The 115,343-nt window shown below is 30.9% G+C and carries 83 protein-coding genes and 1 pseudogene (1 of these 84 only partly in view); 39 read left to right on the top strand and 45 right to left on the bottom strand.

Annotated features, from left to right (window positions below):
- The 14 genes from lgt to mip (MCFN_RS00910) all read left to right on the top strand — a co-directional run.
- Window positions 1-919, top strand: the 3' portion of a protein-coding gene (gene lgt / locus MCFN_RS00980; RefSeq protein ID WP_051604544.1) for a prolipoprotein diacylglyceryl transferase. The gene continues 53 nt to the left of window position 1, outside the view; the window shows 919 of its 972 coding nt (coding positions 54-972); the start codon falls outside the window, past its left edge; it ends in the stop codon at window positions 917-919.
- Window positions 920-1,110: 191 nt separating this feature from the next.
- Window positions 1,111-1,305 carry a 50S ribosomal protein L28 gene (rpmB, locus tag MCFN_RS00975; protein WP_038561336.1) on the top strand — a complete coding sequence of 65 codons (195 nt, stop codon included), beginning with the start codon at window positions 1,111-1,113 and terminating at the stop codon, window positions 1,303-1,305.
- A 455-nt stretch (window positions 1,306-1,760) separates the two neighbouring features.
- Window positions 1,761-4,151: a putative immunoglobulin-blocking virulence protein gene (locus tag MCFN_RS00965; protein ID WP_038561332.1), complete on the top strand. Its 2,391-nt coding sequence runs from the start codon at window positions 1,761-1,763 to the stop codon at window positions 4,149-4,151.
- A 33-nt stretch (window positions 4,152-4,184) separates the two neighbouring features.
- Window positions 4,185-6,722 (top strand): Ig-specific serine endopeptidase MIP, encoded by a 2,538-nt coding sequence (gene mip, locus MCFN_RS00960; protein WP_038561330.1) that lies wholly within the window; start codon window positions 4,185-4,187, stop codon window positions 6,720-6,722.
- Window positions 6,723-6,746: 24 nt separating this feature from the next.
- The gene (locus MCFN_RS00955) at window positions 6,747-8,213 is read left to right on the top strand and encodes an MSC_0624 family F1-like ATPase-associated membrane protein (protein ID WP_038561327.1); all 1,467 of its coding nucleotides are present in this window, start codon (window positions 6,747-6,749) and stop codon (window positions 8,211-8,213) included.
- Window positions 8,213-8,743: an MSC_0623 family F1-like ATPase-associated protein gene (locus tag MCFN_RS00950; RefSeq protein WP_038561325.1), complete on the top strand. Its 531-nt coding sequence runs from the start codon at window positions 8,213-8,215 to the stop codon at window positions 8,741-8,743. Before MCFN_RS00955 ends, MCFN_RS00950 begins: the two co-directional genes overlap by 1 nt.
- A gap of 2 nt (window positions 8,744-8,745) precedes the next feature.
- The gene (locus MCFN_RS00945; RefSeq protein ID WP_038561322.1) at window positions 8,746-9,654 is read left to right on the top strand and encodes an MSC_0622 family F1-like ATPase gamma subunit; all 909 of its coding nucleotides are present in this window, start codon (window positions 8,746-8,748) and stop codon (window positions 9,652-9,654) included.
- Window positions 9,647-10,120: an MSC_0621 family F1-like ATPase epsilon subunit gene (locus tag MCFN_RS00940; RefSeq protein WP_038561319.1), complete on the top strand. Its 474-nt coding sequence runs from the start codon at window positions 9,647-9,649 to the stop codon at window positions 10,118-10,120. Before MCFN_RS00945 ends, MCFN_RS00940 begins: the two co-directional genes overlap by 8 nt.
- Window positions 10,113-12,257, top strand: a complete 2,145-nt coding sequence (locus MCFN_RS00935) for an MSC_0620 family F1-like ATPase-associated subunit (protein ID WP_038561316.1) — start codon at window positions 10,113-10,115, stop codon at window positions 12,255-12,257. Before MCFN_RS00940 ends, MCFN_RS00935 begins: the two co-directional genes overlap by 8 nt.
- Before the next feature lie 12 nt (window positions 12,258-12,269).
- Window positions 12,270-13,814, top strand: a complete 1,545-nt coding sequence (locus tag MCFN_RS00930) for an MSC_0619 family F1-like ATPase alpha subunit (RefSeq protein ID WP_038561311.1) — start codon at window positions 12,270-12,272, stop codon at window positions 13,812-13,814.
- Window positions 13,814-15,190 (top strand): MSC_0618 family F1-like ATPase beta subunit, encoded by a 1,377-nt coding sequence (locus MCFN_RS00925; protein ID WP_038561309.1) that lies wholly within the window; start codon window positions 13,814-13,816, stop codon window positions 15,188-15,190. Before MCFN_RS00930 ends, MCFN_RS00925 begins: the two co-directional genes overlap by 1 nt.
- A 12-nt stretch (window positions 15,191-15,202) precedes the next feature.
- A complete protein-coding gene (locus MCFN_RS00920; protein WP_051604543.1) occupies window positions 15,203-17,749 on the top strand; it encodes a putative immunoglobulin-blocking virulence protein in 2,547 nt (848 codons plus the stop codon).
- 216 nt (window positions 17,750-17,965) lie between these two features.
- A complete protein-coding gene (locus MCFN_RS00915) occupies window positions 17,966-20,242 on the top strand; it encodes a putative immunoglobulin-blocking virulence protein (protein WP_051604542.1) in 2,277 nt (758 codons plus the stop codon).
- Between the two features lie 43 nt (window positions 20,243-20,285).
- On the top strand, window positions 20,286-22,793 hold the full coding sequence (gene mip, locus MCFN_RS00910) for an Ig-specific serine endopeptidase MIP (protein WP_038561304.1): 2,508 nt from the start codon (window positions 20,286-20,288) through the stop codon (window positions 22,791-22,793).
- A gap of 73 nt (window positions 22,794-22,866) precedes the next feature.
- Here the strand turns inward: mip (MCFN_RS00910) and MCFN_RS00905 are convergent, their stop codons facing one another.
- From MCFN_RS00905 to gmk, 5 genes are read right to left on the bottom strand one after another with little or no spacing between them, the layout of a single operon-like run.
- Entirely contained in the window at window positions 22,867-23,517 is a 651-nt protein-coding gene (locus MCFN_RS00905) for a ribulose-phosphate 3-epimerase (RefSeq protein WP_038561301.1), read from the bottom strand.
- Window positions 23,510-24,346, bottom strand: coding sequence for a ribosome small subunit-dependent GTPase A (gene rsgA, locus MCFN_RS00900; RefSeq protein ID WP_038561298.1), 837 nt, complete (start codon window positions 24,344-24,346; stop codon window positions 23,510-23,512). Before rsgA ends, MCFN_RS00905 begins: the two co-directional genes overlap by 8 nt.
- Before the next feature lie 17 nt (window positions 24,347-24,363).
- Window positions 24,364-25,353: a serine/threonine-protein kinase gene (locus MCFN_RS00895; protein WP_038561296.1), complete on the bottom strand. Its 990-nt coding sequence runs from the start codon at window positions 25,351-25,353 to the stop codon at window positions 24,364-24,366.
- The gene (locus MCFN_RS00890; protein WP_038561293.1) at window positions 25,353-26,126 is read right to left on the bottom strand and encodes a PP2C family protein-serine/threonine phosphatase; all 774 of its coding nucleotides are present in this window, start codon (window positions 26,124-26,126) and stop codon (window positions 25,353-25,355) included. The genes MCFN_RS00895 and MCFN_RS00890 overlap by 1 nt, the downstream gene beginning before the upstream one ends.
- Window positions 26,119-26,715, bottom strand: a complete 597-nt coding sequence (gene gmk, locus MCFN_RS00885; protein ID WP_038561289.1) for a guanylate kinase — start codon at window positions 26,713-26,715, stop codon at window positions 26,119-26,121. Before gmk ends, MCFN_RS00890 begins: the two co-directional genes overlap by 8 nt.
- A 268-nt stretch (window positions 26,716-26,983) precedes the next feature.
- Here gmk and secG point away from each other — a divergent pair, with 268 nt between their 5' ends.
- The 3 genes from secG (at window position 26,984) to MCFN_RS00870 (ending at window position 30,772) form a co-directional block, all read left to right on the top strand.
- Window positions 26,984-27,226 carry a preprotein translocase subunit SecG gene (gene secG / locus MCFN_RS00880; RefSeq protein WP_038561286.1) on the top strand — a complete coding sequence of 81 codons (243 nt, stop codon included), beginning with the start codon at window positions 26,984-26,986 and terminating at the stop codon, window positions 27,224-27,226.
- Between the two features lie 4 nt (window positions 27,227-27,230).
- Entirely contained in the window at window positions 27,231-29,405 is a 2,175-nt protein-coding gene (rnr, locus tag MCFN_RS00875) for a ribonuclease R (protein ID WP_038561283.1), read from the top strand.
- 356 nt (window positions 29,406-29,761) lie between these two features.
- Window positions 29,762-30,772 carry an IS30 family transposase gene (locus MCFN_RS00870; RefSeq protein ID WP_038561280.1) on the top strand — a complete coding sequence of 337 codons (1,011 nt, stop codon included), beginning with the start codon at window positions 29,762-29,764 and terminating at the stop codon, window positions 30,770-30,772.
- A gap of 258 nt (window positions 30,773-31,030) precedes the next feature.
- Here the strand turns inward: MCFN_RS00870 and MCFN_RS00865 are convergent, their stop codons facing one another.
- The 9 genes from MCFN_RS00865 to MCFN_RS00825 all read right to left on the bottom strand — a co-directional run bounded on the left by MCFN_RS00865 (window position 31,031) and on the right by MCFN_RS00825 (window position 44,287).
- Complete coding sequence (locus MCFN_RS00865; protein WP_038561278.1) at window positions 31,031-32,395, bottom strand: FAD-dependent oxidoreductase; 1,365 nt, start codon at window positions 32,393-32,395, stop codon at window positions 31,031-31,033.
- A gap of 280 nt (window positions 32,396-32,675) precedes the next feature.
- Complete coding sequence (locus MCFN_RS00860) at window positions 32,676-33,962, bottom strand: hemolysin family protein (RefSeq protein WP_038561275.1); 1,287 nt, start codon at window positions 33,960-33,962, stop codon at window positions 32,676-32,678.
- Between the two features lie 2 nt (window positions 33,963-33,964).
- Window positions 33,965-35,404 (bottom strand): replicative DNA helicase, encoded by a 1,440-nt coding sequence (locus tag MCFN_RS00855; protein WP_038561272.1) that lies wholly within the window; start codon window positions 35,402-35,404, stop codon window positions 33,965-33,967.
- Window positions 35,394-35,849 carry a 50S ribosomal protein L9 gene (gene rplI, locus MCFN_RS00850; RefSeq protein WP_038561269.1) on the bottom strand — a complete coding sequence of 152 codons (456 nt, stop codon included), beginning with the start codon at window positions 35,847-35,849 and terminating at the stop codon, window positions 35,394-35,396. The genes MCFN_RS00855 and rplI overlap by 11 nt, the downstream gene beginning before the upstream one ends.
- Complete coding sequence (locus MCFN_RS00845) at window positions 35,849-37,807, bottom strand: GGDEF domain-containing protein (protein WP_038561266.1); 1,959 nt, start codon at window positions 37,805-37,807, stop codon at window positions 35,849-35,851. The genes rplI and MCFN_RS00845 overlap by 1 nt, the downstream gene beginning before the upstream one ends.
- A 34-nt stretch (window positions 37,808-37,841) precedes the next feature.
- Window positions 37,842-40,664, bottom strand: a complete 2,823-nt coding sequence (gene uvrA, locus MCFN_RS00840) for an excinuclease ABC subunit UvrA (RefSeq protein ID WP_038561263.1) — start codon at window positions 40,662-40,664, stop codon at window positions 37,842-37,844.
- A gap of 13 nt (window positions 40,665-40,677) precedes the next feature.
- On the bottom strand, window positions 40,678-42,660 hold the full coding sequence (uvrB, locus tag MCFN_RS00835) for an excinuclease ABC subunit UvrB (RefSeq protein ID WP_038561260.1): 1,983 nt from the start codon (window positions 42,658-42,660) through the stop codon (window positions 40,678-40,680).
- A 100-nt stretch (window positions 42,661-42,760) separates the two neighbouring features.
- Entirely contained in the window at window positions 42,761-42,982 is a 222-nt protein-coding gene (locus MCFN_RS00830; RefSeq protein WP_038561257.1) for a DUF2188 domain-containing protein, read from the bottom strand.
- A gap of 144 nt (window positions 42,983-43,126) precedes the next feature.
- Window positions 43,127-44,287: a DUF2179 domain-containing protein gene (locus tag MCFN_RS00825; RefSeq protein ID WP_051604541.1), complete on the bottom strand. Its 1,161-nt coding sequence runs from the start codon at window positions 44,285-44,287 to the stop codon at window positions 43,127-43,129.
- A gap of 470 nt (window positions 44,288-44,757) precedes the next feature.
- Here MCFN_RS00825 and trpB point away from each other — a divergent pair, with 470 nt between their 5' ends.
- A complete protein-coding gene (gene trpB / locus MCFN_RS00820; RefSeq protein ID WP_038561254.1) occupies window positions 44,758-45,999 on the top strand; it encodes a tryptophan synthase subunit beta in 1,242 nt (413 codons plus the stop codon).
- 37 nt (window positions 46,000-46,036) lie between these two features.
- On the opposite strand, the gene MCFN_RS00815 is transcribed toward trpB, so the two are convergent.
- Complete coding sequence (locus tag MCFN_RS00815) at window positions 46,037-47,377, bottom strand: hypothetical protein (RefSeq protein WP_038561251.1); 1,341 nt, start codon at window positions 47,375-47,377, stop codon at window positions 46,037-46,039.
- Between the two features lie 350 nt (window positions 47,378-47,727).
- Here MCFN_RS00815 and MCFN_RS00810 point away from each other — a divergent pair, with 350 nt between their 5' ends.
- Window positions 47,728-50,712 (top strand): AAA family ATPase, encoded by a 2,985-nt coding sequence (locus MCFN_RS00810; RefSeq protein WP_038561248.1) that lies wholly within the window; start codon window positions 47,728-47,730, stop codon window positions 50,710-50,712.
- A 30-nt stretch (window positions 50,713-50,742) separates the two neighbouring features.
- On the opposite strand, the gene MCFN_RS00805 is transcribed toward MCFN_RS00810, so the two are convergent.
- The 6 genes from MCFN_RS00805 to MCFN_RS00780 all read right to left on the bottom strand — a co-directional run bounded on the left by MCFN_RS00805 (window position 50,743) and on the right by MCFN_RS00780 (window position 54,383).
- On the bottom strand, window positions 50,743-51,921 hold the full coding sequence (locus tag MCFN_RS00805; protein WP_038561245.1) for a YitT family protein: 1,179 nt from the start codon (window positions 51,919-51,921) through the stop codon (window positions 50,743-50,745).
- Window positions 51,922-52,034: 113 nt separating this feature from the next.
- A complete protein-coding gene (locus MCFN_RS00800) occupies window positions 52,035-52,766 on the bottom strand; it encodes a DNA-processing protein DprA (protein ID WP_038561242.1) in 732 nt (243 codons plus the stop codon).
- 117 nt (window positions 52,767-52,883) lie between these two features.
- Window positions 52,884-53,159: a 50S ribosomal protein L27 gene (gene rpmA / locus MCFN_RS00795; protein WP_038561239.1), complete on the bottom strand. Its 276-nt coding sequence runs from the start codon at window positions 53,157-53,159 to the stop codon at window positions 52,884-52,886.
- 3 nt (window positions 53,160-53,162) lie between these two features.
- Entirely contained in the window at window positions 53,163-53,462 is a 300-nt protein-coding gene (rplU, locus tag MCFN_RS00790) for a 50S ribosomal protein L21 (protein ID WP_038561236.1), read from the bottom strand.
- A gap of 132 nt (window positions 53,463-53,594) precedes the next feature.
- On the bottom strand, window positions 53,595-53,852 hold the full coding sequence (locus tag MCFN_RS00785) for a hypothetical protein (RefSeq protein WP_038561233.1): 258 nt from the start codon (window positions 53,850-53,852) through the stop codon (window positions 53,595-53,597).
- A gap of 108 nt (window positions 53,853-53,960) precedes the next feature.
- On the bottom strand, window positions 53,961-54,383 hold the full coding sequence (locus MCFN_RS00780; protein WP_038562429.1) for a large conductance mechanosensitive channel protein MscL: 423 nt from the start codon (window positions 54,381-54,383) through the stop codon (window positions 53,961-53,963).
- Window positions 54,384-55,177: 794 nt separating this feature from the next.
- Here MCFN_RS00780 and MCFN_RS00775 point away from each other — a divergent pair.
- From MCFN_RS00775 to MCFN_RS00760, 5 genes are read left to right on the top strand one after another with little or no spacing between them, the layout of a single operon-like run.
- Window positions 55,178-58,297, top strand: coding sequence for a type I restriction endonuclease (locus tag MCFN_RS00775; protein WP_038561231.1), 3,120 nt, complete (start codon window positions 55,178-55,180; stop codon window positions 58,295-58,297).
- Between the two features lie 23 nt (window positions 58,298-58,320).
- Window positions 58,321-59,958: an N-6 DNA methylase gene (locus MCFN_RS00770; protein ID WP_038561228.1), complete on the top strand. Its 1,638-nt coding sequence runs from the start codon at window positions 58,321-58,323 to the stop codon at window positions 59,956-59,958.
- Window positions 59,959-60,009: 51 nt separating this feature from the next.
- Complete coding sequence (locus MCFN_RS03685; RefSeq protein WP_268745196.1) at window positions 60,010-60,144, top strand: hypothetical protein; 135 nt, start codon at window positions 60,010-60,012, stop codon at window positions 60,142-60,144.
- The gene (locus tag MCFN_RS00765; protein WP_051604540.1) at window positions 60,144-60,779 is read left to right on the top strand and encodes an ATP-binding protein; all 636 of its coding nucleotides are present in this window, start codon (window positions 60,144-60,146) and stop codon (window positions 60,777-60,779) included. Before MCFN_RS03685 ends, MCFN_RS00765 begins: the two co-directional genes overlap by 1 nt.
- A 55-nt stretch (window positions 60,780-60,834) precedes the next feature.
- A complete protein-coding gene (locus tag MCFN_RS00760) occupies window positions 60,835-61,326 on the top strand; it encodes a restriction endonuclease subunit S domain-containing protein (protein ID WP_038561226.1) in 492 nt (163 codons plus the stop codon).
- Here the strand turns inward: MCFN_RS00760 and MCFN_RS03635 are convergent.
- The 6 genes from MCFN_RS03635 to MCFN_RS03625 form a co-directional block, all read right to left on the bottom strand.
- Window positions 61,323-62,573, bottom strand: a complete 1,251-nt coding sequence (locus tag MCFN_RS03635) for a restriction endonuclease subunit S (protein WP_038561223.1) — start codon at window positions 62,571-62,573, stop codon at window positions 61,323-61,325. The genes MCFN_RS00760 and MCFN_RS03635 overlap by 4 nt on opposite strands.
- A gap of 11 nt (window positions 62,574-62,584) precedes the next feature.
- On the bottom strand, window positions 62,585-63,565 hold the full coding sequence (gene xerA / locus MCFN_RS00750; protein ID WP_038561220.1) for a site-specific tyrosine recombinase/integron integrase: 981 nt from the start codon (window positions 63,563-63,565) through the stop codon (window positions 62,585-62,587).
- Window positions 63,566-63,641: 76 nt separating this feature from the next.
- Complete coding sequence (locus MCFN_RS00745) at window positions 63,642-64,202, bottom strand: restriction endonuclease subunit S (RefSeq protein ID WP_038561217.1); 561 nt, start codon at window positions 64,200-64,202, stop codon at window positions 63,642-63,644.
- 239 nt (window positions 64,203-64,441) lie between these two features.
- Entirely contained in the window at window positions 64,442-65,083 is a 642-nt protein-coding gene (locus tag MCFN_RS03720) for a hypothetical protein (protein WP_038561213.1), read from the bottom strand.
- Between the two features lie 300 nt (window positions 65,084-65,383).
- Complete coding sequence (locus MCFN_RS00735) at window positions 65,384-65,773, bottom strand: hypothetical protein (RefSeq protein ID WP_038561209.1); 390 nt, start codon at window positions 65,771-65,773, stop codon at window positions 65,384-65,386.
- A gap of 110 nt (window positions 65,774-65,883) precedes the next feature.
- Window positions 65,884-66,234 carry a putative DNA binding domain-containing protein gene (locus MCFN_RS03625; RefSeq protein WP_038561206.1) on the bottom strand — a complete coding sequence of 117 codons (351 nt, stop codon included), beginning with the start codon at window positions 66,232-66,234 and terminating at the stop codon, window positions 65,884-65,886.
- 37 nt (window positions 66,235-66,271) lie between these two features.
- Here MCFN_RS03625 and MCFN_RS03620 point away from each other — a divergent pair, with 37 nt between their 5' ends.
- The 6 genes and pseudogenes from MCFN_RS03620 to MCFN_RS00700 all read left to right on the top strand — a co-directional run bounded on the left by MCFN_RS03620 (window position 66,272) and on the right by MCFN_RS00700 (window position 71,082).
- Complete coding sequence (locus MCFN_RS03620; RefSeq protein ID WP_038561204.1) at window positions 66,272-66,586, top strand: hypothetical protein; 315 nt, start codon at window positions 66,272-66,274, stop codon at window positions 66,584-66,586.
- Window positions 66,587-66,642: 56 nt separating this feature from the next.
- Complete coding sequence (locus tag MCFN_RS00720; RefSeq protein ID WP_038561201.1) at window positions 66,643-66,951, top strand: hypothetical protein; 309 nt, start codon at window positions 66,643-66,645, stop codon at window positions 66,949-66,951.
- Between the two features lie 423 nt (window positions 66,952-67,374).
- A complete protein-coding gene (locus MCFN_RS00715) occupies window positions 67,375-68,721 on the top strand; it encodes a hypothetical protein (RefSeq protein ID WP_038561198.1) in 1,347 nt (448 codons plus the stop codon).
- Between the two features lie 15 nt (window positions 68,722-68,736).
- The gene (locus MCFN_RS00710) at window positions 68,737-69,546 is read left to right on the top strand and encodes an MAG0920 family protein (RefSeq protein WP_144238969.1); all 810 of its coding nucleotides are present in this window, start codon (window positions 68,737-68,739) and stop codon (window positions 69,544-69,546) included.
- 58 nt (window positions 69,547-69,604) lie between these two features.
- Window positions 69,605-69,814 (top strand): hypothetical protein, encoded by a 210-nt coding sequence (locus MCFN_RS00705; RefSeq protein WP_038561193.1) that lies wholly within the window; start codon window positions 69,605-69,607, stop codon window positions 69,812-69,814.
- A gap of 256 nt (window positions 69,815-70,070) precedes the next feature.
- Window positions 70,071-71,082 (top strand): annotated as a pseudogene (locus MCFN_RS00700) (IS30 family transposase).
- Between the two features lie 538 nt (window positions 71,083-71,620).
- On the opposite strand, the gene MCFN_RS00695 reads toward MCFN_RS00700, so the two are convergent.
- The 8 genes from MCFN_RS00695 to MCFN_RS00660 form a co-directional block, all read right to left on the bottom strand.
- The gene (locus MCFN_RS00695; RefSeq protein WP_038561191.1) at window positions 71,621-72,967 is read right to left on the bottom strand and encodes an ABC transporter ATP-binding protein; all 1,347 of its coding nucleotides are present in this window, start codon (window positions 72,965-72,967) and stop codon (window positions 71,621-71,623) included.
- A complete protein-coding gene (locus tag MCFN_RS00690) occupies window positions 72,967-74,478 on the bottom strand; it encodes an ABC transporter ATP-binding protein (protein WP_051604598.1) in 1,512 nt (503 codons plus the stop codon). Before MCFN_RS00690 ends, MCFN_RS00695 begins: the two co-directional genes overlap by 1 nt.
- A 75-nt stretch (window positions 74,479-74,553) precedes the next feature.
- Window positions 74,554-75,549, bottom strand: coding sequence for an ABC transporter permease (locus MCFN_RS00685; RefSeq protein ID WP_038561188.1), 996 nt, complete (start codon window positions 75,547-75,549; stop codon window positions 74,554-74,556).
- 2 nt (window positions 75,550-75,551) lie between these two features.
- Window positions 75,552-76,625, bottom strand: a complete 1,074-nt coding sequence (locus MCFN_RS00680) for an ABC transporter permease (RefSeq protein WP_038561184.1) — start codon at window positions 76,623-76,625, stop codon at window positions 75,552-75,554.
- A gap of 8 nt (window positions 76,626-76,633) precedes the next feature.
- The gene (locus MCFN_RS00675; protein WP_038561181.1) at window positions 76,634-79,519 is read right to left on the bottom strand and encodes an ABC transporter substrate-binding protein; all 2,886 of its coding nucleotides are present in this window, start codon (window positions 79,517-79,519) and stop codon (window positions 76,634-76,636) included.
- Window positions 79,520-79,530: 11 nt separating this feature from the next.
- Entirely contained in the window at window positions 79,531-87,549 is an 8,019-nt protein-coding gene (locus MCFN_RS03385; protein WP_051604539.1) for a PDxFFG protein, read from the bottom strand.
- A 126-nt stretch (window positions 87,550-87,675) separates the two neighbouring features.
- Entirely contained in the window at window positions 87,676-90,768 is a 3,093-nt protein-coding gene (locus tag MCFN_RS00665; protein ID WP_038561178.1) for a ligand-binding sensor domain-containing protein, read from the bottom strand.
- Window positions 90,769-91,033: 265 nt separating this feature from the next.
- Window positions 91,034-92,581 (bottom strand): phospho-sugar mutase, encoded by a 1,548-nt coding sequence (locus MCFN_RS00660; protein ID WP_038561175.1) that lies wholly within the window; start codon window positions 92,579-92,581, stop codon window positions 91,034-91,036.
- Window positions 92,582-92,720: 139 nt separating this feature from the next.
- On the opposite strand from MCFN_RS00660, the gene MCFN_RS00655 reads away from it, so the two are divergent.
- Together MCFN_RS00655 and MCFN_RS00650 are read left to right on the top strand one after the other, a co-directional pair.
- The gene (locus MCFN_RS00655) at window positions 92,721-93,602 is read left to right on the top strand and encodes an ECF transporter S component (protein ID WP_038561173.1); all 882 of its coding nucleotides are present in this window, start codon (window positions 92,721-92,723) and stop codon (window positions 93,600-93,602) included.
- 21 nt (window positions 93,603-93,623) lie between these two features.
- Complete coding sequence (locus MCFN_RS00650; protein ID WP_038561171.1) at window positions 93,624-94,040, top strand: transcription antitermination protein NusB; 417 nt, start codon at window positions 93,624-93,626, stop codon at window positions 94,038-94,040.
- A 116-nt stretch (window positions 94,041-94,156) separates the two neighbouring features.
- Here MCFN_RS00650 and MCFN_RS00645 read toward each other — a convergent pair whose 3' ends face one another.
- A complete protein-coding gene (locus tag MCFN_RS00645) occupies window positions 94,157-94,660 on the bottom strand; it encodes a Bsp6I family type II restriction endonuclease (RefSeq protein WP_038561169.1) in 504 nt (167 codons plus the stop codon).
- 129 nt (window positions 94,661-94,789) lie between these two features.
- On the opposite strand from MCFN_RS00645, the gene dcm reads away from it, so the two are divergent.
- Window positions 94,790-95,836 carry a DNA cytosine methyltransferase gene (dcm, locus tag MCFN_RS00640; RefSeq protein ID WP_038561167.1) on the top strand — a complete coding sequence of 349 codons (1,047 nt, stop codon included), beginning with the start codon at window positions 94,790-94,792 and terminating at the stop codon, window positions 95,834-95,836.
- Between the two features lie 169 nt (window positions 95,837-96,005).
- On the opposite strand, the gene MCFN_RS00635 is transcribed toward dcm, so the two are convergent.
- Window positions 96,006-96,626 carry an FMN-dependent NADH-azoreductase gene (locus MCFN_RS00635; protein WP_038561166.1) on the bottom strand — a complete coding sequence of 207 codons (621 nt, stop codon included), beginning with the start codon at window positions 96,624-96,626 and terminating at the stop codon, window positions 96,006-96,008.
- 86 nt (window positions 96,627-96,712) lie between these two features.
- Here MCFN_RS00635 and MCFN_RS00630 point away from each other — a divergent pair, with 86 nt between their 5' ends.
- Together MCFN_RS00630 and MCFN_RS00625 are read left to right on the top strand one after the other, a co-directional pair.
- Window positions 96,713-97,462, top strand: a complete 750-nt coding sequence (locus tag MCFN_RS00630) for a nuclease-related domain-containing protein (RefSeq protein ID WP_038561164.1) — start codon at window positions 96,713-96,715, stop codon at window positions 97,460-97,462.
- On the top strand, window positions 97,452-98,201 hold the full coding sequence (locus MCFN_RS00625; RefSeq protein ID WP_038561161.1) for a YgjP-like metallopeptidase domain-containing protein: 750 nt from the start codon (window positions 97,452-97,454) through the stop codon (window positions 98,199-98,201). Before MCFN_RS00630 ends, MCFN_RS00625 begins: the two co-directional genes overlap by 11 nt.
- 21 nt (window positions 98,202-98,222) lie before the next feature.
- Here the strand turns inward: MCFN_RS00625 and mgtA are convergent, their stop codons facing one another.
- Window positions 98,223-100,928 carry a magnesium-translocating P-type ATPase gene (mgtA, locus tag MCFN_RS00620; RefSeq protein WP_038561158.1) on the bottom strand — a complete coding sequence of 902 codons (2,706 nt, stop codon included), beginning with the start codon at window positions 100,926-100,928 and terminating at the stop codon, window positions 98,223-98,225.
- 251 nt (window positions 100,929-101,179) lie between these two features.
- Here mgtA and MCFN_RS00615 point away from each other — a divergent pair, with 251 nt between their 5' ends.
- The gene (locus tag MCFN_RS00615) at window positions 101,180-102,265 is read left to right on the top strand and encodes a M42 family metallopeptidase (protein WP_038561155.1); all 1,086 of its coding nucleotides are present in this window, start codon (window positions 101,180-101,182) and stop codon (window positions 102,263-102,265) included.
- A gap of 68 nt (window positions 102,266-102,333) precedes the next feature.
- On the opposite strand, the gene MCFN_RS00610 is transcribed toward MCFN_RS00615, so the two are convergent.
- From MCFN_RS00610 to MCFN_RS03680, 7 genes are all read right to left on the bottom strand, one after another.
- The gene (locus tag MCFN_RS00610) at window positions 102,334-103,626 is read right to left on the bottom strand and encodes a hypothetical protein (protein WP_144238968.1); all 1,293 of its coding nucleotides are present in this window, start codon (window positions 103,624-103,626) and stop codon (window positions 102,334-102,336) included.
- 158 nt (window positions 103,627-103,784) lie between these two features.
- Window positions 103,785-104,711 (bottom strand): endonuclease, encoded by a 927-nt coding sequence (locus MCFN_RS00605; protein ID WP_051604538.1) that lies wholly within the window; start codon window positions 104,709-104,711, stop codon window positions 103,785-103,787.
- Window positions 104,712-104,834: 123 nt separating this feature from the next.
- Window positions 104,835-106,394 (bottom strand): hypothetical protein, encoded by a 1,560-nt coding sequence (locus tag MCFN_RS00600; RefSeq protein ID WP_051604537.1) that lies wholly within the window; start codon window positions 106,392-106,394, stop codon window positions 104,835-104,837.
- Entirely contained in the window at window positions 106,384-107,214 is an 831-nt protein-coding gene (locus MCFN_RS00595) for an ABC transporter permease (RefSeq protein ID WP_038561149.1), read from the bottom strand. Before MCFN_RS00595 ends, MCFN_RS00600 begins: the two co-directional genes overlap by 11 nt.
- Complete coding sequence (locus MCFN_RS00590; protein ID WP_038561145.1) at window positions 107,201-108,040, bottom strand: ABC transporter permease; 840 nt, start codon at window positions 108,038-108,040, stop codon at window positions 107,201-107,203. Before MCFN_RS00590 ends, MCFN_RS00595 begins: the two co-directional genes overlap by 14 nt.
- On the bottom strand, window positions 108,024-109,400 hold the full coding sequence (locus MCFN_RS00585; protein ID WP_038561142.1) for an ABC transporter ATP-binding protein: 1,377 nt from the start codon (window positions 109,398-109,400) through the stop codon (window positions 108,024-108,026). The genes MCFN_RS00590 and MCFN_RS00585 overlap by 17 nt, the downstream gene beginning before the upstream one ends.
- Before the next feature lie 58 nt (window positions 109,401-109,458).
- Entirely contained in the window at window positions 109,459-109,590 is a 132-nt protein-coding gene (locus tag MCFN_RS03680) for a hypothetical protein (RefSeq protein WP_268745195.1), read from the bottom strand.
- A gap of 219 nt (window positions 109,591-109,809) precedes the next feature.
- Between MCFN_RS03680 and pepF the strand changes: the two genes are divergently transcribed.
- Genes pepF through MCFN_RS00570 form a run of 3 tightly spaced genes read left to right on the top strand, consistent with a single transcriptional unit; the run spans window position 109,810 to window position 115,297 of the window.
- The gene (pepF, locus tag MCFN_RS00580; RefSeq protein WP_038561139.1) at window positions 109,810-111,636 is read left to right on the top strand and encodes an oligoendopeptidase F; all 1,827 of its coding nucleotides are present in this window, start codon (window positions 109,810-109,812) and stop codon (window positions 111,634-111,636) included.
- 50 nt (window positions 111,637-111,686) lie between these two features.
- A complete protein-coding gene (locus MCFN_RS00575; RefSeq protein ID WP_038561136.1) occupies window positions 111,687-113,480 on the top strand; it encodes an ABC transporter ATP-binding protein in 1,794 nt (597 codons plus the stop codon).
- 11 nt (window positions 113,481-113,491) lie between these two features.
- Window positions 113,492-115,297: an ABC transporter ATP-binding protein gene (locus MCFN_RS00570; protein ID WP_038561133.1), complete on the top strand. Its 1,806-nt coding sequence runs from the start codon at window positions 113,492-113,494 to the stop codon at window positions 115,295-115,297.
- Window positions 115,298-115,343 lie beyond the last annotated feature (46 nt).

The following is a 115,343-nucleotide window of genomic DNA, read 5'->3' as shown; positions in this document are numbered from 1 at the left end:
ATCCACTTTATTTATGATTGGCTCATTACCAATTAGGACATATTCTATAACTATGCTTTTAGGAATGTTAGCTGCAATTTTAACTATTAGCTTCTTTTGAAAAAGAGAAAAGTATAAATTTGAAATTTTATATACATTGATTGTAATTGTTATCCCGACCGCCATTGTCGGTGCTCGTTTATGAGATTTAGTCGAGGTAGCTCTTTACGACCCAAACTTCAACTGGTCTTCATGGTGAAAAATATGAGAAGGAGGCTTAAGTATTCAAGGTGGTGTTCTTTTAAGTGCGGCCGCTGGTTGTTTATACGTCTATCACAAACGCCACGAAATTGATTTTCGTAAAGCTATCGACATAATTATTCCAACAATTTTAATTGGTCAAGTAATTGGTCGTTGAGGAAACTATGCTAACCATGAATTGTATGGTAAAGTCGATTGAGATGGTTCATCTGTATTAATTTTTGGCAAGAGTTTTGCTCAAAATATGTTTATCAGTGACGCTTTAAGTCAAAAACTAAATCAACCTGGACTTTTCCGTTATCCACTATTCCTATATGAAGGTTTAATCAACCTAGCTGGCTATATTATTTTAGTATGAGTAATCAATTTGTTTGGATTAGTCAAGCCAGGAACAAATGCAGGATTTTACTTTATATGATACGGTGTAGTTAGATTAGCATTAGAACCATTACGTCAACACGCTTATGATATTTATACTATTGCCGCTCTGGTTTATATAGCCTTGGGTTCAATATTATTTATTTACCATACATACATTTCGCCAGTTCACTACATCAAAGTAAAACAAAAATACAGATATGTTTATCAAATGGCTCATCCACAAGCCTACGTAAATTACATTAATAAAACAAGATTATTTGATAAAAATAAAAAAGAATATATTTCATTAGCTTACTAAATAACTGACCAAAACTCAATCTTTATCAGTCAAAATATTGAAAAAGATTGAGTTTTTCATATTTTTAATTTGTAATTTAATCATTTCAGGTTTTAGTCTTATATGGTAAAATATTTCAAGCATTAATTACACAGTTTTTTTGTATAATTAGCATACTTTTAATAATATATTATTTAGTGAAAGGAGTCCATATGGCAAGAATTGATCAAATTACCGGTAAACGTGCACAAACTGGTAACAAGCGTTCTCACGCTATGAACGCTTCAAAAAGAAAATTCAATGTAAACTTACAAAAAATTAAAGTTAACATTGATGGTAGACCAGTTACTTTGAGAGTTAGTGCAAAAACACTTAAAACTCTAAGAAGAGATTCAGCTACAGCTTAATCCTTTCATCACGTACGTACGCAAATAGTGGCCTAGCCACTTTTTTATTTCACTTTTTTAATAATCCAACCATAAATTTCTATTAGCAAATTCTGATAGAGTTTTTTTGACTAAATATAATCTAATTTTATCTTCAAATTTACATCCCGTAGGTACTCAAAACAAGTCTTGATTTTTTGATTTTTTTGCAAAAAATAGAATATTTTGTGAATTTTTTTTATAAATTTTTTTCAAAAAACCCTTTTGAAAAAAAAAAAAAAAAAACAAATTTTTTCAACTATTTAAAAAACAAGCTAAAACAGTGAAAAAAACGGTAAAAAACAGTTTAATTGTCAAAAAAACGTGCAATTTTAACGTTTTTGTAATTACCTAATTTTTATTTTTTATATTTTCACACACCATATTAAAATAATCTAACAATAATATATAATGGTGTAAAACAAGTTGGAGGATATATGAATTTTTGAAAAAATAGAAAAAATAAATTAATTTTAATTTCACTTGGGGTTACTGTTGGAACCGCTTCTTTAATCGGCGGAATTGTTTATGCATCAACAGTCAATTCAAGTGCATCAATAGAATATAATTCAAATTTAATTGGCCGTAGTAATTTTATTCCGAAGGATAATCTAGAACTAACTAACGCCAAAGCTTCAAATGCTGATTCCAACTTAAAAGAAATCCCGCAACCAAAACCAAAGCCGAAGGAAGAACCCAAGCCTAAACCTAAGCCAATAGTTCAAAAAGATAACTTACCTAAACCAGAGAATAAGCCCAAACCTAAGCCTAAACCTACTCCTCCTCCTGCACCTAAACCAGAACCTCCTAAAAAGAAAAAAATAACGTCACCTGTTGTAAAACCAAAACCCAAGCCAACTCCAGCACCAATTCCTCCTGCACCAAAGCCAGCCCCTAAACCAAAACCAGTACCTACACCACCCGCAAAAAGCGAAGAAACTCCAAAAACAGTTGTCGTCAAAAAAACTGCAACAATTGGTGATATATATAATAAGAAACAAATCCAAGTTGAAACAATTGTTGAAGACATAAAACCAAGAGAAATTCACGAGCTAGATAAACATCTAGCCAATACAAAGCCTTATATTGCTCATCGTGTTCCTAAAATCAAAGGTTTTATTGTTACCGAAAATCTAAAGCAAACAGTGGCAAAAAATGCAGTAGATGATCCCGTTGGTTTACTTGGTAAGGGTGCGGAAAAATATATTGACAACCTAAAAACTGTTCCAGAGCAAGAAGTTAGTTCATTTGTTAAACAAAATCCAGACACTTGAAAATCTATTCAAGATAAATGATGAAGACTATTTGATACAGCAAGCGAATCCGTTCTACTAAAATTTCTTACTGAAGAAGGTAGAAAACAATATCCTGAAATGAAAAATAAATTCGTAAGCAAAGACCATAGATATGCGTGACTACTACAACATTTAGATAAAACTAAATTTACAACTTTAAGTTCTGAAGCTGAAGAAATGCTTAAAAAAGGTTACGTTCTAGATCCAAGAAATGCCTATGTTGATGAAAATGGTAATCTTAAGAGCCATGCATATAGTCCTCCTGATGAAAATAATCAAGTGCTTGCTCAATATAAAGGAGATAATCAAGATAGAAAAGCGTTCGGTAATCCAGATCCATGACCTGAAAGTCCGCAAGATATTTCAGAAGGTAATTTTAGAGGATGAAATAAAGTAAATATAACTAAAACTGATAGCGATTTTAAAGATATTTTAAAAAACATTAACGGAATTGAGGTATTTAAATTAACACGCCAAAAAAATGATCCTGAAAGAATAAATGAAGGTAGGGTCATTGAAATTGACGCCGGGAATCCTGATGCTTATGATTACACTTCAAAATTACTTAAACATATTAAGGACAATAATATAACTGTTCAAGGTTTCAGAATTAAAAATATGGGTAAAAATGACGCAAATCAAAAATTCAAAGACATTCTAAAAGATTTACCTGATAAATTAGAACTATTGCAGTTATTCTTCAGTGCTGAAGCCACAAATACAGGTTCTTTAATTGAATTGGAAAATAAATCCATTAAAGAACTTGCACTATATACTGACGGCAATTCAACACAGGAAGAATGAAGCATCAACCCATGAGCATTAAAAAATGTTCAATGAGTCAACACCATTGATTACAACGTTAGCAAACAATTCCAAAGCGGTATAAAAATAATTTCTAGAATTACTTTTGATACACTAGCTTTTGAAGCAAGTGACTATAAAGATAGTGCAAGCACTGACGAAGAACGCTTCAAGCGCATTAATGATGGCCTAAAAATGGCTTGATATATACGGAACAACGAACCAATATTCCAAGGTAGATATGGAAATGGTACTAATCCTGACCATAATGAAAGTGGAAACTCTTATGCCACAGGCCTAGATTTCAGTAGAGCTCCAAAAATTAGAAGTCTAAGAGGAATTCGCTTTTATAACGAAAATAGACCAGAAACGCAATCTAATCCGCGCAAAATCTGACGAGCAACATTTTTTAATGATTCAGACTCATATCAAATCGGAAATACAGACCTTGAGAATGCAGGATTGGAAAATTTTGCTCCACCTGCAGGAATGGAAAGACCAAAAATACTATTCTCAAATGGATCAACTACAACCAAATTTAAAATAACAGATTCTTCATTGTCACCAACTGCCATCTCTAATTTAACAAGATTTGCTGAATTAGCCCAAAATGGAAATCCATCATTCACAAAAACTGTGGTAATTAACTCAGATAACCAAGCATTAGAAAATCAACTAACCAGTGCCGGTTTTAAAGTCGAAAAAGACAATGGCTACACATATGCTTAATCAAATAACATAATTAACAAAGGAGGTTAGAAAATGAAAAAGAAAATTATATTAACACTAACAACCAGTGTTTTTGGTATTTTACCAATTACACTTGCGGCTTCTTGCCAATCAGAAAATAAAAAACCTGAACCAAATCCCTCACTAGCTCAGCCTACACCACATAAAAATAAAATTGATCCATCGATAGAAAAAAAATTCAAAGATGCCAATAATGTTTTTGAATTAAGTTTCAAAAATAACAAAACAAAAGCTGATTACACCGCACAAGGATTTGCCAAGGCAAAAAACGATATCATAATTAAGTTAAAACCAAATATCGCAAGTGAATACGATGTTCAACTTTCGTCTGTATCATCAAATAATGATAATAGTTCAGGAGTTGGTGCCTTAACACTGCTATTTACCAATAAAAAAAATAAAAATATTCAACATTACTTCACATATATAATTGAAGGTCTAAAGAAATCGAACATAAACGATGATGGCACAGTCCCTGATAGAAATCAAAATAAGGATGCTAACTGATATAAAAATTATCTAGGAGCTTCACAGGAGCAAAGATACAAGTTAGACAATGATGAATATGATAAATTTCTAATTCAACAATATTTAGCACACGGAAAAACAGTTGCAACAGCTAGACCAGAGCTAGAATACACTAATGAAAAAGCACAAAAGTTCAATCAAAAAGCTACAAAAGTCAATCTTCCATCATACGATAGTTCAATATTCAAAGGTTTTACAGTACCAAAACTAAAAAGTGATGGCACAGTAGAAGGTCTAGCGATTCAACCGGATAGAACATTACCTTCTGATTTCAGCCAAACGGACTTTTTAGGAAAGAAAAACCCTTATAAATCTGTCGGCCTTGCTCGTTTATTACCAAATCAAAAATATATCGATATTGCCAAACAAACTATCTCAGTTTACTTTAGTTACTGAGATACATTCGATAAAGAAATTAATCCTAGAAAACAATACATTGAAAGATTAAAAGGTTCTGATAAGGATAAGGCTCTAAAAGAATACCAAAACGAGTTAATTGAGCCACTAGATAAAAGAATTATTGATTTAAAACTAGAATTCGACTTCGAATACAAAAGAAATGCTGAAGTTAATAAGCCATTAATTAAAAAAACATACGACGAAAAAATAGCTAGTGTTCAACAAGAAATTAATGAAATTAAGGCGTATTCACATCAACAAGCTATTGAAAGGCTTGAAAAAGAAATAAAAGAATTTGAAGCTAAAATTAGCGAAAAAAGAAGTCGTAGAAGAGCTGCCGGTACTATGTGAATTCTAGACTATGAAATTCCTAAAAATGGTGGCTATCCTACAAAATGATACTTTGGTACTAACTCACACGTTGCCAGAATAATGGCAACATCTAAATTTACAGGTATGGAAATGACGTTCATGGACAAACCTGTCGGCGTGTTAACTAAATTGAAACTAACCTCACTTGACCCGCACTTTACAACTTATGGTTGAGGTGGAGATAAAATCAAGGAAGCTGTTACTAGAGTGTTTGATGCAACTGATTATTTAACATCCTCTCCAAAAGATTATTTAATCGGAGAACAAAAAGAAAAATACAAAAATGTTGAGGAAATGGCTGATTTTGCTGTAATTGAGGTTGATTTTGCCAAGCTAGCTGAATTATCAACAAGCTCTAATGATTTAACTTTTGGCGCAACAAAAGAACAAAAAACAATTGAAAACGTATCGAAAGATGCGCAAGACATGGCTAAAGCAGTTACAAATGATTATTACTCACTTCCGGCTGAGAAAAAAATTAAATTTCTATCAACTTCATATTTACGCGACTATGACAAAATCGATTATCAATTAGCAGTTAAGAATGGTAAAACTCCTAAAAAAACTGATCAACTCTTCGCCCTTGGTTATCCTCGTGGCGATGAAGACTTCTTCTTCCGCCGCGATGTAGATGATGAGCAAAACAAAATTAAAAAGACATCTCATAGTTTGTGAATTAACTCAGATTACGAATTTTACGATGCTAAACCACAAAGTGAAGGTGGTCAACCGTCAATTTCTAAGGAAAAACTAGATAAAGGTGATTATTTATCTTACAATTTAAGTTTTCGTACATTTACAAATAAACCAGGAATTAATGATGGATTTATTGCTAACCCAATTGTCGCTAAAGATATTTATGACACTTATGACAAAGATGGCGAAACTTTAAAACAATATTTTAACAGTGGTTTACAGTACATGTTGAGACGTTTTGTACCTTTTGGTGGCGCTTCTGGTTCAAGTGTTAGAAATCAAAACAACGAATTGGTGGGAATCTTGCACTCAGTTTATCCAAAAGCTAAAACCAGTGTAATTGCCGCATTTAGATCAGAAGGTTACAACTATCAAGGTGCCTACGGAAATTACAATTTACCACAATATGACCTAATCTATGGTGGTGGAAAAGACCAAAAAAACTCATATCGTCAAGCACTAAAAGCAAAATATGCCGAGGGCATAAAAACATATTTATTCGAAAATGGAATCGAGGATAACAATGTGCCTCAACAATTTAAATTTCAAAATTAAAACTAATGAACATAAGGAGGAAAAATGAATGATTATGTGTTAGATAACAAACAAATATATGACGACTATGATTCATTAGTTAATAAACAAAAACGTAATTGAACGGTAAGAATTTATAAAATACTGGCTGCTTCTTGATTTTTTATAGCTGCAACGTTATTATTTATTTTTGCTGAAAAAACACTGATGTCTATTGATGTTTTCCCAGATAAAAGTCCTTTATACTTCTTGAATTTCTCAACTACACAATTTAAAGAGTTAAATTTTACAACCCTGTTAAGATTGTCATTATTAATGTTTTTGTTTGTGTATCCACTTTCAAAAATATTCACAGATCTTTACCTAAATAAAGAAAAATCGCATTTATACTGACCTTGGTTCTCTGTATATTCGCTAACTTCTATCTCTGCATTTATTTTGTTCTTTACATACACAAATATAAATTCAGCGGAAATAATCAAAATATCATTTGCTTTTATTCCGTTATTTGCACTTGATTTATCATACGCACTATTTTCATATTTAACTAAGCGTAAAAGTGATCCATTGGTATTTGGCAATACAAAAAATCTAATAATTACTTATATTGCACGAGCTTTATTACTAATTATTGGAATTACCATTTTATTTATGTGAGCTAAGAGTTCTTATTCACAAAATGATGGATATGTCGAAATGTTACATAATAATTACTTTAACGATTGATTTAGAAATCTATTTGAAATTAAAAAACCAACTAATTTATTGCTTTCTATTGCTATTTTCGTTGCTGTTAGCTTATTATTATTTTTCGCCTTATGGGACAAAGTTATTTTAGCTATTTCAAATAAGTATGACCAAGGTTACTTTAAAAACGCTTTACTTTTCAACGTAATCATTTTGGCATCAATTGTAATATGAATGTTTAGATTATTTGGCATTTCCGCTAATAAAATAAGTTATCTAGACCCGAAATTGATTTATCCAATTAACTGAGCGCCTGTAGCATTTATGATTGTACCAATACTAACTTGCACCCTATACTTCATCCTTACATTCGTTCGCAAAATAAATACAAAAAGCTTAATTGTTAACACTATCATATTAAGCTTGCTATGCGTTATTAATTCAGGAACATTTATGTTTATGATGCTTAATGATGTCAATACAAAAGTGGCATTAGTAGTAATGTTTATGACTGTATTTTGCATGAGTTTAATGATTGGTTTATACATTTATAAAAACTTCTCTGTATCACGTTTAACACTGATTTTCATCAATCTTTTAGTTATTTCATCGATATTGATGATCGCGGTTCTTGGTGCAAACCAAGTAATGTTAAGTCACAAAAATCAATCACTAAACTACATTAATTCAGCTCTGGATCTAGGACAAATTTTTGCACTATCTCACTTTATTCTAGCTCTTACTTTCTTATCAGCGACAATTATTCGTTTATGAATTACACTATATCGTTTAGCAAAAAATAAAACCCAAAGAGAGGTAAAATAATGAACAAATCAACAAGAAAAGAACAACGAAAAATCAAAGAACTAAATCGCTTAAATGAATTAGTTTTATTTGACTTATATTCTCTATATAATGAAAAAGTTCAACACCCTCGCTTCATTAACTTTACTCAGTTAAATGCTTCAATTCTTTTATCAATGGGTTTAGGTTTTGAATCACCTATTTATACTTCATACACTTCAGCAATTAAAAACGCAGTTGAGAAACGTTTTAATATTGTTTTTAAAGAATTTATTATTGGTTTTGATATTATCCCTAAATTTAGCGAAACAATTCTAGTCCCTATAATTACTCAGTGAGAATCATCAGCGACAGATTCAATTAATGTCAGAGATTCAGAACATGCAGGATTAAATGAATTTTTATCTCAGCTAAACATTAAAATAGCTAAGTTAATTAATGATAATTATTTACTTGAAGTTATTCCTGGCTCAGTAATGTTTAAATCACAACAAACTGGTAAATTAAAACTATTATTTGGCAAAGACTTACTTGCTCGTATCGAAAATTAATTATGCATTTTAAAAAAATTGAACAAAAAAAAGATAGTTTAGAAAACATATACACAAAAGCTAATAATCAAAAAAATATTTTGCTTATTAACATTATGAAACTGAACAAAAAACTTCAATTTTATGTCAATAATGCACTTACCAGTAAAAGTTTAATTTTAGACTTAAAAACAGAGTATAACATCAAAAACAACTTCATCCACAATCGTGGCTTAAAAGATACCAAAATTGGCAAAAAGTTCGCTCATCTATTCAGCAAACCAAAGCAATTATGAGTATATTTAACTGAGGAACAAAAACACTCAACCGACTCATATACACGTTATGAGAAAATGATTTTAGAGCAAATCACAAAAGCCAGAGCTGATTTTGTAGTTATTGGCCAACGGGCAATTGATTTTGCCAAAACACACAATTTAAATGTAATTAAATCATTTACGGAAGAACAAAAAACTAAGGAATTAGCCACCGAACTTGCTTTCTTAATCAAGCTTTTATATGTTGATGAAGTTTATGATTCAGTTCATTTTGTAATTTCAACTAATAAAAGTTTTCGCAAAGGTTTTACAATCCTACCATTGGAAAAATTTGACGTTCACAAATTAACAAATCTTGATAAACCAATAAATACTACGCAAATTCGTGAGTTTGAAATCTATCCAGACTTAAATCGTTTTATCGACAGTGAAATTAATATTTTTCTTTCAAACGCAATTCATTCATTAATAATTGAATCTTACTTTTATAATGCTAAAAATAACTTGATAAGCACAAACCAAACAATCAAGCAACTTGATGAAGATATCCTAAAATTAAGAAAAAAAATAATCAAACACAAACGCGAACTTGAAGTTGAAGATATTGTCATGTTTTTTAGAAAAAAAGATAATAAGGCAGGTAAAGATGTCTAAAAATATAAGAATTCAAATTAATTCATTGTCATCTTCGCCAATCTCTTTTAATAAAGCGTCGTTACACTTCAATCTTCAAAATGAAATTGTTTTTATCCCAATTGAACGAAAAAGTATTGCCAGCTTTGAACAAACTCTTATCAAAGTTGATGATAAACAAACGCAACAATCTTTTTATATATTTTTAAATAATTCAAACATCGTTATTAATGATGAAATTGCGACTATAAATACATTTTCTGAGGCCAAACTATATATAGAAGATAAACTAAACTTTCCAAAAGAAATCATTAAACACGAGTTAAAACAGGTTACACAGGAAATTAACTTTTTAACAGCATCATTAAGCATAGGGCTAAAAGTTGATGAAGCAATTCGCTTAAATTATCTAAAAGAATTGCAATTTGAACTAAAAATGAAGCTTGCATTAAATCTAATCGAGTATGAAGGAGACTATAATGAGTAAAAAACCTAAATTATTGTTTTCACTTGGCCTAATTAGCTCAACATTGCTTCCTTTAATTTCAACATCCACTCGTTTAGATGGCGATGCTAAACCATCTACCCCGGTTGAACCTAATGATCCTTCTAAACCAGGAGATAAACCAGTTCAACCTACCAAAACTATTGATCCTAAATTCGATACTTTTGCACAAGAACATCAAAAAATTCTTGAAAGTGGTTTGAAAAGTGCAATTACAGTAGCAATTAGTTTTTTAAAAAATGAAATGGCGAAACTTGATGCTGATAAAAAAATTGACTACGGAACTAAAATCTCAAAAAAAGTTTATTTATCAAAACTTATTAACTACTTCACTAAATATCAAGAGCAAATAATTAAAGAGCATGATAAATACGGCTTCAACATTACATTCCCATATGCTCTTTCAGCATTGAAAAAATTCCAGCGCGGAAACATTGAGTTTAACAATAAAAAATACTCAAATGTACTGTACGGTACTGAAAAAGACAACGCTAAAACAAGATATGATCGAATTATTAAAAAAGAATTAATATCTAATCTTAATCAAGAAGACAACTTTATTAGCGAAAAACGTTTTAAAGATACAATCCAAAATTATTACACCAGCCTTGCACAAGAAATTGGCAAAATAATTTATTCTGAAAAACACTTTCTTAAAGTTGATGACCCTGATAATGGCTTCCACTTGAAATTTCCTGATAAAAAAGGAAACAATCAAGAAGAAGGTAAAATTGAAATATCAGCTCCAAAAGTTAATGGTAAGGCAACAACCTGAGACGATTACATTAAATCTAAAATACTACCTCGCTTTCTTGAATTTGACTTAATCAAAAATCAAGAGTACAAAGACGAAGAACAAAAACAAAAATCTCCTAAAAAACCACCATTAATTCCGCCATTAGTTCCTGGAAAGCCAATTTTAGCACCCCCAGTCAAAGCTGATGTCGAAGCATTACCTTCACTTGAACCTCAAATTCGTGCTGAATATGTAAATAAATCAATTAGTGAGCTAAATAACTTAATTAACAGTGCAAATCAAGATAAATTTTTCTTCTTTAACAACCCGGTAAATACTCGTTATGTGTATAAAGTTGTGTCAATTGAGCAATCATTAGCCAAGGTTTCAATTGAGGATATTAATCAACCAAGTATCAAGCGTATTTACACAGTTAATTTCGATATTTCTAAGCAAAGGGACGCTAAAAAGCAACTTATTCGCTATAACCATGTTCAAGGGATCAGAGAAGTTGTAATCCAATTTTATAATGCTGTTGGACTAGATGAAAAATTACTTTATCAAAATTTAGCAAATGACAATTTAATCAATACAGTATTTGGTATGGTTGATCAGTTTGTTAAAACAATTTACTCAGACAATTATGTCTTACATCAAGAAGAAGATATTAGATACTGAAGTGATAAATTAACAACAATTAATGATAAAAAGACTGCTAATTTAGCGAAAAACTCAGCGAAAAACTTATTTTTAACAGCAGTTGCCACCTCAACATTTAACACTCAACCAACCTGATCGGCACTAGCCCAAGTTTTTGATAGTTTAATCAATGAATATACACAAGATGTATTTAGATTGAATAACAAAACAATAAAAAGCAATATTGACGTAATGAATAAGCAATATGCATCTAAATTAAAAGTCAAACCTGATTATAAGGTAGAAACAATTGATGAATTTGTCGACCAAATTCAAAAAGATGTCTATAGATTACGTGCTTTAGCAAATTACGAAACCTTAAATATGGTATCTTGATTTAATAAATACACTGCTAAGCTTGAATACATTAAAAACGAATTCCTTGCATTACGTGATTTATCTAATAATTTAGCAGTTAATGAACAAACCTACCAAAAATTTCACGAAGCGTACTTATTTGCTCAAAAGTCAATTGATAAAAATAAAGCGGATGTTAAACATGCACGATTTAATATAGGTATTACTTTGTTAGTTGTAGCATCAATAGTTCATCTATTATTTATAGCTTTAATGGTAATAAACTACAAAACATTTAAACAAAGAAAAATAAGAAGCTTATACATTCTATTCTTAGCGATTTCAATCATCTTCTTCATTGCAGGGATAAATCTGATGTTGCTATAAGAAAGGTAAAATATGAACAACTCAATTAATTTAAAAAATCCAGTGATTTCATCAATTTTTGACTATATGGTTGAAGTCGTTGGTGTATTTAACTACTCACAAAATCAAATGTTTATCGCTAAAAATAAGCCACATATTAAATTTATTTTAATTAATGCTCACAGAGATAAAGCTGTTCTACTTTCAAGTGACCAAGATGGTGAATTATCTGTTGGCGATGAATTACAATTGTTAGACACAAACATCAATGTCTTTACAAGTTCATCATACTTTGGCAAGGTGATTGATGTTGCTGGTAATATAGTACTTCCAGTTGCAAAAGAAAAGCCTAAATTCAGTCCTTTTGATAAATCAACTCCAATTTTTAGATTGGCACATGACTTAATGAGCGTCAAAACTCTTGACCAACAACTTTACACTGGTTTAAACGCAATCGATTTATTAATCCCGATTGGTAAAGGACAACGTGAATTAATCATCGGTGATCGTCAGACAGGAAAAACTCACATTGCATTAAACACAATTATCAATCAAGCGAACAAAAACGTAAAATGTATCTATGTTGCGATTGGCCAAAAACGTGAACAAATTGCGGCAATTTATTCAACATTAGAAAAATATAACGCACTACAAAATACCATTATTATTGATGCATTTGCCACTTCAACATATGACCAATATCTAGCTCCTTATGTTGGTATGGCACACGCTGAAAACCTTTCAGAAAACGAAGATGTTTTAATTGTTTTTGATGATTTAACAAAACACGCTAACGTCATTCGTGAAATGGCACTTCTTTCAGATGCGCCAGTTGGAAAAGAAGCGATGCCAGGAAACATTTTCTTCGCTCACTCACAACTTTTAGAAAGATCAGGAAGCTTTATCGGACGTAAAACCATTACAGCATTGCCAATTCTTCAAACAATTGACGGGGATATTACTTCATTAATAAGCTCAAATATTATCTCAATTACAGATGGGCAAATTGTAACAAGTGCTGACTTATTTAGCGCCGGTAAATTGCCTGCTATAAATATTGATTTATCAGTATCTCGTACTGGTTCAAGTGTGCAAAATCGTACAATTACAAAAGTTGCTGGTGAAATTGGAAAAATTTTCCGTAAATACAAACGTCACTTAAAATTGGCTAATTTAGACTACGAATTCAACGCCGAAACATCAGCATTGCTAGCTAAAGGAAAAATGATTGATAAAATGTTTACTCAAAAAGGGTACTCATTATATTCAGATCGCTTTATTTTGCTAACTTCAAAAATTATTGCTTGAAATCTATTTAAAGGCGTAACTAACGAACAAAAAGCTATGAGATACCTAAATAAATTAATTGACACTCATGCTGAAGCTAAAAGAGCTTATGACATTATCGCCAGTGGTCAAAAATATGATGACACAATGACAAAGAATTTCTTCGCTTTTGCGTTGAAAGAATACTCAAATTACTTAAATTTAGGATGAAACATTAAATTAGATCACTCGTTCCTAGAATTTGATAAAAATTATCTTGACAAAATTGCTCAACAGTTAGGAGATAAATAATGACCGGTACAATTATAAAATTTAACTCAGATGTTATTGAAATTACTTTTGACCAACGTTCACTGCCAAAAGTTAATCATCTTTTAACTTTACACAACGGTAAAACTTATTTACTGGTAAAACGAGTTTTAGACGATAAAACCGTTCGGGCAATTGTTATCTATGCTTCACAACCAATTTCTTTAAGTGATGAAGTTGTAAATACACAAAAAAGCTTTATGGTACCAGTTGGTAAGGAATCGAAAAATAATATTTATAGTTTTACTGGCGAACCATTATTACCAACAAATGTTAAACCTAAATATGTTGAAATGAACTCAACAATTAACAAAGATAAGTTCATTAATAACCAAGTTCAAATTATCGAAACTGGAATTAAAGCAATCGACTTTTTCATCCCGATTGTAAAAGGTTATAAAATCGGTATTTTTGGGGGAGCTGGTGTTGGTAAAACGGTTCTTATGAAAGAATTAATTTTTAATGTTAACTCTAACAATAAACAGACATCAAACATATTCATCGGGTCAGGCGAGCGTTCGCGTGAAGGTATTGAGCTATACAATGAATTAAAAAGCTCAGATTTACTAAAAAACTCAGTAATGTATGTGTCGAAAATGAACGAATCGCCAGGTGCGAGAATGTCTATTGTTCCAATTGGAATTACCGCTGCTGAATACCTAAGAGACACAGAAAAAGAAGATGTATTGTTATTTATCGATAATATCTATCGTTTTGTGCAAGCTGAAAACGAAGTGAGTTCGTCACTAGGTAAAAAACCATCTGTGGGTGGATACCAATCAACGCTTGAAAGTGATGTTGCTAATGTTGAACATCGTATGTTCAAAAATGAAAATGGTGCTATCACATCGTTCCAAACAATGTTTTTACCAATGGATGATCTATCAGACCCATCAGCCGTAGCGGTATTTAATCACCTTGACGGAAACTTAGTTTTATCACGGGCACAAACAGCTAAAAATATATTCCCCGCTTTCGACCCACTTGCTTCACAATCTAACTCAGTTAATGAAGCTATTATTGGTAAAGAACACTTAGAAGCAATTATTGAAGCTAAAAGAATGTTGAAAACATACAAAGACCTTGAAGATGTTATTATGATTTTAGGTTTTGATGAATTAGATGATGAAAATAAAACAATAGTTAAAAAAGCTCTACAGCTAGAAAGTTTTTTTACTCAGAATTTCTTCATGACTGAACACTTTACAAAAGCTCCCGGTCAATTCGTGAAGCTAAAAGACACTATTAAAAGTGTTCAAAAAATTCTTAACGGTGAGTATATCAAACAAAGTCCTGAAATCTTCTCATACGTAGGTTCAGCTCTTGATATTCCTACTGATAAAGAACTAGGACTATAATCGGTTAAAAATATGAGTTTTTGAAAGCAAAAACGCAATAAAATTATCATAGGTGCGGTTAGCGGAACAATTATTGTATCAACTTTAGGTGCAACAGTTGTTTACACTCTTACAGCAAGTGTCAAAAATTCCCTTACATATAAAACACAAGCCCCAGCATCTCCTAATTTTATTGCGAACAATAACTTAGATTTAAATAGTGCGGTTATTTCAAATGCTGATGCGAACTTACGCGAAATCATACAAAGCGAACAACCTAAGCCAGAAAAACCGAAGCCTGAAATTATTAATATCGCCCCTAAACCTCCTGAACCAAAGACTGAGCCTATAAAGGTTGAACCTAAAAAAGTTGAAAAGGTTAAAACAGAAAAACCAAAGCCTAAATCTGAGGAAAAAAATAAGAAAATCACACCTTTGAAACACAAGCAACAACCGCTTAAAATAAATAAGCTCCCGCCGGTACTAAAACCTGCGGAACCTAAAAAGCCAAAGGATGAAATAAAACAAAAAAACGATAAAAAACCAGTACTTCCTACTGAAAAACCTGCAATTAGAGTGGAAAAACCTAAACCACCTATTCCTGCTCCACCAGTAATAAATACTACCCCTTTACCACCCGCTAACACTACTCCTTCATTTGTTCCTGCGCCCGAAGATGTTGCACCAGCACCAGCGGAAACAAAAATAATTAATACCCAGATTGAAATTGCTGGTAAATTAGTAAATGCAAAAGTGCAAGTTAAAATTCAACGTATTGTTTCGCAATACGACATTAAAAAAGGTATAGCAAACCGTGAAGAATACGTTAATAGCTCAGTCGACAAAATAATTAGTGTGGAAACAACTCCGGAATTAGAAAAAGCAAACCTACTGATAGGACTAGGAGATGGTCAAAGTAATAGTGGAATTCGAGCTAAATATATAGCTAATTTAATTGCTGACGATATTAAAAACTTTCAACACCAACCGGAAAAATTTCAACAACACATTAAAAATAACTGAGAAAACTTTTGACAAAAACAATTCGATCGCTGAAAATTACTTTTCGACTCTAACAACGTTGTTAAATTTATAAAACAAGAAAAGCTACAAGAATATCAAAATACCAATTGATCCAGCATAGAACATAGATATTTATGACTGTATCATAATTTAGATTGGTCAAAAATAACAGAGTTAACTGATCGTGCAAAAAGATTCCTTGCTGAAGGTTTTACAATTAGCGAGGAAAACTCGTTTTTAACTGAAGATGGTAAAATTGACGCCTGAGCTTCTAGCTTACCTAGAAAATATAATTCAGTAATATCAAGAATTGATCGTGATAATAAAACTAAAAGATTTATTGACTATGATGATGGTGATAAAGGACCTTTCTTCCGTTCTCCTGATGATATAAAAAATGGAATATATCCAGGCTGAACCAACTCTAATGTTACTGAAGAAGAGAAATTTAAGTCACTGAACATTCAAAAAACCGATGGTATAAATATAATTAGAAAAACTCGCGATAAAGAAGAAGCTGGCAAAATTAATGAGGTCAATGTGCTTGAAATTGACGCTGCAAATGAAGACGGTTACCAAAAAACAATTAATATACTAAAAGATGTTAAAAAACACCCAGAATGAAATATTAAATCATTTAAAATATTCAACATGGGTAAAAATGATAGTTCGCAAAAATTCAAAGATATTCTTAGCGAACTTCCTGATGATATAGGGCAACTAGAACTTTCATTTAGTGATACAGCAACAAACACCGGTTCATTAATTGCTCTTGAAAACAAAAATATTAAAGAATTATCTCTTTATACACTAGGTAATTCATTATTAGAAGATTGAAAAATTAACCCGTTAGCACTGAAAAATACACGTTGAGTCAATACAAATGATTACAATGTTAGCCATGAATTTAAAAAAGGTTCACAAATAGCAACAAGAATTACTTTTAACACACTTTCATTCGATGCGGGCGATTATCAACCCGACAAAAGCGATCCTTATGAACGTATTAATGACGGTTTAAGAATGGCTTACTGAGTTAGAAATAATGAGCCTATTTTTCAGGGACAATACGGACCCGGAAAAGACGATCCAGATAATAATGAACACACAAATTCATACCCGACAGCACTAGATTTTAGTAATATTCCACAAATTAAAACATTAAAAGGCCTTATATTCAAAGATATTATTAAGCCACAAAACGGATCAAGAAAAATAACAAAAGTAACTTTTTTCAACGATAAAAAGCATTTTGAATTAAGTGAAAATGACTTAAATGATGCCGGATTTGAAAATATTGTTAATAATCCACCATACGAAAAGGGTAAAATTGCATTCTCAAATGGTAATACAACACAAGAAATCAAAATAAATAGCACTACAATACTAAGTGCTAATGCAATTCATAATCTTCATAAATTTATTGAATTTGCGAGAAATAATAACGAATTTAAAGGCACAATAATTATTCAATTAGGGGCAGATGAACTAAAAGCACAACTAGAACAAGCAGGTTTCAAGGTCGAACAAAGAGATGGCGATCTTGAATATGCTTAAATGCTTAACTTGAATACACGAGTGTGTATTCATTTTATTAAAAATAGCCAAAATACACATATTATGAGTATATAGGTAAAAAAATCACTTCTTTTTCATAAAATTTAATCACTTTAAAAACTTCCAAGTAAATCAAAATAATGATATTTTTATGAAAATCTTTAAGCATCTAATAGATACTTACAAATGAGTATAATAAAATCAACAAGGAATATCATGCTCAAAAAATTTAAAAAACGTAATAGAAATATTTTAATAGCATTATCAGCAACTGTGACTGTGTCCTCAGTTATTGCCACAGCTGTATATTTTTCTACAGCTAAATCCAGTGGATCAATAAATTATCAGACAACTGCAAACGCAAAAATAAATTTACAACAAAAAAATGATTTAGCAAAAACTCTCGCTTCAAACAGCGACAGCACACAAATTGAAATCAAAAAACCTGATCCAATTAAAAATGAAACTAAGCCCAAGCCAACTGAAAAACCAATAGTTATTAAAACTGATACTGAAAAACCCAAAAAAGATAATAAACTGCCTCAAAATCAAGAAAAACCTAAGCCAAAACCTTTACCAAAACCTGAAGAGAAGAAAAAAGAAAGTATTGTAAATAAACCAAAAAATCCACAAAAAGAATTACACTTTCTAGGTAAAAAGTTTAGCGATGTTGACGTCGAATCATCGCCACAACCTCAACGATTTATTCCTGATTATGACAAAATTCATAAATTAACTAATGTGAAACCTTATATTAATCACGTGGTACCAAAACTTATAAGTCTAAAATACGATGAAGCTTTCAAACAAAAAGTTATTGATGATGCTAAAAATGACAAAATTGGTGTTTTTAGTCAAGAAAATAAAAATCTTGTCGGAATAGCCATTGGTTTACAAAATAAAGATCTGCAGTCATTTATTAAACAAAACCCACAAAAGTGAGAACACGAGTTTGAACGTTGAAAACGTCTTTTTGACAGTAATGATACAGCCAAAATATTAAAGTTTTTAAACGATGAAGGCAAGAGACTATATCCAACAATGCAATTTGATTCTAAGGAGCATCGTTATATTTGATTGATGAGCCACATTGATGAATCAAAAATCAATAAACTTTCGACATCCGCGCAAAAAAACTTGAATGAAGGCTATATTATTGACCCAAGAAACACATATATTAACGAAGATGGAGAATTAGATAGCTTTACTTACACCCCACCTGACGAATACAACACAGTAACAAATCGTATGCGAAAAGATAATTTAGAAAGACGCGTTTTTAGCTACAATTCTCCATACGGAAGAACTCCTGCCGACATTCAAGACGGAACATATCCCGGATGAGATCGAGAAGATGTTACTCGTTCTCACCCCGTTTTTAAAGATTTTTTAAAACCAAATGACGGAATTAAAATTATTAAAATGACACGAAAAGAGCGAATAAATAAAGAAGACGCTTTCAATGAAGGGTTAGTTATTGATTTAGATGCTGGAAACGATGAAGGTTATAAAAAATCGCTTGCGTTAATTAAAAAAGTTAAAGAAAATAATCTTGTCGTTGCATCTTGAAGAATTAGAAATATGGGTAAATTTGAGCAAGGTCAAAAATTTAAACATATACTTTCAGAATTACCTAACGAAATAATGCAACTTGATCTACAAATGAGTGCAGAAGCCACAAACACAGGGGCATTAATCGCACTTGAAAATAAACATATAAAAGAATTATCACTTTATACTGATGGAAATTCAACACTCGAAGACTGAAACATCAATCCATTTTCAGTCCGAAATACTGAATGAATCAACACAAATGACTATAATGCTAACCGTGGATATGCTCCTGGCGTAGTAGTGTGAAGTAGAATCTTATTCAATACACTTAGCTTTGATGAAGGGGATCACAACCCGAATGCAAGCACAGAGGAAGAAGAATTTGACAGAATTAACAAAGGTTTAAGAATAGCTTACTATTCACGAAATAATGAACCATTCTTCCAAGGCGGTTTTGGTCCGGGTTTAAATCCTGACCACAATGAGGGCAATAATTCATACCCAACTGGGTTAGATTTTAGCCGTCTTGGAACCATTAAAACATTAAGAGGATTAGTATTTAGAGACATTCAAAAACCTTCAAACGCCCGGCGTAAAATATGAAGAGCAAGATTCTTCAATAATTCTGACACATATACACTGACAAATAAAGACTTACATAACGCTGGATGAGAAAACTTTGCCCCACCCGTTGGGCCAATGGACAAGCCAAAAATCACATTTTCAAACGGACACCAAACAACCAAAATTAAAATTCAGGACAGCGATTTAAGTCAATTATCAATAAGAAATTTAATTAAAATGATTGAATTAATTAGAAATGATTGAAGGGAATTTCCTGCAAAAATAGTAGTTGATGCAGAAAATAAAGAATTAGTATCAAAACTACAATCTGCTGGTTTAAACGTTGAAATTGATAGCGGATTCACTTACGCATAATTTACCAAAATGTGTTAAAAATACTCGAATAAGGAGTTAAGTTATGAAAAAGAAATTATGAGTGCCTATAGGAATAACAGTTTCATTTAGCTCTTCATTCCTTGCTGCATCTTGCAAAAAAGAGGTAAATGAAAATGACCAAAACACTTTGCCTTCATTACCATCTAATTTTGAAGAAATTTTCAATCTAAAAATTAAGAATGGCAAAAATCGTGATAATTTAACAGCAGAGACAATTGCAAATGATTGAAGAAATTTGCTTTCGCTGACTATAAATGATAAATACAAAAACACTTTAAATTACGAAGTTGTCTCTGTTAATCGCGAAAATAATTCAAATGCAACTGGAATTGTTAATTTTTCAATCAAATTTACTGATAAAAAGACACAAAAATCAGTTATTAAATCTTTTAAATTACCAGGATTTAAAAAGCAAGTACAAAATAATGATTCAACTATACCATCAAGACCACAAACACTTAAACAACCGGATAAATACATTACTTCAAATCAAATCCAAAGATACCAAATTGATAATGATGCCTATCACAAGGAACAAGATGTTCAATATAAAAATCGTGGTGTAGATATTATTAAAACGAGATCGGATTTAAATTATTTAGGCCAAAATGCACAACAATTCGATAAAAAAGCGCAAATAGCCGGCGTTCCTTCTTATGAAAATTCATTATACCGTGGTTACACATTGCCAAGACTTGAAGCTAATGGCTCTATTGGTGGACTTGTAATCAACACTTATCCTGATTCAATAATTAGCAGATATAGCAGAACTGATTTTTTAAGCGATAGAGATCCTTCAAGGACTGAAGGATTGGCTCGTTTATTACCAAACCAAACATATAAACGGATCGGACTGGAAACCTATGCCGTAAGTTTTAAATATAAATATCAAAACGAAAAAGAAATTCAAGAAATTCAGCAAAAAATTAACAAACTTAAAGAATACCAAGCGCAAACTAATGCAAAAGAGCTTTTAAATCAATATTTCATTGAACCTAGTGTTAGAGAAGAAGAAACTAAAATAAAGATTCTAGAAAATGAGCGCGAAATAAAAATCGCACAAGCTGTTGCAGTCGATAAACCTGCTATTAGTAGACACTACGATTCCTTAGTAAATGAGCGAAAAAATGCAATCAATCAAATTAAAAAATACACCTATTCTGACGTTTTAAAACTATTTGAAAAAGAAATCGAAAACCAAAAAAATGATGCCAAAACCTATAATCGCATCAAAGCTCCAAGGGGAACGATGTGGATTATGGATTATAAAATCTCAGAAAACAGCAAATATCCAACAAAATGATATTTTGGCACCAATTCACATGTTGCTCGTGATATTATGCAACCTGAATTTTCATCAATTAGTATGTCGGTTATGAAGCCTAACGTTGGATTGCTAACTCGTTTTAGAATTTTGGGTTTGGATGAAAAATTTATTACTTATGGATGAGATGATCCTAAGGTGAAACAAGCAGTTAAACGAGTTTATGATGCAACCGACTATTTAAAAACCTCTCCTAAGGATTATTTAGATTCAAGCCAAAAAGAAAAATTTGCTTCCATTGAGGAAATGATAGATTTTGCCGTTGTTGAAATTGATTTTGATATTCTTGCATCAATACACAATAAATTGGTAGCCTGGAGTAATGAAAAAAGTGTTGAAATAAAACCAATGAGCGGCGAAGAATTAGCAAGATTAGTCACCAACGATTATGCTTCCAGAGATCCAAAAGATAAAGTTAAATTTTTAGCCAATTCATATTTAAAAAATTACAATAAAATCGATTTTGAATTGCAGTATCCAGAAGCAAACGGGCCAAGAAAAACTGATGAATTATTTGCATTAGGTTATCCTGGAGCAATATATGATTACTTTTTAAGAAAATATATTGACCAGGACCAAATAGATCGCGCCAAAGATTACCAGACTTTATGAACTAACTCAGATTACAGATTTTTCTCACAGAGACCAATTCAAGAAGGTGGTAAACCGAGCGTAGATGAGAAAAAATTAAATAGAGGGAATTATCTTTCATATAACATCGGATTTAGAACATTTATCGATAAACCTGGATTGAATGATGGTTTTATAGCCAACCCTGTTCGTGGTAATGAGATATATTCGACTTTCGATGAAGAAGGAAAACAAAAACAATATTGAAATACTGGTTTACAATACATGTTGCGTCACTTTGTAGGACGTGAAGGATCATCAGGTTCAAGTGTAAGAAACCAAAACAATGAAATCATCGGCGTGCACTCATCAATTGCCCCCGATTCTAAAACTGATTTTGTTTCCGCTTTTAGATCTGAAGGTTATGACTATAAAGGTGTATATGGTAAATATAATCTTCCTCAATACGACTTAATTTATGGCGGGGGCAAAGACCAAAAAACATCATACCGTCAAGCTCTTGAAAAAATGTATAAAAATCAGAACTACAAAACCTACATTTTTCAAAATGGCACTGATGAAAATAATATTCCAAATGAATTTAAATTTGACAAAATTAAGCTATTAAATCAATAGTAAATTAAAAAAACACTGAAATAAGTCAATCTTATCAGTGTTTTTTTATAATATGCTTATTGAGTATATTTAATTATTTAATAATTGAATTTATGCGTTCCTTAGTTGGCTCTTTAATCAAAAATGTTCCTGCCACACAGGCATCAGCCCCCGCTTTAAAACATTGAGGGCCAGTTATTTCATTAATACCGCCATCAACTTGAATTAAATATTGATATTGATTAAAACTTCTAATGTTTTTTAGCTCTTTAATTTTATCTAAAGCTGATGGTATAAATTTTTGGCCTCCTGCACCAGGTTCAACTGACATTACAAGAACTAATGCTACATACGGTAAAAATTGACTTATTTCAGTAACAGATGTTAAAGGTTTTATAGCTAAACCAATACGATAATCATGATGCTTTAATTCTAAAAAATTCAACAACTCTTTTGAATCTACTGCTTCAAAGTGAATAGTTGTAATATCCACTAGATCTTTATAATCATCTAAATATGATAAAGGATTTTCAACCATTAAATGTGCATCCATAAAGTGGTGAGTGGTTTTTTCTTTAATTGTTTTAATTTCTTTAATCTCAATTGCTCTGTTAGGAACAAATTTTGCATCCATTACATCGTAATGGATTCATTTAATACCTTGGTCGATTAAGGTTTGGGCCATTTCTCAGCGCTTACCCTCTTCAACGTTTAAAAGTGATGGCGTTACATTTTTTTTATTCATCTTTAGCTCCTTGTATCATTTTTATGTAATTGTTATATCGAAATTCTGGAATTATACCACTAGCCACATTTAATTTAACATTGCAAAATTCCTGTGGTTCATTAAAATGCAAGCAAGACTTAAATTTACACATTTTAGCCAATTCCTTAAATTGACTAAAAGATTGAGCTAATTGAATTTTTGTTAAATTAGTATCAAAACTTGAAAAACCAGGGGTATCGATTAACTCGCCTTCCAAAGTCTCTATAATTTGTACAACACGAGTTGTATGCTTTCCACGATTTGCAAATTTGGAAATCTCTTGCGTTTCAAAATTCGTGCCTGCAACTGCATTTATAAAAGTAGTTTTACCAACGCCTGATTGGCCCATTAATGAAATAACTTTTTGTGCAAAAATAGGTTTCAATTTTTGCGCAAGTTCAGGATCCGTGTAGTCAATATTAAACACTTTATAACCCATAGAAATGTAGCGTTGTTTTCACTCGCTTAATGCTAAATCGACTTTAGTGATAAACAACACAGGTTCTATGTTATTGGCTTCAATAAAAGCTAAATACTTATCAACTAAAAACGGCTGAAAATCAGGCTCAACTACTGACATTACAACAATGATTGCGTCAATATTAGCAACCTTTGGCCTTATAAACGAATTTTTGCGCTCACAAACCTTCGTTATAAATCCATTCGGTTCAAAATCAACAATATCCCCAACTATGGGTTCAATATTTTTGTGTCTAAAAACACCCGCAGCTTTTAACTGATGCATTGAACCGTCAGTATCTTTAATGTGGTATAAACCGCCAGTTAATGAATAAATTTTACCTCGCACATATCTCCTAAAATTTTCTATCTAATAAAAACGCATATTAAAATCAAGCCAACTAATAAAAGTGTTGAAGTGACTGCAATAGCTGTGTATAGAAAAGCTTTTGAGTTGATAAAATCTTGAAACGTTTTCTTTACATCATCTTTGTTAGGATCATAAACCTTTTCATAAAAACGACTCGAATCTAAACAGGTCGATAAATCAGAGCGCAATTCTCACATAGAAGCATAACGTTTTTGCGGGTCTTTATTAGTTGCTTTCATGATTACATTCGCTAAACCTTGTGGCACCGTGACAATTTTTGTAATATCGGGAAGAGGCGAATTTTTTTGTTTATTCATTGTTTGGACTGCACTTTGCCCTTTAAACGGATAATCGCCGGTCAACATTTCATAAATAAGAATACCTAATGCATAAATATCTGAGCGAACTGATGGTTTATTATCTGAATAACATAGTTCAGGCGCCATGTAATATACAGTTCCAATAACTTTTTGTGCCTGTGTAAAACGCTGGCTATCTTCTCTTAATGCAAGCCCGAAATCGATAATTTTAACATTACGATCAGAAGTTATCATAATATTTGTGCTTTTAATGTCGCGATGAATAATTTTATTGCTATGTAGTTCGCCCAATCCTTCAGCAATTTGCATTGCATAATTCACGGCTGTTCGTGCAATTAATTTACCACCTTTATTGATTTCATTTTTCAATGTTTCGCCATTTACAAGCTCCATAACCAAATATTGTTCCTGAGCATCAAAAGAGGCCTCGACAAACTCAGCAATTCTATTTGAATGAATTGATTTATATAGCTTAATTTCTTGTTCAAAACGCTTTAATGTGTTTTCTTTTTCGGATTCGCCAGCAACAAAAAAGTATTTTAATGCATAAACTTTTGACGGATCGCTTAAAAGTTCCACCTTGTAAACATAGCTAAAACCACCCTTGCCAATTTGACTTATTATTTTGTATTTTTTATATACTTTACTATCGTTTTTTGGCAACATTATCCTCTCCATTCTGCGTTATTAGCTATGGTAACATAAACAGCTGATGCATTATCAGTTGATTTATTGTCTAAAGCATTTTGAACAAGAGCTTCAACTACTTTTTGTTCATTTTTTTCCTGACGTAATATTTGTTCAATTACTGGTTTTTCAATAAAATCATGAACTCCATCAGAGGTTGATAAAATTCCGTGAACTTTATCAAAACTGTCGCTAAGGTCAAAAACCTCAATTTTAGTTTTCTTTTGGGGACCTAATGCTGACGTCAAAGCTGTATGATAACGAACTTTTTTTGCTTCCATTTCACTCATATTGTCAATTAAAATAAGTTTATTTAAGAGATTATGGTCTACTGTAATTTGTGTAAGTTCTCCTAAATTCGATAATACATAAGTTCTCGAATCACCAATATTAAAAATATACAAAAACTTCGCTTTTGTATCAAAAATAGCCGCAGTTACAGTGGTTCCCATATCAAGTTTAGCTTCATCATTTTCGCCCATCTTTTTCATTTCTGCACGAGCTTGTTCAACACATTTTTTAAATCAGGTTGCATATGAATTAATATCGTTTTTTTGCAATGGTATTTGCTCTTTAAAATTGCGATTAAACACATTGACAGTAATACTTGATGCATAAGCACCTCCAAAGTGACCACCCATACCATCACAAACTAAAATCATGCCAATTGAACCTGACAAAAAATGCCCAACTCGATCTTGATTTTCGCTTCTAATATTGCCCACTGAACTTAATTCGCCAAAACTACTCATATAACTCTTTCATTAATAACGCTTCAATCTCATTTGCGGCACGGTGCGGATCATCGTTTATAATATTGTATTTAAAAATATGACGATCAGCGATCTCTTCTGTCGCTTTTTGCATTCTCATTGTAATTGAATCCTCAGTTTCGGTATTACGACCTACAATTCTTTGTTTCAATTCATGGAATGAAGGAGGAAGAATAAAAACTGTGATTATGTTGTATTTATTAAAGTTTTCAGTATTTTGCAGTATTTTTTTAGCCCCTAATGTTTCAATTTCTAAAAAAGGAACTAAACCACAATTGTGAATGCGATCAATCTCACTCAAAAGAGTGCCATAATAATTATCAAAATGAAAATTATATTCTAAAAGTTCATTATTCTCAATTCTTTGCTGAAAATCATCCTTAGAAATGAAAAAATAATGGGTACCATCAATTTCACCTACGCGCGGGCTTCTTGTTGTTGCAGAAACAGATAATTTTAATTTAAGATCATTGTTCTTAAACAAAATTGATTCAATAGTTCCTTTTCCAACACCACTAGGGCCCACAAAAATAATTATTGGTTTCTTTTTATTAGCATTCATTTTCATAGTTTTAAATTATAATATAAAATTTATATTTATTAATTAAATTAAAATAGCAACAGAATAATTAGCTTTCAAATGTTTTCATCTTAAAATCATAAATTATAACATTCTAAATTATGACTACTTTTTGACTTTTACACTCATATTCCTAAGTATTTGGTCAAAAAATAACTATTTATTTTCTATATGCTATTCAATTTAAAATATAAATTTAAACTTAAATTATGTAGCATAGTTTATAATTTAATTCATATTTTCATTTGGAGGCGTCATGACAATACAATTAATAACTTCAATTGTTTTAATGTTGATCAGTATTTTTATCATTATTATTTCATTAATGATGTCACCTGATTCAAATGGTTTTTCAGGAGCGTTAGTTGGTTCAGGTGATCTAGAATTATTCAAATCAAACAAAGAAAGGGGCGTGAAAAAGTTTATGAAGTGAGCCATGTTTTTCATGGGTATTATCACTATGTCTCTTGCTCTTGTAATAAACTTTGTCGCAAAATAATTAGATGATTTCAATTGAAAAAATATACAACTATATAAAAGCGAAAAAACGTTGCAATTATCTTTCAATTGCAAAAGGCTTGCAAGTTCCTTACAATAAAAGCAAACAGCTCACAATCGCTCTAAAAGAAATGGTTGAAAAACACAAAATCATACTATTTAGAGACAATACCTACTCAATTCTCGTTCCAAAAGGAACAATTGAAGGAGTTATTAAATACTCAAAAGATGCTCGTTTTGGTTTCATTGATCTTGATGAAGAAAATGATGGTGAAAAAGTATCGTATTTTGTTCCAGGGAGTAGTTTTAATAACGCCTACACAGGCGATTTTGTTAAAGCTGAGGTTTATGAATACTTTGAAAACAGCTCTCTAAAAGTTTTTGCACATATTACGGAAGTAATTAAGCGTAAAGAAGCTAAAATTCCAGGAATTATTGAGTTAAATAACTCAGTGATTACGTTCAAACCAATCAAAAATGACTATGCTAACACCCGTTTCGTGATTAATGAGTTTAAAATAGATGCCCGTTTAGATGATTTAGTATTAGCCAAAATTTGCGCATGAAAACAAAACGAACTACATGTCGACATTGTTGAAAAAGTTTCTAATATTTCTGATCCTCTTTGCTATGTAAAATCACTTTTAGCTGAACGCGAAATGCCAAAAGGGTTTGAAAAAGAAGTTCAAAAAGAAGCTGACTTAATCCCTGATAAAATTGATCCGAAGGGAATGAAAAATAGAGTTGATTTTCGTGATGAGTTAATTGTTACAATCGATGGCGAAAATACCAAGGATTTTGACGATGCGATTTCTGTTAAAAAAATTAATAATTCGTATTACGAATTAGCTGTTCATATTGCGGATGTAAGCTATTATGTTCATGAAAATAGTGAAATTGATAAAGAGGCGTTAAAACGCGGGACATCCACTTATTTAGCTAATAAAGTTATACCGATGTTGCCAGAAAAATTATCAAATGGAATTTGCTCTCTAAATCCAAATGAAGATCGTTTTACTATGTCTATCATTATCAACATCGATAACAATGGCCATACAATGGATGCACGATTAGTTCAAGGGGTCATTAATTCAAAATATCGTTTAACTTATAAACGCGTCAATGAATTTATTGAATCTAAAAAACGTTTTGAAGACCAATCGTTAAACAAAATGTTAAATTTAGCCTGAGAATTAACACAAAAAATCCGAAAAGTTAAGTTAAGTGAAGGTTATATCGACTTTGAAATAGAGGAGCCAAAAATCATTTTAGGAGATAAAGACCAAGTTGTTGATGTTATAGTAGATTCATCTGGACCAAGTGAAAGAATGATTGAAGACTTTATGGTGCGTGCTAATGAAGAAACGGCTAAAATTTTAACAAAAGCTAAAATCCCTGTAATGTATCGGATTCACGATGTGCCTTCTGAAGAAAAAATTCTAACTTTTAAACAAGTTATGAATGCATTAAACATTAAAATTGAACTTGATTCAATGAATTTAACGCCTCTTTCATTCCAACAAGCAATTGAAAAAATCAAAAAGCAAAGATTTGATAGTTTTCTACAAATTATGTTTCTGCGAACAATGTCAAAAGCTGTTTATAACCCTGAAAATATCGGACATTTTGGATTAGCGAGTGAGCATTATTGTCACTTCACAAGCCCAATCCGTCGTTATCCTGATTTAATGGTTCATAGAGCTATTAGAGATGTTTTGATCAATAATGATCGAACTAAAATTGAGCACATGCGAAAAATTTTGCCAACAATTAGCGAAATGAATAGTGAAGCTGAACAAAAAGCGTTACAAATAGAACGTGACACAAATGATTTATTATATGCTGAATATTTCCGTAATAAAATTGGACAAAGCTTTAATTGTCAAATTGTCAGCGTTTTAAAATTTGGAATGTTTGTTGAATTTGAAAATAAAACTAATGCTTTAGTTCATATTTCAACATTAAGTGATGATGAATATGAAATAAATGATGATTCAACTACAATTATCGGAAAAAATACAAAAAATAAATACCGTTTAGGTGACAAAGTAGCTGTCGTTATTTTAAAATCCGACCCAATTAATGGTAAAGTTGATGCTTGTTTAGTTAAAAACTATAGTGATTATTTTAGTAATATAAAGCAAAACCTAAAACAAAGATCAAAAAATAGTAAAAAATAAAATTAAGACATACTTATAAAAATTTTTGATAAGGAAAATAGTGGAAAAATTAAAAAATCAGATATCTAATTTCTTATAATTTCTATCATTTTAAGTATCATTTCAATAGTAGCGTACTAAATATTCCAATTAATATTATTTATCTCATGATTTTTTCCTAAATGACTTTATACTATTTACCCAATAAAGCTAGTTTAAGCATACAAAAAAGAGCTATTATTAAGCTCTTGCTTGATTGTAAGTTCAAGTGCAACACAAATTAATGTAAAATTAAATTGTGGGGCTTGAACTTTTTTGTTTCGATTATTCTTTAAAATAAAAAAAGAAAAAAGCTCCAAATTGGCCAGGAACTTCATATGAATTATAGCATTAAAAAATATACCCATATAACAAAAAGTGATAGAGAAGCAATTAAAAGTTATTTAGAAATAAATTTATCAATAAGAAAAATTGCAAATATATTACATAAAAACCCATCTACAGTAAGTAGAGAAATAAAAAGAAATTTAGATAAATTTGGGAAATATTCCCCATTTTATGCTGATATCAAAGCCCAAAGACGTCATTATCATAAATATTATTTTAAATTTTTGAATAGTAAATATAGTGAATTTAGTGAATTATTTCTAAAAAAATTTGACAAAAAATATTATGGGGTAAAACTTACCCATAAATATATAAAAGAGAATTTTAAAATTAAAATCCCTTGCTTAAAAACAGTATTCAATTGAATCAAAACAAATAAATGAATAATCAAAAAATCAAATTTATTGCGTTCCTCATATAAAAAGGGTGGAAAAAGACATGCAAGCGTAATTAGTCGCCTTGTAACATCAGCTGATTATGTATTCCCGATATGAACAAGACCCAAATCGATAGATAATCGTGAAGAATATGGTCATTGAGAAGCTGATATGATAGTTGGGAAAAGAGCTACTGGATATAACAACATTCTTACTTTAACAGAGAGAAAAACCAGAGTCGGTTTTGCGATTTTGATACCAAGTAAAAACCCAATGAAGGTGAATGTAGCATTAAGAAAACTCGTTTTAGAAAGACAATTAATAGTAAAAACTATAACTATTGATAATGGCATAGAATTCGAAAAAATAGGTATTTTGGCAAAATGACTCGATATAAAAATATATAGAGCTGAGCCATACGCCTCTTTTCAAAGAGGATCAAACGAACACTGAAATGGACTTATAAGACGCGAATACAAAAAAGGATTTGATTTTAATCAAATTTCGCAAGAAATATTAGACCAAATTACCAAAAGAATAAATGATATGCCAAGAGAAATTTTGGGTTGAAAATCTGCCAATGATTTATTTATCGAGGCTAACTTTTACGGCCTAGTATGATAGTCGCTTATTATGTTGCATAAGCTCTATCCGCTTACACAATCCGCCTCTTTATTTTCTAACCCCAAACCCCTTGAAAAGGGACTTTTCTTTCTTCCTAACCCCCAACCCCTTGCATAAGGGGCTTTTATCGTAACTAATATTTGCAAAAAATGAGAAAAAAATCATTAAAATGTTAAAATAAAAAAAGCCAAGTGCATGTGTTGCACTTGAACTTACTATTTAGGAAGAGCTATTATTAAGCTCTTTTTTATTTGTTAACTATTTTTTATAATTGATTCCTAAAGCTTTTAACATTGGAACAAGGAAGAAGTTAAATGGTTTGTTAAAGTGAGGTAGGAAGAATACATCTGTTAAAGCAATTTCAGGCAATGTTAAACCTTTTTGAATTGCTAATGCGAACATGTATATTGTTTCAGCGTGAAGAGTTTCGCCTCATGAACCTAATTGAACTCCAAGTAGTTTTGTTGTTTTTGTATCATAAACAATTGTACATCCTACTTTTTCTGCATGTTGCATAAATTCTGGTCTATCCATATCTTCTCAGTAAATTGCGGCAGCGTTTTCAAAACCGGCAGCCTTAGCACCCTCAACTGTAAAACCTGTTCCTGCATAATGGCAACCAAACACATTTATAGCATTTGTTCCAGCAACACCTGGGAAAGGTACATTTACGCCCGCCATGTGTAGAGCGGCAACTAATCCAGACTTAACAGCATTTGTCGCTAGGGCAACGTGTTTGTTATCACCAGTAACAACGTGTTTTAGTGCACATGAGTCACCAATTGCATAAATATTTTCATCTGATACTGATCTTTGGAATTCATCAACCACAATTGCGCCATTAGGTAGTTTTTCTAAATTAACGAAATCAGTTCTTGGTTTGAAACCAACACACATTACCACTAAATCAGCTTTGTATTCACCTTTATCGGTTACGACTGATGAAACATCTTTTCCGTTTTTAGACTTGAATTCAACTACTTTTTCGCCTAATGCAAGTTTAACGCCTTCTTTGGCCATGTTTTGCTCCATAATTGAAGTAAATTCTTCGCCAAAGTAGTTTCCGGTAACTCTGGTGTTAACATCGATTAAAGTAACTTTTTTACCTTTAATGTGGAAAGCTTCTACCAATTCAACACCAATATATCCAGCACCAACAATAGTTACATCTTTAATTGAATCATCGTTAGCATATTCAATTAATTTTTGTGCGTGTTGATATAGTTTTGATAAAACAATATTATTGTATTCAATACCTTTAATTTTAGGTTCGATTGGTCAAGTACCACCAGCAAACACTAATTTGTCGTATGTATCTGTAAAAGTAGTATTTGTTGTTAAGTCAAGAACTGTAACTTCTTTTCTATCCTTGTCAATAGCGATAACTTCGTGACTTGTTTTTAAATTAACTCCATAGTCATTTCTCAAGCTTTCTGGCGATGAATAGAATAATCCATCTGGTTCACTAAATTCACCAGCAACTCAAACAGCAATACCACAACCTAAGAATGATGTGTTTGTATTTCTGTCGTATGCAGTAATCTCAGCATTTGGATTAACTGTTCTTAGGGTTCTAATAAATGATGTCCCTGCGTGGTTTGCTCCAACTAATATAATTTTCATATATTTCCTCTCAGTTCAATTTATTTTTATGATTTTATAATTAAAATTATATATTTATCTTTAAACCTAAAAATAAAAATAGAATTTTTTTCATATAGTACCCATATCGTAAAATCAAGTTCTCCAATTTATAAATTCAATATTTTCAGTATTTTTTCAAATTATTACCTAATTTAGTAGTACATAATCTTAAAAATGGATAATTTATACTAAAATGAAATTGTGCAAAATAATTCTACATTCGAGGAGTTTTAGTGTTATGAAAATAAAAAAACCGTGCCTAAGCACGATTTACAGGAACCTCGGTGGTAGCATCTAAATTAACTGGTGCACTGGTACCAATTTCGATTTCAAAGCGATAATGTTTTTGTTTATTAGTTGGAGTTGATAAAACTTTAAAAAAGACGCCATCGTATTCAAAACGTGTATTTTTGGTCAATTTCGCCCCACTTTTAGCTGTTGCTCATTCTTCAAGTGTTTGTCCTAATTCTTTTTCGCTTAATTCAAAATCAAGGTTCATTTGCTTTTGAATTTGTTTCATTAAAACATAGCCGCTAGCATGGAATAATTCTAGACTAATTTCAAAAATATCCTGAACTTCTTCTTCATCATATTCATCAAAAATTTCGCCAACAATTTCCTCTAAAATGTCTTCGATTGTGATGATTCCTATAACTTCTTTTGATTGATAATTATTGACAACAAAAGCCATTTGTGCCCGGTGCGAACGTAATCGTTCCAGACCAACCGCCAAGGTTGAATTCGCACTGACATAAGGAATTGTTTTTAAATAATTAATTACCTTGCCTTTTTCTAGAGAAAATATATCTTTTAATAAAACAATTCCTAGAAATTCACCATCTTTTTCAATAGGTAAACGTGAATAATTAGTTTCTTTAAATAAAGCTAGAGCCTCAGAAATATTAGCTTTATAAGACAAATAACTCATATCTTTAATTTTTACGTAGTGCTTACGAATTTTAGTTGTATCCAAATCCAAAGCATTTTGAGCCATTATACTTTCATTAGCTTCTAAAACACCCTCTGTGTGTGCGACATCAATTAAATTTTTAACGTCTTGTTCTGTGTTTGTGATATAAATATCCTTAGACATTTTAGAAACAATTCAACATAAAGGGAAAAATAATCAATATAAAACTTCTAAAACATAACAAAATGCTTTTGCAACACGTTCAGGATATCTTTTGGCAACTAATTTTGGAGTTATCTCGCCCAAAACAACAATAATAGGCGTTAGAACCGCAGTCGAAATTAGAGCTGAATATTCAGATAAGTTACCAGTTAAATGCTTACTTAAAATGTAGGAAACGGCAGCTGAAAGACCAATATTAGCAATATTATTCAGTATCAAAATTAATGTTAGCATCTGATTAAATACGTTGTACTGCTTTTTAATTAGCTTAGCACCGAATTCACGCCTATCTAACATACTTTCGATTTTACCAGGATTTAATGCCGAATATGCAGTTTCACAACTCGAAAAAATCGATGAACATAGCAACAACAAACATAAAACAATTATTATAATTAAATCAATTGCGTTCATAGTTATGAATCTAAATCCTTTGTTTTAAAATTGTTAATATCTTCTGGCATGCCGTCAACAACATAATTAGTAAACTTACCAATATTTCGGTGAAAATAAACTTTTAAGTCCGCTGTTGCACCACTACGGTGTTTTGCAACAATAATTTCTGTTTCATCACCATAATTTGTGCCACTAAGATTGTCTTTTGTTGTTTCTTTGTTGTAATAACTGTCTCGATATAAAAACATCACAATATCGGCGTCATTTTCAATTGACCCCGATTCACGCAGGTCAGCAAGATTTGGGCGTTTATTCTCACGCAATTCTGTTTGACGGTTTAATTGCGAAAGAACGATGATTGGAACATGTAATTCTAGAGCTAGTGTTTTTAAACTTCGAGAAATACGAGTAATTTCCATTTGTCTATTTTCACTGCCACCTTTTTTATTAGAATGAATAAGTTGCATATAGTCGACCACAATCAAATCTAAAGGTTCAACCTTATTTAAACGACGACATTTTCATAATAGTGTTTGTAACTCATTTTCGTATGTATTATCAATAAAAAGATTCATTTTATCAATTACATTAACTTTTTTGTTAGATATTTTAAGCATGTCATTATCAGTTAATAACTGTGGTTTTTTCAGTTTATACTGGTCAATTGAAGTAGCTATTGAATAAATCCGCCCCATCAATTGTTTTGGGGACATTTCTAAACTGAAAAAAGCTACACGGCGATTGCGTTTATTGTTTGGTTTTTTTTGTTGGGCAACATTAACAGCGATATTTAGTGCAAGGGCCGTTTTCCCTAAACCGGGGCGAGCAGCAATAACAATCATCGCATCATCCTGAAGACCCTGTGTTAATTCATCTAAAGCAGTATAGCCAGTTGGAACCCCGCTAATGGCGCTTGGATCTTTATCTCTAAGTTGTGATAATTCATTGCTGAATTCATCTGAAACAGTCTTTGCACTTAAAAAGTCTTCACCGTCCTGACCACGATCAATTTCCATAATAGCTGATTGAATTTGTGAAATAATTTCATCTGGGTCGGCTGAATTAGAATTGTATAAATCATTATCAATTTTAGCTAATTTGGAACGTAAAGTTCTTATTTTCGTTAAACGAATTAGCTCACGAATGTAAAGTTGAATGTTTGACGGTAAACCTGAATTACTATAAATATTCGCAAGCAAGCCCTCACGAACTTTATCAAATCCAAGTGCTTTTGCTTTCGATAGTATTTGTTGATCATTAATACTAATATTTAGGTCATAAAGAGCTGACATAACAATAAACAGTTCTTTATGTTCCAGTGTTGCAAAGTCTTCAGCTAATAAATACGGAATAATTACATCTGCATATGAATTGTCAGACAAAATAATACCCAGCAGGTTTTTTTCATACTGGCTATTATCACAAATATGTCGGGAGTGGTGATCAGTTTTATTTGACATTAACTTTTACCTCAATTTGTAGTTTTGCGACTATATCGTTATACACAATAATATCAACTTCATGAATACCATTTGACACAAGATGTACTTTTTGTACTGCATATTTATCTAATTTATAACCTTTTTTACTCAGGTCTTTTAATACATCTTTTGTTGAAATAGATTTGTGAACAATTAAGTTTCCGTGAGCATCAATTAAAGCATCAAGACTATAAACTAATTTTTCTTTTTCCAGTTTTTCTTTCAGTTCGATAGCTTGCGATCTAATTTCCATCTCGTTAGCAGTTAATGCGCTCAATCTTTTATCAAGTTCTCTCTTTGTTTTTTCATTATATGGAACACCAAAACCTTTGGCTACTAAAAAATTTGTTCCATACCCTGGCGAAACTTCGACTATTGTGTTAGCTTTGCCGTATTGCGAATCTTTAATTAAAATTACTTTCATTATTTAACTCCTACTATTGCTTGCTTAATATTACTAATGAATGTTTCTAAATTATCATTAGACACAGCAGCAGCTGCTGCAAAACCGCCGCCGCCACCAACATTTTCACAAATAATTTGAACATTTGTGTCAATTCCGCGGGCGCTTAATTTATATCTATCACTTTTTTCTTGGCGCGCAACTACAAACGAAGCCCGACGACCATCAATACGTAAAATTTCCTCTGCTGCAATTGAGATTAAGTCGTCAGCACAAGGTTCGTCAGCATAAGCTAAGAAGAATCCTTCTTTAACTTCCTCAAGATTTTGGAGTAATTTATTAACTTTTTGTTGAGTTTGCGCATCTATTTTTAAAGCGTTTGATGCAATTGTGGCATTAGCACCACGATTTTCAAGTCAGCTAGCAGCTTCAAAAGTTTTTGATGTTGCGTGTTTTTGGAACTGTAACGTATCTAAACAAATTCCATTAAGCAACATTTGGGCTGTAATTAAATCAATTTGAATTTTACGATTTGTAAACATTAACATTTCTGTCACCAATTCAGATGCCGATGAGGCTGAGGTTGTTACAATTCTGTTTTCTTTTGGAGCAAAATCTATTGAAAGTCGCATACGATGATGATCTAAAATGAATATATTTTTAGAATTAACATTTTTAATTGCATCTGGATTGTCTGTTCTTGACGGATGAGCATTATCTACAAAAAACACCAGAGTGTTTTCATTACTGATTTTATCCGCTTGTGCAGGGCGGATAAAATAATTCTTTATTTCCTCTCAATATTGCATTAAAACTTTTTTTGTTGTGCTATCCTGAGTAGATGAACAAATATAAGCTTCCTTTCCAAAGTTTTTGGCCATCATTAAAACACCCATTGCTGATCCGATTGCATCTAAATCAGCTACTGCATGCCCGTAAATAATTACATTTTCAACTTTTGGATCACTCATCCTCAATTCTACAAGTTCTGTAAATGCTTTAATGCGTGTGCGGTCTGAACTTGGTAAAATTTCAGTTGTCGACCCAAAATAAATTGGCTGTTCATATGGCGACATAACAACAACTTGATCACCACCACGACTTTGTGCTTGTAAAAGAGCAGTTTTTGCTAAATCAGTTTTACTTCTCAAATCATTATCTCCATAACCGAATCCAGCAGATACAGAAACCACAATATTATTTGTTAAAGTCTTTAATTTTGAGTGTAATTCGTCAAAAAATACAAAGTTTTGAGCAATCATTTTATTCAATGATATCCGGTTAGTAATAACTAAAAACTTACCATTTGTATTGTATTGACGATACACGAAATTATATTTTTGAACTAAATAATCAAGAACGCTAATAACACTTTTATTTAAGTTATACATTTGTTCTTCTGAAAGTATTGATTGATATAAAGCATAATTATCAATTTCAATTTCACCAATAACACTCAATTCATCTTGATAAAGAGCCATTGTCTTTTTCTCAAAAGTTATATCCCTAATCGAAATATAGCCTTCAATATCATGTAAAACTACAAGATAATGTGAATCTTGAAAAACAAACTCTCCTTGTGTTTTTTTATTTTCAAACTTAACTTCTAAACTGTCTAAAAACTTATTTAATTTAGTTCCAACTAATTTTTTACCAAATCTTTCACCAATAAAGTCGCTAGCATGAATTATATTACCTACAACATCATAAAGCAACACGCCTAATTGGTTATTTTTTTGAACATCATCAATAAATTTCGCGTATGAAGATTTAATAGACGAATGTTTTGCTATTGACGTTGTTACAGTCAAAACACTGAAAATTCCAATTAAAATAGAGCCAGAAATCAGTGTAATTGTGTATATAGTGGCTCAAAGCGCTGATCCGGTTTGAAAAATTCCCACTAATGACAAAATTGCAAGCAAACAGCAAAATAATACAATTGATACATAAAGTGTAAGTTTATTTTTTATACTCATAATTTAAATTATATATTAAATAACAATCAGTTGTTTAGAGATATTTTTTCAAGTATTCTCCTGTATATGAACCTTCGATTTTGGCTACTTGCTCAGGCGTTCCACTAGCAACAATTTTTCCACCATTAATCCCGCCATCAGGTCCTAAGTCAATAATGTAATCAGCGCATTTAATCACATCTAGGTTATGTTCAATAACAACTACTGTATCACCATTATCAACAATCTTATTTAAAACGCCAAGTAATTTATGAACATCATAAGGATGTAATCCGGTAGTTGGTTCATCCAGTACATAAACAGTCTTTCCAGTAGCTTTTTTGTGTAAATATGTTGCTAACTTAACACGTTGAGCTTCGCCGCCACTAAGAGTAGTTGAAGGCTGACCTAGTTTAATATAACCTAGCCCAATTGACTGGATAACGCCAAGCTTTTCTTTTATTTTAGGTCTGTTTTGGAAAAATTCATATGCTTCATCAACACTCATTTCTAAGACGTCTGCAATGTTTTTTCCCCGATATTTAACTTCACGAGTTTCAAGCGTGTATCTGCGTCCATCACATTCATCGGAAGCAATATAAACATCTGGCAAAAAATGCATTTCAATACGTATTGACCCGTCTCCAGAACATTTTTCGCATCGTCCGCCAGGTACATTAAAACTAAAATTTGACTTAGTATATCCTCTACTTTGTGCCTCGGGAGTTGAAGCGAATAAGTCGCGAATATCATCGAATACCGAAATATGAGTTGCAGGTGTTGAGCGAGGAGTTCTGCCAATTGGAGATTGTGAAATAGGGACTACTTTATCAATTGCTTTAATATTACTAATCGAGCTAAATTTACCCATTTTTTCAGTACTTTTATTGACAACTCGTTGAATTCCTTTAACAAAGATTTCATTCACAAGCGTTGATTTCCCTGAGCCACTCACTCCTGTAACTGCAATAAATTTTCCAAGTGGAAATTTAACATCAATATTTTTTAAGTTATTTTCCTTTGCGCCTATCACAGTCACAACTTGTCCATTACCACTGCGGCGAGTTTGAGGAACCTCAATTCGTCTTTTTCCGCTTAAGTACTGACCCGTTAATGAATCAGGTGAGTTCATGATATCCTGAATACTGCCTTCAGCTACAATAAAACCTCCCTTTACCCCTTGTTCTGGCCCAATGTCAACAATGTGTTCAGCAGCTCTAATTGTATCTTCATCATGCTCAACAACTATCAGAGTATTACCGATTTCAACCATGTTTTTCAGTGTTGAAATCAGTCTTTCATTATCTTTTTGGTGCAATCCTATTGATGGCTCATCTAAAACATATAATATTCCAGTTAAGTTGGAACCTACCTGAGTTGCTAGTTTAATTCTCTGACTTTCGCCCCCGGATAATGTTTCAGCACTACGATTTAGTGTTAAATATCCCAATCCGACATTTTGTAAAAAAGTTAGCCTATTTATAAGTTCTGACAATATCAATGATGATACCTGTTGTTGCATACTGTCTAAATTCATATTTTCAATAGTTAAAAGCGCATCATCTACTGATAAACGACTGAATTTATCAATGTTTATACCATCAATTTGTACCGCTAAAGCATACTCATTCAAGCGTGAATTATTACATTTGGAGCAAGGGAATGAACCCATATATTTACGCAATCAGTCACGGATTGCTTCCGACGTTGTCTCCATATATTTACGTTCAACCGAGGTTAAAATACCTTCAATTTTACGATTATGTCTATATTTCGCTCCTGATGCTGACACTAAAACATACTCAATTTCTTCTTTTGATCCATATTTAATTATTTTTAAATCTTCGTTGCTTAATTCTTCAATTGGTACATTTTTATCAATATTGTAGTGATTTAATAAAACATCAAATGCTTGCCATTCTAAATTTGTTGTATTAACAGTATTAGCAAAAATTTTAATTGCGCCATCATTAATTGTGCGTCAAGGTTCGGGTACTAAAGCATCAAAACTCGCTTTTAAATCAACACCAAGCCCTTTACACTGAGCACAAGCTCCCATCGGAGCATTAAATGAAAACAACCTCGGCTCAATTTTAGGCATTTCAAAATCCTTATACATACAAGAATGCAATTTTGAAAACGTTTTAACTTCGCCATCTACGGTTTCAACTTTAATCAGACCTTTACTGTATTCAGCTGCGATCGAAATCGCTTCTGCTATTCGTGAGCGATTTTCCTCATCGATATTTACTCTATCAACGACAATATCGATTGTGTGTTTTGTATTTTTATCAAGCGAATTTATATCATCGATTCCTTGAATTTCGCCATCAATTTTTAAACGTAAAAAACCTTCTTTGCGTAATTTTTCAATTAGATTTGCATGCGTACCTTTTTCATTATCAACAATAGGTGAAAGAATAATGATTTTAGTATTAATTCCTAACGAATAAATTGTGTCAAGTATATCTTTATTTGTCTGAGTTTTGATTTCTATTTTGTGACGTGGACAAAAAGGCTTGCCAATTCGAGCAAAAAGTAATCGCAAATAATCATAAATTTCAGTGACAGTTCCAACTGTCGAACGTGGGTTATTGTGAGTAGTTTTTTGCTCTATCGCAATTGAGGGACTTAAGCCATCAATTGCATCAACGTCAGGTTTATTTGTCACACCCAGAAACTGACGGGCATAACTTGATAAACTATCCACATAGCGACGGCGCCCTTCTTCGTAAATTGTATTGAAGGCTAAGCTGGATTTACCAGAACCACTCAAACCCGTAAACACAATTAACTTGTTTTTTGGCAGTGTTAAAGACACGTTTTTTAAATTATTTTCCCGGGCACCTTTAATTGTTATTTGTTCTTTTGTTGACATTTTACTCCTCTCATTATTGCTTTTCTAATTCAATAATTAAATCTCTTATCTCAATCGCTTTTTCGTAATCTAAATTTTGGGCAGCTTCATTCATTTTTGTTCTTAATTCTTCTAAAAGTTGTGCTTTTGCTTTGATATCCTTTGCTTTAGCTTTATTATCATTCAAAAAGAAGCTAATTTGCTCATCTTTAGCATCATCCAAAAGACTATCTGCAATGTCTTTTACAATTGTCTTAGGAACAATATTATGCACACGATTATATTCAACCTGTAGTGCTCTTTTTTCTTGATTATCCGCGATTGCTTCTTTCATGCTCCGCGAGATCTTTTCTGCATACATCAATACTCGCCCATTTGCATTTCTTGCGGCGCGCCCTGCAATCTGAATAAGTGATTTAGTATCCCTTAAAAAACCTTCTTTATCAGCATCTAAAACTACAATCAAACTAACCTCAGGCAAATCAATTCCTTCCCGCAGTAAATTGACGCCAATTACAGTATCATAAACACCTTTTCTCAACTTTAACAATATACGATTGCGGTCAAAAGTATTGTGTTCTGAGTGTAAAAATGCAATTTTTTCATTTTTTGCTAGGTAATGACGCGTCAGTTCCTCAGCCAGTCTTTTCGTTGTTGTTAAAATCAATGTCCGTTCATTTTTCAATTTTTGTTTTTGAATTTCATCATAAATATCCTCAACCTGGTTTTCACTCGGTCTAACTTCAATAATTGGATCTAAAAGCCCTGTTGGCCGTACGTATAAACGAGTTAAAACACCGTGTGTTTTGTCAAGTTCATATTCCTCAGGAGTTGCGGAAATATAAATTGTTTGAAAATCAAAAGAGCTTTCAAATTCTTCAAATCTAAGCGGGCGATTATCTAATGCAGACGGCAATCTAAATCCATAATCTACTAATGTTTGTTTTCGACTGCGATCTCCGTTATACATCCCACGAAGTTGAGGTAACATCATATGACTTTCATCAATAATTAGCAATGGATTTTGGTCTTTTAGATAATCTAAAAGTGTATATGGTCTTTCATCTGCTTCCCGACGGTCAAAATAACGAGAATAATTTTCAATGCCAGGACAAGTGCCAAACTCACTTAGTGAGTCTATATCCTTGCGAGTACGCTCTTCAATCCTTTGAGCCTCTAAAAGTTTATTGTTTTTAGCAAAATATTTAATTCTCTCTTCAAGCTCAATCTCAATTTTTTCAACAACTTGGCGAGTTAAATCATTGCTGACTGTGTATGCTTCACCAGGGAAAATTCTGTATCGTTTAAATTGTTCAAAAACAGCCTTTGTAACGGGATGGCAGGTGTTTATTGTTTCAATTTCATCGCCTCAAAAAACGACCCTTATCACAAATTCCTCTGTGTGAGCAGGCCTAATAAATACTACATCGCCTTTTGAGCTAAAAGAACCTAAAATAAGATCAGTTTCATTGCGTTTGTAATTTTTTTGCACAAGTTCACGCAAAAAATCGTTTCTTTTTCACTTTTGACCAACTTCTATATAAAAAATTTGCTCGCGGTACTCACTGGGATCTAATGCTCCATAAATCGATGATACAGAAGCCACAACAATTGTATTTTTCGTAGTTAAAACAGAATTATATGTCGACATTCGCATCGCCTCAATTTCTTTATTGCGTTGCGAATTTTTCTCAATGTATGAATCAGAGCTCGGTATATAAGCTTCTGGTCGATAATAGTCAAAATAAGATACAAAGTATTCAACGTTATTTTCAGGAAAAAATCCTTTTAACTCGCTGTATAACTGACTTGCTAACGTTTTATTGTGTGAAAGTACCAAAACCGGACGATCAAAGTGAGCAATTACATTAGCAATTGTAAATGTTTTTCCTGAACCAGTAACCCCTTTTAAAACCTGAAATCTTTCACCATTTTCAACACCTCGTATTAACTCTTTAATAGCCTTTGGTTGGTCTCCGGCTGGTTTATATTTAGAAACTAATTTATAACCTGACAATATCACCTCATTTCTTCTATATGTAATTAATATTATAAACTAGCAACGACTACAAAAACTGATAGTAAATAATAAAAAATTTAATCGGGAACGATTAAATTTATTTTTTCTTTTTACTACTGAAACCAGTACGAACCTGACCTGAAGGTCTATGAACTAAGACAGAAACTTCTCGTCTTTTTTTCATTTCTTTCAAATACTCAATAGCTTCTTTTTGCGTGTTGAATAATTTAGTTGGGCGAGTATTCCCTTCCCCTTTAACTTGTCATTTTCCGTTGTACGGAGTAATATGGTAAGTAGTTGCTAAGTCTTTTTCAGCCATTGCTTTCCTTCATTATTTTGCTATTAATATTATTTTATACAAAATTATGGATATTAAATAAAAGTTGCAAAAATTACTGATTTTATATTAAACTTACACACAAATTTAAAATACCAACAGTTTTATTTATTGCTTTGAATTTTTTTACCGTCGTGCTTGCGAGGTAAAAACATATCCATCTACTTTTTTAATGTCTATAACCGAAACAAAAGCATCGGGGTCAATGGATTTTACCAGTGCCAATAAGTCCGCTGCATCAATGTAAAGACAGTTAGTTATCAGTATATTTTGAGTTTTTTTGCTGTATCCCCCTGTACCCTGAATAGTTGTCGTAACGTAAATTGATTTTCTTGAACTATAAATTAAATTCTGGATTTCATTAACCTTACGTGAATAAACTTCAACCTTAACTACTTTAAATTTTGGAAATAAAATATTCAAAATTAACGCATTGACAACAATCATTAAAATACCGGCAACAAAAGTTAATGAGAAAAAGTTTTGGAGAGCTCAAGGACTAAATGTTAAATTAGTCTTTTGGCCCGATAGAGCCACGGCAGCTGGAATATATGTTCCCATCAAGTTAGCTACTGTTAAACAAACCAGGTGTACAATTAAAAAAACGCTGCCGAGATCTCGAAACTTTTTCTTAGCTAAATAAATAGCAATAATATCAAAACCAGCTGTCGATGATTCAGTTATTAATAAAGCTGCGTTGAATATTGCTTGCAATGTTCCATACAGAATTGCGTATAAAAAGATTGAAAATTCACGCAATTGACCAACTTCTCAAAGACCTATTTCAACCCTTGCTAAAACATTTGTAACACCGTCTTGTGCATTCAAAACAGTATTAGGGTCGCCAAATATAAATCATTCTTTACTTTCTGGGATTCAAGCAGTTATAAAACCACTCAGTGTTGATGTAATCAAAAACACAAAGTTAAGCAGTGCAAAACGCTTGTTTATTTTAAAATACGCAAATATAAACAAGGGGACATTACCTAAAAAACTTACCAATCAAAATAGAACATTAAAAAGTCACAAGCTATTATTATATATTCGTACAAAGCGCGCTACTCCCTGAGCTAAAGCTCCAATGCCTAACTGATACATACCCGTAATTTGCAAAAGTGCAAATTCAACAACACCGAATAAAAGCCCTAAAACAACAGATACTGCAATCTGCCAGCCCAATGATTTAACACGATATAATGAACCAAAATGCAAAAATGATTGCTTAACACGGCTTCTTGTTATTTCTGTGATTTGAGTGTGCTCTTCATTCCGTTTATTTTTATGCATAAATATTATTATAAGTAAAATTACCCTAGTTTCCACTTTTTAATCAACTTTACTGGCAAAAATTCCAATATTAAAAATTTTAGGGCGCAATCACTAAAATTAAGATTTTAAATAAAAGCTTAAAAGCATTTTAATTAGCAAAATATGTGAAACTCAGCAATTTTTGTGTATAAATTCATTTAATGCAAATCAAACAATCTAAATTTAACTTCTTGACCATTTATACAAATTTAGTAAAATTATTTTAGTAATGTTGCCATCGAGCGACTATCTGAAGGAGAAAATATGCAACAATTAAAGTTCGATTGTTTTCAAATGCAAGCATATTTCTACTGGCGTAGTTTAAATTAATTTTTATTGTTATTTTTAAAATTAATTTAATCCATATATTAATTAAATATTTTAAATAACAAAATACATACATCAGTATGTTTATTTTTGGTAAAAATAATTAACTATGAGGAACAAATATGAATGATAAATTAAAAAAATATTTAGAAAACACACCTAATGAAGATGGCTTTTTCGGAGAATTTGGTGGGGCTTATTTGCCAGCTGACTTAGAACCTATTTTTGCTCAATTAGCTCAGCAATACAAAGAAATTTCGCAAACTGAAGAATATAAAAATGAGTTAATAAAAATTAGAAAAGACTTTCAAGGCCGTCCAACACCAATCTATTTTTGCCAAAATTTATCCGCTAAATACGGCAAAGCTAGAATTCATATTAAACGTGAGGACTTAAATGAAGGAGGTTCACACAAAACTAATCACTGTTTAGCAGAAGCATTGTTTGCTAAAATGATAGGTAAAACAAAATTAATTGCTGAAACCGGAGCGGGTTCGCACGGGGCAGCGGTTGCCTTAGCCGCTGCTCACTTTGGGTTAGAATGTGAAATTCACATGGGAGCAGTCGATATCGCCAAACAACAACCTAACGTTGAAAAAATGAAAATATTAGGAGCTAAAGTCATTCCAGCCACTCACGGAGCACAAACACTAAAAGAAGCAGTCGATTCTGCCTTTGAAGCTTATCGAAAAGAATATAAGACTGCATTATATGCAATCGGTAGCGTTGTAGGACCACATCCATTCCCATTAATGGTAAGAAATTTCCAAAAAATAATTAGCGAAGAATCAAGAGAACAATTCAATGCAAAATACAATAAGGATCCTGATTACGTAGTCGCCTGCGTTGGTGGTGGTTCAAATGCTATCGGTTCATTTACAGCTTATTTATTCTCAGATACAAAACTAGTCGGTGTTGAACCTTTGGGAAAAGGGCCAATCAACGGTCAACATGCCTCTACCCTAACATTTGGTAAAACAGGTATATTACATGGTTTTAAATCTATTCTTTTAGCTGATAAAGACGGTAATCCAGACGAAGTATATTCTATTGCTTCCGGACTTGATTATCCAGGAGTTGGACCAGAACACTCATACCTACAACAACAAGGATTAGCTACCTATGAAGTAATCACGGATAATGAAGCATTAGAAGCATTCCTAATCTTAGCTTCAAGCGAAGGTATCATACCCGCTTTAGAATCTTCACATGCCTTAGCACAAGCTATTAAAATCGCTAAACAGAACCAAGTTAAAGAAATTGATATTCTTGTTACTCTATCCGGACGTGGTGATAAAGACTTGGCATATATTCTAGAAAACTACAAAGACTTTATCGAGGAATTTAGAGAAAATCATTTATAAAAACTAAAAAAAGGCCTTGTGGCCTTTTTTGATTAAATTAATTTAATTCAAATATTTTGTTTTCATTATAAATATATTTTGCAGTTTCTGGATTTGAAAGCATGGATTTATTAAACTCATTTACTATTTCCGTTAAGAAAACGGCCATTTTCTTTTGAAGAGAATCCATTTGACTTTTATTTGCGATTTTTGAAGGCTCCTTCAGTGTTAAGGTGTCATAATCAGAATATAATCGTTCAAAATATTCTCTTTCAATGGAATTATTGTTTTGGTATTTTTTAAAAATATCAGAAATATGCTTATGTTGTTGCTGATTTAGTTTAGAATTCTTATCTACTTTATGAATATATGAGCTAAAGTTTTTGTACATTTCATAAGTTTTTACAAGGTTACCAAATGATTGGGCGAATCCTGGTTCTCCGTTTTTTCCGGCAATTAACTTATTAATTTTTTCTTTTTCAGAATTAATTTTAACAGTGAAATGTTCTAAATATTTTTTTGCTGCATCTAACCTATTAGAAATGAAAAATTTTTGTATATTGGAAACAAAAGTGTGAAGTTGAATAGCTTGTTGATAAAATTCTGGTTTAACCAATTCATTCCCTAACGATATAACTTGTGTTTTTAAACTGTTATCTAATTTTTCAATCTCGTTTTTTAAGACTTTATTGATATCGTGTTTTGCAGGGGTTAGTACAAATTTAGAATTATTTTCATTGATTTTTTCAGTCTTTTTGGGCGAAGTTGGTGTGTCTGCTTGCATTTTTTCGTTTTTAGGAGCTTGTGGTTGCACTTTTTGTGATTTACCAAAATCCTTTTTATCTTTTTGAACCTTACCTGAACTATTTACGTTTGGTTTGGTTGTTGATGATGATCCTTTTTTATCCGGAGATGTTTGTTTGGTCGGAGCAACAGGTTTTGCTGGTTTTAAAATAGGGTTAGGGGTGCCACTTTGCTTTTTCTTATTTTCCGGTGTTGGAGCTTTAGGTGTTGATTTTGGTGCCGGTTTTTGAGGTGCGGGTTGAGGTTTGGTAGAAGGTGTATCTTTTAGTGATTGTTTTTTGTCTGGACTAGGCGTTACATTTTGTGCTTGCTCACCATTTTTACCATTGTTGGAATCTTTTTTGCCAGCTTTAGTTTTATCATTATTTTCGCCTTGAGCTTTCTCTGTATCAGTTTTTTTAGTTTGATCACCTTCCTTACCCATGTTAGGATTTTTTTGCTCAGTTTGTGGATCATTAATACCTTTATTTTCTTCAGATTGTCTTGATATATCCTCAGGATTAATTTTTGCAGTCTCATTGCAAGCGACAACAATCATTGACGGAAATACAACGGATGTGGATGATATTAAAGTTTTTAAAAGAATTTTTTTCATATTTCACACTCTCTTATTTTTGATTTTTTGTGTTGATTTAATTTTTAGTTTAAATACTTAATAATGATTTATTTTACTAAACTTTATTTTTTTGTTAATTGTTCCACAATATTTCCACATTTTTTTCTTATAAAAATACATATTTGAGTTTGTCTGCTCTCAAGGTAAAAAGTTAAAAATTAAAAAATGTTGTTTTAAGTATCTATTAACAGCAAAAACTCATTTTTTAGTTTTTAAATATAAATGTAAATATTTAAATGAATCACAGGCACAACATAAATATAAAATATTAAAATAATATTTAAATCAAAATATATAATTTAAATTATGTATGTATTCAAGGAGGAGCGATGAAATTAATTAAGGTTGAAGCACACGGATTCAAATCATTCGCCGACCCAGTTGCACTAAGTTTTGACGGTGGAGTTGCTGGTATAGTTGGGCCTAATGGTTCTGGTAAATCAAATATCAATGACGCCATTAGATGAGTTTTGGGTGAAAGAAGCGCTAAGGAACTTCGTGGCGATAAAATGGACGATGTTATCTTCCAAGGTTCTCAAACCATGAAAGCTATGAATCGAGCTGAGGTTACCTTAACCTTTGACAATAAAAATGGTAACAATTCAATTCCACACGAAATATTTACAATTTCACGTGTGTTAGAACGTGGTGCTGGTGGCAACAAATACTATTTAAACGGTGAAGAATGTCGCCAAAAAGATATTTTAGAAATAGCAATGGAGTCAGGAATTGGTAAATCAAGTTTAGCTATTATTTCACAAGGTACAGTTTCTGATATAGCTCAATCTACACCTGAGCAAAGAAAAGCTATTTTCGAAGAAGCGGCTGGGGTTTCAAAATATAAATTCAAGAAAAAAGAAGCAATCAGCAAACTAGCTAAAACTCAGGAAGGTCTAGAAAAAATTGAAATAACAATTAAAGAAATCGATAGAAAACTTGGACCACTTCGTAAACAAGCTGAAAAAGCAACAATTTATATTCAAAAAGCCGAAGAATTAAAACAAGTTGAAATTGGGCTTTTAGTTGATAATATTAAAACCTTTGGCGAAAAATATGAAGCATTAAGCGCTGAATTAGAGGGTGTTGAAGAAACAAAAGCAGCGATCGAACAAAGAATAGCTATTACTAAAACTAAAATTTCACAAAGTACTTTATTCAAATCGGAAGCCGAAGCTAAAATCGAGAAACTTCAAGTTGAATTGAATGAATTACAAAAACGTTTAGACAATATTCAAAATGTTTTAAATCAAGAAAGTGCCCGTGAGCAATTAATTGCCCAAGGAGATATTGAAGCTTCACCAACACAAAGAATTGAAGCTTATCAAAAATTAGCTAAAGCACAGGCTAAAGAATTAAATATTGTTAATAATTCTATTATAGTTTTAAAACAACGAATTCAAGAAGTAAGCAACTCAATCACAAATTCAGAAAGTAAAATTAATGAACTTCAAATCAAAGAACAAAACACAGCCACGCAATTGACAAAAGTTCAAACAACAATCACTATTCTAAATGACCATAAAGAAAGTGGAACATTGATTTTTGATGGTACTAAAACTATTGCGAACAACCGCGCCTTTTTTGGAAAACCTTTAAAAGGGACTGTGGCTGAATTAATTAAGGTTGAGCCAGAATATTTACGTGCAATTGACACGGTTTTAGCAAGTGCCGCTCAACACTGAATTGTTGATAAACCAGAAACCGCCGTTAAGGCAGTAAACTTTTTAAAATCAAACAATGGAGGACGGGCAACCTTTATCCCGCTTTCTACAATTCAACCTAAATCAGTTCGTGATGACCATTTATTGGGTATTCAAGGTCATCCTGGATTCATTGCTGTCGCCTCAGATTTAGTAAGCTGTGAACACCAATATGATGTAGTGAAAAAATTCTTATTAGGGAATATTATTGTTGCTTCCGATATTGATCAAGCTAACAAAATTTCACACATTTTAGATCGGCGTTATATGATTGTAACCTTGGATGGCGATACTATCCGCCCTGGCGGTGTCATCGTTGGTGGTGTAAAAGAAAAAAAAGAAAGCTTAATTGGATTTGATGACAAAATCAAGAGATTAAAAGAATTGCTACCCGGTATTCAATCTCAACTACAATTTGCTCAAAGTCAGTTAATTGAAGCACGTAATATTCGTAAACAACACTACGCAATCTTAGAAGAATTAAAAACTACATTGCAGGTTGAAGCCAATAAACGCAACGCAATTCAAGCAAAAATCGATGAATTTAACATAAAACTACAAAATCTAAATGCTGAAGTAGTTAAACTTGATAGCGATGAGGCTAAACAAGACAAAAACTCAAAAACTAATGATTTACAATCATTGCAAATCCGCAAAACCGAAATCGAAACAGAATTAAGCGCTTTATTAAAACAAACTAAAGTTATAAACGCTGAGCTAACTAATCTTAATTTAGCAAAAGATGATGATATTAGCTCAATGAATAATTTATCACACTCATATGCACAAAAACTTTCAGACAAAACTAAATCAGAATTAATTGTTTCTCAATCGAGAGAGCGTCTTGCTACGCAATATAAATTAACTTTTGAGTCTGCTGTTTTAGAACATAAATTAAACATGCCACACGAGGTTGCACAAGAAATTGTTCGTGACCTTCGCGAAGAAATTGATAAACTAGGTAATGTTAACCTTGAGTCATTGGAAGCTTTAAAAGAAGAAGAAGAACGTTTCAATAAATATGACAATGGATTTAAAGAATTATCACAAGCTAAAGCTACACTTGAAAAAGCTATTGCTGACATTGATAAAGTCATAGTTACTCGTCTAACCAATATTGTAAATGACGTTAATACTCCATTTAACGAAGTATTTGGGACAATGATGGGAGGCGGTAAGGCAGAATTATATTGAAGTAATCCTGATGACATCCTTGAATCCGGAATTGAAATTAAAGCTCAACCCCCAGGTAAAAACATTGCTAATCTTAAACTGTTTTCAGGTGGTGAAAAATCGCTAATTGCCATTTCCTTATTGTTTGCTATCTTAAAAGCTCGACCATTGCCTCTATGTATTCTTGATGAGGTTGAGGCCGCTCTTGATGAAGCTAATGTTGTTCGTTACGCTGAATATTTACAAGAACTAAAAGCTAAAACACAATTTTTAGTTATCACTCACCGCCACGGAACAATGTCCAGAGTTGATGCATTATTCGGTGCAACTATGCAAAATCGTGGTGTAACAACATTCTTTAGCTTGGAATTAGCAGAAGCTAAAAAAATGGTTAAAGACGAACAAAAAGAAATCGACTTCGATTCACAACCTGCTGAATAAAAATATGTAGCCACCAAAGCTACATATTTTTTAATCTTCATCAACGTAACGCGTATCAAAATGCCCGATTGTTAATTTGACAGGTTTTATCGATATTCAAACACGGGGATGTAGGTTTCGTAGGTCTTTAATTATATTTTTACATTCTAAAACTAGTAGTGTTGTGGTTAATTTATACACTTTTTTACCTGTGTACCCACTTGTATGTTCTTGAATTGAGTAAGCGTGTCAGTAATGAATATCTCTAAAATACTGCAAGACAATATCGAAGTTTTCGGCACAAGCAATTTCCATTGTCACCTTTTTGTATTTTGGATACAACAGAGACACAAGACCATTCACAACACCTATATACACAAATGAGGTTACTTCACGCATTCCAAAAAATACATGTTCATTCGTTGTCTGAAAGTATTGAATATTTTTACCTTCTGCAACATCATTAATAACTTTTACTGAGTTCGCGTGTGGCTTCATAAAAGCAAATATTAATAAGAAAACAATTGAAGTAAAAATAGCAATCGTTGATAACACCACACCAATACTTTTTTTACGTCTAGTCGAAAAGTAAAAGCCAATTATATCAGTACCGCCCGTTGAACCACCAAATTTCCACGCGACAGCTATCGATGCTCCGACAAATACAGAACCAATTAGGCCATTTGCCAATATCGGCCAAGTAACTGGATTTTCATATAAGTTGCCATTAATAGTAATTTCACGTTCCCACCCTGGAGCAATATTAAAGTATTTTTCAAATCATCCCGCAGCAGATGCTCCTTTTACAAATTCAAAAGTTAAGAAAAATTGAATAATAATTTGAAAAATCATAAACTCAAGGGTATGCAGTGAAAACGATCGCTTAATACGCCATCCAAATATCGCAAACAACGGAATATTGAATGCCAAATACATTAATGCAAAATATGGTGCTGTTTCTTTATGAACTAATGAAATTAACATCGGTATCCCAGAAAGACCAGAAGGAATAGTTTCTGATTTTCGTAAAAATACAACTAACCCAAAGTTAAACAAAAATGCAGCTAAAAACATATAAAATGTTTTAATAAAATAACGCTGTGCCTTAAATCCTTTAAATTCTTTATTGTTGTTTTTATGACGTTTATAACCGTGTGCACCCATTTTATAATCTTTAATATCTTTAGATATTTGGGTATTGCTATCAGCATTGCTTGCGTGTGTGTTCATAAGTATAATTATAGTTTAATATTATAAAATTTTTATATTTAATTTTATACAGTTATAAACTGAAAATTTACTGAAAAACACTGAATTTTGACATATTTTATCAATATGACAATCTAATAACCTATTACATCAGCAACATGCGTTATTAGATTTGCGCCATTTTTAAGTAAAAAATTGTTGCCATCTTCTAGGTCTAAACTCGGGTAACAATAAACCTCCTTGTTCATATCTGCAAAAGCATTTGCCAAATGAATAATGCCACTAGCTTGCTTAGCTCCATAAATAACTAAGTTTGAACTAAGAGCGGAAATTATTACATTTCGCTCCTTAAAACGAGCAATTTTGGGGTTAACCTCCGGCGGATACTGACTAATATATAGCTCATTTTCTAGCGGAGCATTTTTTGGTAGATAATTATGGCCACTTGCCAAAACATGTACAATTCCTTTATTTTTATCTCTAAACTGTTGAGTAATTTTGCGATCAAAACTAGTAAAATCGGAAGTAATTAAGCTAAACTGATTAATAAAGCTTTCTATAGACCCATTAAAATATTTTTCAGTGTGAATATTACTTACATCTCCTGTTAAAGTAACCAAATCCTTGTTTACTAAGCTTAGATCCCCCTTGTAATAAAGTACATACGGGGCATACTTGATATTTTTTAGCAATGTTGGATACTCTGAATCAAAAACCGTAACATACTTAATTCCTTCCTTTTCCAAATTGTTTAATACATATCTAATATGTGCTTCGCCCACTTTTCGTTTTTTAACTAAATCCTTAAATATTTCATAATTATTGCCCTTATTGGCATAAGAAAAATAAACTAATAATTCATTCATTTTTTCCTCCATTTTAATATATTGTTTTATGCGTTCTTTTCGAGAAAAAAAGAAAAAAATTAGATTTTTTACTGAAAAATGCAATAAAAAAACCGGTCTTAATGACCGATTTAATTATTAGTTGTTTTTTGGAGTAACAACTCTTGTTTCATATACAGAGGCGAATGTACGATTTCTACGTCTCTCAAATTTTACATATCCTGTAATTAAAGCGTAAATAGTGTCATCTTTTCCAATTCCTGCATTGGTACCTGGATAAATTTTTGTTCCTCTTTGACGGAAAATAATTGAACCAGCTGTACAGAATTGACCATCACCTAGTTTAATCCCTAATCTTTGGCCGCGACTATCACGACCGTTCTTAGTAGAACCACCAGCTTTTGTTTTTGCCATTTTCTATCCTACGATCTTTTTAACTTCAACACGTGTGTAAGGTTGACGGTGTCCAAGTTTTCTTTTGTGAGTTGATTTAGCATTGTGACGGTATACGATGATTTTTTTACTTTTGCCTTGTTTTTGGATTACGCCTTCAACATAAGCTTTTTCAAGATATGGTTTACCAATTTTTTCACCAACTAGTAAAACCTTGTCAAATTTAACTGTTGAGCCTTCTTGACCTTCAATTTTTTCAATGAAAATTGTTTGGCCTTCTTTGACTAAAATTTGTTTGCCTCCAGTTTCAATAATAGCGAACATGTCTATTAATCTCCTGAATTTTGTGGCTCATCTTTGGGGTGGCTTAATGCACTTAAGAACCCTTTTAGAATGGTTACAAAAAAGTAACAGTTAAATTATAATCTAGAAAGATTTTTTGCAAAATATTTTATATTAATAAGTTACATAAACTGTTTTATATTGCACTGTGGGCTCTACTTTTGACGTTTTTTCGTCCGTGTTATTTCATTTAATTCCATTTGTTCCTGTTTTAGCTTCACCGGATTTTGACGTAAACATACGCACTATGTTCGCAATCACACTAACACCACTTATTACCAGTGGAGCAACAGCAGTTACTAAACTTAATACTGAGCCACCGTAAATTTGCGATTGCTCCTTAAGCGATACTTTTTCAAAGTTATATTTCATTTTATACCTCCTACATATAGTTGTCTTTTTTTGACTTAACTTAGAACAAAAAAAGAATTTTTTAGCATTTTTGACTGAAAAATGCAAGAAAAAAACAGCTAGTGCTGTTTATTCTTGTTCTTTTTGTTCTTTAATTGTCTCATTAAGTTTTTGAAGTTCTAATAAAATCAATTCCTGTGTTGTTGGTTCAGGGACAACCTCTTCTTCCTCTTTTTTTAATTTTAACAATTTCTTAAAATCAACCTTAGCCTTAATTAAAAATACGACCATCAATAATACATAGATAATGAACGAAACAATAATGAAGGCGATTAATGCCGATAAGAATTTACCTATTAAAACTGAACCTCATTTTCATTGTTCTACATCTTTAACTCTGGCTAATTGAGCGATTGGCGGCATGATTACATCATTTGCCAATGATTTTACAACTTCATTGAAAGCAGCTCCTAATAAAAGACCTATTGCAAGCATTAACATGTTGCTTCTTTTTACCACTGCTCATGCATCTTTACTAGCTTTTCTAAACATATTTAAATTATAGCACATTGGAATTTGCTTATGTTTATGAGCTTTTTAAAACATAGCCGCCTCATCAATAGCTATGTTTTAAAAAAATTAGTTAGTTAGTTATTTTTAAAAATTAAAAGCTCATTTTAAAAATTTTGAGGAATTTGCATCTAATTTATTTATATTTATTGACCACGGAGTCTCAAGTAGAAATGTGTCATCAAGTAAATTGTTAACTTGCTTAAAAAATTTATAAAAATCGCGTCCTCTTTTTTCATCGAGAGCAGATCATGAGGAATAAGGGCAAACATCAATTTTTTTCAATATGTCAGTGTTTTTACTGAAAATACAGGATATTTATTGGATAAATACACTCCAAAATCTTTTGTTAAGAGGTCTAAATCGATAGTATATTTCCTTGTATTTGTATTAGGCCTAAAATTGCCTATATCTTGCATTTCTTTTTGTCAATTGATAAATTCCATGAAACTATATAATGGTGACTTGTGAAAAAATATAATATATTCGTCATAATATTTCTATTCCTAATCCAAGTGATATTTCTCAATTATTATTTGTCAATTTTATATGTATCCTCTAAATCTAAACCATGACAAAAAAAGTTAACACTGATGTGTTTGCTTTTTGTCCGAGTTTAAGGAAGAGGGTTAACATCAAAATTATTAGTTTTTTGTTTGGTTTAAAGAAATTATCTAATAAAACTTGTTCTAATTTTAAAAATATCACCATTAAAATCAACTATATTAAAATCTAATTTATAATTCATATATAAATTATTAAGGATAATATAAATTATGGCTGAATTTAATGAAAAAACAAGAGTACAAATACCTGCATTAGTGCATTTGTTAAGACTTGGATATAAATATCTTGGAAGAAATTCTGATAGTACAAAATCATTTAAATATGATGCTACTACCAATATTGCTGTCGATATTTTTAAAGAAAAATTTTTTCAATTAAATCCAAGTTTTAAAGGTGATTTTAATGAGGTATTACGCGAAATAAATCATGACCTAAACAATGATGATTTAGGAATGAGTTTTTATAATCGCTTAATCTCACATAATCAAAAATTAATAGATTTTGAAAATATTAATAACAACTCTTTTCATTTCACTGGAGAATTTCCTTACCGAAACGAAGGCGAAGAATTTAGACCTGATATAACTTTATTTATTAATGGCTTACCTTTGGTTTTTATTGAGGTTAAAACACCTAATAATCCTGGAGGCATCGTTGCTGAAGCTGAAAGGATGAATAACAAAAGATTACCAAATCCTAAATTTAGAAGATATATAAACATTACCCAATTAATGATTTTTTCCAATAATATGGAATACGATAATGTTGACGGCATTGCACCAGTTGAGGGTGCGTTTTACAGCACTGCGGCAAAACAAAAAGCGTTTTTCAATTGCTTTAGAGAAGATTCAGATAAGTTTATCACTAGCTATCCTTACAAGCCTATAGATATGGGCATAGAAAAACAAATCATTGGTGATTTTAATGCTCATACATTACCTTCGACCCCAGAATACAAAACAAATTTAGATTTCAATACCCCTACAAATAGAATTATCACATCTTTATGTTCTTGAGAAAGATTGCTTTTTATCATTAAATACGGGGTTGCCTATTTAAATTATAATAAGGAAATAGATGGTAATATCAAGCAATTTAACTTAAAACACATAATGCGTTATCAACAATTGCTAGCTACATTAGCGGTTGGCAATACCCTTAAAGAAGGTAAAAAGTCAGGAATTATTTGACACACTCAAGGGAGTGGAAAAACTGCATTATCATATTATTTAATAAAATATTTGACTGACTATTTTTCTTCTCAAAACAAAGTTGCTAAATTTTACTTTATTGTCGACAGATTGGATTTACTAGAACAAGCTAAACAGGAATTTGAATATCGTGGTTTGTCTGTTAAAACACCTAATAATAAACAAGAATTAATGACACAATTTCAAACAACCCATGCTACTGAAGGCAATGATGGAAAAATGGAAATCACTGTAGTTAATATCCAACGATTTGATGAAAAAGATAAGATCAATATTGCTGATTACTCAGTAAATTTACAAAGAATTTTTATAATAGATGAAGCACACAGAAGTTATAAAAAGGGCGGTAGTTTTTTAGCAAATTTATTTAATGCTGATACTAACTCAATTAAAATTGCGCTAACTGGTACACCGCTTTTAAGAAAAGATAAAGAATCATGATCTATATTTGGTAATTATATTCATACATATTATTATGATAAATCTATAAAAGATGGCTATACGCTAAAAATTATCAGAGAGGATGTTGAAACTTCATGTAAATTAAAACTAGAAGAAATTCATGACAGCCTACAACAGTTAGCGCAAAAAAACGATGTAAAAATGTCTAATATTATTGAGCACGATTCATATGTTGAGGAACTTACAAAATTCATAATCAAAGATTTTAAACAATTTCAAAATTCTCGTGAGAGTAATTCATTAGGAGGCATGGTTATTTGTGAAACAAGCAACCAAGCGAAAAAAATATATAAATTTTTCAACAAGATCCAAAGCAATATGGACGATAACGAGTTTGAAAAAACCAATTTAAAAGCCGCTCTAATTTTACACGACACTGAAGATAAGGCAACCAGAATGAAACATATCAATGACTTTAAAAAAGGTAAAAATATTGATATTTTAATTGTTTATAACATGCTTTTAACTGGTTTTGATGCACCTAGATTAAAAAAAATATATTTCGGTAGAAAATTAACTGACCACACATTATTACAAGCTATAACTCGCGTTAATAGACCATATAAAGAAAGTACATATGGTTATATTATTGATTTTGCAGATATCAAGAAAAATTTTAATGAAACAAACGAGGCTTACCTTCGCGAATTGCAAAAAATAAATGAACCAAGTGATGCAGAAACATATGATGTGTTAAATAGCATTTTTGAAGATAAAGACAAATTAATTGATAATGTAAAAAAAGCATCAAACGAATTGTTTAAATACACAATTAACAACTTGGAAATTTTTAATTCAGAAATATCTGAAATTGACGATAAAAAACATTTAATAGAGTTAAGAAATGTATTATTTAGTGCAAGAGATTCATTTAATTTAGTTAGAACTTGAGGTGATGTAGATTTGAAGGAAAAATTTAACGAAATCAAAATTGAAAATCTCCCAATTTTGATTAATCTACTTACAAAGAGAATAAATATAGTAAACCAAAAACTTGCATTAAAAGATAATGAATCATTTAAATCATCTATAAACGAAATTATGAATAATATTGAATTCATATTTAAAAAAACTTCGCTTAATGATGAATTAAAAATTGTTTCTACAGATATATTAAATGAAAAATGGGTTCAAATATCAAGAGAATTTGAAGCGAATATCGATACAAAAGATCCAGAGTACTCATCTTTAATCTCAATAATAAGAGCGAAATTTGCTCAAAGAGGTTTCAATATTCATAATATGGATGAATTCGATGAATCTTCCACATTTTTAGAAGAAACATTATCCAATATAAAAAAAATTAACAAAGATAATAACAATTTACTGGCTAAGTATGATAATGACCAAAAATTTGTTCGCATACATAAACGGATTTTGGAGTTAAATAAAAAACATGCTGATGAAAAATACGAATTAATTCTTTCAAACGACTATCGTGAAATAATGAATGTGTTAAAAATGATAAAAAACAACATAGATAATGAAATTTATAAAAAGGATTCTATTGTAAATCATCAAAGTTACTTTAAAAGAACAATTAGTAGCACAATATATAACATTTTTGAAGAAAAGAAAATTGAAATGAATAATGAAAATATTGAATTCATTATTCATAATGTTGAAGAGGAATACACTAGTCAAATCAAACAATAATTTACAGAATAAGGAAATAATACATGAACTTAAAAGAAAAGACAATTAGTTTAATTGATGCATTAAAAGCAACTTGCCAGCATTATGGAATTGGAAATGATGGTAACGAGTATAAGGTAATTACCCAGGTTTTTCTTTATAAATTTATAAATGATAAATTTGGATATGAAATTAAAAAAATTAGTCCTGAATTAAATGCTGCGGACAAGTGAGATGAATTTTATGCTAATATGAGCGAAGAAAAAAGAAAATCATTACTTAATAGACTAAAACCTGAAGTTCCGCTTCTTGAGCCCCACCATTTAATTTCTGGGCTTTGAAATCAGCAAAAAAAGGGTAATTTTGCGCAAATCTTCGATTCAACAATGGAAGAAATAGCTGCTAAAAATGAAGGAATTTTCGCAACAGAAACTGTTCATCAGACAAAAATTCCTATTTTTGAAAAACTTACAATTTATGTTACTGACGATATCAAAAGGTCAGATTTTGCAAGAGCTTTAGTTGATAAATTGGTTAATTTTTCTTTTGAAGAAGCTCTTGGTGAACATTATGATTTTTTTGCAGATGTGTTTGAATATCTTCTAAAGGACTATAACACAAATGGGGGCGGAAAATACGCAGAGTATTACACTCCTCAATCAATCGCAAAAATAATGGCAAGATTGCTTATTGGTGAACAAAAAGAGTTTCATAGCATTGAAATTTATGACCCTTCTGCTGGGACAGGAGCACTTGTAATGGCATTATCGCACAGCATAGGTATTGATAGATGTACTATTTACACTCAAGATATTTCACAAAAAAGCAACAAGATGCTTAAATTTAATTTGATTTTAAATGGGTTGGTTTCATCATTACAATATGCTATTCAAGGAGATACCTTGACCTCTCCACATCACAGAAGTGATGACAAAAAATCATTAAGACAATTTGATTTTGTTGTTTCTAACCCACCTTTTAAATTAGATTTTTCAGAAACTAGAGAAAAATTAGCTACTATGCCTGAGCGTTTTTGAGGTGGCGTGCCTAAAGTTCCACCAACAAAAAAAGAAAGTATGGCAATTTATACATTATTTATTCAACATGTTATTAATTCATTAAAGAATAAAACAGGTAAAGGCGCAATCGTTATTCCAACCGGCTTTATCACATCTAAATCAGGTGTTGAAAGTAAAATTTTAAAAAGAATTGTTGATGAGAAAATAGTTTATGGTTGTGTAAGTATGCCATCTAATGTTTTTGCTAACACGGGTACTAATGTTACTGTACTATTCTTTGATAAGGCTAGAAACCATGATAAAGTAATTTTGATTGATGCCTCAAAACTTGGTGAAGATTATAAAGATGGAAAAAACAAAAAAAGAAGATTAACTGAAAAAGATATAGATTTAATTATAAATACATTTAATAACAAAGAAGCAATTGATGATTTTTCTGCTGCCGTCTCATATGATGAGATAAAAGAAAAAAACTACTCACTTTCTGCTGGTCAGTATTTTGATATTAAAATTGATTATGTTGAAATAACACAAGAAGAATTTGAAGCAAAAATGAATGAATATCAAAATGAACTTCAAAAATATTTTGAAGAGGGAGAAAAGCTTCAAAAAGAAATAATGGAGCAGCTGCGAAATTTAAAATTATCTAAAAATAATATCTAATATTATTATTATTATTATTTGTTTATCTGAGCAAATAAGGTAAGGAAGCTAATGGCAAAATTTGATATTGACATTGATTACATTAAAACAGGATTGGAAAACATTGGATACATTGGAAAAATGTTGAAGAAGGCTGAAATAATGCGAATTTTTATAAAATACTTTTCTTCAACAGTGGAGCAATAGTGACTATTTTTTGCACAAATAAGAAAGATAATTCTAAGGTTGAAGGAAAAATAACTCCTGATGAATCAACTAAATTAAAAGAAATTGTGGAAGATTTAAAGCATAAAAAAAATCACTATCACTATCACAATGAAATTAATAAAAAAATTGTCGGTTTAATTAATTTAAAAAAAGAAGACGATTTCTTTGATTATAAAAGTGAATTTTACAAAAAAGAAAAAGATGGATCGTATAGAAAAGAATTACTGCATGACATTCTATGCATGTCCAATAATATACAAAACAGAGATGCTTATTTAATATTCGGAGTTCAAGATGATGGAAAGGTAATTGGAATAAATGAAGATTTAAGGTCTAACAATATTCTAAATTTCATTAATAATATAAAATTTGCAGGAGATCACGCCCCAGAAATTGAAGTATTAAATCTGTATTATAAATATTTAAAAATAGGTGTAATAATTTGTAAAACTTCTAAGAATATTCCTTTTTTTCTATCCGAGAAATATAGGGGCATTCATCCTAATCAAATATTTACACGTGTTGGTGACACAAACACTCCTATAGATGGACATGCCAAATACGATAGTATCGAAAAACTATGAAAATTACATTTCAAACAAGAAGAAAAATAATGGTAATATGTATCATAACGATATTTATCCATAACAACTATTTTAAAGGTGAACAATGAAAAAATTAATGCATTATGCAAAGTATTCAGATGAAAAATTAAGTATTGATGGCCTTGATGTTTTTTATGTTGGAGTTGAGAATATTTTGCCAAATAAAAAGGGTATTAAACCATCCTCGTTTGTACCAAAAACCGGAAAATATACTAAATTTGAGAAATATGATATTTTACTAGGCAATATTGGTCCTTATTTAAAGAAGATTTGACTAGCAGATAAAAGTGGGTTAGCAAGTCCTGACGTTTTGGTTATAAAACCATTAGAATCTAAATTTGGCAAATATATTTATACCAACCTTTTAAATGATAGTTTTTTTCAATACGCAATGCTTGGAGTAAAAGGCTCAATATTACCTCGTTGCGATAAAAATCATATTATGAACTATTTAATACCTGATGTTCAAAATAAGGAAAAGATAGGCGATTTTATTTACTTCATTAATAAAAAAATTGAACTAAATAATAAAATAAACGATAATTTATTTGTCTAATCTTCAATAGTGGATTGCCCATTTAAAAGAAGTGGCAGAAGATAATCGCGAAGAGAAATCAATTTTTGGTTTTCCGCTAGATTTGATACTATCTTTTTTAAAGATTTATCTATTAAGGATGAAAAATTGGTTGCTACTTGTTTGCAGTAAGTGAACAAAACACTTTCAGCTTCGATAGGACTTAAGTTTTTTTGTGAAGACCCATTAGCCATTGTTTGGTATTTTTTCTGCATAATATCACTTTTAAGAAGATAATATACAAATGAACGTAATTCCTCATTAATATTTTTTACTAGGGCTACTCGCTGATTTAAAAGGCAATTAGAACTATATAATATACCAATCCTTCCAATATTTCCTGTCAATGTCATTAAAATATCATTTACTTTTAGAAAACAATGATCTGGAACATTGTGTGGAACATTATTTATATAATTATCAACTTGAAAGTTAATCCCAGTGTCTTGAATATTTTTAATGGTAAGTAACTTATACTTTCCATCTTTAACATACAGATCAGTACAAAATGAAAACCCAGATTTAAAGTTAAGGATAGCTGATAATGGGTCAATTTCTCATTTTTCAGGAATGCTACATTCTAGTTGTTTATTCCAAACCATTTCTCCACCCGACGATTTGTATGGATTTCCATTTTCATCAGGAAAGTCAAATTGAGTAAACCAATAATCATAAAGCAGTTTGGCTTGCTTCTCTAAATTATCGTTTATCATGCAATTTGTTTTTATTTTTGATTCAATATCACTCAAAAATTTTCCAATCTTCCTTTGAATTTCTATATTTGGTAAATTTATCTCAATATTTTTTACATCATTAGGCGTGATAGATGGATATGATGTTGTGCTTTGTTCTGCTATACTTTGCATTTTTTTTATCATAAAATCCTGGGTAATATAATAATAAATAAAATCAGGATCGGCAATATCATTATCTACATCTATAGTGCAAAAACCAGTAGATACTAAAATACTCGAAAAATCCAAATTTTTAAGTATACCAAAATGTTTTTGATTTGGTCTAACAGTTGAGTACAATATAGTATTTTGTTTAACCTTCCTCTTAGCCCTGCTTGGGAGTTTTTCCTTAAACATTTCAAAATACTGAAAGTTTTCTATTATATTACTTTTTAAGTTACTTGTATCAAGGTACTTAACATATGATATTATGTCTTTTTTTGACAATGAAAGTGAATTTATTTTTGCTATATCATTTAATTTAAGATTTCACATTTTTTCACCCCTTATCCTATATATTTTTGATGTGCTTTTTTCACATTACTTTGCTTTACCATTGCATATTTTAATGTTGTATCCACTTTTTCATGACCTAATAGCCTTTGAACTTGCTCGATTGGCATTCCTTTATCTATCGCAATTGTTGCTAATGTTCGTCTGAATTTATGAGGATGAACTTTTTTAATATTGAGATCTTTTCCAATTTTTCTAAGTCTTGATTCTATTCCATTTATACTAATTCTATTATATGGCAGTTTTAATGAAACAAACAAGGATTTGTTTTCATCCTCTCTTGAATCTAAATATTTTTTTAAATGAATTTTTGTTCTAGCATCAAAATATACAATTCGTTCCTTATTTCCTTTTCCTACTACTATACACTCCCGTTCCTTAAAATCAACATCTTCAATATTTAGCTTCACTAACTCCCCAACCCTCATTCCTGTAGAAGCTAAAATGTCGATCAATGCTAAATCTCGGTAATTATTGACATTATCTCTCATTATTTCAAGTTCTTCATCTGAATATGTTTCCTTAACGGTTATTGGCGCTTTAACTTTTTTAATTCTTCTAACTGGACTTTTTACGATGTAGTTTTCATCCTCTAGCCAGGAAAAGAAACTTGATAATATTCTCCTTATATTGTCAATTGTTACCTTACTTGAATTATTTTTGTATTGATAATTTGACAAATAATTTCTCAAATCATTTGTTTCAATTTCATTAATTTGTTTATTTATGGATTTAACCATTGAATCAATAGTAGAAATATAATATTTTATTGTATTGTCGGAACAACCTTCTAATGTTTTTGACCCTATAAATAATTCAACTATTTTTTCATTGGATACATCGTCATTGTTATCCGAATTATTTTCCATTAATATTAATTCTTGTTTTAGAACTTTTTTAAGTTCATGCATTTGCTTGTTATTTAAACAGTGTTGCATTTTCTGTAAAATATTATTAATATATTTATCTTTCATATAATCTCCTAAATAAAAACTGGGTTTAAAGCAGTTGAGTTTAATTATATATTCTCCTAAACGATAATTTATTTGTCTAATCTTCAATAGTGGCTTGCCCATTTAAAAGAAGTGGTAGAAGATAATCGCGAAGAGATACTAAATATTCATTTTCATTAGATTTTTTATCTTTCAAAAATAGTAATTGATTTAATATATTTAAAATACTCTTATCTCAAGGAATGAATACTGGGATGCTTTCTATATCATTTTTGGTTATGAATTTTATAATTGATCCTGTAGATCTTAATTTAAGTGCATTAATTCTTTCTACAGATGACAGATATAATAAAGCATAGTAATCTTTTTCAGGGGTTAATACATATGTCCTTTGATAGGCATTAAATTTCCCTGTATAATGTTTAACATTAAAATCACCATTACCAGCTATCAGAACAGATGAACTATTAAACTTATATTCATTACATTTTAAAGCTTCATTCGAACAAGTAAAAAACTTATATTTTCCGTTTTCATCAGAAAAATTTGCATCTTCTTTACCAGTTATAACTTGGGTAAGGTTTTTAACAGAAGCATATTCACCTTTAATTTTATTATTCATTGCCTTAGACATCATATTTTTAAAAATATAGTTCATTTGCTTCTCTAAATTATCGTTTAGTTGAAAAAAATTTATTTTGAATAGCTAAATAAATAATATTTATTAAAATGACAATTTCAGATGCATAAACCGCTAATAGATTGTGGCTTAGTTTAAATAAGAAGATATTTCAATAATATTGATTATAAAATTCAAGACATATTTCAAAACGTATATAAATTTATAATAAGACCTTAAGCTAATATGTTGTTTAGGAATTTTAAAAACCTTAAACATTACTCTATATAATTAAAATTTCCTAAATAGTAAGTTCAAGTGCAACACATGCACTTACTATTTAGGAAGGAAGTAGCTTTTTCTACTTTCTTTTCTTCATCTTCTAGTTGTAAACTATCTACTCTAAGGTCATTTTCTTTAGTGTTGTATTTAGGTTGTTCATGAGACCCACCCATTTCATCTGGTCTTTGACTTTTAATTCCTCCATTATCCCAAAGTTTTTCATCATCTCCGGTTTCATTTTCTCTGTAAACTCGTTTGCTTTCTTCTCGATTTCCAGTAAATGAGTTAGTAGTTTTTTCTCTTGATACATCTGTTGAAGCATTAACTGATGATTCTCGTTTTCTGAGTTCATCAGAAATTTCAATCTCTCCTTGGAATAAAAGCTCATCAGTGCTTTCTTGTTTAGATCTTTCATCGTTAATTCCACTATCTTCTCTAGGATTTCCTCTGTCGATTTCATTTCCTGAAATGTCTTCTCCTCTTTCATTTCTAAGTTCTTCTCTAGTGCTTGTTCGAAGTCTGTCATTTTTATTTCCTCCTAATATTTCTTTATTTATATTTCCAAATTTATCTTTTCTATATTGTGCCCCTATCAGCGTCCTTTGTCCACTGCCTTTGATTAAGAATTTCTTTTTCAACTTCTATTACTTTTTGAATAAGATTTTTATTGATATTATTCAAATATCTTCAAATGCTTACAAATGAGATGTCATCTAAGCTTTTTAAATGTTCATCTATTAATTCTATATTTGGAAGATAAGAAATATCTAATCTTTCAAAAACTGAGATAAGTAAACTTTCTTCTAAAAAATCTCTAAAATAATTTTGCTTAAAAGCTTCAATTTTTAGTTCATTAGCGATAAATGAATACGTTTCATTTACATCTTGTTTTATTACTAGCTTTAGTTTTGAAAGGCTTGTATCATTTTCATTTGTATTTATATATTCCTTTTTAAGATACGATTTAATGTATCATTTTTTAGCTCATTATTTATCTTCCAAAGATTTATTTCATTTACATTTTTATTTTTAGATACAGTTTGTGATACGTCAAAAATATATACTATCTTTTGACAATCATTAAATTGTCTTAAAGTAGGTATACCTTTTTGTCCTCTTTTCACAGTTCTGTTAAAAGCTTCTTGCCAAAAATCATACTCAGCACAAGCTGTTGCTTCTTTGTTGTAATGGGCAATACTTACTTGACTACTAAAGTCATATTTTGAGTTATTACCCATAACTTTAAGAAGCGATAAATATTCTTTTGTATCATTGATATTTTTATCTATCATTTTTCTATAAAGATATTCATAGTCATTTATTCTCATAGTTACCTCCTTGTATTGTGTTATAAAAAAGACGATAGATTTTTCTACCGTCATTTTTGCAACTTACTGCAACTTAAATTTATGACCAAAATGGTACATATTTCATATACCTAGGTGCCGTTTTTTTTATCAACAGCTTTTATTAAATTACTTTCCAACGCTTCTTTTATTATTCTTGATGCCTTATATTTATCTTTAACATCAATTCCAAATAATTCTCTTATAGAGTTATTATTGATAGGTTCTCCTTGGACATACATTAAACAAGCATACATATAACAAGTCCTTATTCTATCTTCTTTGTTTATTAAATTAAATGTAACTTTAGAATATAATGTTACCTTAGTAAATTTATCGCTTTGATTTTCTATTTTATGAGCGACCATATTATTTTTACTTGTAGCAAATAGGACTTTATCATATCCACTCCCTCGTTCTTCACAAATACCACATTTATGCATAAACCCTGCTAGATTTTCATTTCTTGAAATTGGCGCTGTGTTAATAAATCTTTCAATAAATACTACTAAAAACCTTAGTAAAAAAACATTGGAAAATGACTCTATTTTTACTAAAAAATTTATAAATAATGAGTTAAAAAAATTAGAAATTAAAAGGAAAAAAGTAGTTTTAAAAGGTGGTGGAGCAAGGTGAATGAGCCTTTTCGCTAGTGATATTAAGGTTAAATATAGCCTTGATTATTTTCATTTATTTAGAAAAATTAATGAAACATTTGGATATAAAAAGTTCAATTCAAAGAAACATAAAATGCTATATAAAAACTGATTTAGTCGGGTATATGGTGCGCGTTAGTTGATTTATTTAGTGCAATTTTTGAAAAAAATTTTAACCTAAAATATGAGGATTTTATGAAATTAAAAGCCACTTTTTTACTTGAAGCGAAAGAAAAAAATATAGAAAAATCTTTTATAAAACAATCAAGAACACTCTTTAAATACATTAATAATCACAGTAAAAATATATGAAATAACGACGGAAATTTAATCATTGAAAAAAGTTATGCTGAGCATTTTGTCTATAACTTTTTTAAGAAATTTATCAAAAAGCAAGGTTCATTATTTTCAAGAAATAGCATCAAAATGAAAGTAATTTATCATAATTTACTTAAAAATGCAGCAACATTTTTTATAGAATCAGATGAAAAAAATTTAGGATAATTTTTAGTAAATAATCGCAAAAAATAGGTATAGTGCCAATTTTGTGCCAGCATTATTGCCAAATTTTGAATATTATATATTACTACGTAATATAAAAACTTAATGTTGCCGTCTTTGTTGCCAATTTTGTGCCAAATTTTTAAAGGTTCTTATTACAAAGTAATAAGCAAGATAAACTGGTGCTACGGTTAGTGGCTTTTTGTTGCCAGTCTTATCTTGCCTTTAAAGGTGTGCGAGCGTACGTAAAGGAGAAAAAAATTTAGGCAACGCAAAAAAATTTTCCAAAAATAGCGTATAATTTTACGATATTAAATTGCTTTGCAAGCAACACACCCGAATTTTACTCATTCCAGAAAAATTTAATTTAAGAATATACTATATTAATAAACCTTTAAAAATAAGATTTTTAAATAAAGGAGTAATATGAAAAATGTATTTTCAATTTCAAAACAAATAAACACATTTGCCAGTTTAACACCCGTTTCGGTTGTGCAAGCTCAAAATGGTATTAATAGTGAAAATGATGTTAATAATAAGCAATTAACAAAACTTTTCAATAATATGATTAATGAAAATAGTGAACTTTTTGACTCACTTACAAATAAAATGAATAAGGAAAAAGCATCCACTAAACAAATAATGAACAGCATAACTGAAAGCGAAAAAGATCAATTATGCGACGCTTTAATAAATAAATATAAAAAAGCAAATTTATTAAGCGAAGAAGCCATAAAAAATATTGAGCTAAATAAAGAGGACTTTAAGAAAAATTTATTTAAGCAAATAAGAAATAAGCTGTTAGAAGAAAAAAGAAAGTCTAAAAATGAGAAAAAAGAATTAAATAAACAATTTGATAGCTACTATAAAAGAATTGTTACCGATGCAAAAAATAAATTTGCTGTAAATGATGATGGCACAGAAAATAGCAAAAACATCTTTCAAGAAATTTCTAGGTTTGAAGAATTGTTAAAAAATATAGAAGAAAAAGTTAATCCACTAGCAAAGAAAATCAAAAACCTAAGAATAGCCTCAATGGCCTTCAAAGCTGGAGCTTTTGCTGCAGGTGCTCTTGCCGCTGGTCTTTATGCATTAGCTCCTTCAACCCTTGGTGCAACATTACCATTTGCAACAGGAGCAACAGCAGCAGCTGCCACTTTTGGAGCCATTTCTACGATGTTAGATATTATCATAAATAGTTTTGAGAAAAAACAGGCATTAGTTTTAAAATTAATTAATAATTTTAAAGAGTGAAAGACAAAGCCCACATCATGAGTAATAAAAAAAGCAGTTTCATTTTCTGTAAGTATTGAGTATGCCAAATTTAAAGCATTATCATTAATTAACTATAAAATTACTGAACGCGCTATTAAGCTTAGCGCTATTAGCTCGAGGTTATCTAGTTTTGGTGTAATGATAAATATTTATGATCTGTCGGTTAGCATAAATGAATATAATAAATTCCAAGAAAGAATGGATAAGTTGAAGTTAGTAACAGAGCAAATATCAATCCAAATTGGCAATATGAAAAATATTAAATGAATAGTAGTTAATGAAACACCTATGGATAAGCCTTATTGAGAAGGGGGCGTTGGCGGTAAGAATTTGCATTTTAAAAATACTGAAACTGGTGAAATAAAATCATTAGAGGAAATGCTAAAGTATACAAATTTTGAGTTGAGCTCATGAAAAATGCTAAAGGTATATAGCAAAAAATATGGATGATATATCAAAACATTTCCTAACAAAGTCAAATTTGATAATTTGGGCTAGGAGAGAGGTATAACATTGTTTCAAGATGGTTTGCTCACAGCCTTTGGCAAATTAATTATATCCATAATCTTTTGATTGCTTTTCATATTAGCTGACCGGTTATGTTCATTGACATTTTTATGGTTCAAAAAAGTTAATAGTATCACCTATAAAAAAATATTAAAGGATAATTATTCATCATTGATGAATAACATTAATAAAAATAAACAAAGAAAAGTAAATAAAATTTGTTTCAATATATTTGACTCTAAATTAAAATTTTGAAAAAAAGAAATTATCATATGTAGTATTCTAGGTTTAGCTTCTTTTATTTTACTAATTGTCAGCATTTCAATTTTTATAGTTAATTGAAAAGAGTTGCTACAATCGAGTTTTAATGTAGATGATTTTGTTGAAACATGTCTTTATTTTTGCTTTTTACCTATTTTCACTATAACAAATAACTTAAAGACTATTTTTAAAATATATACATTTTTTAGTATTAAAAAAATCCTTATAGAATGAAAAGATAAAAACGATAAATTACCTGATGAGTTATTGATAGAAAACACACCAGATGTAGAAAATAAGGAAATGCTTGAAGTTTTTGTAAAATTTAATCTTAAATTAGAACGAACCATAGAGAATTCTAATTTTAAAACTATTGTTGAAATCTTAAAGTCATGCCAGAGTTACGAAGAATTTTGTAATGAATTTTATTTTTGTGTTGTATGCAATTATCAAAATATTTCTGTAAATGGTGTTAGATTTGAAAAAGAAAACTTTTCATGGTTATGAAAAAATAGAGAGTATATTTATGAACATTTTTTTAAAAACCAAAAATAATTTTTTAGTAAAAGTTTAGGCGAAAAATATTAAATGAATAGTCATTAATGAGACCCCTATGGGTAAACTTTATTATAAAGGTGGTATAGGTGGTAAAAATTTATATTTTAAAAATACTGAAACCGGTGAAATAAAATCATTAGAAGAAATGCTAAAATTTACAAATTTTGAATTAAGTGTTTGGAATATGATGAAGGTATACAGCAGTAAATATGACTGATATATAAAAACATTTCCTAATAAGGTGAAATTTGATAATTTAGGATAGAGAGGAAATAAAGTATGCTATTTGAAAATGGTATAAGCACAATTTTTGATAAATTATTTTTCTCCCGAGTTTCCCATTTCCAAATAATAAAAATAACGAATAAGCCCTATTTATAGCGCTTTTCGTTATGCTTGATTGTAAGTTCAAGTGCAACACAAATTAATGTAAAATTAAATTGTGGGGCTTGAACTTTTTTGTTTCGATTATTCTTTAAAATAAAAAAAGAAAAAAGCTCCAAATTGGCCAGGAACTTCATATGAATTATAGCATTAAAAAATATACCCATATAACAAAAAGTGATAGAGAAGCAATTAAAAGTTATTTAGAAATAAATTTATCAATAAGAAAAATTGCAAATATATTACATAAAAACCCATCTACAGTAAGTAGAGAAATAAAAAGAAATTTAGATAAATTTGGGAAATATTCCCCATTTTATGCTGATATCAAAGCCCAAAGACGTCATTATCATAAATATTATTTTAAATTTTTGAATAGTAAATATAGTGAATTTAGTGAATTATTTCTAAAAAAATTTGACAAAAAAATATTATGGGGTAAAACTTACCCATAAATATATAAAAGAGAATTTTAAAATTAAAATCCCTTGCTTAAAAACAGTATTCAATTGAATCAAAACAAATAAATGAATAATCAAAAGATCAAATTTATTGCGTTCCTCATATAAAAAGGGTGGAAAAAGACATGCAAGCGTAATTAGTCGCCTTGTAACATCAGCTGATTATGTATTCCCGATATGAACAAGACCTAAATCGATAGATAATCGTGAAGAATATGGTCATTGAGAAGCTGATATGATAGTTGGGAAAAGAGCTACTGGATATAACAACATTCTTACTTTAACAGAGAGAAAAACCAGAGTCGGTTTTGCGATTTTGATACCAAGTAAAAACCCAATGAAGGTGAATGCAGCATTAAGAAAACTCGTTTTAGAAAGACAATTAATAGTAAAAACTATAACTATTGATAATGGCATAGAATTCGAAAAAATAGGTATTTTGGCAAAATGACTCGATATAAAAATATATAGAGCTGAGCCATACGCCTCTTTTCAAAGAGGATCAAACGAACACTGAAATGGACTTATAAGACGCGAATACAAAAAAGGATTTGATTTTAATCAAATTTCGCAAGAAATATTAGACCAAATTACCAAAAGAATAAATGATATACCAAGAGAAATTTTGGGTTGAAAATCTGCCAATGATTTATTTATCGAGGCCAACTTTTACGGCCTAGTATGATAGTCGCTTATTATCTTGCATAAGCTCTATCCGCTTACACAATCTGCCTCTTTATTTTCTAACCCCAAACCCCTTACATAAGGGGCTTTTCATCATAAGTTGTATTATCTTTTTGCAACCCCAAACCCATTGAAAAGGGGCTTTTCTTTCTTCCTAAACCCCAACCCCTTACATAAGGGGCTTTTATAGTAACTACTATTTGCAAAAAATGAGAAAAAAATCATTAAAATGTTAAAATAAAAAAGCCAAGTGCATGTGTTGCACTTGAACTTACTATTTAGGAAACATTAACCAGAATAGGTTAATGTTTTTTAGGTAAAATGGTGAAAATTAGTTACTAATTGCCAAATCAATACAGCGATCCCGCCTAGTATTAAAAAGCCAAAGATTGCTTGAATAATTTTCCCTACGAATTTAACAATAGCAATTAAAATTAATATTCCGACAATACAGCCAATTATTGTTAATAAGTTTACGCCCATTAATACCCCCCTGTTTTTTAGATTGAAATAATTTTACATTATTTATTTTTCAGGAATGATTAAATAAACTTAGATTTGTATGTTTTTGCCTTGTTGACAAATTCAACAAATTCTTCATCTGTTGCCAAAACAAAATGTTTTTGGGAAATTTGTTGTCATTTAGGTTGTGTATGCTCATCATATTCGTGAGATGATGAATTATACGCCTGACCAACCAACGATCCTTTTTCCGCTTCGATAGAAGGAACTGCATCAAGTAATGACTGAGTATATGGGTGGTGTGGATTATGAATAACTTCTTTTGTTGGACCGACTTCTAAAAGAGTTCCTTTATTAATTACTGCAATACGATCTGAAATATATTCAACCATTCGTAAATCGTGGGCAATGAAAATAATAGTAAGATTATATTTTTCTTTTAGTTCTTTGAAAATGTTAATAACTTGTGCTTGAATTGAAACGTCAAGTGCTGAGATGGGCTCGTCAGCAATTAGAATTTGTGGCTGCAACACAACGGCACGGCATATGCCGACACGTTGTTGTTGTCCACCAGAAAATTCTAATGGAAAACGTCTTAAAACAGTTTCATCTAAGCCGACTTGGTGCAAAATATCAATAATTAACTTACGCTTGCACTCTTTTTCTTTTAAATTATTTTCAGTGTCACGAAATTCTTTTTGCTCTTTTAAGTAACTTAATACCGAAGAAAAGTCTTTATCAAGGTGTAAAGCTGCCATATTTTGAACTTTTTGCACTGTTTCAACATGCACAAACTTGTATAAATCAGCAACGTCATCTCAGCGTAATCTAACATCAGCTCAAGGATCTTGAGTTAGCATCACTTTTTCATCAATTGAACCTAATTTTTTATTTAACTCAATATATGTGGCAATATCAATATTAGTTAAATATAAGTATCTTGAAGTTTTAAGGTTAGTTAAACCTTCACCAACAACTGTTTCAACATCTTTAAATGGGTTTAGTGAGTTGGTCGGGTCTTGAAATATCATTTGTACTTTATTAACCATAAAGTTAATAATATCTTTACCTTTTTTACTTCATTTATTTACCTTTGAACGGTCTTTTGGAATTATGCGATCAAGTATTTTTATCTGGCCAAAACTGTGGGGAGTTAAACCTATAATTGCTCGCCCAGCCGTCGTTTTACCTGAACCTGACTCACCAACTAAACCTAAGACTTCACCTTGATAAATATTTAAGTTTAAATCTTTTAAAGCGTGAAATGCCTTAGCTCCATGACCATAAATAACATCTAAATTTCTAATTTGGACAATTGCTTCTTTATTTTCGCAATTTAACATTTCCTTAGTACCGGGACGAATTGCTCGATAAAGCTTTTTCGAGCCGCGATTTTCGACATAATATAATTGTTCTTCAGCCTGCATTATTCCTCCCCGTTATTTAGTAATATCTCAGCATGATTGTGAGTTTTTTGAGTATCTTTATCAGTATTTTTACTCATTTTTAAATCATCTGGTTCCATTTGTGCAACCTTGCGGTTATAGTTGTCCATCGCTTGATAGTCAGCTTTGAATTTGTCAGGAGACACAAATATATTTTGGTCGTGAATTTTATTTAATCTATTGAAATATCTTTTTCAAAGATTCTGAATAATTTGTGGTGGCTCATAAAATGGAGCTTCACTATCAAGCAAGCTTGATTTAACCATATGTGTTGGTGAAACATAGTAAAAATCCGCTTCTTCTTCAAGATCCTTGCCTAGTGCAAAATCATTACGAACTGCAAATGCATCACCTTTAATATTATTTAACGATGAAGGAACAGCCCCTTTAATAACATTTAAACGCTCTCCATTATTGTAATCAGGCATTGAAGAAATCAAGCCTCAAGTATAAGGGTGTTGTGGGTGCATCAAAATTTCTTCACGCGTTCCCGATTCAATAATTTGACCTGCGTACATAATATTTATAAATTCAGAAATTGAGGCTACAACACCAAGGTCGTGAGTAATGAAAGCTATCGCAATATTAAATTTTTGTTGTAATTCACGGATGATATCCAAAACAAGAGCTTGTACTGTTGGGTCAAGTGCCGTTGTTGGCTCATCCATTACAAGAATTTTAGGTTTTAGACTCACAATTGCGGCAATCGCAATTCTTTGAATCATTCCCCCTGAAAGCTCGTGTGGATAAAGTTTCATTACTGCTTCAGGATTGTTAATCCGTGTCATTTCTAAGTATTTAATCGCTTCTTTGGTTGCTTCTGCACGAGTTTTAACAATTCCATTAATCAGCATTCCTTCAATAATTTGATTACCAACTTTCATGGTTGGGTCAAGAATTGACATTGGGTTCTGGAAAACTGCCGAAACAATACGCCCTCTTAAATGTGATTTTTCTCAGTTATAAAGGTTGAAATTATGTACTTCTAACCCGTAAAGTTTAACTTTCCCTGACTCAATTATGGCGTTATTACCAGTTAATCCATATAAAAGCGAGGTAATTACTGACTTGCCAGAACCAGATTCACCGATGATAGCATGAATTTTACCCTCATAAATTTTGAAACTAGGTCCCCGAAGGACTAAGTTTTTTTCTTTCGGGTTAGCTGGATTTTTAAACGTTAAATAAATATCTTCAACCTCAGCTGCTACTTTTAGATTTTCACCCAAAATTTTTTCAGTCGGTGCTGAATCAAGATAAACTTGGAAATCAAAATTGTCTTTGTCTTTACGCTTGCGAAATAAACGTACAACATTGCGAGCAATATTTTTTCAATAATCTGACATACCACGTCAAAATCCACGATTTTGGTCTTTACGGACTTCTAATAAATTTAGCGGATGTGGCTTAGCAAGTTTTTTAATTACTTGTGGGTAAAGTTTTGAGTAAGGATGTGGTGTTAAATCATCCCCCGTTGGCAGTGTTGTTACCATATTTTCAGTGTAATATTCAATTTTTTGTTCATATGTTAGATTAGTTCAATTTTTATATTCTCTCATGTTAACCTACTATCTTTGACGTAATAATGAATCTTGAATACTTGCTGAAATTAATTGGATTGATGTAGTTAAGATAACTAACACCGTTGATGGCAATAACACATAACGAGGATAAGCTGTAAATACTTTCGAACCTTCTGAAATTAAGTTTCCAAGCGTTGGGATGTCAATACTCAAACCAATGAAAGCAAGTGACGTTTCTGAAAGGATGACACCAGGAATATGGAAAACAATTTCGGTTACTAATAAAGGGATAACAACTGGTAAATAATTTAACAAAATTTTGTATGTTGGCGTTCCTAAAATACCAGACGCCGATACTCATTCAAATGTTTTAGCTCTTAACACTTGCGAACGCATTTGGTTGGCTATTCCTGTCCACGACGTAAATGTTAAGGCGAATACCATTACTCAAAAGGTTGGTTTTCAAACAATTGTAATAACAATCAAAATAATGATCGAAGGCACGTTTGAAATAATTTTAATTAAATAAGTCATAATCGTATCAAAAATACGAAAATGCCCCATCATAATTCCAATTAGCAAACCTACAAAAACTTGAATAATTGCCGTTACGAGTGCTAATGCCAACGAATAACGCAATCCCCATCATAAACGCGCAAAGAGATCGCGACCAAGAAAATCGGTTCCAAAGATCGCTGATGATGATTCAAAGAAATTTTGGTAGCGATTTTCAATACTTAATGTTTCAGGATTTTTAGTAAAAAATGGAATAAATATTGCACTTATTACTAAACATAAAAACAATACTGCACCAAATACGCCAGCAAAACTACGTGAATAACGATAAAATAGTTCGACTCATTTGTTTTGTTGTTTTTTGATGTTATTTGATTCGTGATAATTTAAAAGATCGCCGATAAGTTCTCATTTTTTATAGTTTAGCGGTTGTAAAAAGCGATTAGGAGCCAAGTGCGCGCCGTGTTCGTTATTTGGTGCAACTTGTGCTTTACGTTTGAAACTAGCTCATTTAAATCCAGACATTCTTATCTCCTTCTTCTTACCCGTGGGTCAATTGCTTTATACAATGCATCACGACAAGTGTATGACAATATAGTAATTAATGAGAACAATGTGACCATAAACAAAATAATGTTATAGTCTTTTGAGGTAATTGCGTGTAGCAATAGTCCACCAGAACCAGTGATGAAGAAGATTTGTTCAACGAACATACTTCCAATAAAGCTACCAAAGATAACTACAGGGAAAAAGGTTGTGATCGGGAATAGAGAAGGTTTTAAGGCGTGAGTTCAAACAAAACGTGATTTCGAAAGTCCTTTTAGGTAGCAAAATTTTGCGTGTTGTGAATTTAATTCACGATTTAACTCAGTACGAATATATTTAATATAAACAATTATGGAACCAAGTGATAAAGCTAATCCAGGGAGTACATATGTTGCTAAATCAGTTTCAACATATAGATAAGGAATACCAAGAGCACGGCCAATTAATAATAGTCAAAGAGCAAATACAAGCGATGGAATTGAAGAGAACACAGACACAACTACAGTTGCGATATGGTCAGGTAGCTTATCTGGGTTCATACCAACTCATACACCAACTGGAATACCGATTCCCAGCGTAATCATCACTGAGAAAATACCGATTAAAAACGATTTATAAAACCTTATTCACACAAAATCATTGATATTTTGGCCAGGAAAAACTGAATATGAAATACCAAAGTCTCCGTGTAAAAGATTATTTAAATATAAGAAATAACGTTGAATAAGGGGTTTATCAAGCCCATATCTTGCTTCAACAGCTAGTTTTGCGCTTTCATCAAGTCCTGTGGTCAATGTTGTTGACCCAGGGATTGAATTAATTAAAAAGAATGTAATAGTTATAACTATTCAAGCAATGGTTATAAATTCAAAAGCAATAATAAGAAAACGTAGCAATGATTTTACTAAAGGGGATTGAATGTTGAATAAGTTTTGTAATTTTGATATCTTAGGTTTGACACGACCACCAAAATCAACATATGAATGATTAGATACATAATGATTTGAATCTAAATTCAAGTCTTTTTCAGTAACAAAAGATTGATTTTTATCCATTTTTCCTCCTATTTAATAATTGTTGGCAATCCTGGGCGTGGTGGATTTAATACATCATAAGCATACTGCAACGCGTAGGTAAATAAACTTGATGCTCCATTTACTCTTGAAATTTCTCAGTATGTATCCACTTCCATTAACGGAATAACAGGTGCTGTTTCTCTTACTATTTTTTCAAAGCCTGCAATAACTGCAAAGGCATTAACTTCAGTTCATCCTTCCGCTTTTTCTTCAGGAGTGAACTGTGATGTTAAGAATTTCATATGTCTTTTTGTGTAATCATTAATATCTTCATCATTATGCATTAATGATAAGTCAACAATTTTTTCTCACACTTTTGGACCATTAGGGTTACTTGCAATTCTTAAACGAGCTTTTAATTCTTCAATTTTGTCTTGATCTTCTTTTTTAGCTATGACTAGTTTATTGTTTTCATCACGTGAATAACCTAAACCACTGAAATATTTGTGGTAGGTTCATGACCCGGATGGGTTGTTTCTAAAACCAGTTGTTTTTTGTGATTTAGTATCAATTCCATCAGGCTTTAAGAAAACACGAATGTATGAGTAAATATCACTACCAAAGGCATCAAAGTTTCTGTAAATTAAGTCATATTGACCAGTGGTTCTTCAATCTTCATACACGTTTTCAGGTAAGTTTTTAATTTCAATATTAATATAGTCGCCAAATGCTTTACGCATAAAATCTTTCAGAGCTATACCAGCGTTTTTTTGTTCGTCTGTTGAGTTAGTAATCATTCTTAAAGTAACATTTTTTAACTCAGGATGTTCTTTTTTAAATGCATCCATAAAACCCTGGGCAACATCAAGGTGGAATCCTTTATCAGTACGATCAACAGTTTCAAATTTCATAGACTTAGCAATGTGATCTAAGTGTGTGTAGTTTTGAACAGGGACTGGGGTTCCTCATTTGTATTTTTGAGCATTTTGTTTATCTTTTTCAGACATGAATACAAAAGGTTTGTTATTTAAGTCCTTTGTTGTAAATTGACCATATTTTGCGAACATAAAGTCGTGTTCAAATCCAGCTTCAACAGCATCCCCAAAACTTGATGCAGCTTGACCAAACGCTGTTCAAGTAATAACAGGGAATGAGCTTGACCAACCAACAATGTTTAACAATTCATTTCTATTAATTGCGTAATAAATTGCACTTCGTAAATTGTTGTCATTTACTATTGAGTTTCCGTTGGTTTCTTTATCAAGGTTGAAAGCAAATGCAATAGTTCCATATCCGTTAGATTTATTCATAAAAGGACGATTTTTAGTATTTGTTCAGTATTTCCACTGTAAAACCGGTGGTATTTTAGTAGCTGAAATATATCCATCTTCAAACATTGCAGAATTAATATTTGGATCATTAGAGAAATATAGCTTAATGTAATTTGAAATAGTTTTAGAAGCTGAATAATATTGATTGTTTTTCTTCAGAAGAATAAATCCTTGTGGTCCTAGAACTAAATCTTCAATAGTGAAGGCACCATTTGTTAAAAAGTTTTCTTTTTTAAGTCCAAACTCGTTTATGCCCCCAATCGACTCAACAAAACGACGGTTAATTGGCGTTAAAATTGAGTTAACATCCGAATATGTGCCGTGAATATTCGTAGGTTGATAATCATCATAGGCAATACGAAGCGTGTATTCATCAAGTGCTAAGACACGATTACGCATAAATTTTTTCGGTTGCAATCTTAATACTTCATCATTATCAACTGTGTTTTGCCCGGCCGCTAATAAGTTTACATACAATTTATTAACAGCTTCATTATATGGTTTAGGATCTGTTTCGTCGTATGAAATTGATCCTAATTTATGTTTTAGTTCCCTTGACTCACGCACAAGTTCTTTGAATGCGTCCGATGGAGTTTGTTTAGGATCAAAATATGGATATTTACGTACCCTAGTCGCAATACGCTGAGGTATAGTTTGCAATTCAGTTTCAGTGTGTTTAGTTGTTGAATATTCGGGATTAGGCAGCATTAAAATAGTTTCTTCTGCCTCGAAATCAAAATCTGGTGAATATGGAATTGAACTTAAGACTGTCTTATTGTCAAGGTTTCAATACATTCTTCCTGAATAAAAACCTAAATTTAGAGCAGTCTTTTTGATTGCTTCAACCTCCGCATCATCGCCTGGTACTTGCGAGGCCCAGGGTTGATATGTTGGGTTGAAGACATCATATTCTCATTTTCCGTTAACTTTCTTCAACGGTGGGTAGGCAAAGGGATTTGCGTAAGCAACATTGTGTTTTTGAATATAACGTTGCTGAACCTCAATCATTTCTGAAGAAGATTTAAATTTTCTTTGTAACATCGTTGTTACTTTTTGCGAACCAGTCGATAAATCGAAAATATAGTGCATTGCGTCAATATAATCGTCAGCAGTGACTGGATCCCCGTTGCTCCATTTACTTTGCCCTTCGTTCAATAAAACGTTTGTCGAAAGGAATTTATTAGTTGGGGTGATAACTGAGTTTAAAGCGTGGTATTCAGTTTGATCAGTGTTTATGTTTCCCGGAGCTGAACCAAAATCATCTAAACGGTAAAAGGTTCCAGAGTTTTCAGGGTTTGAATTGCTTTCTAAATAAGAATCAAGCGTTCCTTCGCCATCAGTTTGATATGTACCAAGGCTAATTTGCGGAATATTTGAAATACGTTTGATTGTCTCATTGGGTCCAGCTTTTAAAGGTGGTTCAACAAGGGTTGGCAAAATTTTATTAACAGACGGATATTTAATGTAATTTAGTGAGTTAATAGGATCAGTAGACAAACCTAAATCATAATTTTTTCTATTATTTGCACACGAAACAACAAGAAAAGGGGCAAGAGTGCTTGCAAATGAAAGATTAAGTAGTATTTTTGCTTTTAATTTCATATTTTCTCCTTTTATTTAGTTCCGTTAAATTGTTTGCCAACTCTTATAATCGCTACTTTTTTGCCATCTATATCTTTTTTATATACAACAACCGGCGCTTGAGAAAATGTTTTACCATTTTCCGACACACTTTGGAACGCTCCTAAGTCAATGTCTAATGTTTTCTTACCATCTGGATTTTGTGCGAAGTATATTTTGTACTCACGTTCTGATGTCAATAGTCTATTTGCGTAGTTCGACATAATTGCATAATCAGATACTCAAGCAGTAAAACCTTGACCTTTATGACGACCATTAATATCAGTATAATCATATTTTTCATCTTTTAATCAGTGTCTTGACTCAGGTTTAGTTTCATTTTCAATGTGCTGTGTTTTGTAATAGAACATATTGCTTGAATTTTCTTTATTCAATTTTAGCGTTTTAATTTCGCCAGTTTCAACATCTTCAAACACAAGGTAATTTGCTTTTTTAGCATCCTCATTATTTAGATAACCAAATAAAGCAACTGCATCTTTATCAGTATTTCTTCAAATATTTGACAAGTTACGTTTACCGACACCTTGTGATTGAATGTAGTATTGTCAGTACGCTTGTGGACGATTTGTTACTGCATTTCCTTCAAGATCTTTAATTCTGATTGTATCATCATAAATTGGTTCGCCGTTATCATCATATAATCTAAAGTTCAACATATCTCTATATCAGCGATCTTTAAATCAACCATTGTTAATTGATTTGAATTGACCGAAGTAGTTTGAACTCTTGTTGTGGTCATCACTGAAACCTTCTCTTGAAACAAAGTTTGATGGAATAAATTCAGTACCTAACTTGTCAGCGCGTAATTTTCTTTCCGCATCATAACGCTGTTCAAGGTCAATAATTGTATTTCGTACAGTTTTTCTTGATTCGCCCGTGAATCTAATTAAAGCATCATTTCATTTTGCTGTTGGTTGGCCATCAATAACATACTCTAAACCTGTATTCGCTTCGTTAATACCTCTTATAAATGATGGTAAGTTAGCAAATTGAGTTGTTGATGGTGAGTAAGTGATTTGCAAGTTATCACGGTTAATAACCTCAGCAAATGAATAGGTATAATCCGAGAAGAATTCATTAAATTTACGCTCAGTTTTAGTTTTAAAGTATTGCTCAACATCCTCTGTTGGACGGGCTTTTTTAATAAACCCTTTGGCAAATGCAAGTAAAATGTCAACCATACCAAATTTTTCTTGTTGGAAGTTATAGTGTAATTGAGTGGTGTACATTTGTACCTTATTATCAAAAATTAACTCATCATAAATTGTAAATTGATTTAAATTAACGTTGTTTTCTTTAGCGAATTCAGCAAATGTGTCAAATAGCTCTTTAACACTGATTTCTCAGTCTTCTCGCTTCAACATCGAACTATCAGACACTGCCTTAACATCTTCTGATTTTCATAGACCATAGCCTAATTCTTTATCAAAAATTCAACCATATCTTAATTCATTTTTAGGATCTTTTTTGATAGCTTCATAAATTTCGCCTAAACTTAAATCCTTAACAAACATTGCTAATTTAGAGTTAGTAAATCTCTTCATAATTTCGTTCGCTAAAGCTTGTTTATCACCGCCATTTACAAGCGATGTTAATCTTGCTTTTTCTTCTGAACTTAAACCAATTGCATTGACAAGAGATGCTTTTAAATTATTAGCAAATTTATCAATATCAAATCTCTGAGCAACATAATCAATATCTCAATTAACTACACGTTTTTGTGGATCTAATATTGCTTTTGTGGTATCAACGCTAGCAAATTTAACAAATGTTTTATAGTCTTCAAATTTAATATTAAAGCCTGTTTGTTTATTTCCTTTTGAATCGTGAATAAAGAAGCTATTAAATAATGAGGTTTCAATATCTTTTGATAATAAAGCTTCATTAATTTTAATTGCTTTCATCTCTCAAAAGGCAGGGAATCTATCTGAGTGCGGGTTAGGATTAACCACTTCATCAGAACCATTAACCATTAAATAAATGTGTTCACCAACCTTGTGTCCAATAATTCCTTTAGAATATTCAGCATATCAAGCAAGTAATGGTTTTTGTCCTAATTGTTTTAGTATCGATGGAGAAAAGGTTTCAGTTAAAAAGCCATTAGTTAGCGCTTCTTTTAGCTTAACATTAGGCAAATATTGCTCAGTTGGAGAAAGTCATAGAGATAATTTCGCCCCGGCTGCTAATCTACCGTAATTTACACCATCAGCCAAATATATTGAGGTTATTACATCAGTCAAGGTTGCTGTTTCTGGTGTTTTTTTGTCATCTTCAAAAGGATTTACATAGTAATTTTCTTGAAAAACAGCTCTAAATTCTTTTGGTTTTTGTTTTTCATCCTTAGATAAACGATCATAAACCACTGAACCATCTTGACCGTAATATTTAGCCAAAACATAATCAGGAGTTACTTCTCCTTTTTCCTTATTACGTCCTTTTATGTAATCGATGTATGGAAGCAACATTGCTTTGTGGTAATCTCTATGTGCTGATCTAAATATTTCGCCATAAAGTGGATATGCTATTTGAGTTTTTGGATTTATGCTTGTATTTGTTGTTGAAGAATCTCAACCATTAATACTGTAATTTTTGACAATTAAAGCACTAATAGTATTAATTGCTTCATTAATTTTGTCATTAACTCATTTTACAGTGATGTTATTTTCTTTATCATCTTCTTGATAAAATGGGTTGATTTTTGTATCTTTTTCACTCAAATCAATACCGATTGGGACATTTACAATCGGAGTTCCGTCTTCATTGTATACTAAAACTTTTGTAATTTTAATAAAGTTACCTTTTGAATCTCTTTCTCCTTCAACAATTTTAGGAACAACATTGCCATTAACTGTTTCAAAATCAATTAAATTGCCTTGCCCATCTTTTAAAACGCCTTTTAACATATCAAGTGAAGCTGCTTTAAATGAATATTTACCATCTTCGCCTTTAACCATATATTTAGCAGGATTTTTTTCGTCCGAAAATTTAGTTGGGTTTAATGTTCCTGAGTTTTGATCTAGAGTGTTCATTAATCAAAGATCGAAAGGTTGCAATCATTTTTGGTCTTCGGCGCCATTGATTCCATTTTCTTTTCTTCGTTCTTCTGTCGCTTTAATTAAGCCCTCATATGTTTGTAAGAAACGACGTTTAGGGTTTTCCATAGCTTTTTTCAAGTTTTCATCGCCAATTTCGTGACCTCAAACATCAACTGGATTTTCCAATGTTGATTTATCAATCACAATTTTGCCATCAACTTTTTTAGCTTTGTTATATAGTAAGTACTCGCCCTCATTATTTTCCGAAACAACATTAGGTTGGTTTAAAAGTGGAGAAGAATTTAATCCTAAGTGTGTACGGGCTTTTAAATATAAATCGATTACTTCGCGTGAGTAATAGTTATTTATATTTGGCGTTGCGCCAGGAACTAATGCTGAACCAAATAGTGGTTTTTGCCCTTTATCACCTAAATCTTGTGCAGAGTTCAAGGTTATATGGTGGCCGTACTCGTGAGCGGCTACAAATTTTAAGAAATCAACTGATAATCCTTTATATTTTGGATTGTTCATCATAATTAACGATCACAAACCAATACGCGAATCTGGTCTAAATCCTAAATATTCACCATTTTCAACTTTGTATTCAAATTCACCTTTATCATTGATTGTTTTTACAAGATGCTCACCCTTTAATCACTCGGCTGCAAACGGAACTTTTGATAATAATTCATCCGTAAATCCATCGTATGCCTCAACAAAAACGCTATATGTATTAATGGTTTTTGCTTTGCCGTTTTTGTCAGTAACAATTTTGCTTCCTTCCTCTTTTATTGCTGAAGGTTGAATTACGCTTTGGTATCCAGCAACTTTTAGCATGTCTTTTACTTGTTGCAGTGAATGTGGATGTTGTTTTCTGTCAATTTTGGCATCTATATTGAATTTAATATACTCAGTTTTTTTGTGTCTATCAATTTGTGAAGTATATGTTTCACCTTCCTGGGTTTTATAAACTTTCTGAAGCGTTAATAGCAATTTTGTACCATTTTTCTGTACATCGCTTAAACGCACCTCATGAATGTTTTCATTACTAAATTTCAGTATTTCATCAGTTTTTGTTGTTTTTAGAATACCTAATTTAGTTAATTTATTAACCAATTCAATTTTTGTTTCAGCAACAATCAAATTAGTATCTTTATTTAACTCGATGCCAGGATTTTTATGCATTTGCGCATAAACAGTTTTATTGATATGGTCACCTTTTAAAATTTCTTTAGCTTTTCTAATCGTTTCTTCAAGTGCTGATGAATATTCGTTAGTGATAAGACTAAATTTGTCAGACTTTGTAAATAATGTTTCGGCATCATTTTTAATTTTGGTTATAAAACCTTTTAAAAGTCTTTCTTGTTTTAAAGAGACTTCAATATATCTTTCAATTGACTTATTAAAATTGTCAATAGCTGATTTATGTGCCTTGTAGAATGTTTCATTCGATTCTTCGACATCGAACGCGCTTTGCTCATCAAAATCAAGCTCAAATAACTCAGATATTTCAGAGATTTCTGAGATATTTTTTAATTCCTCAGCATGCCCTATATAGTTTTTAGTTTGTTCATGGTAATATAACATTAAGTTTTTAGCTTCTAGGAATTCTTTTTCTTTTTGAGCTTTAAGTTCATCATTATCTTGAATTTCGGCAATCTCTTTTTGAATTTCTTCTGCAACTTCATTATAGTGCTGACTTAATTTTTCATTATATTCACTTATTTGTTTGCCTAAATTAATTATTGGGTTGAATAAGGTTGCAATAAATTTTAGTCCATGGTTTTCTTTCCCTGTTTGACTATCATATTTTCAATAAATATCCTTTGCCAAAACATTGAAATAAGCAGTAGCGGCTTGACTTATATCGCCTACTTCATACTCGGTGTATAATGACTGAACATATTGAACAACGTCTTTAAATTTAGTGATAATTTCAGCAGTTTCTTTTTCATCCCCGCTTATTGTCGAACTAAATTCATCAGCTTTGGTTACTGCGTATTCAAAAAGTTTTTGTAAATCTGATGAATATTCAGGGTTGCTTAAATCAATTTTGTTTAATTTTGCAATAATTTCACTGATTTTTTGATTAAATTCAGCACGTTTTTGTTTTGTGAATTGATCAATATTAGATTGAACTGAAGAGTATAGGTTGAACTGTTGTTGATAAATTTTAAATATCTCAGAAACAATTCTTGTTACTTTAACTTTAAATAGGTCAACTTCTTGTTGTGCGTTTTTAGAAAGGGCCTCCGGATCCTTCATAATTTTTTCAAAAGCAGTTTTTTGTGATTTTAATGCTTCATGTTTGTCGATAATATCAAATATTTGTTTTCAATATTTTCTTTTTGAAAGATCAGTATCCTCAGTTTTACCCTTAGAATTATCTTCATTTAGTGTTGCAAACGTATTTAAAGCAGCAACCCGAATTAATAAGCTAACATTAGCTTGATGTTTTTCGCCTAAATTTGTTAATTCTTCCATTAAAAACTCATATTTAGCCTTCAATGTATCGTAATTTATTTCTTCCCGTTTTTTCTCAATAAGTTTAGTGTTTTCATCAGTAGTTTCGACTGAATTAAACGATGATTTAATAGCATCTAAATCCTTTTCGATGCTACTTAATTCTGTTTTTATTTTTTCGTCTTCGTTAAATTCGTCAGCAACTTTATTGATTTTTGAGCTATAAACATAAAATGATTTTCTTTTGGATTCGGGTTCATCATGTTGCGAACGAATAAAACCATCAATATTTGCATATTCTCTTCAATTTACTTGTGTATTACTGATTAAACTATTTAATTCATCAAGAGCAATTAATTGAGCAGGTGTATATGCTAAATCTGTTGAATAAAGAACAATATCGTCTTTTTCCTCTACTAATTTAGCAAAGTTATCGCCGTCCAAAATTTTGCTATATAGTGTATATTTAGGTTTATGTTTAAAAGCATATTTTCTTAATTCAAGAACATATTCAGCTTTTTCTTTATTTGAGTTAAACGACTGTTTAAATTCATTGTATGGCGATGTTTTAAGTTCCTCGTGTAAACTGATAATACCAATAATGGCTTCTGATTTTGCACCTTCAATACCAGCACGTTTTAATATTTTTTGAATATCAGTCTTGATCTTATCTTCATCTAATTTACTTTTTTCTTCTTGAAGTGCAAGAATTTTAGCGTTAGCTTCAGCCACTTCTTCAGGTGTTGCAACCTTAGCTTTATATTCTTCAATCTTTTTAAGAGCTTTATCTTTAGCTAATTTTAACTCTTCTAATTCGAGTTTAATCTCTTCTTTTTCTTTGTTGTATTTGAATACTTTGTACTCTTTTGAATTTAATTGTGCTTCCTCATCTTCATTCTCAGAATCGCCTTGTGCGTCTGGTTTGCTTGATTCAGCATCAGCCACTTTACTTGCTTCCTCAATTTTTTTCTCAAGGTCGGCAATTTTGGTTTCAGCTTCCTTAATTTTTTCTTTGCTTTTGGCAATTAAGTCTTCATATATCTTAATTGCTTCTTTATAGTGATTTTCTCCCGATAAAACAATTGTATTTTGAGCAATGATTTCATCTTTAATTTTGCTTGAACGCTCTAATTTAGCAACTAAATCTTTCAACTTTGTAAACTTTTCAGTATCAAAAAGAACATTTTCTTTGATAAACTTATCATATAGAGATTCAACATCGGTTACCATATTGATATACATACGTTTTGAGTGATCGTATCCTTGATCAATACTTTCTACCGTGTTTGATTTTTCATATTTCTCATTTACATAATATTCTGTGTTATTAATTGCATCAAATAGAACAAATTTTTGACCATTATCAAAAATCAAACGCAGATATTTATCGCTAGCATTATCTTTTAAAGCGAATTGGTTTAAAACAGTATCAACGCCAACAATTTTCCGTTCTTCAATCTCAATTTTGTCTAAATCTTCATTTGAAATTGCAACATTTTCCTTAGCAAATTTGCTTATTTGCTCTTTAAATTTAGCTTTTGCTTCCTCAGCATCTTTTGCATAAACTACTGAAATATAGTCAGAATTTACGTGTAATCTCGCTTTTTCAACTAAACCATATGCATTGTCAGTAATGCTTTGCGGTATTTTTCCTTTTACAGCATAAATAGTTTTTCCTAGCAATGCACGTTTGTCACCGATTGTTCTAAATGATTGACTTCTAATTGTATCTAACGATAAGTTAGTATGTGCGTTATAAATTGCTGTATTTTTTAAAAAGCCGGCAATTTCTTCTGAGGTTAGCAGTTTTTTATTAATTCTGTATAGTAAAGAATCAGCAGCATTACCTTCGCCACCTAAAGTACTGTGCAATGGTATTGAGCCAAAAAACGCATCAGGGAAAAATTTAATAGTTGTATATTCTTTATCTTGGTTAGCGTGCGACCCTAATGTAATGTTATTACCTTTTAATTCAACCCCTTTTACAATCGAAAACTCTTTTAGAGTAATAATTTCTGGACCTCATGAAACATTCTGCATAAATCACTGGGTAAAATCATAAAAGTCTTTGGCATTAACAGCTTCTAAATACTCATTGTAAAAATCAAAGCTCCCGTATTTAATATTTAAAAATGGCAATGCTTTATGTTCAGTATAATATTTCTTTAAAAATTCACCATATTGAAGTTTTTGACCTTTATATTCGACCTCGCCATCTTCACCAACTTTAGGATTAAAATCTGCAATTTTATTTTGCTTACTGCTGTCAACAAACTTTAAAATTGGTGTGGCTTTTGGATCTAAAAAAGCATTAGATAGGTGCTTTGCCTCTATACCTTTTTCAAACTTAGGATTTTTTGAATTATATTTAAAAATTCCAAGTGTAATTGCTGATGCAAGGGCCACAATTCCAAACGAAAGTAAGTATTTAGGTCAAACTGTTGTTCGTCAATTGAAACGTTTTTTAGTTTTAGGACTTTGTTTGTTTTCCATATTTCCTCGCTATGTATTGAAATATTAATATTACATTTTTTTATTAACTAATTTCTCTTTTAAACTTATGAATGAGTGTTTAAGTAAAAATTAATTAAACAACGCAATAATTAATAAGTTTTATTTTTAATTTGATTTAGGATTCTGTGTCGCACTAGTAGTTAAGTTTTCATAATATATACCAGTAGCAATATTATTTACAACCTCAGTAACACCATAAATTTTTGCATAATAACCAAGTAAATCAGAAGCTACTCAGTTGTCTGGACTTTCTGTTTCGTCTTGGTCATATTTATATTGATCGGCACTAAATTTTATAAAGTGATTTGCAAAATATATTTTTCTTTCCTTTAGACCATTCAAAAATTCATAGTATGGTTTTCTAGTTTTGATAATTTTTTCTTTTAGAACAGTTTTATGACTATCATCTTTTCTGGTTACAAAATTAAATAATGCTTCTGCGTATTCATCTTCAAGTTTCTTAAATTCGTCATAAACCGTTTTTGGATTTGGTGTATCTCCTGGTTCATATTCCATATCAAAACTATCATCATTAGGTTTAACACCTATAATTTCTTTAAAATTATGTTTATTTCTAACGTCGTCTAACGTTTTATGTATGTATGCCGTTAAAGTCTTATCGGGGTTAGTATTCTTATCCGGTAAATTCTGATTTAATAATTTTTCATTTTTAGATTGTCAATATCTGATTAAAATATAAATTTCTTGCCCAGGTACATAAGCAGCGGTTTCTTTTACATTCTTCATTCTTTTTTCATAAATTTTTACTTTGTTATCGACTTCTTCTATTAACTCAATGGTTGGTTGAATTCATCCTTTAACATCTTTTCCGTCGTTAACACCACCGATCTCTTTAATTGCGCTATCAACATCATTTTTTAATGTGTCGGTATTATTAGAAGAGTTTTTCACTTTTTCTAGCGATTCTTTAACTTTATTCAAATTATTCTTTAATTTTGTTTGTATATCAGTAAATGAACTATAAAACAATTCAGACCATGGATGGGCAGATTCTTTAATGTGTCCAACCTTTTTTAATAATTCTTTAATTTGTGTTAAATAAGAATCTGCTGAATCCTTAACTTGATTTCCTGAAGATTTTATTTTTTCATAAAATTCCAATATATCTTTAAATATCTCAAATTTTGAATTATAATCATCCCCTTCGGTTTCAAAATACTCTTTTGTCAACTCAAAATTAAATAACCCAATTAATGATGTTGGTTTTGATTCTTCTGAATTTTTAACACCTAAAACAGCAATTTCTATTTGCGACGCTAAATCAGAAGCGTTTTTAATTAAATCTTGGTTGTTATCTTTTTCGATAGATTTAATTAGTTCTTTATATTTGCTGTATAGCTCAAGAAATTTAGGTAAGTTTTCTTTTTCGATTATTGAAACTCAATCCCCTTCGTGTTCGTCGTCTATAACTTCAATATGTTTATCAATTTCAACACACGATTCTTTCACTTTTTTGATTTCATCTTTAATATTAACAATATTTGTAGATAATTTTAAGGAATGTATCAGTTTTTTCATATCATCAATAATTTTGGTTGATTTATGTTTAAAATCCTGCTCTTGCTTAATTAATTTTTCAAATTTGGTTGAATTATCTCAGTTAAGCAACTCTTTAAGCTCAGTTTGTGTTATATCCTCATCCAAATCTGAGTATAAATCGATGATTCTTGAAGAAATATGAATTTGTTTTTTTGTGATTAAATACATCAAATAACGATCATATGACTCGATAAAAGTATCAGTTTTCATTTCCTTAATTCTTTTAATTTCTTTTGAGTAAAATGTAAAAAAACCTGAATAAAGATATTGTGCTTTTTTATCGTCGATTTTTTTGCTTAATTTCGCATACTTGTCATTAAACATTTTCACAAGGCTGCCATCTGACTTTTCATCAAAATCTTTCGTTACTAGTGCATCAATTTTTGCTTTTTCGCTAGCTGGATTTACTTTATAAACCTCATAAAGTTGAGCTTTTGCTTTCAAAATGAATTTATCTAAATCTTCATAAATTGAAAATTCGTTGTAAAAATCAATGTTGTCATCTTTCAAAATTCTATAAATGTTATCGGTGATTTTCTTAGCCTCTTTGTATAAATTAGCAAAACGAAGTGAATATATGTAAGATTTTCCAGTTGATTCAAGTCAATTTTTGTACTCATTGTTAAGAAGAAGAGTTTCTTTTTTAACTTTTTCTTTAAATTCTTCATCAATTATTTGTTTATAAACAGGGAATAAAGATATTTTAAAATCAGGTAAATTAAATTCAGGTAATAAGCTTCGATATTGAGGGGAACTGAAGTTTACAATTTTATTAATTACACCAGTGGTTTTGTCATTATCAACTTCGACCTCAAGTTTGTGTCAGCTTGCTATTTGGTGCGATAAAAGAGTAGCTGAGTTTTTAGCTTTTTCATACTGATTTTTAGCATCATTAACTCGTTTGATTAATTCAGCTTTTGTAGGTTTACCTTGAACAAATTTTGAATCTTCTACTTTTTCTAACTCAGCAGCAATTCTTTCTAAATCTTTAATTCTTCAGTCAAATAACTCGTCCATTAACTCAGATTTAGGGGTGATTACAGTAACCGGCGAGGTTGGATTATCAATATATTCAGCAACTAGTTGTGATCTTCTTAAATTATATAAAATAGCATTTTGTCAAGTGAAAATATCTTTATATCCTTCGTCCGTATCTTTAAAATCAGCATAGCTCGCCTTAACGCTATTGATAATTTGGGTAAATAGTGATTTATTTTTCTCAAATTCCTCAGGTTTTTGAGATTTCATCGCCTGTGGAAAATCAACTGTTAAGAATTTATTAATTAATTCCAAAAGTTCGCGAGCACTTTTACCATTAGTTTTAATCGGAGTTCCGTCCAATTCATCGACTAATTTTGTTAGTTTATCAATCTCTTTTTTTAATTCTTCACTGATAGCACTTTCTTCTTCATGAGCATGATTAGAGACAACTAAGTTAGCTTGTAATTTTTTAATTGTGTTTTCAGATTTGTCACTTTGTTTTTTTAGTTCGTTTTTTAATTTTGCTATTTGAATTTTTAATGCTTCATTTTCTTTCATTGCGTCATTCATTTTGCTTTTATCAACGCAAGAAACAACACTCAATGGCATGGTCAATGAGCTAATTAAAACAGTAGATAAAATCAATTTTCTTTTCATAAACATCCTTTTATTCCTGATTTTCATAATAAAAAGTAGGCTTTGCCTACCTTAAAATTATCAATTTGGTAATTAAGTAGGCTTTCGAAGCCCGCTAAATTCTTCTTTTTATTCTTAAAATTAGTGGCTCCGTACTAAAAAACAATCATTACATTTGCAATGAACATATTATTCTTCGAAAAGCGTGTACACATAACTTTAATCATAATTAGTAAAATTATGCCACTATTTAAAAACTGCTAAAACATTTTTTAAAAAAACTGAACTAGCTGACTAATTCAGTGATTATCTGTTTATAAAGCACTAATTTTTTTTGCGCTTGTGAGTAATTCGATCCATAAGCAAATATATAGAACTTAATTTTTGGTTCTGTGCCTGATGGTCTAAAAGCTATTCAATCAGGTTTGTCCTTAAAACTAATTTTAATCATATTTGTACGCATAATTCCATCTGCGTTATTGTAGTCATTAATAACTTTATCAGCAATATTTAAATTCTTAAATTTGTGTTGAATCACTGACAAATCAGTATTTTCGTCAGTATTTATATCAATTGTCTCGCTTACTACGTGACCATATTCTGCGTAAATTTGTTCTAAAACTTGAACTAAATTTAGTCCTTTATTTTTATAATGTTGTGTCATCTTAGTTATAATAACAATTGATTGAATAGCATCCTTATCCTTGGCGATTGCAGGATCAATAAGTGACCCATAACTCTCTTCAAAGCCGTAGAAAAATGAATCTTTATTTTCGACAATACAATGACCAATTCATTTAAAGCCTGTTGGGACGATTTTAATATCCAGCCCGTGTTTTTTGGCGATCAATTCCGGTAAATTTGATGAAACGAATGAAGAAACTAAATATTTACCACTAAAATCTTTGTTTTGAGCCGTCTTAATTAAATAATCCAAAATTAAGGTTGCTGTCTCATTACCATTAAAATGAACTCAAGTTCCATTGTGTAGAACTTCTAAACCTACTCTGTCAGAATCAGGGTCAGTTACAAGAACTATTTCTGCATTATTTTTCTCAGCAATGTGCTTCACCGCGTCATAAACTTCATTGCGCTCAGGATTTGGATATGAGCAGGTTGAAAAATTTCTATCCTGAATAAATTGAGCATCCTCAAAAAACACGTCAACGTTACTTTTCCAGCCAATTTTAGCAAAAACTTCTTCAGCTAACGTTGAACCTGTCCCGTGCAATGGTGAATAAGCAATTTTGACTTTATCACCATTAACCTTAATCTCACCCCCAACTTTTGAAACTGCTTCAATATATGAATTCCACTCATTAGCATGAGTATTTCTCACATTCTTAAAGCGTGGTCAACAACCCTGGGTAATATATTTGTCACTATATTTGTCTCAGTCCTCGAAATAAGACTGAATTTTAGCTATTTCATCCGGCAAGCACTGAGACCCGTGCTCATTATAAAGTTTAATTCCATTATATTCTTTTGGATTGTGGCTAGCTGTAATATTAACGCCTGCTTGAGCTTTGTTTTGTGTAATTAAAAATGAAACAAAAGGTGTAGGTGTAATTTTTTTCGATAAAATTATTTCAAAACGTGGATAAGAAGCGAGTATTTCAGTAATTACGCGTGAATATTTGCAGCTAAAACGTCTATTATCCCGTCCTACAATAACAGTTATTTTGTTTAAATTTGAGTATTTATCACTTAAATATTTGGCATAACCGTGTGCAACTCGTTGAACGTGTGCATGACCTAAATGATCAATTCCACTTCCAACTTTTCCCCTAATCCCGGCTGTACCAAAGTCAATTGCTTTAAGATTTTTATTCATAGTTAACAAATTATAAATTATTTAAAAACTCGAGTTTGTAAATTCTAGCAGTAATTAACAACACAATCTTAAAAAATATATTTTTTCGCTCATTATTTTTTTGTTGTGTGCTTATAATTATTTCAATTCGGAGGTAACAATGAATGAAACACAAATTGAAAAAAAAGAGTTTTTTAGTATAAACTTGAAAAAACTCTTTAAATTTACAGTATTTGAAATAGTTTTATCAGCAATACTGCTAGCCGCACACATTATTGTGATTATGTTTGCAAAATTCACAATTTTAAGAATTATTCCAATTGGTTTAGAGAATATTTTGTATATATTTTACGGAATCATTCTTGGCCCTTTCAAGGGGGCTTTATTAGCAATATTGGGAGATACGATTCCAATGCTTTTAACAGGAAGCATTGGACAATGATTTTGGCTATATGCAATCACACCACCCCTAATTGCAATAGTTTCGTGAGTTTATTCAGTTGTATTTAAATCTAATAAAATAGTTGCGATTACAGTGTCTACTTTACTAACTTTTGTCAGTTTAGCTATTGTATTTTACGTTTATTTTAAATATTCTGAAACCGATGGGACATTTAAAATCAACTCAAGCAAGAAAAATCCAATTTTTGCACCAAAAAATTTAATAATTTGAATGATTGCACTGTATATATTTTTATCTTTAGCAGTTTCTGGACTTTGCATCAAGCTTTACAGCGCGACAAAAAATGATAAGTGATTAAATTATTTAATGATTATGTCTTTAGTAATAATTATTTCAATAGTTTTTAGATGAATTATTGGCCCAATTCAGTATATTGAATACTACAATTACTTTAAAGCCCCAAATAGCAAAGCGGGCTTGAAATACTATTCACTTGAGTACATTCTGCTATTTACCAAAATAGTAATTAAAGACTTATTCGTCATTCCAATTTACATAATTGTATTAACACCAATTTACAATGCAGTATATTTATTGAATAATAAGCATAAGTCTGAGCAAAACACACGTTATTTATAGAAATTGATATAAAATAGATATATGAAATCTCGTAGAACAAACCGTATAGAAATCGTAAATGCAATTTATGCTTGTGAATTATTGCAAAATTATGATTTAAAATCGATTTTTGAAAACAATGACCACCTTGAAATGGAACAGTTCAAACAAATTCAAAAAGTTGTGTCAAATGTTGATGTATTCAGAAAAGTTATTGAAAAATTCCTAGAAATCAAAACCTGAGAACAGGAAAGCCCGCTTGTTAGAGCAATTATTTTAAATGCAACATACGAATTATTTTCTATACCTCCTAAGGTAGCTATTAATGAAGCAGTCGAGATTACAAAAGATTTCTTCGGAGAAGAATCTAATCTTTATAAACACGTAAACAAAGTCTTAGATCGTGTCTATAAATACTCAGTTGCTAATGAAGCTTTAATTAGAACAATGATTAAATAAAAATAAACTAAAAAACACAATTATGAATATTCATGGTTGTGTTTTTTAGTTTATGTGCAGTATTTTCTCTATTTAGTTGAAAAATAAAATTAATGCAAAAACCAACTCTTTAAAATTTATAGCAAAGTGTATTTTCCAGTTTTCAGATTGACTTTTGCATATGGTTTTAGGTTATAAGGCTCAATAAAATTTGAAATAATTGAAAATCTAGGCCTTCTACCTAATTGCTGTTGTTCCCTAAAAGTCAGATCTTTATTCACCTTAACGTTGCACAAGTCTTCTATTGGTATTCTATACAAATAAAGATAGTCCTTAATTTGATCGAGTCTGGCAAATTCTAATATATCAAATTCACTTTTAGGCCCAAAACTAGTTAAATCAGAATCATAATTTGAGGTGCCTTTTATTTGTACTCTGAGGCGATTATTGGCGAATGCATCTTCAGAACCTGCACCTAAACTATGATAATATTCATTAATATAACAAACAATAAACTCAGAAAAAACCTCGTGAAAATTAATGCCTCGTGGATATAATTGTTTAATTCTATTATTTAATCCTTTTCAAATTGGGTATAATGAAATGATTTCATTATATTTATGATTTGTAATTTTTTTCAATTTATACCTCTTTTAAATAAAGAAACTTAATTATTATATCAAAAAATACATTTTTTTAAGCGGCGTGCTGCTTTAAAAGTCGTAAAAATATGATATATTTATATTGAAAATTTGAACATTGGGGGATAAATGAATTATAAAATTGCTAGCCTATTTGCAGGTGTTGGGGGTATAGATTTAGGTTTTGAGTTGACAGGAAAATTCAAAACTGTCTGGGCGAATGAATATGATAAAAATGCAAGAATAACTTTTAGAAAAAATTTTGATCCAGTGCTAAATGAACAAGATATTAGAAGCGTCGACACAAGAGAAGTTCCTGATGTCGATGTTTTAATATCCGGATTTCCTTGCACATCGTTTAGTGTAGCTGGATACAGAAAAGGATTTGAAGATGAAAAATCAGGGGATTTGTTTTTTGAAACTTTAAGATTTATTGTTGCAAAAAAGCCAAAAGTAATTTTCTTAGAAAATGTTAAAAACTTAGTTAGTCATGATAAAGGGAAAACTTTTCAAATCATCAAAGACGCTCTAGAAGAAAATGGTTATAAAATTAAATACCAAGTTTTAAACGCAAAAGATTATGGCAACATACCTCAAAACAGAGAAAGAATATATATCGTGGGTTTTAGAAGTGAAAAAGCATATCATAATTTTGAATTCCCTTTTCCAATAAAATTAACTAAAACTATAAAGGATATGTTTGAAAATAATGTGTCTGATGAAATTTTTTATTACACTGAAGATAAAAACGCGTTTTATAAGGTATTAAAAGAAGAAATGAATAAAATAGACACAATTTATCAGTGAAGAAGAAAATATGTAAGAGAAAATAAAAGTAATGTTTGTCCAACATTGACAGCTAATATGGGTACTGGAGGACATAATGTACCTTTGATAAAAACAAAACAGGGTATTAGAAAATTAACCCCCAGAGAATGTTTTAATTTTCAAGGATATCCCGCCAACTTTAAGCTACCTAAACTAGCAAACTCGCATTTATATAAACAAGCTGGTAACTCAGTGGTTGTCCCAGTTATAAATAGAATTGCTGAAAATATTTTAAAAGCATTAGAAAACGAAAATACAAATTTTGAAACACAAGTCTTGAATTATTTGAAAGAAATAAATATCAATACTTTTGAGGATTTTTTAAAGATAATATCTTCAAAAAATTAAAATACCTTAATGAAAATCCAGTTGGTTTTTAATATGCAAAATTTAGATAAAACTATCTTTATATTTTTATGTTGTCGAAGATAATTTCAAAAAAGTAATTTAAAAGTTCAAGCAACACAATTAAATTTAATTGCGCTTGAACTTTTAAATTAAATCATCAGCTTAAAAATTAGTTTTTTAGCTCGTTTCAGTCAATATTAGACACAACTTCAGCTATTTTGTCATCAATTTCGGCAATGATATCTTCGTGCATCATTTCTGAACGGGGTTTGACTTTGTTGCCATCGACCATCAATGTTTGAATTTGTGGGGCTCCGAAGAAATTGAAAATACCTTTTAAATTATCTAAAAACGCTCCAAATGGGTATCAATCAATTGGTGCTCCTTGTGTACCAACAAGTATTACTTTTAGTTTATCTAGTAACCCGATTGAACCACCATTTGTTGAGTATTTGTATGAAAATGTCTTATTTGCTACTGCCACAGCATCAATAAAATTTTTAATGCCGGCTGTATATGAAAAATTAGTCATTGGCGTTGAAAGAACCAAAACATCGCTTTCATGTAGAGTTTGGATTCAGTTTTCTGAATTGACATCAGCATAAAACGTGTCGATATTGTTGGCTCCTAGTGAATTCTGTGAAAACTCAGATTTTGATACGTGTAACTGTGTTAATTGTGAATTAGGGTGAGTTTTCATTAATCTAGCTACGATTTCATTATTAATTTTTTCTGAAAGAGAGTCTTTATTTACTGCACCGACTACAGAAAATATTTTTAATGGTTGCATTCTATCTCCTTAACTTTTTTAATTTTATTTTACTTATAATAACACAAACATAATTTTAATTTTCATTAAATCAATATAATATTAATATGCAATTAAATAAAACTATTACTATTTTAGCTACGGCGACACAAAATCAAAAGCCAAAACTTCATGAAATTTCGTACCAAACAAAGGTAGGTATTGCTCTGGGCATATGCTTTATGGCAATAATCTTAATCGTTACAATTTCGCTGGGTATTTGGCTTTATGTTAAAGACAAGCGCAAAAATACACAAGGGTTTCAATTTGAGGAAATTGTTGGTCGGACACTAAGTGATTATGCTAAACGAAGTAACTACAAATACATTAAGGGTCATAAGTTTGCTTACGCAGCCAACCAACAATTTGAAATTGACGGACTTTTATATACTGATAAATTTGTAATTATTGTTGAAGTTAAGTACCTGCAAGGTTCAATTACTGGTGATGTCAATGACAAAAATATTAAAATATACAACGGTAAAAGAGTTAAGAAATTCTATAACCCATTAGTTCAAAACTTAAAGCACATTCACCATTTTCGCAAAATGTGTGATGCTAAAATACCTTTATTCTCGATGCTAATGTTGCCAAAAAACACGCAAGTAAATTTCAGTGGGAAAGCAGATTGATCAATTATTGCTACCGAAGATAACTATGAAGAAATTCTTGATTCAATTTATGAAGATTTCATAAACCAACCAAGTATTGAGCCAGAATTATTAAAAAGAATGAATGAAGCAATTAAAGCAAACAAAGTAGTTAGTTTGCGTGATCTAAAAAAATGAGAAAAAGGAATTAAAAATAATGCTAAATAGTCTTCATGAATACAAACGTAATGGAACTGTTTACAAAATTTTTTATACAAAATATTATCTTGAAAAAAATTGAAGTAAAATTCAGATTTTTGACAAAAACAAGATAATTTTTATTTGTGGATTTCAGAAAAAAGAAGCGCTGGCTTACATCGATATAAAAATTAATGAGGCTTTTGAGCAAGACAAAGTTAACTATAAAGATGAATGGGTAGTTTTTACTGCCGATGAAAACGAAGAAATAGATTTTTTAGGCAATAAATATTATCTTAAATTTGCCTATCACTTAAAAACCAGGACTCAAATCGACATAAACGAACAAAAACGACACTTAATTTTTGGAATGGATCCTAAATATAGAGAAAATCCTGAAAGGCGATTTAAACAAATGCAAAAAGCTCTAATTGATATTTTAATCCACTATATCACTCCCTATCATCAAAAACTAAGTGATGACATGAATTGCACTCAAACGCCGTTCAATATTAAACTTGTAAAAGGTTTTTGAGGGCGAAATACAACAAAAATAATAGAAGGCAATAAACAAAATTTCATTTCTTATAACTTAAAACTGATTACCTTAGCACATAAGTATATCTATAATGTAATTGCGCACGAATTAGTCCATAACTCAATCAGCAGACATAATAAAATTTTTTTTGATGAGGTTGAGAAATTCGCTCGCACCCGGGATTTAAAATTTCCTCGAACCTTCTTTCAACCTACTCGCTACATAATTTAAAAAATCCGGAAGCCGGATTTTTTATAATAGTTCTTTATAGCGTTTTATATAAAGACCTTTAACAAGTAAAGTTAAGGAAATATATAAAATTATTAAACCTACCAAAAGAAGGTAGAAATATGGGTTCAATTGAGTGATTTTTAAAGCTCCATTTAACCATGGGATGTATGGACTCGCTGTAATTAATATCGAACCTAAAATTGAAAATAATAATAATGCTGGCGCGGGACGTGATTCAATAAAAGCTTTTTTCTCACTTCGAATAAAGTGAATAATTAAACTTTGGGTTCACATTGAAATTATGAACCATCCTGTCTGAAATAGCATAATGAACTGCGGGTCACTAACTTTTAAATTAGGATAAAGCTGTGGAATAAAGACAAATCTAAGTAAAACAAAACCTAAAATATCAACAAGTGACGAAATCGGCCCAAATCAGAACATAAAGCGCATAATTGATTTTGGATTCCATTTGCGCGGCTTATGCAAGAACTCACTATCAACATTGTCCCATGGAATTGAACCACATGAAATATCATAAACTAAATTTAAGAACAAAATCTGAACTGCTACCATTGGTACGAAAGGTAAAATAATCGATGCAGCTAGTATGCTTATAATATTACCAAAGTTACTTGCGACAGTCATTTTGATATATTTGTTCATATTTGCATACGTTTTACGACCTTCAACAATTCCGGTGGCTAACACATTTAAATCTTTTTCAAGCAAAATAATATTAGCACTTTCTTTTGCAATATCGACTGCAGTATCAACAGAAATAGACACATCAGCTGCCTTCATTGCTGGCGCGTCATTAATCCCATCTCCCATATAGCCAACTACATGCTCTTTATTCCGTAAAGCGGTTATTATTTGTGCTTTTTGATCAGGGGACAACTTAGCAAATATATTATATTTATTGACTAAATCTTCAAGTTCTTTCATTTCCAAGCCTTCAAGATCTTTACCTAAAATAACCTTATCTGCAGGCAAGCCAACTTGAGCACAAATAGCTTTTGTTACACGCGCATTATCTCCTGTTAGAATTTTAACCTCAACACCATGGTTGTGTAAATTCTTAATTGCAGAAGCAGTTGATTCTTTTGGAGGGTCTAAAAAGGCTAAATATCCAATCAAAATCAAGTCATTTTCATCGGAAACGGCAAATTTCCCGACTGTTGAAATATCAACATCTTTTCGTGCTACCGCGATAACACGCATTCCTTGATCATTTAATTTATTAACGTTTTTAAGTACCTTCTGTGAAAGATTTGTGTCTAATTCTCTTATATTTCCATCGATTTCTATTTTTGAGCAAATCGACAGCATTTCCTCAACAGCACCCTTGGTAATAACTTGTGCAACATTCTCCCGATCCTTAACAATTACACTCATTCTCTTTCTCTCGAAATCAAAAGGTATTTCATCAATTTTAGTATAAGCTTTCTCTAACGAACGTAATTGTTCATCAACAACACTTAACTCATCTGTTTTATCGATGATTGAAATATCTAATAAGTTTTTAAGTCCTGTTTGGAAGTATGAATTTAAAAATCCATAACGCAAAACTCGGTTATTATCTTTACCATTTACGTCTAAGTGGCGCTCTAAAACAATTTGGTCTAAGGTTAAAGTACCTGTTTTATCAGTGCAAAATACGTCCATTGCTCCAAAATTCTGAATAGAATTTAAACTTTTAATTATTGTTTTTTTCTTCGACATCGTAACAGCACCTTTTGCTAAGGTCGAAGTTACAATCATTGGTAACATTTCGGGAGTAAGACCAACCACCACTGAAATAGCGAATAATAATGCTTCTAGTCATTTGCCACTATCTCCTGCAATTTGTCCCTTAATACCAATTATCAAGAACACAATCGGAACAATAACAACCATTATTCTTATTAATAATTTAGAGATTGCCCCAATCCCTTTTTCAAAATCAGTTTTTACTGGTTTTGCATTAATTTTTTGAACAACCTGACCAATGTATGTTTGATTTCCAGTGGCAACAACTATTGCTTTTGCTGAGCCAGAAATAACATTTGAACCCATAAATGCCAAGTTATGGTAATCAACAGCATTTTCATAATTAAAATTAGGTGATAATTGAGCAAACTTTTCAATCGATTCACTTTCACCTGTTAAGGATGACTGCGAAACAAAAAGGTCTTTAGCACTAATTATTCTTGCATCTGCCGGTATTATATCGCCGGCTGCCAGTATAACAATATCTCCAACAACAACTTGTTCAAGTGGAATTTCATAAAATATTCCATTTCGCTGAACTCTTGCCGTTGTAGAAATCATCTTAATTAATTTTTCAGATGAAGCAGATGAACGAATTTCTTCAACCAGGTGTAAGATTCCACTCAAAATAACCATTGTTAAAATAATTATCATTGTAGCAGGCTCAGCTGAATTCCCATTTACCAATGGCAAAATAATATCTGTTACCATCGAAATTAAGCTTAACACAATTAAAATTATTGAAAATGGATTGAAAAATGAAGAAATAATCTTGTTTCAAAGGCTATTCTTCGATTTTTTATCTAATTTGTTTACACCATAAATTTCTTTGTTACTTGCAATGATTTCATCATCTATTATTCCAGTTGATGAAGAATTAAATTTGTCATAAAGCTCAGAAGTCCGTGAATAAGCTGCTCAACGAATACGTTCTTTAACGTCTTCGTACGAATAATTCTGTTTATTTTTAGCCATATTCATACCTCCGAGTCTTAATTTATTTAATTATATTAATTTTAAAATTTTATGAGAAAAATATTATCTAATTCAAGAGAATTTCTAGCTCTTAAATATGTTAAATTGAGTTCAAATTCAGCAAAAGCACTGAGGCATGAGTTAAAAAGTTATTTTTACCACAGAAATTTATACAAAATTTTAAATTTCAAAATAATTATTTTAAAAAGTAAAAAAATAATAAAATTTAAATACTATTAGTAGGAGGCAAAATGAGTAAATTTGAAAAAGTAGCTAAAAGATTAAAAGAATATATGGCTATTGAAGCTATGAGTAGATATGAAGAACCTGTTGCTCAGGCACTTAAAAATAATATTCAATCTAAAAATCTTAGTTTTAGTCGTGATGGTTTTGGTTCATTAATTATTAAAAAAGAAAGCAAAGAAGCGAACTCACCCGTAATTATGTTTGCCGCACACATGGATGAGGTTGGCTATTTTGTAAGAAATATTGAGGATAATGGTAATTTATTAGTAGCTCCTGTCGGTGGCATTTGACCAGTAACCGTTATTGGAACTAAATGTAAATTAGTTACCAATCGTGACAATAAAGAGCTTTTTGGTGTATTTGGACACACATCAATACACATTTTAGCACAGGATAAAGTTTCAAAGGCGCCAACCAATAACGAGCTTTATGTTGATTTTGGCTTTAAAACAAAAGAGGAAGCTATTGAATTTGGTGTTGAAGCTGGTGATAGAGTTTATATGTCAGGTGAAACAATCGATATGCCAAATAATTTAATTGGTGGTAAGGCAATGGATAATAGAGCTGGCATTACTGTTATCGATTTCTTAGCCAACAACATTAAAGACCTTGAATTACCTAACACAACTTATATTGTTGGAACTGTTCAAGAAGAAGTAGGTTTAAGAGGAGCTAAAACAGCGACATCATTAATCGATGCTGACGTTGCTATTGCTATTGATACTTGTGCAAGCCATGATACCACAGGCACAATTAAGGGCGGAACTAAACTTGGAGATGGTGTTGCTTTACTTGTTAAAGACGGCGGTCTATTAACAAGTCCAAAATTAAGCGAAATGCTAATGAGTTTAGCTCGCAAACATAATATCCCTGCTTATAAATATATTTCAGAAGGTGGTGGAAATGACGCAACATCATTACAGTATGGTAAAGGAGGAGTTCCAACCATAACATTCTCCTTACCACAACGCTACCTACACTCACCAATTGGAATTTGTTCTTTGGTAGATATTCAAGCTGCTATTGATTTAGCTACTGAATTCGTAAAAATGTTTAATGCAGAAAAAGCAAAAGAATTAAAACATTTTTAACATTAAAGTTATTTACACTAAAAAATAAAACGTGTATTTCGAAGTTTGAATACACGTTTTATTTTAAATTATTGTAATTTCGGGAATAAGCTAAGAGGTTTTATTAAATTAGCTTTTTCAAGTTCATCCTTAGCATCTTCGCCATAATAACGAGCAATTGACATCGATTTAATATCGATACCTTTTGTAGTGTCTAAATTATCGCTAATTTTTAATTCCAATGAATACTCACCGTTTTCCAATTTACTTGGAATTTGTACATATTGAGGGTAAAATTCAGTACTTAAATCACTTTTTGGAATAATCATTAAACGCAAAATTTGTCCTTCAATTAGCGTTTTATCGCTTGCTTGCAAGTTGATCTTTAAAGTATTATTAGATAATAATTCAATTTTATTTAAATTAATCTTATTGGCGATAGTTAATTTGTCTTGTACAGAATGCTCTAACTTGAAAACATTACGCTTCGCTTGAATATTTTCAAGTTTATAAAGTCAAGTAGGTTTTATTTCTGCCTGAAGCACAATTTTTGTCAACCCCTCAGTATGACTCACTGATTTTAATGAAAAACTATCAATTTTATTTTTGTTTTCAGCCGGTTTTAACTCATTATTTATAAGCTCGCCAACAAATCTAAAATTAACTATTGTATTTTCTTGATCAAGTATAATTTTGGAATTATCTTTATCTTTCAAGACTATATCTAATTCGCTTTTTTGTCCGTCACCATTGTTAATTTTTGTAGTAAATGACAATAAATTGAAATATGGATTTTTAGTTACCTCTACTACTGAACTTGCAATGTTACCTGCAATCAAGTTAGTATCAAAGCTCATAACATTTTCTTTAATATCAATACTTTTCAGTCTATATTCAGTATTTAATTCTAAATTGTGAATAAGAGAAATTATTACAATATTCGAATCGCTCTCATCAACTTTTACGCTATCTACTTTAAATTCTTCTATTTTTTTAGAATCCTCTTTTTTAAACTCTCCTTGTGAGTATTTACCTAGAACTTCGAAACTAACAATTACATTTTCAGAATTTAAATTGTTTTTTGAAGCGTCCTTAACTTTTAATTTCAAGAATATTTTGCTTTCTCGTGTTTTTTTATAACCAGTTTGGTTAATTTCCATTGAAACTAACTCATAATTGGATTCGGTTATTTTATTTTGGCTAGTAACTTTTATTTCTTTACCTTGAAGATTTTCAACATCTTCTTTCTTTACGGCCCGGGTTTTTTCTTCAACCTCTTTATTTTCTGCCATTTGCTCTTTTACACACGATACAGTTGTTGCGGGCGCTAATAAACCAAACCCAATAACAGTTGCTGGTGATAACGACTTAATTTTTTTCATTTTTACCTCTAATTTGATATTTTTATAACGTACAAATTTATATTTGGAATTATATTCAAAAAAGTATTTTTTCATAGACATTAGTCCATTTTTCATTCAAAAACACTCACAACCTACTCAAAACCTCTGAAAATAAAAAAACTTGCAATCAATGCAAGTTAATTAGCTACACTTACTAACACGCCCTTATCTTTAAACACTTTATCTCCTGGATTGAAAATTAAATCAACTAATTCAGGATAATCGCAAAATGGATTTCTTAACCCGCCATACACCTTGGCAATTTCATTATTTCTCTGAATGTCAAAAGCATCAATAGCATCTTTTTTTGCTCAATCTTTATAAATTTCCAAGTATTTGCTTGCAATATATGGCTTCTTATCTTCAAAAATAAAATTACTTTGTTTTGAATATTCATCGTGTGTTAGAACAAAATAAAACATTGCACGTGCCACATCGCCTTTAAATTCATCAATCGGTTCGGAAGTTAATTTTGATGTTAAAGTTCCATTTAAAGATTTTTTGCCATTGGGTGTTGGAGCAAAAATTGAATTGCCCCGTAATTCATTTACTTTTTTGTCCGTCGGTCATACAAAGTGGGCATCAGTTCTTACTTGTTGATTTCTACCAAATCACGACTGCGGAATTAAGTGTTCTCGATTATATTTATTACCTTCGCCTTTTATGTTTTTTCCAGTATCTACTCCCCCTTTACCATCAAAGTGTTTAAAATCAAAGTTATATGGATCACTCCCTTTTGGATTTTCTGAGTAAATATCCAATACGGTGTTATCCTTTTCATAAAAATTATCCTTAAATGCCCTTGGATATATTTTGTAAAGTTCAGAATAATTACTTTCTTTTCGTTGAATATTTTTTGTTCAATATCTATTTTGTATCTTTACTAACTCATCAAATAATTGCACACCTTTCAAACCGTCTAAGCCCTTGTAATATTCGCTATCAGTATAAATATATTTGCTATTAAACGTTTTTTGTTCTTGAGTAGTTTTTTGGCACGCGATGGTTACTAAGGGGATAATGGTTGCTGTGCTAAGTGTAAATAATCTAATTTTTTTGTTCATTCTTTTCCAATCTTATAAACATTTTTAAGTTTTTCAGTCAAAAATACTGAAAAACTTAATTTATATCTATATTTTACAATAGAGATAAAATTTAAAAAAGATTCGCATTGCGAACCTTATAAATTATTTTTTGGTTTTTTGGTTTCAATATGTAATTAAATTTGTCTGAGTTTTTTGATCTGTTGGTTGAATAGCTGTGTGATCAACTTTGTAGTCAAACATTTTTTCGCCAGTAATTGGATCAATTATTGAGTAATCAGACTTGATTTCATATAATTGTTTAGCGTATTGTTGTTCATATGGATCTAAGTCGCTAAATTTATTATTTAAAGCATAATCATACAAAACTTTAACTGCTGGCGTATATGTAACAAAATCGAAATTTTTATATGAAGGGAATTCTTCAATTTCCTTTGTTGAAAATTTATCTCACGATTTATACTGCAAGCCATGTAAAAATGCTTCCTTAGCTGTGTTATATAACTTGTCATATTGTTCTTCGGTCACTAAATCACTATTCACAACGACAAGACCATCAATTAAAAGTAAATTAGATCTCGGTCTTATGAAACGAATTGTTCCATTAGCTACTGAAACATCATTATCATCTGAAAAATAGGCATCCGAAGCATCACCATTATACATAATAGAAGCATTTGCATTAGATTGGTCGGTTATTAAATTAGTTAAAATTAATTGTCCATCACCTAATAATTGAATATTAGGATTAGTCAACTCATAACCCAACCCATCTTTAATTAAATTAGCGAAATTATCAATGTATTTTTTGTATAGCTCAGGTTGTTTTTGTATATCGCCGGCTTCACCCGAAATTGTATTTGGAATTATTTTTCCGTCTTTATCGTGTGAATACGCAGAACCATAAATCATATTATCACGAACTGCATCTGTAATTTGTCAACGGTTAAAACCGTGTTTTTTTAAAGCGCTAAGTGCGTCTTTAAATAAAACTTCTTTTTTATCTGATTTAACACCTTTATTTTGACCAGTTTCGCCCAGTGTTTTCAGTATTTTTTGATCGGTTAAATATAATTTCTTACGACCCTCAGGAGTATTTAAGTCTGCATCTTGCAAGCTAGGATCAACTTTGACAGGGTTATATCCAATAACCATATCTTGAGTAAAATAAGGTACAAAATAATCATACAAGTGACGTTCACGACCGTCGGCTCACGGCTTATTATCAAAATCCGTTTTTAATATTTGATCGTATGCACTCATGTGTTTTCAAGTTAAATCAGTGAATAAATTTTTTTGAAACATACGATATTCAGCACTATCACGGTATTGTTGATACGTTTTGTTTTTAGCTCATTCCGGACGATTATTGTCTTCTTGAAATAATTTTAAATAATCAATTTCCTTTAATTTGCCACGGCGAATTAGTTGAACAGCTTGTGAATCCGATCCAATTCCTGCCATCGCTTTATTAGTCATAATAGCACGTGTAAATTCATTAAGGGTTTCGAATTCTTTATAGTCGAAATGCTTATTCATAACGTCTTTACCATCATCAGACATGTATGATTTATAGTTATAAAATGTAGGTTTAAATGGATTGTTTGCTTTGTAGGCAATTGAAAAAGCAGTGATTCCGGTAATTGCACACACAGCCAAGCCAATGCTGCTTCCACGCAAAATTTTCTTAGTTTTATTGTTCATATTTACCTTTCTGCGCAGAAACATTTTTTAATTTAACTCTTTTAACTTTAACTGCAACATAAATAGCATTACCAATTAATGTTGCAAACAAGATTGTCGAACCTACTACCAAACCCCAACCTCTGAAGTTGCCTTCATACAACTTAGTACCTAGTGTTGATGTATTTGTTAAAGTTTTCAAAATAATAAAGTCATCAAAAGATAAAAATGTCGCAACTAAACCAACGAAAATAATGGTCGCCATCATATAAACTAAATAAGTTTTAAATCACGATTGAAGCTTAGAATAACCCAAATCCTGACTCGCTTCATATTGAGAACGTTCAAATTTTTCACTACGTGGATACATTAAAGTAACTCCATAAGGCAATGCCATCACAGTGTGGCCGACAATTCCCCGAAGCAAACCTTCATCCATAAATGAAAGAGTTAAATGAAATGAAGTAAAAACAAGTACTAATCCAATTGCAGTAATATTATCTGGGTTGATTACTGGAATATTATTAACAGCTTTTGTTGCTCTTTCATAAGTTCTATTTTTTTGTCTTCATAAAGCGAAAACAGTCAATAGTGAAATTGAAATGACTAAAATCGAGGTACAAAAAGCAATGATAATTGAATTAATTAAGGCAACATCACGTCCCTCTTTGAAAAATTCAGTTCATGAACTTGTATCAAAACTGTTTCATTTTGTTGATAAATAACCTTTATCAGATGGTTTATTGAAGCTAAAAATTACAGCAAAAACCAATGGAATGTAAGTTAGTGCCAAAATAATGTAAATATAGCTATGACGTAAGAACTCTTTAAACTTTGACACGTTTACCTCCTTTAGCAACCAGTTTAATTATCAATTTTGGTACATAGTTAATTGCTAGATAGCTACCTATAAAAATGGCACTCACTACTAAAACTAATGTTGATCCAGCAGATAATTCATAGACATTTGATGCATCAGAGTATTGGTTAATTAGCGAACCTACCGTTTGCAATTGTGCTGGGTTTGGCAATAATTTATCACTAATAACAAATGTAGTTGCTGATGCCAGAAAAATTAAACTAAATCCAGATAAAATTGCCTTAAAACTGTAAGGAATAACAACTCTAAATAGTGTACGAATTCTGTTATAGCCTAAATCCGAGCTAGCTTCAATAATGTTTTTTGGCATATCTCGAAAGACTGAATAAAGTGGCATAACCATGTACGGCAAGTTTAAATATGTCAAGGCTAAAATCATAAACCACTCAGCATTTAGAGCATCTTCGTCAAAAATACTCAAGAAGAAGCCTCTAATTGCGTAAATTTTAGCAATCGTGAAAATGATCATTGGCGACAAAATTAAACTTATTGCATAAATTGGTAGAACCTTGCTTTTTGCCGTTGCTGTTAAATAAGCGTACGGAAAACCAATTATCAAACACAAAATGGCTGAAATTACACCAATTTTTAAGCTACGCCCAATAATTACTCAGGTATTACGTTCTTTGATAATTTGCGCGTTATCAAAATTGTCATATTTTGTAAAAGCTTGAATTACAATCAAAATCATTGGTAAAATGATCAAAAAGATTGCAATTAACACATATGGTAAAAGTAAAATTAAACGTTTATTTAGAGCTAATTTACTCTTAATTTTTGAATTCATCAGTCAAGTAATCTCACTTAGCATCTTTTTCCATAATGTGGATTGAGTCAATAGTTCACGAAATTGCAACTTTTTCCCCAATTTCAAACTTTTTAGCAGTTTCAACGTAAATTGAATTATCTGCCCCCAAATCTACTTTTAGGTAGTAGTAGCTTCCGCGATAACTCATTTCAGCAATACGCCCAATCAAACCTGTTTTTTTCTTAGTTTCATCAGCATACATAATATCAATATCCTCAGGTCTAATTAGAACATCAACCTCAGTACCAGATTTAAATTCATCTTCTTCATGTACTGTTTTAAATGTTTTTCCTAAGAATGTAACTGTGGCGTCTTCGTTGAAGATTGCGTTATAAATATTAGAATCGCCAACAAATGACGCAACTCATTTATTAACTGGGTAGTCATATATTTGTTTTGGTGTGTCATATTGTTCAATAACACCATCACGCATAACTGCTACACGGTCTGATAATTCTAGCGCCTCATCTTGATCATGTGTAACAAAAATGAATGTAATACCCAATCTTTGTTGAAGATTTCTTAGTAATTGTTGCATTTTTACTCTAATTTTGGCATCTAATGCACTCAATGGTTCATCCAAAAGTAAAATTGTAGGCTCAATAACTAGTGAACGTGCCAATGCAACACGTTGCTTCATACCACCAGATAACTCTGAAATTGCTTTATTTTCAGAACCGCTTAAGCCAACTAATTCAACAATTTTAGCTACCTCAGCATTCATTTCATCTTTTGTCATACGACGAGTTAAATATTTTTTCTCAAAATTTTCTGTTTTTGAAGCAACATAGTTTTCTCATCATGAATAAACAAAATCAGACTTATCCAATCATTTTTGTCTTCTTTTGTACTGCAATGAGTTAGGTTTTAATTTCTCCATCTCATTTTCATACTGTTCTTGTAGCTTATCTAGTTTAGCCATTTCTGCTTTCGCTTCCTTAGTCCAAACCTTTTTCAAAGCTTCTAAACGAGCGACGTGTTTAGGATTTATATTTTCCTTCGGTACTCTTTTTAAAGATAAGCCATATTTAATATTTCCCGACACATTTAAGTGGCTAAATAAGGCATAATCTTGGAAAATAGTTGATACATCACGCTTGTGTGGGGGTAAATCTTTAATGTCACGACCCATAAATTTAATTTCTCCACGTGTCGCACGTTCAAAACCAGCTATAAGACGTAAAATAGTTGTCTTACCAGATCCAGAAGGACCTAATAGAGACACAAATTCGCCTTTTTTAATTTCTAAATTAATATTTTCAAGTACTACTTTGTCATCAAATTCTTTTACAACTTCTTTTAATTCAACAACATTTCGCATGTTTTGTGTTTTTCCCATAATTTCTCCTGTGATTGCTTGTTGTTTGAATACTAGTTGATTTAATTTTTATGATCAACTAGCACTTAACGGAAGCGTAATCAAATTTATCTTCGAAGTATTCAGCAATGAAAAAACTAAGTGAATTACAATATTCACTTGATCAAAACTCTAGTATTGCTTTTACACGTAGTTTTTTCGGGTCTTTCATAATTGGACATATTATAAAACACTTGCTATTTTTTGAATGAATTTTTTAAATATATTTTTTGTTTTATTTTTAAGAAGAAAAAAATGTTTTTTATCAGTGTTTTTCAGTAAAAACACGTTTTTTCTCAAATAAGACTATAAACAAGTACTTATAAGCATCACAACTTAAATTTAAATTTTGATATAATATATAAATTATTACCAAGTTTTGGAGGTATAAATGAAACAATACAAAAATGTCAAAGATGTCGAAAAACAATATTTATTTGATGTTGATTTTTTATTACAGGGCAAAACAATAGAAGAATTGTTTGCTGAATTTGAAACAAAATCTCAGTACATAATTGATAATAAAGATACAAAATACAACTCAATTGAAAAATACCTTGAGTATATTGATTATATGAGTGAATATGGTATTTTAACAAATCGCTTAAGCAATTATATTTCCAATTCTTATAATCGTGAATTGACTAATTCAACTTTTATTGAATTGAATAATAAATGAGAGTTGCTAAATCAAAAAATTTCTGAGCAATTAGGTTCGGAAAATGTACGCTTTTTTAAACATGTAGAAAAAATTAAATCTTGGCTAGACGATCCACGATTAGCTCCACATAAACGCAACCTACAAGCTTTGATTGATGATTATGAACATAAGTTAGAAGACAATGTTGAAGAATACATCGTCAAGCAAGCACAAGCAAATCCTGACTTTGAAAATATTTTTGATTTACTAACCGATGCTGAATTAGATTATGGTTACCCTTTAGATTCAAAAGGTAAAAAACATAAATTATCACCGGCTCTTAAAATTAAATTTTTAAAGTCAAATGATGCTGTTTTGCGTAAAAATACTGCTATTAATTACGAAAAAGCTTATTTAAAACACAAATCATCTCTAGCAAACTTGCTATTCCAACACTTTAATTCATTAAGTGTGTCTGCTCGCATCCGCAAGTACAATTCAACTGTTGAAATGCTAACATACTCTGACAGAATAGATTCAGATTTGCTACAATCGCTATTTAATCGTGTATCAAGTTTGAAACACACAATCGCAAAAAAAGCACGTTGATTTAAGAAATTTTATGAAGCGAAATTTAAAGAAAAATACAGACCAAAATATGATTATGCTCGAGAATTGGTAAATGTTAAATCAACATATACTGTCGAGGAGATGAAAAAGGTTGTCTATGAAGCGTTACAGGCTTTTGGTCCTGAATATTCAGAAATAGTACATAAAGCATTGAATGAAAATTGAGTTGATTATATGACAATTGATAATAAAGTGTCAGGAGCATATTCAATTGGTTCTAGTTATGGTGTCGATAAAAAATTAATTCTAATGAACTTTGACGGGGATTTAAGTTCAGTTGAGACACTGGCACATGAATTAGGTCATTCATTGCATTCATATTTCAGCGACAAGAACAATCAGTACTTTAATGCGTCATATCCAATCTTTTTAGCTGAAATTGCTTCAATTTTCAATGAATTAATTTTGTATGACTATCTATTAAAAAATTCAAAAAGTGACAGACTTAAATTTAAAATAATCAGCTCAATGATCGACGGCTTTATTGGCACTGTTTATAGACAAACCTTATGAGCTAATTACGAATATGATTTATACAACGCAATCGATAAAGGCGAAGTCGGCCCTAGCTATGAAGCTATTGCCAAAATATATCACAATAACGCTCAGCGGTACTCGACTAAAAAACTGAAATTTGAGCAAGATAAACAAATTGCTTCGGTATATGTACCACACTTTTATTACGGATTCTACGTTTACAAGTATGCAATCGGGCAATTAGTAGGAAATTACTTTTATGCCCAATACAAAAAAGAAGGAAAAGACTTCTTAAATAAATATATTAATAATTTCTTATCGGCAGGCGATAAAAATTGACCATTAGATACTCTTGCGACAGTGGGCGTTGATTTAAAAAGCGAAAAATTTTACAAGGTTGGTTTTAGCTACTTTGAAGAACTTGTTAATGAGTATATTAGACTAGGCAAAAAAATATTTAAAGTTAAATAAATCAGTCTAAAGACTGAAAATATACTGATAATTTATTGAGAAAGGAGTTTATGTTTAAGTTATTTAAAATTTTACCAAGACATATAAAAGCAACCTTTGTTGGTGGTTCATTTTTAGCACTTTTAACAGTGTTAGTTGGCTTATTAATGCCTAATTTTGTGTCGCAATTCATAAAATTACTGTTTTCGAACGAAAAAACACACAATATTGAACTGTTTAAAGGCTGAACTATTATTAAAGATGCTGAAGCGGGATATTTACGTAATTTATTAATTACAATAATAGCTATTCAAACATTATTAACTGGCGCTATGACATTCACATTCACATGAATATTTGTTTGAGCAGCTGAAAACGCTTCCTATTTTTACCGTGTTAAATTATTTGAAAAAATTAACAAGTTAAGTTTAAAAAATATTTCAGATTTAAAACCTGAATCTATCATGACAAGAATTTCTAACGACGTTGCCGTTTTTTGAGATTTTTTAGTTGCCGGGCTAAGAATGATGATTAAAGGATTTATCATGATTCTCGGTGGTGCAACAATAGCTTTTTTTGTAAATCCAAAGCTTGCTTGAATTGTTGTTCTGGTTATTCCAATTATGATTGCAATAATGTTAATTGTTGGGAAGGTTATTAGTCCAATTATTGCTAAATCGCAACGTCAAGTAGAAGCTGTTACCAAAGAAATTGATGAAAATATCAAGGGTACAAGAACTATTAAGATTTTTAATCTTGAAAAACTTAGAAATCAACGCTTTACAAGCACGAATAAACTATGATATAAATTGAGTGTTAAATTTAACACCATTATTTCCCTTTTGTACCCTATTTTCTTTTTGATAAACAATTTTATTGTAATTGGCATTTATGCATTCGTTCGTAAACAAGTTGTTTCAGGCGTTGCGACTGATCAAACAGTAGTTGAAATGAACATTTTTATTGAATATTTATGAATTATTGCTTTTGGTATTATGCTTGTTACCATGTTTATTCGATTTGCATTTGCAGCAAAAGTTTCAGCAAAAAGATTGCTTGAAATTTTAGAAGCACAGGAAGATAAATTATTCGTCAAAAACGGGTTAGAATTGAAAACAGAGCAAAATAACAACAAATTAGATATTAAAATTAGAAATCTAAATTTTAGATACTATAAAGATAATCCTCACTATTCACTTACAAACGTTAATTTAGATGTCCCTTTCCAATCTTCGTTAGGTATTATCGGTTTATTTGCCGCAGGTAAATCCACACTAGTCTCACTACTTTTAAATAATTACGTTTATGATGAAGGTTCAATTAAAATTGGTGATAAAGAAGTAAATCAAATTAATACAGAAGACCTTTTAAAAACTGTCGGAATTGTGTATCAAGATTCAATGTTGTTTGCCGGAACAATTCGTTCAAATATGCTTTGAGCTAAACCGAATGCCACTGACGAAGAAATTGAAATTGCACTAAAAAATGCTTGTGCATATGAATTTGTAAATAAATTCGATGATGGACTGGACCACCCGATCACACAAGGTGCAACCAACCTTTCAGGAGGGCAAAAGCAACGTTTAAGCATTGCTAGAACCTTATTGAGAAAACCAAAAATACTGATTTTAGATGATTCTACATCAGCTCTTGACAATATCACTACTCGCAAAGTAATTCAAAATATTAATCAAAACTATCAATGCACCACAATTCTAATATCGCAAAAAATTGGAGCACTAAGAAGTTGCGATCAAATAGCAGTCATGGAAAATGGTAGAGTAGTTTCTACTGGAAAACACTCAGAATTAATTGAAAAATGTCCATTTTATAAACAAATATATCGCTCGCAGCTAGAGTATTAGAGAGGAGTAAAATGAAAACAAATAAAGTTGGTTCAACCTTTAAAATCATTAGGCTTGTTACAAAATATTCTAACAAGCCTATTTGATGATTATTTTTTGGATTTTTCACTTCATTCATAAACTCAGCTGCTTATATTGCCGGAGTTGTCATGGGGGGATTAATTGCTTCCAAAACATTTACCAATGATATATTTAAAAATCCAGAAAAATTTAATGACCCCTATTTTTTCACTCTAACTGGTTTAATGATTTTTGCCTTTTTAATATATGCTATTTTTAGAATTCTGGAATTTCGCATTTATTTAATCCTTTCTTATTCAGCTGCTGTTAATTTACGCCAAAAAGCGATGAAAAAGTTATTATATATGCCTGTTTCTTATCACGATTCACAACAAACAGGCGAGTTAATTTCAACCTTAATCAATGATGTTAACAACGTTTCAATGTCCTTAAGTCAAATTCTTACGCAAGCTGTATCAAACGCAATGCATGTTGCAATTACATTAGTATTTATGTTGCTTTATAGCGTTAATATCACTCTTATAACCCTAGTTGTGACTGCTTTGTTATTCTCAGTGGGATTGATAATGATTAAGCGAGCTAGACCTCACGTGGTTAAGGTTTGAGATGATTTTGGCGAACTAAACGCCTTTGTTGAAGAAGGTGTCAAGAATATGAAAATCACAAAAACATTTGGCCGTCAAAAAGAATCGACACAAAAGTTCAAAACAATTGCTCATAATATTTATAAACACGCATTTGTTGCTGATTTATATACCCAAATGTTTATTCCTTGATTTTTAATGTCAACTAACATAATTATTTTAGTTGTGGCCGCTTCAACAGTGTTATTTAAGCAATATAACTTACCGCTTTGAGGTGTATTGTCAATTGGCCCAGATTTTGGATTTATCCTTACATTTATTGGTTTTGTACACAATATGGCAAATGCTTTACAAGCAGTGATAATGACAGTCTTTGGGGCGCAAAACGGCGTTATTTCAAGCGTTAGAATTCAAAAAATTGCTGACTTAGTTGAACCTGATTTATCACACGAGACAATTACCTTACCTCAAGACATTAAAGGTCATATTAAATTCGAAAATGTTTGATTTAGATATGATAAAAATAAAGATAAGTGACACTTAAAAAACGCATCATTTGAAGCATTACCCGGACAAACAATCGCGCTTGTAGGTCCAACAGGTGCAGGTAAAACAACAGTTATTAATCTTTTAGGTAAATTCTACGACTATGAAAAAGGATCTGTCACCATTGATGGCCACGAGTTAAAAAATATCACCAAAGAATCTTTAAACAATACAATGGCCACCGTTTTACAAGATTCATTTATGTTTAAAACTAATGTTTTTAACAATATTAAAATGGGTAATGAAAACGCCACAGAAGAACATATACATAAAGCGGCCAAACTTGTGTCAACTCACGATGCTATCTTACGTTTAGAAAAAGGATACCAAACTGAATTAGAAAATAGCGACAACTTGTTGTCAAAGGGAGAAAAGCAACTTTTATCAATAGCGCGAGCAATCGTTGGAAATAAACGTATTTTAACCCTTGATGAAGCAACTTCTAACATCGACACAAATACTGAAAAAATTATTCAAGACGCACTCGCAAATACCATCATGAAAGATAAAACTAGTTTTGTCATCGCACATCGCTTAAGCACAATTAAAAATGCTGATTTAATCCTATTTGTCGAAGATGGACAAATAGTTGAGCGCGGAACTCATCATGATTTATTAGAATTAAACGGGCGCTACGCCGAATTATACAAATCACAGTTTATTTAAGATAACTGTCAATAAACATACTCATTTTTTTAAATACATTGTCAAA

It is taken from the genome of Mycoplasmopsis californica (assembly GCF_000695835.1).
Taxonomy (GTDB): Bacteria; Bacillota_I; Bacilli_A; order Mycoplasmatales; family Metamycoplasmataceae; genus Mycoplasmopsis; species Mycoplasmopsis californica.
This window is presented reverse-complemented; position numbering and strand designations above follow the sequence as displayed.